The sequence below is a fragment of the Rhizobium mulingense genome, assembly GCF_029194105.1.
GTDB classification, from domain to species: Bacteria; Pseudomonadota; Alphaproteobacteria; order Rhizobiales; family Rhizobiaceae; genus Rhizobium; species Rhizobium mulingense.
Window position 1 is genome coordinate 564,608 of record NZ_JARFVE010000002.1, and the last position, 113,087, is coordinate 677,694.

The window sequence follows — 113,087 nt, forward strand, 5'->3', positions numbered from 1 at the left end:
CATGCTCTTCCATTTTCGCCACAGCCTTCTCATCGATCAGCGGCCCCTGGCTGACGCCGGCTTCGGTACCGCGACCGAGCGAAAGTCCGGACACCTTGGCAAGAAGCTTTTCGGTGAAAGCCGCAGCGACGCTCTCCTGTACGTAGATGCGGTTGGCGCAGACGCAGGTCTGGCCGGCATTGCGGAACTTGGAGATCATCGCGCCTTCGACGGCGGCATCGAGATCGGCGTCGTCGAATACGATGAAAGGCGCGTTGCCCCCGAGTTCCAGCGACAGGCGCTTGATGCCGTCGGCCGCTTCCTTCATCAGCCAGCGGCCGACCCCCGTCGAACCGGTAAAGGTGATCTTGGCAATTTTCGGATTGTGGCAGAATTCAAGACCGATGGGCTTGGCCTCGCCTGTCACGACCGAGAACACGCCCTTAGGCACGCCGGCGCGCTCAGCCAGAAGGGCGAGCGCCAGCGCCGATAGCGGCGTCTGCGAAGCAGGCTTCAGGATCATGCTGCAGCCGGCAGCAAGGGCCGGGCCGGCCTTGCGGGTGATCATGCCGTTCGGAAAATTCCACGGCGTGATCGCCGCGCAGACGCCCACCGGTTGCTTCAGGACCATGATGCGCTGCCCGGCATTGGGACCGGGAATGATATCGCCGTCGATACGCTTTGCCTCCTCCGCGAACCATTCGAGATAGGCGGCATTGGAGACGACCTCACCCTTCGCCTCCGCCAGCGGCTTGCCCTGCTCGGTCGTCAGGATCAGCGCCAGATCGTCGGCATTTTCGATGATGAGATCGTGCCAGCGCTTGAGCACCTGCGCCCGTTCCTTGGCCGTGCGCCTTGCCCATAGCTTCTGGGCGGCCGCCGCGGCATCGATCGCCTCGGCGATAACCGCCCGGCCGAGATCCGGCACATTGGCAATCAGCGCCCCGTCGAAGGGATCGGTGACCGCAATCGACTTGCCGTCGGGTGCGGCGATCCATGCACCCTCGACGAAAGCCTTATCTACGAGAAGCGCGGGGTCCTTGAGGGTAAGCGTGCGACGGTCGGTCATGATGCATGATCTCCTATGATTGTCAGAAGGGCGGGAGCGGCCAGCGACAGGCCGGATAAGAAAAGCAGGCCGAAGGCCATGCGGCGAATAGACAGGGCAGACACGGGCGGCGGCCACCTTTTGGCAACCGAGGTCATGATCATTACGACAGGAATGCAGAGCAGCCCCCACCAGAAGTCGCTGTGCGGCACGTCGCCGGCAACCGCGACCATGGACAACCGAATGATGGCATTGACGGCAAAGACCGCGACCAGCGTTTCGCGGATGCTGACGGCCGGCAGCGGCTGCCGGTAGAGGTGATAAACCAGCGGCGGACCGGCGGTGGAAAACAGGCCGCCCATCAGGCCGGCAACCGCACCGAAAAACGCGAAGGATACCGTCGATGACCGCACCGCCAGCGGCTGGGGCTTCAGCGCAAGCTGCAGGCTGGAGGCAATGATGACGATGCCGAGCACAAGCTTCAACCAATCGATGGACGTCGAAACCATCAAGCCCAGCAGCCAGTATCCGGCAGCAAGGGCGGCAAGGCTGGAGATGACGACCGGCCAGAATTCCGCCCAGGCGATATCGCGCCAGCCGCGTGCCAGGACCTGCGCCGCATTGACGAGCACCATGCAGCCGACGAGCACCGCGGCCTCCGGCAGCGGCATCAGCCCGGACAGCCCGATGCCGCCCATCATGATCAGACCGAAGGCAAAACCCGTCAGGGTCTGCATGTAGGCGGCAAGGCCCGCAAGCCCCAGAAGCCCTGCAAGACCGGCGAAACTCACAGTCACAGGCCTCGAAGACCGGAAAACAGCGCTTCATCGGCGCAACCGGCGCGATAGAAGACGGGCGGCTGCCCCAGTGGCGCGGCGATTTGCACCTTCCCGCCGCCGGCAAAGGTTTCGCCGGTCCAGGCGTGAACCCACCGCTCGCCCTGCGGCAGATAGACGACACGATCTGCCTGCGCCGCCTCCCAGATCGGCGCAACCAGTATGTCTGGGCCGTAGAGGTAGCTGTCCTGGATCGCGTAGGTCTCGCGATCGTCCTGGTAATGCAGGAAGAGCGGCCGCTGTACTGGCAGCCCCCGCGCAACCGCTTCACCGGACAGGGATTTGAGATAGGGAGCAAGGTGCTTGTAGATCCGCGTCATCCGGGCGAAATGCGACAGCACCTGCGGATCCTGATCGATCTGGACGTTTTCGCGCGGACGATTTCCCTCGTGGCTGCGCATCACGGGCGTGAATGCAGCCATCTCGGCCCAGCGCATCAAAAGCTCCGGCGTGCGGACATTGCCGAAGAGACTGGTGTAGCCGCCGATGTCGGAGTGGTGGTAGGCATTGCCGAGCAGGCCGGAGGACAGTGCCGCACAGATAACCGTGACCAACCCGTCATGACGGGAGAAATCGACCGACTGGTCGCCGCCCCACAGCAACGGGCAATGTTTCTGGACGCCGGTGAAGCCGGCGCGCATGAAGAACAGCGCCTCGCCGGTCTGGCTGCGGCTGGCAACCGCCTTGGCGTTGACCTCGGCCCAGAGCGTCGGCCACTGATTGTGCATCAGCTTGGCATCGATGCCGTTTGAGAGGTGGACATCGATCGGCAGATATTCGCCGAAATCGGCCATCCAGCCGGAGAGGCCGTAGTCGAGCATCTTCTTGCCGATGATGTCCTCGGCAAACCATTCCGCCGCGGCCGGATCGGTGAAATCCACGACGCCGCAATCGAACTCGCCGAAATCAACGAGTGCGGTCGTGCCGGCTGCATCCGTAGCAAAATAGCCGGCTTTTTCGGCGATCTCGAACAAGGGTCCATCGACACAGAGATAAGGGTTGACGTAGCCCAGGAACCGGATGCCGTCATCCTTGAGTTCGGCGATCCTCCGGCGCAGGTCCGGATAACGCTCCTCGTTGACTTGCCAGTCCCAGAAAAGACGCGCGCCGAACGAGGTTTTACGCAGGCCGACCCAGTCCTCGCACCACAGAGCGGACACCTCGACACCCGCGTCGCGCATCGACTGCAGGCGCCGGAAAGAATTTTCCCCGTCCTTCAGACCGATGATCGCGCCGTTATACACCCATTCGGGAAGCGGCGGTTGGCGGCCGAAGCGGTCCGACAGCAGCTCGACCAGTTCGACGAATGTCGGAGCGGCAAAGAACTCGATCCGCTCCGGGATCGCCCAGACCTCGATCTCGTGAAAGGCCTTGCGGCGGAAATCGAAGACGGAATAGGCTGACGTCTCCACATGCATGGCGTAAAGCGCCGAGGAAACATAGGTCGGCTGCGGGTAGTTGGTGTTGAAATAGTCACCGCCTGCCCTGTCCTTGACGTTCGATTTGAACGTGATCTCGCTGGTCTGGTCACGGCCAACGCCGGGCTCGGACGTCCAGAGTGGAAAGCGGCGGCCGCGCATATCGAAATAGGACATCTGCTCGCCCCCGCCCCAGACATGTTCATCGTGATCGGCGGGAATTCGGATCCAGAGGCGATTGATGAGGGGATCGGACGCTTCAAATTCGATCGCTCCGTTCTCGATCGTCAACACCAGCCGTGGCTTCTGGCCCGACCGTTCCGATAGGGCGATCCGGTTTCCGTCGATCTCGGCATGCGCCAGTCTGCCGCGCTCAATGACATAGTCCTCGATCTCGAAGTTGCCGCGATACATATCCATGCGCTCCTCGCCGATGCCGGCAAAGATGCAAGGCGCACTCGTGCTGTGATCGAGGATCGTCCGGCCATTGATGGACACGGTAAATCCGGTTTCCGTCTTTTCGAGTTTCATCGCCATGTCTTTCAGATCTTGCATCGTCTTGGTCGGTTGTCGGTCAGTTCTGGGTCAGGCCGGCATCGACGACGAAATTGGCGCCCGTACAGCCGCCGCTTTCGTCGGAGCCGAGAAACAGCGCCATGCGCGCCACATGGCTTGCATCCAGCCTGAATTTCAGCGCCTGCAGTTCGATGAACTGCTGGTTCTGCTCCGGCGAGGTCCACAGCTTCAGCTGCCGCTCGGTGACAACAGCGCCGGGCACGATGCAATTGACGCGGATTCCGGAAGGGCCGAGTTCGCGGGCAAGCGTCTTTGTCATGCCGTTGATCGCGGCCTTCGCTGTCGTATAGCCGACCATGCCCGGACGCCCGCGCATCCAGGAAATCGAGCCGAGCATGATGATCGATCCCGCCCCCTTTTCCGCCATGCGCGAGCTGACCGCCTGGGTGGCGAAGAACTGGTGATCGAGATTGAGCGACAGCGCCCTGCGCCAGCTATCCGGCTCGACATCGCTCATCGCATGACGATCATCCTTGCCGGCATTGTTGACCAGGGTAGCAATGCCGCCACACGCCTGCTCGATCTCGGCGATGGCAACCCGCAGTGCCGCGATATCGGTGATATCGCATAGGGAAAAGGCAGCACCTGTTTCGGCGGCGAGCTTTGTCCCTTCGACCGCGTCGATATCGATGAAGGAGACTTTTGCGCCCTGCGCCGCAAAAGCCCTGACCATTTCCGCGCCGATCCCCGACGCGCCGCCGGTGATCAGCACCGCGCGGCCTTCAAGCGATGCATAGCGAACGGTGTCATAGGTGGATGGCATGGATCAGACTTCCGGGTTGAAGAGAGGTTTTTGCAGCCCGGCCACATCGGTGCGCATGGCAAAGAGGCCGCCGGACAGCGGGAATGCTTCAAGCTCCGCCTCGGAGCGGCCGACGCTGGCGCTGGTGCAAAAGAGCGTGCGCATGTCCGCACCGCCGAAACTGACCATTGTCGGGCATCTGACGGGAACAGGATATTCGGCCAGCAGCGCGCCGTCCGGGCTGTAGCGCTGCACCCGGCCACCCTCGAACAGGGCCGTCCAATAGCAGCCATCGAGGTCGACAGCGCCGCCATCCGGGCGGCCCTTGTCCGTTTCGCCGCCGAACCGGGCAAAGACCCGCCGGTTGGATGCGGTGCCGGTTTGCGGTGCGTAGTCATAGGCGTAGAGCGTGTAGCGCAGTGTATCGGCGTGATAAAGCCGGCGTCCGTCCGGTGAGAAAGCGACGCCGTTCGAGGTCAGGAGACCATCGGCCAGTCGCGCCAATCCGTTACGGTCGTACCGGTAAAGTTCGGCAATTCCCTTTTCGCGGCTTTCATCCACCGTTCCGGCAACGAACCGGCCTACTGGATCGACCATGCCGTCATTGAAGCGGCTGATCGTCTGGTCCTCCGGATTGTCGGCGAGCTTGCGAACCGGCCTGCCGTCCGCATCGATCCGCCAGATCCCCGACCTCAATCCCGCGACGAAACTGCCCCCTGCGGCGAGGCCGATGCAGCCGACTTCTTCCGCGAGCTCGAGCGTCGTCAAGCTGTGCGCCTGCGGGTCGAAACGATGGATGCGGCCGCGCTTGATATCGACGAAATAGAGCAGCTGCTCGGCAACCGACCACAAAGGGCATTCGCCGAGCGACGTTTTTGCATCGAGAACGAGGTCGAAGCCTGTGCGCACGAAACGATCCTCAATAGGCAGCGGCTGGTGCCGCGACAGGAGCCGCCTGCCCTTTCAGGCTGCCTAGCCAGTCATTGGCGCGGCCGGTCATCATCGCGATGTCGGAAGCAATTGCCGCAAAGTCGTAGCCGTAGCCGAGGAAGCGCTTCACCATATCGGGATTGGGGCCGACGATGCCGACCGGTTTGCCGGCGGCTTGGGCGTCCTTGGCCGCCTTCTCGATCAGCTTCTGGACCTCCGGATGGGCGATATTGCCGATATGGCCCATGGCGGCCGAAAGATCGCCCGGACCAACGAACAGCGCGTCGATACCATCGACGGCGGAGATCTGCGGCAGCCGCTCGATCGCCTCCGGAGTTTCGAGCTGTACGATGGTGCAGACTTCGCCATTCGCCCGCTTCAGATAGTCCGGGATCGTGCCGAATTTCGAGCCACGATGAACGGCAGCGACGCCGCGAATGCCCTGTGGCGGATAGCGGGTGTAGGACGCCGCCGCGCGGGCCTCCTCGGCGGTCTGCACGAAGGGCAGCATGACCGTGCGCGCGCCGGCATCGAGCACGCGCTTGACCAGCACCTGATCGTTCCAGGCAAGGCGCACCACGGCCTCGGCCGGCGTGCAGCCGATGGCGCGCAGGATGCCCGCCACGTCCGAAACCTCGACCGGCACATGCTCCATATCGACGACGAGAAAGTCGAAGCCGGCATAGCCGAGCGCCTCGGCCGTTGCCGGAGCCGCGGCCATCAGCCATGTGCCGAGCGGTGCTGCCCGATCCTTTTCGGCAAGCCAAGCCTTGAAATGATTGGTCAGGCTCATCGTCGTCTCCTCAATAGATCGCCGGATCGGGCACCACGGCCGTTCCGCTTAAGAAATCGAAATCACAGCCCTGATCGGCCTGGCTGACATGCTGCTGGTAAAGGGCTGCGAAGGACCGCTGGTAGAGCGGCGGGGCTGGTCTCCACGCCGCGCGGCGGCGGACGATTTCCGCCTCATCGACCCGCATGTTGATGGTCCCGGCGATTACGTCGAGTTCGACGAGGTCGCCGGTCTCCAGGAGCGCCAGCGGTCCGCCGACGGCGGCCTCGGGAGAGACGTGCAGGATGCAGGTGCCGTAGTGCGTACCGCTCATCCGGCCGTCGCTGATGCGCACCATGTCGCGCACACCCTGCTTCAGTAGCTTCTTGGGGATCGGCAGATTGCCCCATTCCGGCATGCCCGGTGCACCCACCGGGCCGGCATTGCGCAGCACGATCACTGTATCCTCAGTGATATCGAGATCGGGATCGTCGAGTGTCGTGTTCATGACGCCCGGATTGTCGAAGACGATAGCTGGGCCGACATGCTTCAGGAATTTCGGGCTGGCCGCGGAAGACTTCATGACGGCGCCGTTCGGGGCCAGATTGCCGCGCAGAACTTCCAGCGTCTTGCCGCGCGATAGTGGCACCACCGGATTGTCCCCGCCACGAATGACGTCATCGTTCCAGCAGTCCGCCCCGGCAATATTGTCGCCGAGCGTTTGGCCATTGACCGTCGGTCGCGTCAGATCGAGGTGATGCGAAAACTTGTTGAGAAGCGCCAGAAGACCGCCGGCGAAATAGAAATCCTCCATCAGGTATTCGCCCGATGGAAAGACGTTGACCGCCACCGGCACCTTGCCGGCCATCGCCGCCATGTCGTCGATCGATAGATCGACACCGGCACGGCGCGCCATGGCGACCAGATGGACGGCCGCATTGGTGGAGCCGCCGAGCGCCATATAGGCAACCAAGCCGTTGAGAAAGCTCGCCCTATCCAGGATATCGGAGGGTTTCAGATCTTCCCAGACCATCTCGACGATCCGGACACCACAGGCCGACGCCATGCGCGGATGACCGGAATCGGTGGCGGGGATGGAAGAGGCGCCCGGCAGCGTCAGCCCCATGGCGTCGACGATCGATGTCATCGTCGAGGCGGTGCCGATGGTGTTGCAGGTGCCGGCCGAGCGCGTCATACGGCTTTCGAGCTCGATCCAGTCCGACTGGGTGATATTGCCGGCGCGCAGTTCGTCCCAATATTTCTTGGTATGTGTGCCGGCGCCCGTCTTCATGCCACGCCATTGCCCATTCGACATCGGACCTGCCGGGCAGTAGATCGCCGGAATATCCATCGAAATCGCGCCCATCAGCAGGGCCGGGGTAGACTTGTCGCAGCCGCCCAGCAGCACGGCACCATCGACCGGATGCGAGCGCAGCAGTTCCTCGCATTCCATGGCGAGAAAATTGCGGTAGAGCATGGTGGTCGGCTTCACCATGACCTCTCCGACCGAGAGCGCCGGCATTTCGACCGGATAGCCGCCCGCCTGCCAGACGCCGCGCTTCACCGCCTCGGCACGATCGCGCAAATGTGCATGGCAGGGGCTCATCTCGCTCCAGGTGTTGATGATGCCGATTACCGGCCGCCCCATGAACTCGTCGCGGCGCATGCCCATCTGCTGCGTGCGCTGCCGGTGGGCAAAACCGCGCATATCGTCCGAGGCGAACCAGCGCTGGCTGCGCAGTTCCGAAAGATCGCGTCTCTTCTTCACCTCGTTCATCCCTTGATGCCCCCCGCCGTCAGGCCGGAGACGACGCGCTCCTGGAAGATGACGATGAGGATGGCGACCGGCACGATGCCGGCGACCAGCGCTGCCGAGATCACCGGCCAGGGAAAGGCGAATTCGCCCTGATAAAGCTGGATGCCGACCGGCAGCGTGCGCAATGACGGGTTGGAGTTGAAGGACAAGGCCAGCAGGAATTCATCCCAGGCATTGACGAAGGCGAGGATGCCGGCAGTGAAGACACCAGGCGCGCAAAGCGGCACCACGACCTTGAACAGCGCGCCCATGCGCGTGCAGCCGTCGATCATCGCGGCATTTTCCAGATCGCGGGGAATGCCTTCGAAGAAGGAGACCAGCATCAGCGTGCAGACCGGCAGGCTCAGCACCGTGTAGGGTAGGATCAGCGCCGTCCAGCTGTTGAGCAGATTGAGCGCCCGCATGATTTCGAACAACGGCACCAGCAGCGTCACCAGTGGGAATGTCGAGACGGCGATGATCAGCGACAGGATCAGCCCGCGATAGCTCAGATTGAGCCGTGCGAGCGCATAGGCCGCCAGCACCGCGACGAACAGCGTCAGCGCGCTCGACAGCAGCGCCACCATGAAGCTGTTGAACAGGAAGATGTGCAGCGGCTGGTCGGAGAAGGCCTGCACATAGTTCTGAACGGTCGGCGCATGCGGGATCCAGGTAATGGGCTTTGCCGTCAGCTCGGCTTCGGTCTTCAGCGATGTGAACAGGATCCAGAGCGCCGGGAACATGCCGTTCACCAGAAGGATGCCGGCAGCGATGACACGCAGCGGCCTGCCGGACAGGAAGGACGCCGAACCGGGGGCTGTCGTCGTACTCATGAATGTTACTCCTTGGTCCGGATCATGCGGAGATAGACGGCCGTCACGCACATCGACAGCGCGAACATCACGACGGCGAGCGCCGATCCATAGCCGAGATCGAGGAAGGACACGGTGTTCTGGTGGATGTACATGGCAAGCGTCGCGGTGGATGTGCCCGGCCCGCCGCCCGTCATCATGTAGGGGATGTCGAAGGTCTGCAGCGCGGTGATGGTGCGGAAGATCAGCGCCACGACGATCGAAGGCTTCAGAAGCGGCAGGGTAATTTCGAAGAACTGGCGTAGCCGTCCAGCGCCGTCCACGTCCGCCGCCTCGTAAAGCGAGCGCGGAATGGTCTGCAGACCGGCCAGGATGATCAGCGCCATGAAGGACGACGTCTTCCAGATGATCGTCAGGCAGATGGCGGCGAAAGCCCAGTCCGGCGAGTTGAACCAGATGATCCCCTCGAACCCGAGGCGGTTCAGCACATCGTTGACGACGCCATATTCCGAGTGGAAAAACCACGCAAAGATCAAACCGGCAAAGGAAAGCGGCAACGCCCAGGGAATAAGCAGCGACAGCCGGACGGGCCACTGCGTCCGGAAGGGGAGGTTGGCGAGCAACGCAAGTGCAAGCCCCAGCAAAAGCGCGCCCGGCACGGTGATCAGTGTGATCAGGATCGTATTCCAGGTGGTTTCCCAGAATACCGGATCGTCGATCATCAGGCGGTAGTTTTCCAGCCCGGCGAATTCCGCCGGCAGGCCCGAGGTGAGCGATAGGTTGAGGAAGCTCGTATAGATGAGCCGACAGACCGGATAGACGATGATCAATGCCAGAAGAAGGCCGGCCGGCGCGAGGAGCAAAACGGCAAGGGCACGGTCGCTGAGATCGAGCCACCGAGTCCAGACCGCCGGCTGATGCTCGCGCGTATCCGTCGCCTTGAGTGTGGTTGTCGTCGCCATGGTCTCGTTCCGAAACGTTGAGAGGTTTGAAGGGCAAGGCCGATGCCTCGTCCGTTGCAACCGGATGCTGCTCGTCCGCCTTGAGGAGGTTTCCCCTCCCCGGAGGAAAGGGAGGGGATTGCGCAAGGAGTTACGGGCTCCTCACCGCAGAATGCGTTTCAAGCGTGCGCCGATCTGATCGGCACCGTCTTCCGGCGTGGTCACGCCGGCGAGAACGGCGTTGACCGTGGTGCGGATGACTTCACTTACTTCGTTGTAGCGCGGCGTCACCGGGCGCGGCTTGGCGGTCTCGACCACCTGCAGCGCATCGGCAAACCACGGCGCACTCTTCGTCACCTCGGCGTCCTGGTAGAGACCAGCATAGGTCGGCAGCAGCGAGCCGTTGATTGCCATGAACTTCGAAACTTCTTCAGATGACAGGTACTCGACCAGCTTCTTCGCTTCGTCCTGATGCTGCGAATAGGCGGAAACGCCCCATTCCCAGCCGCCGAGGCAGGTTGCCTGCTCGCCGCCGGTCATGGCCGGCAGACGGGCAACGCCGACCTTGCCGGCAACCGCGGAGTCCTTGCCCTGCGCCTGCGCCCAGGCATAGGACCAGTTGACGGCGAAGATGACGTTGCCAGCCTGGAATTCCTTCCGCGTGTCGTCGGTGCCGACTTCGGCAATGTTCTTCTTGGCAACGCCCTCGTCGGCAAAAGCCTTCCAGAGACTGAGCGATTTGATGGCCGCGTCGCGATCGAAGGTCAGGCGACCGTTATCGGTCAGCGTCTTGCCCTGACTCCAGTACGGCAGCAGGAAGGTGCAGACCGCGCCTTCGATCGCCTTGCCCTGGAAGGACAGACCCTGGAGATCGGCATTACCTTCGCCTTCGGCGATCTTCTTGGCGGCGACTTTCAGCTCATCCCAGGTCTTGGGCGGCTCGATGCCGTATTTTTCCAGAAGGTCCTTGCGATAGTAGAGGAACTGCGAATCCGCGAAGGCCGGCAGCGCGATCACCTTGCCATCGACGGTGTTGGCGCCCGCATAGGCCGGCAGATAGGAGGACATGTCCTTGCCGGGGAAATCGCTGGTCCAACCGGCAGCTGCAAATTGCGCCGGGCGGATGACGTCGAGGATCAGAACGTCGAGAGAGGTGTCCTTGGCCGACATCACGGTGTTCAGATACTGCGCCTGGGCTTCGGACGTGTTGCCGCCGGTCTCGATCTTGACCTTCACATCCGGATTGGCGGCTTCATATTTGTCGAGCGCCTTGCGCCAGACGTCCGGCTGGTGCTGGCTGGAGATGTAGATGTTCAGCGCCGTCTCCGCCGAAGCCGGCATCGCGACGGCCAGCATGGCACCGCAGAACAATGCACCGGTTAATTTCGAAAAAGTCATGATTTCCTCCCGTTTGATGTTTGGTCGCGCGATGTTGGCATCCTCCCCCGCGCAGGGTCGTCAATGGACGGCGCGTTCCGTCGCGGCGTCAAAAAGATGGATTTTCGCGGGATCGACGCCGATCTTCAGCGTTTCGCCGGCCTTGACCCGCGTCTCCGGCGGCATCCGGGCCGTCAGGGTTTCGTTGCCGACGGCGAAGTGGACGAGCGTATCGGAGCCGAGCGGCTCGACGACCTGAACGTGACAGCTCAGGGCGACCTCCGACGCGTTTGCCGTGAAATGCTCCGGACGGATCCCGACGACGAATTCGCGGCCATCGACCGCGGGGACCTGGATTGCCGACAGCGGCAGGCGGTCTCCGTTGGCAAACACCAGATGGCCGCCATCGGCCCTTGCCTTGGCAAAATTCATCGCGGGCGATCCGACAAAGCCGCCGACAAAGACGCTGGCCGGGCGGTTGTAGACCTCGTCCGGCGTTCCGACCTGCTCGATCTCGCCGCCGCGCAGGATGACGATCCGGTCGGCCAGCGTCATCGCCTCGACCTGGTCATGGGTGACGTAGATGATTGTCGTGCCGATTGCCTGATGCAGCTTCTTGATTTCGGTGCGGACCTGGCCGCGCAATTTTGCATCCAGATTGGACAGCGGCTCGTCGAAGAGAAAGACCTGCGGACGGCGGACGATGGCGCGGCCCATGGCGACGCGCTGGCGCTGGCCGCCGGACAACTGGCCAGGCCGGCGATCGAGCAGATGGGAAATGCCGAGCATGTTGGCGGCCTCATCGACCCGCACCGCAGCTTCTCCGGCGCTGATCCCGCGCACCTTCAGGCTGAAACCCATATTCTCCCGAACCGTCTTGTGCGGATAGAGCGCGTAGTCCTGAAAGACCATGGCGATATCCCGTTCACGCGGCGCCAGCCGGTTGACCACACGGTCGCCGATCCTGACCTCGCCGCCGTTGATCGCCTCCAGCCCGGCAACCATGCGCAGGGTCGTGGATTTGCCGCAGCCCGACGGACCAACGAAGACCACGAACTCACCGTCGGCAATCTCAAGATCGATACCCTTGACGATCCGAAGGGCACCATAACTCTTGTCCAGCGCCCGCAGGCTCACTCCCGCCATTCAAACCTCCCGGAGACGGAACCGTGTCCCGTGCCCATCTTCATTTCCCGCAGCAATAATAGCGCTACGATTTTCTTTTGCAAGCCTCCCCGTTGAAAATTGCCGCGGGTGAATTCGGACAAGCCAGACCCGGCAGAGAAAATTTGCCGACTTATTGAGTTTTATCAGGGAAATGGGCGCAATTCCCGTCAATGGGAATTGTTCAACGCAAGCCTATGGGTTATCATGCAATGAAATAATAGCGCTACTATACCGACGGGATAAATGGTGGATAATCAACGCTCCGCGAAGCCGACCCGAAAACGCCGCAAGATGCAGCGGGTGACGATGATGGATGTCGCGGCTCGGGCCGAGGTCTCGCCGTCGACCGTCTCGCTCTATCTGCGCAAACCGGACGCCGTATCGGCGTCGGCCAGCGAGGCGATCGCAAAATCGATCGAGGCTCTCAACTATGTCCCGAACCTGATGGCGGGAGGGCTCGCCGCCGCCTCTTCGCGCGCCGTCAGCATCATCGTGCCATCGGTGCGCAATGCCTTCTTTGCCGAAACAGTTGCAACCATGCAGGCCGAACTGGGCAAGGAGCGGCTGCAGGTGCTGCTCGGCCACACCGAATACAGCGAACGCGAGGAGGAGAACCTCGTACGAATGGCCTTGTCCTGGGCGCCGGCGGCGATCGTGCTGACGGGGCTTAGCCACAGCAATGCGACCAGGAGGCTCCTGCGCGAAAGCAGTGTGCCGGTGGTCGAAATCTGGGAACTCGGCTCAGAGCCTATCGAGATGGCCGTCGGTTTCCACCACCAACAGGTCGGCCACTCGATGGCCGCACACCTTGTTCAACGAAATCGCCGCAATCTCGTCTTTCTCGGCGCCCGACTGCAGGAAGACAAAAGAGCGGCGCACCGCGCCGAGGGATTTGTAGAGGAAGCCCGCAAAACCTCGGGTGCTACCGTCGAAATCATCCAGCATCCGGCACCGTCGAGCGCCGAAGTAGGCGCCATGCTGCTTGGCGAAACCATGCGGAAATTTCCACAGGTGGATGGCATTGCCTGCTCCAACGATCATATGGCGCTCGGCGTAATCTTCGAATGCCAGCGGCTCGGAATCAACATCCCCGGACAGCTTTCGGTGATCGGCTTCGGCGATCTCAGCTTCAGCGCCGCCTCAAATCCCTCGCTCACCACCATCCGTCCGCCGGGAGATCTGATCGGCACGGAGGCTGCGCGCCTGATCCTTGAGCGCATAGCCGATGGTGGCGAAAGAAAGCCTACGGTAATCGATACTCGTTTCACGCTGCTTCATCGGCAAAGCAGTTGAGGAATACAATCTGCCGCACGCGCAACCCCGCTTCGAAAATTGATCTACGAAACAGGAAACGGATAAAGGCGCCGTTCCTTCCTTCGACAGGCAAGGGCTGCTACCAGAGACACTGGCGCCGGAAACCGGGCCGATAGAGAACCGCCGCGCGAGATCGCGCCGACGAGACCGGAGACACCGACATATGACCACGGCCTGCGAAGTCAGCTGGTTTTCCGCTCTGTGCGACGACGACTACGAATTCCTCGGCTTTCCCGATCCACGGCTGCTATCGAGTTTCGAACACTGTCGGGATATCGTCCTGCAGGCCGAAAGCGGCGGCTTCGACAATATTCTGCTTCCGTCCGGCTATGCGCTCGGCATTGATACGACAGCCTTTGCTTCGGCGATGGCGACGCTCACGCGCCGGATCAAACTCCTGATGGCAGTTCGCATTGGCGAAAACTGGCCGGCGCAGTTGGCCCGCCAGATCGCCACCATCGACCGCATCGCCCATGGCCGCCTCTCGGTCAACATCATCTCCAGCGAGATGCCCGGAGAAACCCTTGCGAGCGGCCCGCGCTACGCCCGCACCATCGAGGCCATGTCGATCCTGCGCACGCTGCTTGATGGAAAGCCGCTCGATCACGACGGCACCTTCTGGAAGCTGAAGGTCGATCCGCCGCGGATCGCTCCGCTGTCGGGACGCTGCCCGCAATTCTATTTCGGCGGTCTATCCGAGGATGCTCGCGAAGCAGCGGCAGAAGGTGCCGACATCTATCTGATGTGGCCGGACCGGATGGAGGCCGTCCGTGAGACGATCGCCGATCTTCGCAGCCGGGCACAGGCGCGTGGCCGCGCGCTCCGCTTCGGCTACCGCGTGCATGTCGTCGTCCGCGAAACCGAATCTGAGGCACGACTTGCCGCCGACCGGCTGCTGTCGAAACTGGATGACGCCATGGGTGCAGCCATCCGGGCGAAATCGCTCGACAGCCAGTCCGTCGGCGTCAGGCGCCAAACCGAACTGCGCGACCAGGCCGGCAACGAGGGTTATGTCGAGGACAACCTCTGGACAGGTATCGGCCGCGCCCGCTCCGGCTGCGGTGCTGCAATCGTCGGCGATCCCGACCAGGTTCTGGCCAAACTGCAGGCGTATCGCGCGGAGGGAATCGAAGCTTTCATTCTTTCGGGCTACCCGCACACCACCGAGGCCGATCTTTTCGCACGTCTTGTTTTGCCACGGCTGGATCATGGGCCGCTTTGACGAGACCTATCGAAACCTTCTCGCCTTGGTGGGAGGCGAATCGAAGATGTGATGCGGCGCGCTTTGGAATAAGACGCAGCCTACCCCGGTCTAAATCTCCCCCGCCGACGGCCCCCAGACATCCGTCAGGGCAAAGCCGCCGGGATGCGGGTCGAAAGGATCGAGCGCCACCTGGGTAAGGCCGAAGGTGAAGCCGCGGCCGGTGATGGTAGGAATGACGGCGGGGCGGCCGGCGACCTCGGTCACCGCCTGCAGGCCGATCGCGAACTGCGAGCCGATGATCGATTTCGAGGTGAAGACGTCGCCGACGTTCGCCCTGCCGCGGGCATGGAGTGCGGCGAGATTGGCGGAATTGCCGGTGCCGCAGGGCGAACGGTCGGCCCGCCCAGGCCACATGGTGGTGCAGGTGCGCACCGTGCCGTCGGCCTCGGTATCGCGGAACATCACATAGGCGACGCCTGAGATTGCCGGGATTTCCGGATGGACGACCTTGATGTCGCGGTTGATCAGATCCTTGAGAATCATGCCGGCCTGGACGAGGCCGGCGGCATTGGCCTTCTCGATCGTCAGATTGATCTGGCCGACATCGACCAGCGCATAGAAGATGCCGCCATAACAGAGATCGGCTTTGATCCTGCCCCAATGCGGTGTGTCGATCTCGACGTCGAGTTCATGGACGAAGGAGGGCACCATGGTGAGCTTGACCTTCTCGCAGCGCCCGTCGCGGCAGGTCGCCGTCGCCTTGACGAGGCCGGCGGCGGTTTCGAGCGTCACGATCGTCTCCGGCTCCGTCATCTCGACGATGCCGGATTCGAGCAGCGCCGTGGTCACGCAGATCGAGTTCGAGCCGGAGCTCGCATGCGCCTGGTCGGGCTGCAGGATGATGAAGGCAGCGTCCGCTTCCGGATGCCTTGCCGGCAGCAGCAGATTGACCGAGCCGATCGGGGCGCCGCGCGGCTCCAGGCAGAGGAAGCGGCGCAGCTCGTCGCCCTTCGGATCGGTATTCAGCCAATGCAGCTGAGCGGCGATGGTATCGCCCGGGATCTTCGGTACACCGCCGATCGCGACACGGCCGATCTCGCCTTCGGCGTGGACATCCAGCAGCTGGATTGTGCGCTTCCATCTCATATCGAAAACTCCGGTTCCGAGGTAACGGTTCTCATTCAGTATCGGTCGATGCGGAACGGGGTCGGGTCGACCGGCGGCTCAATGCCCGTCACCATATCGCCGATCAGCCGCGCTGTCGTCGCCGCATAGGTCAGGCCGAGATGGCCGTGGCCGGTCGCATAGAAGATCCCCGGCATTTTCGACGAGGGTGAAATGATCGGGATCGTATCGGGTAGCGCCGGGCGATGGCCCATCCAATCCGTCGCCTCCTCGAGTTTCAGGCCGGGCAGCGCGCGCCGGGCGTGGCGCACCAGCACGCGCGGGCGGCGGAAATCGGGCGCGGCATCGAGACCAGCGAGTTCGACATTGCCGCCGACGCGGATGCCACCCGCCGTCGGCGTCACCATGAAGGCGCGCGCCGGCCAGATCACCGAATAGCGCATGGAGATGCCCGGCTTCATGATCTGCGTGTGATAGCCGCGCTCGGTTTCCAGTGGGATCGGCTCGCCGAGCTTTTCGGCCAGAAATCGGGTGTGGACGCCGGCGGCAAGCACGACGGAATCGGCCTCGAGGCGGCCATCATCCAGGAGGACGATGACGGCGCCATCACCCTTGCGCTCGATGTTCCTGACGGCGCCGGAGACGAAGGCCGCGCCAGCCGCTTTGGCCGCCTCGGCCAGTTTGACCACCAGTCGATAGGGATCGCGGATCGACTTGTTGTCGGGCAGCAGCACCGCCTTGGCGATGGCAGGCGAAAGGGCCGGCTCATAATATTGGATGGCGCCGTTGCTCAAGACTTCGAATTCGAGGCCGTAGCGCTGCATCATGGCGAGGTGGCCGCGGTCGGCGGCAAATTCCGCTTCCGTCTCGTAGATCGCCAGACACCCCTCCTCCGTCATCAGCTCGGAGGCGCCGATCGCCTGCAGCATCTGCCTGAAATCGCCGAGCGCGCGCTGCGACAAGCTCATGCCGGCATCTTCGATTTCCCTGAGGCGTGACGGGCGGCCGGAGGCAAGGAAGCGCAGGAACCAGGGCAGCATCTTTACCGCATAGGAGGGCCGCAGCCAGACCGGGCCTTCGGGATCGAGCAGCCAGCCGGGCATTTTCTTCCAGGTCGAAGGGCCGGACCCGGCGGCAAAATCGAGGGCGATGCTCGCCATATTGCCGAAGGAAGTGCCGCGTCCCGGCTCGCCTTTGTCGACCAGCGTCACTTGAAGCCCACGTCGCTGCAAGTCGAAAGCAATGGAGGCGCCGATCACCCCCGCGCCGACGACAACAACCTTCTTCTTCGTCTCTTCAGCCATGCCATCAACCCAACCGCACGGCAGACAAGTCCGCCGCTTCGTCAATCTGATATATCAGAACGACGGTGATTGCCTATGAAATTTTTACTGAGTGGCGGGCAGGCCGGCGCCGACGCTGTCGCCGACCGAACCGACGGTGTTGTCCATCGACTGGCCGAGCCGCTTCAGCTGGGCGTCGTAATTGCGCCGGGTGCGCGGATCGAAGATGGCGATCGGCGTGCTGACGGCGACGCCGACTGCGCTTCCTGCGGTCTGGGCAGCCCCCATCGCCACCGCGCCGACGGCCTCGCCGAGACCAACATTGGAATCCGTGATTGTCTGGCCGGCGATCAGGCGGTCGCCGATCAGCTTTACCACTTCGGGGCTTTCGGCGAATTTGCCGTGGTTCAGCCGGTCGCCGCCCTTGAGCTTGGTGAGATCGAGCACGGTGATGCCGGCCGCTTCGAGCTTGCTGCGATAGGGCTCGGCCGAGGGGTCGATCTGGCCGAGGCGATCAATGTTGCCGGAAATGCGCCGCGACAAGGCGAGCGCCCGGTCGTCCTGCGAGACGAAGATGGTGAAATGCGGCCTGTCCTTGCCGAGGCTTGCGAACTGGCGGCCGAAGACGTCGACATCGAGATCCGGCGAGGCGAGGATGACATTGTTGATCCTGCCGGCGACCTCGCCGTTGCGGATTGCCATTTGCCTGAGCGCTTCGACGGTGAGCCAGGTGCCCATCGAATGCGCCATGATGGTGATGTCGCTGACGGCGGGATTGGCAGCGGTGCGCGTCAGCAGCTCCTCCAGCGCATCGCGGGAATAATTGGTGCTTTCCTTGTCGTAATTGTAATCGAAGATGCTGGCGCGCGACGGCCAGGTAAAGACGACGGGCACGACGTCGGCATGTGAATCACGGACGATCTGGGCGAAGCGGTAGACGGCGTCCTCATAACGATTGTTGAAACCGTGCACGAAGACCAGCACCCGGCGGCTTTTCGGCATATGGGTCTTCAGCCAGGTCTCGCCCGCCCGCTCGCCTTCGAGCGGATCGACGGACACGGTGACGAAATCGCGTAAGGGGTCGGCCGGCAGACGCTTCGGCCATTGCACCTGGCCGATCTTGCGATTGGCATCCGGCGGGATAGAGACTTCGACGGCGTTGACGGTGAGCCCAGTGCCGCGTTCGCCAGAGAAAAGCACAGCGGGATTGTCGTCGGCAGCCCGCGTCGTCGCCACCAGCAGATCGACCGTCGAAGTGCCGGGCGGCACGGTGCCGGCGGCTTGCATGACACCAACCGGCCTGCCGCCGCAGCCGGCGAGCATAAGCGCTGCAACCAGAAGACCTGTCAGGGCCGCATAGGGGGCGCGCCATTTGCCGATCATGACCAAACTCCAACCGGTGCGCGCACCGGACAGGGGGCGCCCGTTCAAATAGTCCGACGACGCTTGCCGAGTCAAACCGCGGTGAAGAACCTGGTGGGAAAAAGAAAAGAGCCTGGCGCGGGAGGAGGTGCGCCAGGCTCTTGATCCTGACTGACAACTGGGAGGAGGAGTGTTGTCAGTCCGATGTAAGAGCGCTGGGAGGAGGAGTGCGCTGCTTACGGAGATATATGTACCCCACGTAATTGATCGGGAATAGCGAAAATACCGCAATGCAGCAATGCGCTGAATGCAAGGCTTGCCCTCAAATCGCCAAGTCAACGCCTCATTTTGCGGCATGTTTGACCAAGTGGTCAAATTCTGATGAAAAATGAGGCCGCGCTGAGCGCCGACGGCTCGCCCAGCCCAAGCACCTTCCCAACCCCCCACAATGGGAGGGACTAAGCCGCAGCACCTGGGGGCGACCAAAGAACAGTCTTCCCGGCTGTTCCCGTTCTACGGATTGGCATGAGCGACGTAATGGAAGCGGTGCGGCGTCCCGCCCCCTCCCCCATGTGGGGATGGGTCTTGATGGGAACTGCCATCGGCTGCAGTCGCCCCTCACGCCGCCTTGAATGCCTTCCGGCCTTCGGCGTCGAGCGCCGAGAACTCCTCGTCCGAGAGGCTGATACCGACAGCCGCAACGTTTTCCTCCAGGTGCTTGACCTTGGACGTGCCGGGGATCGGCAGCATCACCGGGCTGCGCTTCAGCACCCAGGCGAGCGCGATCTGGCTCGGCGCGGCATTATGCTTCCTGGCGATCGTATCGAGCAGCGAACCTGATTTGGCGAGATCGCCGGCGGCGAGCGGATACCAAGGGATGAAGCCGATATTGTGCTTGGCGCAATAATCGAGCACATCCTCGCTGGTGCGATCGACGAGATTGTAGCGGTTCTGGACGGTGGCGACCTTGAAGTGCTTCGAGGCTGCCTCGATATCGGCGACGGAGACTTCGCTCAAGCCGGCATGGCGGATGAGGCCGGCGTCGAGCAACGACCTGATCGCATCGAACTGTTCCCTGGCCGGCACTTTCGGATCGATACGGTGAAGCTGCCAGAGATCGATCCGCTCGAGCCCGAGATTGCGCAGGCTCTTGTGCGCCTGCTGGATCAGATATTCGGGACGGCCGACCGGCAGCCAGATGTCGGGACCGTGGCGGGTGAGCCCGCCCTTGGTGGCGACGACGGACTTGCTGCCATAGGGATGCAGCGCCTCCTTGATCAGCCATTCGGAAACGTCGGGACCGTAGGAATCGGCTGTGTCGATGAAATTGACGCCAAGCTCCGGCAGGCGCTTCAGCGTGCGGATCGATTCAGCGTGATCTTCGGGCTCGCCCCAGATGCCCTTGCCGGTGACGCGCATGGCGCCGAAACCGAGGCGGTTGACCTCGATCTCGCCGCCGATCTTGAAGGTGCCTGACTTGGCTGCGTTGTGACTGGCCATGATCTTTCCTCTCTTGGTCAATGAAATTTTTTGGAGTCTGCGGGACGGCGGAACCCTGCCGGCCAGCGGCTGAAAGCGGCTTTCGAAGCGCGACTGCCCGCCCTGTCCTTGGCGCTGGCAAGGTGGTGGTGAGCAATGCGGGCGCTGCAACGCTTGAAATATAGGATGGTGCTACAGGGATAACAGGGATGGCGCCGGAAACATGGCGTCAAAGCGACGCCGGAGCGGATGACGGCGGCTCTTGCGTCGGCGCCTGCTGTTCAGGCGCCCGTTTCGCCGGAAAAGGCGGCGACGTCGATTTCGGCGTCGCTGCCGCGGTATCGCAGGCGCTCGCGGGAAAGCTCCAGCGGCTTGCGGCGGGAAATCCGGTAGACAGAGGCCGGCGGCAGATTGCGCACCGTACCGCCGATTCGCACGGCCTTCAGGCCGAGGCGGTCGAGGATCGGCCGCGGCACCGGACAGCGCGGGCCATAGGTGAACTGATAGACCGCCCCGCCCGGCCGCATATAGGTGAAGACGCCGGCAAGGATCGAGGCGATCTTGCGCGGCGACATCGACAGAAGCGGCAGACCGCTGATGACGGCGCCGACCGGTTCGTCCTCGAAAATATCGGCCTGGGCAAGATGGGCGGCATCCATCTGCAATACGCGCGCCGCCGGGAAACGCGCCTGCAGCGCATCGATAAATTCAGGCCCATACTCGATCAGTGTGAGATCCGCCTCGCTGACGCCGCGGGCGAGCAGCGCCCGGGTGAACACGCCGGTGCCCGGGCCGAGCTCGATGATCGGCCCATCGAGCGCCGCAATTTCGCTGGTCATGATTCTGGCCAGGGAATCGCCCGACGGCGCGATGGCCGCCACCCGAAGCGGGTTGCTGACCCAGGAGCGGAAAAAATGCAGGAAATCGGAGCATGCAGCCTTTGCGGTCATGACTGTTCCACCTGTCTGAAATTCAATTGAGTATCAATGCGACCATCGCGGCCAGCATGGCAATTCCAAGGCAGAGACGTCAATCGCCTGTGTGAGCCGGGGTTGCGACGAATTTTTTAATCGGCATCCGGCCTGTTTCCGCACCCGCGGCTACCTGGCGGGCGCTCGCGCAAGGGGTGGCGCCGCTTCGGCCACCGTCCACATGGAAGGGGCGGCCCGGAAGCCGCCCCCCAGCTCGATCGCGAGGCCTCAATAGTTGCAGCTGGAGCTGCTTGTCGGATTGAAGCCGAGCTTGCAATCCATGTTCAGCGGCTTTTTCGGGTTCATCATATAGGGTGAAGCCATGGTACCAGGGCCGCGCTCGCTGATCGAACCGGTGGTACGCCTGTCGTGCTGCACCTGGTTTTCTTCCCGGACAACCGGCTGCTTAACCGCGCCCTGCTCCGTTGCACTCGACTGGAGGGGAGCCGCTTCGGCCGAGAACGAGGAAAGGCCGAGCATTGCGCCGAAGGCCGTGGCCGCCAGGCCGCTTTTGAATGTCGTGATCATGATCGTCTCCTTGGGAGGATTTAAGGGAATTGACGCCGAGGAGTTGGGAAGCGGATCTGTCACATACTACCGCACTGCAACAGGGGTCACGAACATGTGAGCGGCGCCCCGAGCGAGAAAGAGGCGGCTTGCCGCCGCCTCTTCCTTTGCCGGCTCAATAGCCGTTATCGCAGGGCATGCTGCCGGGACCGATCGATCCCGAAAACGTAGGGTTGCACATTGTCGGAGCCGCCGGCCTGTTGACCGGCTGGCGGATGATCGAGCCGGTCGTGCCGGCTTCGACGCCGAAGGCGGCCAGCGGATACCAATAACCATCGGAATGGCGGCGGGTGCCTGGACGTTCCGTGGCAAAGCCCCGATAGCCGTGCCATGTGCCGGCATGTGCCTTATATTGCACTGCTTTTCCCTCCGAGACGATGGCCGGCCGAAGCGTGGGAACGGGTGCGGCCTCAGCCGGAACGACCGTCGCCAGGGCGACAAGCGTGCCGAGGGCGGTATTCAAAGGGACAAGACTGAATATCTTCATGATAAACCCTCCTTCGTGGATTTACCCTGCGAAAATGCCTTTGCGCCCGGCGGAGTTCCGCGATCACGCGCGACTTCCAAAACTCGTGATTGCAGGCGATCAGGCGTGACCTTATCGCGAAAAATTGTGAAAAGTCGCAATCAGGCGAACGCGCTGACAGCGCTGGCCAGGAAATATGAATTCTCTGTTCTCAGTTCGCGTATAATGTGCGGTAGCCTTGGCCGGAGAGGCAGGCGACATATTGCCGATGGGCGGCGGCGCGCGCAGTCGTTTCCGCTTCCAACGCATCGGCCTGGGCATATCCCGTCAGCTGCGCGCGTAGCTCATACTGGCGCTTCGCCTCGTCATACATCGCATTGCCATCGGTCACGCAGATGCCGTGTGCAACGGCCGGCGGGTTGACCGGCACGCCGACGGCGAGCAGCACCGGGTCGTTGGCATGATCGACGCAGCCGGAAAGAACCGCCATCATCGCCACCGCGCCCAGACCCCGAAAAATTCCCATCGCCATGCATTCCTCCGGCCGAAAGCGCGTCAAACATCGTCACGCTCGCGGATACACCAGCAAGGTTGCGCGAAACTAGGCGGCCACGAGATCGTGGCTTGATCTAGCGGGAGGAATTCCCTGCCAGAATCTACATCGCACTGCTGAATCCCGAAATTGGTTGCGGTATTGAAATCATTGCCCCTTCCCTCGCCCGAGCGCTCACGAGGCGCGGCGAATTTCGGGATCCCGAAGTGGCGGTTTTTCTTCCTGCCGACCCGCCCGCGTTCGTCGGCTGCAAGCTTGCGGTCTATCTCCGACCACCTCCGGCACCTCTCCGCCGTGCATCGCCGCCAATCATGCGTGGGCGGCGCGCCTTCATGGTCACCGACAAACGTCAGCGTGAAGATATTCGGATGCGCGACACCGCTGCCCGCCCGGCCGCAGCGAACCTTGACGAGACCCTTATAGTCCAGTTCGTCGAGGGCATCGGCCACATATTCGCCGGTGACGCCGTAGGAGACGAACTGCGGGTGGGTCACGACAAGCCTGCCATTTGCCAGGGCGGCGTGCGCGGTGTGCTCGACGATGATGCGGAAGAAGGCGCGGCTGGCATTGGCGCTCAGTGAGGTGAACGCCGGTGATTCCAGCAGTTGGATCGTCAACCATTGCCAGCGAAGCCTGCCGTCGTCGCTGCCGCTTGGCGGCGCCGTATGTTTGCGCCACGAGTGACCGCGTCTTGCCGGCACTGGTGCGGCTCTTGTCACGAGGGCCGAATTCCGCCATCAGACCCTCGCCTTGGCTGTCGGCACGTCCGTGCGGGGGGCGACAGAGGAACTCGTTTTTTCACGCCTGCGGAGTGAACGACCGACGCAAGCGGCGACATCGCTACTCGTCACAATATTCTTCGACATTCAACATTCCATGGTTGCAACGGCGAGCAATCTAGCGTAAGAACATTCCGTGAACTAGGAAAATAGTCTTACATGTTTTGATGTCCTGATCCCATCAGACGGTGACAGGCAATCGCACACGGTTGGAGGCCAGGATGCGAACGTTCGGCATGAGGAAGAAGGGCGCGATGGTCTATGGCCAGCGGCTACTGGCACTGGGTTCGATCTTGCTGGGAAGCACCGCCCAGGCTTTTGCCTGCGATCAGCCGGTTGTGATTTCCAACTGGTCGTTCTGTGCGACCGGCAATGTCAGCGCCGAGGGCGGCGCCGCTGATTGGAAAGTCGTTCCTGCGTGGACTCGCGAGAAAGCCATAAGCGCGTATTTCGGAAATGACCCGCGGCTCTTGGCAAACCACGGACTTTGCAACGCCAAATTCCATCGGGTCGTCCTCTGCCAGCCGGGATGGCAAACGGGCAACCCGGATGAGTGCTCATATCTGGTTTGCAGCGGCTATTACTCATCCTTGTTCGGGAAGGAAGAAAGGGAAGCCTATGAGAGAGACTTCCCGGCCAAGCAATAGTTTTTCGCTTCGCTGCCCTGGGGCACGAATTGGAGCGACGGTTGCGGCAAACTTTTCAGGGGGACGTCCAGGACACCGGCCGTTTGCTGTTGGGCGAGACAGGGCGGAAGTCAGCCAACCAGCGCATCATCTGGACCGTCATTTCCAAGCGACCATCGGTGGAGATCAGCCAGCCGAGTGATTGAATTCTTCGTCATCTAATTGGGGGGAGACTTGAAGAACATTGTAGGAAATTTTGGCGTCTCGATCTTTGGGATCGCGACATTTTTACTGACCGTCATCGTGGTTGTAGCAGGTAACCAATTTACCGATTTCAACTTTTTCACATTGAGCTTCTTTGTTGTCGTTCCAGCGGGCGCTCTCCTCTGTGGTGCTGCTGCCGCGAGCGGCTACTATTTTGGTTCGCTGTTGTTTCATACGCGGCCAACCGTGCTGATCCTAATACAGATACTTGTCGTTGCCGCCATCGCCCAGTTCGCGATCTATTATGGCGAATACAGTTTGTTGGATTTAGGGAACGGGCGTATGGCGTCCGATGTCGTTAGCTTCAGCGAATACCTCGATATCTATCTCAGCCACACGAGTTTGCGGGTTGGCCGAGCAGCAACGAATACTGGCGATATCGGCGACTACGGTCGCATCTTGGCATTCATTCAATTCCTTGGTTTTGTGGTGGGCGGGGTGTTCGTCTGGCTCATGCTGCGGGTCTATCCAGTATGCGAAAAGTGCGGTCGATATCTCCGGACCTTGGCCAAGAAGCAGCAGATTTTCTCCACGCAGGAGGACTTCACTCGCTACTACGACAACCTTTTTGAGGTGCCGGTGGACGGTCCTCACTTCGCGCAGTTGATGAAATGGCAGCCGGGCAAGGGCGAGAAAATCGTTAAGGGAACGATTCAGACTCAAACGACTCTGCGGGGCTGCCCGAACTGCCGCAGTCAGCGCATCTCCCAGGAGGTGAAGGTTTGTGGTGACAAGGAATTTCGTGATGTTCCTCAGTTAACCAGGCATATCCGCGTTCCAGACGGGATCGACCTTAAACCAGTCGTGAGGGCCGTTTGATGACACGGCGTAGGACGGTGGTGGTCTAGCGACGACCGAGACCGAGGAGTTGTGCTAGTTCCACGATCTCGGCAATGCGACGCCCATGCCGTCCAGCAGCCGCCAGAGCGGTTGACGTCCTTCTTGGCCCTGCTGAGGATGACAGTCGTGATCTCATCCGAGATCGGATAGCGGCTCTCAGACGCAGCCTCGACGCTCTTGGGCAGTTCCAGCTTGCTGAACGGGTTGGTGAAGCGGGCTTCGTCCTCGGTGATGTAACAGGAAAAAGGCTTCGCCTGACCAGGTGGTGCGATCAACTCGCTCTTACCGATGAACGGCTTCAGTTCAGGCGGAACCCCTGCGCCGGTAGCTCTTGAACGTATCGCAAGACTATCCCCATTGCGTACCCTTCCATGTACACGAATGTGTACCCGAGGCCGCTCTAATGGATTGAGAACGTTGATGTTTCTCGACAACTTGGGAGAAAATGGCGCACCCGAAGAGATTCGAACTCCTGACCCCCAGATTCGTAGTCTGGTGCTCTATCCAGCTGAGCTACGGGTGCGTGGCAGAAGCGGCGGTACCGCTTGCGTGGGCGATCCTCTAAAGGGTCCTTTCGGACAATGCAAGAGCATTTCTGAAAAAATCGCGTCTTTGCCTGTTTGCAGCCGCGGCGGGCGAAATTCCCTCACTTCTCGCTGTGCGTCCGGTTGCGGTAATCGTCCAGCGAGACCGGGCGATCGGGGATTTCGATGCGGAACTGGGTGCCGACCGTTGGTTTTTCCACAAGCGCGATGGTGCCGCCATGGGCGAGCACCAGTTCGCGGGCAATGGTGAGACCGAGGCCGGTGCCGCCGGAACGGGCCGAACCGCGGAAAGCGGCAAACAGGTTCTGGCGGGCCTTCAGCGGCATGCCGGGACCGGTATCGTCCACGGTGATGCTGACGACGCTACCGACGCGCTGGGCGGAGACGGTGATGCGGCGAATGGCGCCGGGGCCGCCCTCGCCCGGCGCGGTCAGCGCCTGCAGGGCGTTGCGGCAGAGGTTGTGAATGATCCGGAAAAGCTGTTCGCCATCGGCATCGACCTCGAGATCGGCAGCGAACTGCTCGATGAATTCGATGCCGCTGTGCGGATCGATCGCCAGCATGTCCCTGACGTCCTGGGTCAGCTCCAGCAGCCGGACATGGCGGCGGCGCGGGGCGGATTCGCTCGCCTTGCCGTAGGACAGCACCTCCGTGGTATAACCGACCGCCCGGTCGATGGTGCGCAACAGCTTCGGCGCGAAGCTCTTGACCATCGGATCATCGACATCAACCAGCCGGTCCGACATCAGCTGCGCAGAAGCCAGGATATTGCGCATGTCATGATTGATCTTGGAAACGGCAAGCCCGAGCGCTGCCAGGTTCTTCTGCTGCTTCAGCGTCTTCTGCAGCTCCATCTGCATCGAGGTGAGATTGCGGCCGGCGACCGCCAGCTCGTCGCGGCCGCCGTCGCCGATATAGACATGGGCCGGGTTTTCGGGATCGGAGGAGAATTGCTGCATGCTGCCGGTCAGCCGGCGGATCGGGCCGATAAGGAGGCGGTTGATCGCAAAGAAGATCAGCGTCGCCGTGAACAGCGAGATCAGCACCGACAGCAGCAGCACGTTGCGTGAATAGGCGAACATCGCCGTGCGCAGCGGACGGTCCTTCATCACCACCTCGACGCCGACCTTGGTTTCGCCGACAGGACCATAGACACGGATAATGCGGCTGCCGCCGAAGATCAGGGTGTCGAGCGCGTCGCGGATCGCCGTCAGCGGCGGCACGTCGGTCAGATCATAGGATTCGTCGACCGAGGTCGGCATGTCGGTTGTCGCCAGAAGCCGCGAGGTGCCTTCCTTGCGCAGCACGATCGCCTTGGTGCCGGTCGCCTCCAGCGTCTCCTTCTGCAGCGCGCGCGGCAGCTCGATCGGCTGCAGCCCATCGATGACGATGGCGGCGGCGGCGGCGGTGTTCAGCCTGTCCTGCAGCCAGCGCATGCGCATGCTGGCGACCGAGGGAAAGAAGATCAGGATTTCGGCGAGCATGATGAAGAAGACGGTGAGCCAGAGCAGCTTACCGGACAATCCGCCGAACATGCCGACGGACGGGCACCGTCCCTTGGCGGCCTCGCCGGCCGCCGGTATGTGTGCCGAAGGATCGTCGCCCTGGTTTCGAACCGGCATTTGAGTCTCGCCCGACTAGCGGCATGCGCCGCCCTCACCCGCTAGAGCATGATGTCGTCCGAAAACCGCTTACACTTTTCGGCGTCATGCTCTGGAGCCTTATATTAGACCAACAGGCTCCGCTTTCAAATCTTTGCGATCAGCGTCATGTCGTCACAAAGAAACGCCGCCCGGAGGCGGCGCTCGAAGACGCGTGAAGGTCGGAGATCAGAACTCTTCCCAGCTCTGTTCGGCTGCGGCCGCATTGCCGCCGAAGGCGCGGGCGACCTTGGCGATCGCCCGGCGGGCGGGGGAGGCGACCGGCTGCCGGTGCGGCTCGTTGCGGACGAGCGCCACGGGTGCTGCCCCATCCGACAGCTTGAAGCGGGCGATGAGGTGCACCAGCCCGTTGGCTTCGGCCGAAAGCCTGTGGGTGGCGGCGGACGTTTCCTCCACCATCGCGGCGTTCTGCTGCGTCACCTGATCCATCTGGTTGACGGCGGTGTTGACTTCCTTGAGGCCGGTCGACTGCTCGACCGCGGCGGTGGCGATCGAATGGATATGATCGTTGATGGCGATGACTCGGGTGCCGATTTCCGAAAGCGCCTCGCCGGTCGCCTGGACGAGCTTGACGCCGACCTGCACTTCGTCGCCCGACTTGGTGATCAGCGCCTTGATGTCCTTGGCGGCCGTTGCCGAGCGCTGGGCAAGTTCGCGCACTTCCTGGGCGACCACGGCAAAACCCTTGCCGGCCTCACCGGCGCGTGCCGCTTCGACACCGGCATTCAGCGCCAGAAGATTGGTCTGGAACGCGATCTCGTCGATGACGTTGATGATCTGGCTGATCTCGCGCGAGGCCTGTTCGATGCGGCCCATCGCCTCGACGGCATTGCGCACGACAACGCCGGAACGGCCGGCATTTTCCTTGGCTTCGGACACCATGACGGTGGCTTCATGTGCCCGCTCGGTGGAATTCTGGACGACGGCGGTGATCTGATCGAGCGCGGCGGAGGTCTGTTCGAGGGCGGCCGCCTGCTGTTCGGTGCGCTTCGACAGATCATCGCTGGCATTGCGCAGCTCGGCGGTGTTGCCGTTCATCGCTTCCGTCGTCTCGCGCACTTCACGCATCGTCGCCTGCAGCGTCACGAGGCTGTTGTTGACATTCTGCTGCAGCTCGGCAAAGGCGCCCTGGAAGCTGCCGTTCATCGTCTGGGTGAGGTCACCTTCGGCAAGACTTGCGATGACGCGGCGCGTCTCGCCGATGCCGGCATCGACGCTCGACAGCAGCGTGTTGATGTTGCCGGCGAACTGGTTGAGGTTCTCGTCCTGATAATCCTTGTCGATGCGATGGCTGAAATCGCCGGCCGCAGCCGCGGCGACGACGACCGACATGCTGGACTGCAGATCGTCGCTCTTGGCGCGCATCGCCGCTTCCTGGGCGTTCAGGCGCTTGACGGCCAGGCCATTCTCCTTGAAGACCGCGACCGCGGCGGCCATCTCGCCGATTTCGTCCTGGCGACCGGCAAAGGGAACCTCGGCGTCGAAATTGCCGTTTGCGACCTCCTTGATCGCGTGGGTGACACGCTTGATCGGGCGGCTGAGATGGCTGGTGCCGATATAGAAGCCCATGCCGATGCCGATCGCGATGCCGATCCCGGTAATGCTGAGGACGAGCATGAGAACCCAGGAGCGGAAGCTTTCGATCTCGGCGTCGACCGCCTCGAGCGCTGCCTTGTCGGTCGCGACGACGGCGTCGATTTCCGCCTGGAAAGCCTTCCGGTTGGCACGATTGGCTTCGTTGTTGCCCTGCTGGCTGGCCGCCTCGGGCCCGACTTCCGTACCAAGCCGTGCCGTTTCCATGCGGAAGGTGCGAAATTCGGCGGCGCGGGCGACGAGCTTGGCGAAATCGGCCTTCTCGCTTTCGGGAACGAGCGGCGCCCAGCCGGCAATGACCTTGTCGATCTCGTCCAAGGCGGCCATGAGCCCCTTGGCAAAATTCGGCGTATCCTTGATTGTCTTGGCCGCATAGATGCCGCGGGATTCCATGACGACCGCGGTGACGAAACGGTTGAGGCGCTCGCCGGCATACGCGCGGCCGGCCGCCTGCTCGTAGGCTGTGAGGTTGCGGCTGTATTCGCGCATGGCGGACAATGCCGTTGCGCCAATCAAAAGCGCTACCCCGCCCATCACGCAAACGAGCAGATTAATTTTCCCCCGGATCTTCAATGCAGTGCCTCCTAGCAACCCAAAACTGCCTGGAAAGCAAATTCCCAGCCGATCATCGGACTATCGGCGGAATTCCTTAAAGTTGGATTTCTAATGTTTACGATTATGACCACAAAAAATAATAATGCCGGCTCAATTCGGAGACGCAAATCGCTGAAAACTAAGGCTTTTTCAATCCCGGCAGCAACAAAGTACAACCTCCTGGAGCAAAACATGATCGTTAACACTTATGTGCGAAAACCGCGCGCCGGTCAGCATTGCCTGTGAAATGATCCGGTATAATTGACTTTTGCGGCCTTCATCCGTATAAGCCGCCGCACGTCCGGTCACCCAAGGCCTCTATGGTCAGCCCGTTCGAAAAACAACGCTCCTTGCACTATGCAAATTCAAGAAGGGCCGCACTCCGCGGTGTTTAAATAAATGAAGCGTACCTACCAACCATCCAAGCTTGTTCGCAAGCGTCGCCACGGCTTCCGTGCGCGCATGTCCACGAAGGGTGGCCGCAAGGTCATCGCTGCCCGCCGCGCGCAGGGCCGCAAGCGTCTTTCGGCTTAAGGGCCGGGTTGCCCGAGAAGAGATGGCGGGCGAGTTGACGACCAAAGAACAGAAATACACTGTCGGGCGGCTGAAAAGCCGCCCGCAGTTTCTTGCTGTCCGAGAAGGCGAAAAACGCCGCGGCGGCCTCTTCCTCCTCGAAGTTCTCGACCGGAGGGAACCCGACAGCCAAGCCCGCGTCGGTTTTACAGTCACCAAAAAACATGGCAACGCGGTCGAACGGAACCGTATGCGCCGCCGCCTGAAAGAGGCGGTGCGGCGTCATGCGGGGTTTGCAATGCAGCCCGGACACGACTATGTGGTTGTCGCGCGCAGGGACGTGCTTAAGGCGTCCTTCCAGGAATTGGCCGCGGAGCTGAAGCTTCGCGTGGAAACCAGGCCGAAACACCGGCGCTCCGGAGACGGACGCCCCAGGAACGTATGATGGAAAACAACCGCAATTACTTCATTGCGATCGCTCTCTCGGTGCTGATCGTCCTCGGCTGGCAGTTTCTTTATATGAATCCGCGCATCGAGGCCCAGCGCAAGGCGCAGGAAGCCCAGAAGGCGCAGCAGCAGACCGAGCAGGTCCAGCAGCCTGCCGCCGGCGGCGCGACGCCGGCCCCGACGAGCGGTACGGCACCTTCCGGCCAGGCCGTCGCAACGGCGACGCTCGAGCAGGCGCTCGCAAAAACCCCGCGCGTTGCCATCGACACCCCCGCCCTTTCCGGCTCGATCAACCTTGCCGGCGCCCGGCTCGACGACCTGAAGCTCAAGGGCTATCACGAGACCGTCGACGACTCGAGCCCGATCATCACCCTGTTCAGTCCGGCGGAAACCAAGGACGGCTACTTCACCGAACTCGGCTATATCGGCAGCGATGCCACGGGCAGCGTTCCCGGCGCCTCGACGCTGTGGACGGCGCCGGAAGGCGCCAAGCTCACCGAAAAGACGCCGGTGACGCTCACCTTTACCAACGACAAGGGCCTGACCTTCACCCGCACGATTTCCGTCGATGAACGCTACATGTTCACCGTCGCCGACAAGGTCACAAATGCTGGCCAGGCGCCCGTCTCGATCTCCTCCTACGGCCGCGTGATGCGCTACAACAAGCCGACGACGCCATCCGTCTACGTCCTGCATGAAGGCTTTATCGGCGTCATCGGCGACGACGGCCTGATCGAAAGCAAATATAGTGCCGTCGAGAAAGAAGCCGTGTCGCCGGCGAAATCCACCGGCGGCTGGCTGGGCATCACCGACAAATACTGGGCGGCAACGATCGTTCCGCCGCAGAGTGCTGCCTATGAGGCGAAATTCTCGTATTTTGCCGACGGTCAGCCGCGTTATCAGGCCGACTACAAGGACGACGCCTTCACCGTGGCGCCCGGCCAATCGATCGAGCTCAAGAACCTCGTTTTCGCCGGCGCCAAGGAAGTGCCGGTCATCGACGGCTACGAGGCCTCCTATTCGATCCCGAAGTTTGACCGGCTGATCGACTGGGGCTGGTTCTATTTCATCACCAAGCCGATGTTCAAGCTGATGGATTTCTTCTTCCGCTTCTTCGGCAATTTCGGCGTGGCGATCCTATGCACCACCATCGTCGTCAAGGCGCTGTTCTTCCCGCTCGCCAGCAAGCAGTACGCCTCGATGGCGAATATGAAGCGCATGCAGCCGAAGATGGAGGAACTGAAGGCGAAATTCGGCGACGACCGCATGGGACTGCAGCAGGCAATGATGCAGCTCTACAAGGAAGAGAAGATCAATCCGATCGCCGGCTGCTGGCCGGTGGCGCTGCAAATCCCGATCTTCTTCTCGCTCTACAAGGTGATCTACATCACCATCGAGATGCGGCACGCGCCCTTCTTCGGCTGGATCCAGGACCTTTCGGCGCCCGATCCGACCACGATCGTCAACCTGTTCGGCCTGCTGCCGTTTACGGCGCCGACTTTCCTGCATCTCGGCGTCTGGCCGCTGATCATGGGCATCACCATGTTCGTGCAGATGCGCATGAACCCGACGCCGCCCGACCCGACGCAGGCAATGATCTTCAACTGGATGCCGCTGGTATTCACCTTCATGCTGGCAAGCTTCCCGGCCGGCCTCGTTATCTACTGGGCCTGGAACAACACGCTGTCGGTGATCCAGCAGTCGGTGATCATGAAGCGTCACGGCGTCAAGATCGAGCTCTTCGACAATCTGAAGGGCCTGTTCCGACGAAAGACGGCGCCATCGAAATGATGCTCTCAAGCCCCGCTTCGGCGGGGCTTTTCATTTCCGGGCGGCGGAGAAGCATGGAGCGGACCGCCCGAAAGCTTGACATCCGCCTTCAAAACCACGAAGGCCGGTGAGAGAACGAAAGTAGAGATTGCCGAGCCCCGCATGACCGAAACCGAGAAGCCGCTCTTCGGACACCCCTGGATCTTCATCCGAGGCGTCCCGTCGCTGAATTTCCTGCCGCCGGAAGGACCGCCGGAGGTGGCCTTCGCCGGCCGTTCGAATGTAGGCAAGTCGTCGCTGATCAATGCGCTGGTCGGCCAGAAGGGTCTGGCGCGCACGTCGAATACCCCTGGGCGCACGCAGGAACTCAATTATTTCGTTCCGGACGGTTATTCAGGCGAAGCCGGCGACCTGCCGCCGATGGCAATCGTCGACATGCCCGGCTATGGCTATGCGCAGGCGCCGAAGGAACAGGTCGACAAGTGGACAAAGCTCGTTTTCGACTATCTGCGCGGCCGTGCGACGCTGAAGCGTGTCTATGTGCTGATCGACAGCCGTCATGGCATCAAGAAGAACGACGATGACGTGCTCGATCTGCTTGACAAGGCTGCCGTCTCCTATCAGTTGGTGCTGACCAAGACCGACAAGATCAAGGCGCCGGCCGTGCCGAAACTCCTTGCCGATACGACGGAAAAGATTCGCAAGCGCCCGGCCGCCTATCCCCATGTGCTGTCCACCTCGTCCGAAAAGGGCGACGGGCTGGATGATCTGCGCCAGGCCATCGCTGAAACCGTCGGCATAGCCCACTGGAAATAGAGGCCCCGGCAGGGCTACGGCTGCGGAGTCGCCGAAACAGCCAAAAGTTTATTCGTGCCCACCAGAGAAAACTAACGGTTGACGGCGCGCATTAACCCACCTATATAGTGGTTACCGAATTTTGCTTGCTGGCTTGGTTATCGCGCGTCTGGCACCGCGGTCTGAACGAACTTCCTTTCAAAAATCGCTATCACCATCCGTATCGCTTTGGCGCTGCGGTTCTTCAATATTGCTATGAAAGGGTTCATCATGACCACTGGCACAGTTAAATGGTTCAATTCCACCAAGGGCTTCGGCTTCATTCAGCCTGACAATGGCGGCGCTGACGCCTTCGTTCACATCTCCGCTGTCGAGCGCGCCGGAATGCGTGAACTCATCGAAGGCCAGAAGATCGGCTTCGACCTTGAGCGTGACGCCAAGTCGGGCAAGATGTCCGCCTGCAATCTCCAGAACGCTTAAATCGATATCTGCTTTCCTTTGACCACGGATGTACTGGCACTGCCGGAAGCACGTTATCCATTCAAGGCCAGGCGATCTGCCTGGCCTTTTTGTTTTCGCTCGCGCGTCGAGCCTCCCGTATCGGAGCCCACATGACCCAAACATACAGCAAATCACGCCAGCGAGCCGAGATCGCCTTCGGCAACGTCCAATCGCAGTTCTTCGCAAAGAACAAGGCGGCGGAAGAACTCGAATCCGACGCCCAGTCCCTCCAGGCGAAGACGTTGCGGCTTCGGGAGGCGCGGCTTGCCAAGGAACGCAACGACCGGGCGTCGGCGACGTCGGCCCTTATTGCCAAGCGCGCCAAGGCCTGCTGACGCAAGGCTGCGGCCAAGTACACTCGCCGTGCCGATTGCACTGAAGCATCGTGATCCGCCGCCCGGAAATAGTCCTTTGCGTCGCCGCAGCGTTGTGCCGGCGCCGAATTTTCCCGAGAAAATGCGTTCGGTTGAACGAGCAGGGCACAAGTACCGGCCTGAGCCGTGCCGGCAGTTCACTCATACCAAAGGGAGCCTCAATGACAGAGGACGCGAAAGAACTTCAGTCGATCAACACGGCGTGGCAGATCGCCATTCAGGAAATTTTGCGTATGGTCATCAGAGATATGTATCGCGGCGGGGGCGAGGCGTCGTTCAAGACACATATCAAACGGATTGAAGAGGCGGCCGTGGACAGTATTTACACCGATTTGCGGCTGCGCGGCACAGATGAATGGACGGAAGTCCTCGTCAAGGAACGGGCGAGCAATTTCGTCACGACGCTGCTGACATCGTTTACCTACGATCGAGCATAAACAGGCTTCGCTAAAACGCATCGCGATCTTTTGTATCCGCGCTGCTCGACTGGTCCTGTCGATCGAAATATTCCAAGCAGGTTGCGGAGATCGACCGTCGCTCCATCGGGAAACCACTTGTCGAGTACGTGCGACACTGATTGCGCTTGCGCCGTCGCAGTTTTTGAAGCAACGCGTCATCTCATGCTGTTGAAGAGCAGCGACATACGCGAATAATCATTGATGACTGACACAGACGAAGCCCTATCGCCCGAGGGCTTCGGCAACCTGACCCATCTTAGCGAAGCCCTCGACGGCGACCAATTTCGATACTTTCTCGATCATGTCGCCTACGCGGTAGCCGTCTCCGAGCTCGGCCGCACCTGCGAGACGCTGATTTACGTCAACATCGAATTCGAACGGCTGACAGGGCTCCCGGCCACAGGTCGAGGGAAAGCGCTGACTGATATCGTGTTGAATTGCAGTGTCTCCCTCGTCTTCCCGAAAACCGAAGCGGGGCAATAGATCTGCCCCAAGGGAGTGAGATCCCGACCCTTCGCAAGAATAGGAGCCGGCATCATGCATGCCTGAGCGTCATCCGACATGTCGAACTACGGAAGGCCGCGCCGAAGAGTTTCAGACAGGGAGAAATCGATTTACGGCCGACGCACCGTTATGGCCGGTGCACCGCGCCGCTTGCGATCACCGGACCGGTCACCTGTCCGGTCAGCGAACCGCCGAAAGGCTCGAGGCTGACGGCAAGGGTTGCGCCATCGGCGACATTGTTGCGCAGATCGGCGGGAATGACGAGTTCACCGCTTTCGCCGGGCTGGAAGATGCCGAGCGATTTCGGTACGCCACTGCCCTGCACCAGCCAGAGTTCGAGCGATTTCTCCTCCGGCTTGCCGGCGGCGACCGGCACGATCTTCAGCCGGCCGCTCTGGATCTCGTAGGAGGCGCGGAGATTGATCGTGTTGTTTTGACCCGCAAGTTCGGCCACCAGCGGTGCCGGCCCCTGCGGCTGCGGTACAAGGCCGGAGGCGAAGATGACGGCACTGACGGCGACGACGATGCAGGCGAACGCCAGCGATCGCCAGAAGACCGCGGAATTCCACAGCCCCTGCGAAAAGGATGCAGGCTTTCCGGCATCGCCGAACAACCGAGCCTCGATCTGCTTGAAGGTTTCCCGGCTCGGCGCGACGCCGTCATATTCGTCGTTGAAGGCGGAGAGGTTGGTTTCCCAGCGGCTGACGATCGCCGCAAAGGTGCGGTCGCGGCGCATGCGCTCTTCCACTACCCGGCGATCCTGTAGCGACAGGACGCCCAATACATATTCACCGGCGAGGACCTCGTCGCGGGAGCGATTTCCCTTGCTTTTGTCGGGCGATGTCATCGTTCCATGCACTCTCTCAGTTCAAGAGGCTGCGCCTGAGCCAGGTCCGCATCGTGTTCAGCGGAACGCCAAACTGATCCGCCAGTTCCTGATAGCTCAGTCCTTTGACATAAGCCCGTTTCACGGCGACCGCACGATCAGCTTCCAACTCTTCCATGCAGGTGTCAATCCGCCTTCCTTCCATCCTTCCTCACCGTCTGTCTTTCCGGGTCGGGTTGGTATCGGCAAGATCGCAGATGCTATCGCATTCGTCGGCGACGGGCTTGCGTGCACGCAACGGCAATGGCGGCCAACCATGCCGAGGATGGCTCCGAGGTTGCCGGAAACCGCCCAGGCCGCTCGCCCAATTGACATAGACTTCCTGCAGGGCTCCTCGGCTTCCGTGCGGTCCTTCAGAATACGCAGGCAAATTGCGAAAAGTTTCGGTGCGGCCTGGCTGTATAGGGCAGCGAAGGCCATACGGTCGCCAGCGTGACGCGGCCGATCAGGTGCTTGATCTCATCGCCTTGCATGCCGTTCCTCATATCGTGCTTGGCTCAGCCGGCGCACCGAACTCCTCCCGCCCCGTGCCACATACGAAAAACTATTGCGCTCTGGATTATTCCCTCTGTCAGAAACTTGCGATAAAAGGCCGCGATCAATTCTGCGGGGTTCCCATGAACGAAACCGAAAGCGAACTTCAGGCACGGCTTCTTGCCAAGGCACTGCCCTTCATGCAGCGTTACGAAAATAAAACGATCGTGGTGAAGTACGGCGGCCATGCGATGGGCAATCCCGAGCTCGGCAAGGCCTTTGCCAGCGACATCGCGCTTCTGAAACAGTCGGGCGTCAACCCGATCGTCGTTCACGGCGGCGGTCCGCAGATCGGCGCCATGCTGACCAAGATGGGCATCGAATCGAAATTCGAAGGCGGTCTTCGCGTCACCGACCAGAAGACGGTCGAGATCGTCGAAATGGTGCTCGCCGGCTCGATCAACAAGGAGATCGTCGCGCTGATCAACCAGACGGGCGAATGGGCGATCGGCCTATGCGGCAAGGACGGCAACATGGTCTTCGCCGAAAAGGCACGCAAGACCATCAAAGATCCGGATTCCAACATTGAGCGGGTGCTTGATCTCGGCTTTGTCGGCGAAGTGGTCGAAGTCGACCGCACGCTGCTCGATCTGCTCGCCCGCTCCGAGATGATCCCGATCATCGCGCCCGTGGCTCCTGGCCGCGACGGCGCGACTTACAATATCAACGCCGACACTTTCGCCGGCGCCATTGCCGGGGCGCTGAACGCCACCCGCCTGCTGTTTTTGACCGACGTTCCCGGCGTGCTCGACAAGAAGGGTCAGCTGATCAAGGAGCTTTCCGTCGCCGAAGCGCATGCGCTGATCGCCGACGGCACGATCTCGGGTGGCATGATCCCTAAGGTCGAGACCTGCATCGATGCAATCAAGGCCGGCGTGCAGGGCGTCGTCATCCTGAACGGCAAGACCGCCCATTCCGTCCTGCTCGAGATCTTCACCGAGCACGGCATCGGAACGCTGATCGTTCCCTGATCGAGGCTGCGCTCTTCACAGCACGAAGGGCGCGCCCCTCGCGCCGAACATCTTCCGGTTTCCTCGGCCGGGAGGTGCCGCAAATTCGTATTCAGGGCAGTTCTTTCTGACGCGTACGCGCCTGGCTTTCCTTCTTGATCGGCCGACCGACCGGGCAGACCTCCTGCACGAACCCGTTGAGCGTATTGACGAGATTTTTCTCTATCAGGGAATAGTGAACGAACTGGCCCTGTTTCTCCCGTCTGATCAGTCCTGCAGTTTCTAGGATGGAAAGATGCTGCGAAACCGCAGGCTTCGACATGCTGAAGCGGTCGGCGATCTCGCCCGCGGTCAGCCCCGATGCCGAGAGGTAAGCGAGGATCTTCCGCCGCGGCGCTGGAAAGTGCGTGGAACACCCGCTGGGCGGCGCCGACGGAGCTGCTTTCTGAAATCTCGTGGAAAGTCTCGTCTTCCAAGTTCCGTCTCCATGCCTGTGGCACCAAAGCGTCGCAGGATAATTAAGTAAATAGCGTATATTGCCTAATTATTTTCATTGGCGCAAAGTAATTAGATAATTGCTTAATTAATGAATTGGCGGGCGCTGTTCAACCGGAGAATTGGCCCGATGGGAGGAGTTTTGCCATGCGCAGCATTTCCACCGGACGCATGATCGACAACGGCAGTAATCCCGTGAGGGGCCGCGTGGTCTGGATGCCCGCAAAGTCGATCTGGGTCACCACCATGACCATGATTGCCATCATGGGCGGACCGCTGACCTTCAGCTGGAGCGCTGTTACCGTCTTTGTTCTATCGACCGCCATCACGATCTGCCTTGGTCATTCGGTCGGCATGCACCGGCTGCTGATTCACCGTTCATTCAGCGCTCCGATCTGGCTCGAGCATTTGCTCGTCTATCTCGGCACGCTGGTCGGCATGGCCGGTCCCTTCGGCATGATCTATGCCCACGACATTCGCGACTGGGCGCAGCGGCAACGAGACTGCCATGACCTCTATGCCCATCGGCGATCGTTCTTCGTCGACGCCGTCTGGCAGATGCATTGCGCCGTGGTGCTCGACCGGCCGCCGCGCTTCGTCCTTGAAGAGTGTGAGCGGGGCGACCGCTTTTATCGTCTCCTGGAGGCGACATGGATGGCGCAGCAAATTCCCTTGGGACTCCTGCTCTTCACTCTCGGCGGGCTGCCGTGGCTGGTCTGGGGGATTGCCGTGCGGATCTCGGTGTCGCTGACCGGGCACTGGCTGGTCGGCCATTTCGCCCATCGGAACGGCCATCAAGGCTGGAGCGTCGATAACGTCGCGGTACAGGGATACAATCTGCCGCGTTTCGGGCTGGTGACCTTCGGCGAGAGCTTCCACGGCAACCATCACGCCTTTCCGGAATCAGCGCGGCTCGGCATCGAGCCGGGAGAGCTGGACCTCGGTTGGCATTTCATCCGGTTGCTGGCAGGGCTCGGCCTTGCTTCGGCGATCAAGCTCCCGCACACTATCGTACCGAGGGATGGCTTGAGACGCTTCGAAATCTCCGGATAAGCTGGTGGGCTCATCCTGTCGGACAGCATTGAGCGGCACCACAGAATATAGCGCAGCGTTCAAGAGAGCCTCACCCTGAGGTGCCTCGGAGGGCGGGGCGGTACGCTGGCGGTCGATGCATGCAAGGAGCATCGCTGCGGCGTGAGGTTGGAGAATGCCGCGCCGAGGCACAGGCCGGGGTGAGACGGCACAGCCTCTGCATGAGACACGTCGGAGGCCACCGCAGGTGATCGTCCGCCTGCAAACCACCCAAGCAGCAATATCCATCCGACAGGTCGCAAATCGCACGATCTAGACTTGGCAAGATTTCGAATCGTGCTTTAGGTTGCGGCCCCAAACTCAACGGGTCGAGCAAAAAGATGCGCCTTACAGACTGCTATAATTTTCACGATTTCCGGCGCATGGCCAAACGGCGGCTTCCCGGGCCGATCTTCGATTATATCGACGGCGCCGCCGATGACGAGGTGACGTATCGGCGCAATACCGCGGCCTTCGAAGCTTGCGATCTGGTGCCCAACGTTTTGCGCGGGGTGGCCGACATCGATATGTCGGTGACCGTCATGGGACAAAAGCTGGCGATGCCGGTTTATTGCTCGCCGACCGCGCTGCAGCGGCTGTTTCACCACCAGGGGGAACGGGCGGTCGCGGCGGCAGCGGCCAAATACGGCACGATGTTCGGCGTTTCTTCGCTCGGCACGATCAGCCTGGAGGAGGCCAGGCAGATCAGCGACGGGCCACAGGTCTATCAGTTCTATTTCCATAAGGACCGCGGTCTCAACCACGAAATGATGGCGCGGGCGAAGACCGCCGGTGTCCAGGCGATGATGCTGACGGTCGACAGTATCACCGGCGGCAACCGCGAACGCGACAAGCGCACCGGTTTTGCCATTCCTTTCAAGCTCAATATCGCCGGCATGACGCAGTTTGCGATCAAGCCCTCCTGGGGGATCGACTGGATGACGCATGAGGCTTTCCGGCTGCCGCAGCTCGAAAATCATGTGAAGATGGATGGCGGCGCGCTCTCGATCAGCCGCTATTTCACCGAGATGCTCGACCCCTCGATGTCGTGGAACGACGTGGCGGAGATGGTGCAGGCCTGGGGCGGGCAATTCTGCCTCAAGGGCATCATGTCGGTCGAGGACGCCAAACGCGCGGTCGAGATCGGCTGCACCGGCATCGTGTTGTCCAATCATGGCGGCCGCCAGCTCGACGGTTCCCGCAGCGCCTTCGATCAGCTGGCCGAGATCGTCGATGCCGTCGGCGATCGGATCGACGTGATGATGGATGGCGGCGTGCAGCGGGGCACGCATGTTCTCAAGGCCTTGTCGCTGGGGGCAAAGGCCGTCGGGCTCGGACGCTACTATCTCTTCCCGCTAGCCGCTGCCGGACAGCCCGGCGTCGAGCGGGCGCTGGAGACGATGCGCACCGAGATCGAGCGCGACATGAAGCTGATGGGTTGCACCTCGGTCAACCAGCTGACACGGCACAATCTGCGCTTCCGTTCCTGAACAAACGGGATGTCATTTTCGGGCCGCAGCCTTTCATGCGGATGCGGCCCGCAAACTTTTCAGAGCAGGCTGTAAATCGCTGCCGCCTCCTGTCTCAGCTTTTCCATCATCGACCGGTAAGGCCCCGGCCCATAGCTGATGCGGCCGACCCCGAGCCGTGCCAACGTTTTCACATCAGGGGCGCCCGCCCGCATCATAACATTGACCGGCAGCGCCGATGCCGCGCAGATCTTTTCGATCAAACCAGCATCGATCAGACCGGGCACGAAGAAGCCGCTGCCGCCGGCGGACGCATAGGCCCTGCCCCGCTCAATCGCCTCGTCCACCAGACCGGCATGTTTGGCAAGATCGCTCTCGGCCAGGAACAGATCGGTGCGGGCGTTGATGAAAAAGGGAATATCTTTGCCGTCGGCCATGTCACGAACGGCGCGGATGCGGGCCGCCTGGCTCTCGACGGGATAGAGCCCCTCGCAGGACACCACCCGATCTTCGAAATTGATGCCGACGGCGCCGATCTCGACCAGTCTGGCGACGTTGGCCGCCGCCCCCTCGGGCTCCGCCGAATAGGCGCCTTCGAAATCGACGGAAAGCGGCAGGTCGACGAAATCGGTGATGGATTTCGCCGTCTCGACCAGCACTGACATCGGCAGCTTCTCGCCGTCGGCATACCCGTGGGCTGCGGCGACCGACCAGCTTCCGGTCGCCAACGCCTTGGCGCCGGCTTCCGCCACCGCCTTCGCCGTGCCGGCATCCCAGATATTGTAGAGGACGATCGGATTGCCCTTCTGGTGCAGCGCGCCGAATGCTCGGGCCTTTTCAGTCTGGTTCATGCTTTTTCCTCCATCTTTGCCTGTGTACTGATCTTCTCTTCATGGCGCAGCAGCCATTGCTTGCGCCAGAGCCCGCCGCCGTAACCGGTCAGCGACCCGTCCGCGCCGAGGATTCGATGGCAGGGCACGATGATGGCCAGCTGGTTGGCGCCATTGGCGCGGCCGACGGCCCGCACCACCTTCGGCCTTTGCATCTCCCTGGCGAGATCGCCATAGGCGCGCGTCTGCCCGATCGGAATCTCCATCAGCTTTGCCCAGACATGTTTTTCGAAGGGCGTGCCGCCGAGCGCCAGCGGCGTCCCGAAAACGCTGAGCCGGCCCTCGAAATAATCCCGGATTTCCGCCTCGATCTGATCGATGACAGGGGTGCGGCCGATCGCTACCGAAGAGCGGACGCGTTTCTGCAGCGCTTCGAGTTCGGCCGGCAGCGCCTTGCGATCATGAAATTCGAGAAGATGCAGACAGGTCCTGTCAGCAACCGCGATCATCGGCCCGAGCGGCGTGTCGAACCAATCGGCAAAGAGCAGTTCGCGGTTCTGCGAAAGCGCCGGCGCCTTGCCGACGAGCCGCTGGAAAGCCGAGCGAAAGCCGCTCGGAGACTCATATCCAGCTTCGATCTGGACATCGATGACGCGTGCCCCATCGGCCAGCTGCCTGGCCGCTTCGCCGAGCCGGATGTAACGGACGATATCGTGGAAGGTCATGCCGAGCGCCCGCTTGAAGGCGCGGCGCACGGTCGAAGGATCATGGCCGCGGCGAACGAGCTCGTCTTCGCTCCAGCGGACCTCCGGCTCGTCCTCCAGCCGGGCCAGCAAGGCGTCGACGACCGGCTCACGGCCCGGCTGCTCAAGCGGCTTGCAGCGCCGGCAGGGGCGAAAGCCGGAATGCATGCAGGCGGCGATCGTCTCAAAGAACAGGGTGTTTTCCCGCTTCGGCTTGCGCGCCGGGCAGGTCAGACGGCAGAAGACGCCTGTCGTCTTCACGCAGACATAGGCCTGACCCTCGTAATCGGCGCTGCGCGCGACCAGGGCGTCATAGAGCGTATCATCGTCGGGGCGTTCGAACAGCATGCCCGCTTTCTAGCATTCCGCGCCTGTCGCGTCCGCCGAAAATCGGGCGTCTATTTTTATTCCGCCGCGTCGAGGCTCTTTATATGCCGTTGCGGTCGGAGCATCGACTCCTCCTCGTCATCCTGCGGCGCGCCCCAGAAATTCTCGAGCGTCGGGCCATTCTTCAGATGGCGGCGGCGGAAAAGAAATTCGAGAACCTCATGAAACCACACCCGGCGCCCCATCTGCGTGTACCAACGCATGGAATGGCGCTGCTCGCGGTCGCGATGAAAGAGGATGCGCACCAGTGCCTTCGGCCGCGCCTGGACCGCCACCTCGATGAGCTTGACGCAGGCGATCAGCACGAAGGGGTTCAGGTACCGCATCTTCAAGACCTGATGTTTGTAATCCCATTTGCGGATATCGGTCTCGATCACCTGTCGGTCACGGGCGATACGGAAGAAGGGTGTCCAGCGATGCGGGGTGACGTAGAGCGCCTGGATCTGGTCGGGGTCATAGGAGAGCAGTTGCCGGAAGCCGCGCCAGAGATCGCTGAGCTTCTCCTCTTCGAAACCGACCACCCAGGTCGCCATTGAGAGGATGTCGTGCTGGCGCAGAAGCCGGATTGCCTCGCGGTCGGTCGTTTTGGCTCCGCCCTTCTTGATCAGGGCCAGGGTTGCCTCGTCGGTATTTTCCATGCCGAGCAGCCAGCGCACGACACCGGCCTTGCGATAGAGATGCAGGATATCGGCGTCGCGGACGATGTCATCCGCGCGCGTTGAGCCGACGATCTGCACCGGCACATTCTCGGCGATCATCGCTTCGAGGAACGCGAGCCAGGCCTTGCGCGACGAGGTCGGGTTCTCATCGGCAAGATTGATGAGTTCGACTCCCTGTTCGTGATAAAGCCTGGCGATCTCGCGGGCAAACAGTTCCGGCGAGCGGTGGCGCCATCGGGTCCAGAAGCCGCGCTGGCCGCAATAATTGCACAGATGCGGACAGCCACGCGAGAACTGCATAACGACGGCCCGCTTGCCACCCCAATAGCTGTAGCTGGCATGGTCGATCAGTTCCCAGCCGATGCGATAGGCAGCGAGATCGGCGATCGCCTGCGCCGGCTGGGTTGCCCGGACTTCGCCGCGGCCGTCGCGACAGGCAATGCCGGCAATGGCATCAAGCGGACGGTTGGCGGCCAGGGCACCGGCAAGGCGCCGCATCGTTTCCTCGCCCTCCCCTCGCACGACGATGTCGAATGCCTCGGTCTCGGCCAGCACCTCTCGCCAATGGTAAGTGGGAAACACGCCGCCATAGACAACGCGGATCGCGGGATCGCTGCGCTTGACCGCTTCTGCGATCGCGCGCGCAGTAGGATGGGCCGAAGTCGAGCCGGAATGGCTGATCAGCACCAGATCAGGACCGTTCGCCGTGATCCGGTCGATGATTTCCGCAATCGTCATCGGTCCGAACTCTGCATCGATGAGGCTGAGATCATGACCGTCATCGATCAGAGGACCTGCGACCGAGAGAAGGCCGAGCGGTGGAAGGTGATCATCGGGAATACGGCTACCGATAGCGGTATGTGGTGGATTGATCAGAACGATCTTCATGCGACTTTACCCTTGCGGGTCCCCCTGTCTGACGCAGGCAGAAAGTCACCAGCGATCAATGGCGATATTCAGCCGGAATCTCTTTAAAGTTGTGAAAATCTGACGGCATTTTTAAGAAGGCCACGGGAAAGCGGACACTCGAGCAAAAGCCCTTTGGTTTCCCGCGGCAGCCATGCCATAAGACCGCCATGACAAAGATCGACCGCACCCCCGAAAAAGCCGATTTCGACCACGTTACTGACTGGGTTTTCGACCTCGACAACACGCTCTATCCGCATCATGTCAATCTCTTCGCGCAGATCGACAGGAACATGACCGCCTATGTCGCCGCGCTCTTACAGATGGAGCGGGAAGAGGCGCGCAAGCTGCAGAAGCAATATTATCTCGAGCACGGCACGACGCTGCAGGGTCTGATGATCCATCACGGCATCGATCCGAACGACTTTCTCGAAAAGGCGCATGCAATCGATTATTCGGCGCTGATGCCGCAGCCGGAACTCGGACAGGCGATCAAGGCGCTGCCGGGGCGTAAATTCATCTTCACCAACGGCAGCGTCAAACACGCCGAGATGACGGCAGGAGCGCTCGGCATTCTCGAGCATTTCGACGATATCTTCGACATCGTCGCCGCCGACTACGTGCCCAAACCGGCGCAGGCTACCTATGATAAGTTTGCGGCGCTGAAGCGCGTCGACACGGGCAAAGCGGCGATGTTCGAGGATCTGCCGCGCAATCTGACGGTGCCGAAGGCGCTCGGCATGCAGACCGTGCTGCTGGTGCCACGCAATCTGGAAGACACGGTCGTCGAGTGGTGGGAAAGAACCAGCGGCGAGGAGGATCACATCGATTTCGTCACCGACGATCTCGTCGCATTCCTCGGCAAGGTGACCGGATCCGGCGGCTAGACTACCGGACACCTTACCAAAGTTTCACCCAGCTTACCGATGTTTAACTGGGTCTTTTGGGTCCGCTGCCATAGCCTCTTTCGTGAGGGGACACCTTACGAAAGGGAAACACGATGTACCGCAACAAGCTGATAGTGGCAGCGCTCTCCTCCGTCTTCATTTTCGGCGGAGCCGCCGGGGTAAGTTTTGCCGCACCCGGCAACGGGCCGCGTCCGCATCATGCCGGCATGGACGGTCCGGGCCGCGACGCCTTCCTCGAAATCACTTATGTCCGCATGCTCAAAGAGTTCGACGCGAACAAGGATGGCAAGGTCTCCAAGGAGGAAGCGAGCAGTGGACTCCACAAGATCTTCGCCGCGATCGATACCAACAATGACGGCTCGCTGACTCCAGGCGAAATCCGCCAGTACCGGCAGACGCAGCTGCAGGCGATGAAGGATCAGCACAAGCAGGAGGCCGGCGCCGAAAAAGACGCGAACGCGACGGCCGACATGCCGGATAACGAGGCCGGGCGGCCGCCCCGCGACGGGCATGACGGCCATCACTGGATGCGCCATGGCGGCACCTTCATGCGCGCCTCGATGATGATGCGCCGGGCCGACACTGACGAGAACGGCCAGATTTCCAAACAGGAAGCGGTTGCCGCCTTCGACAAACTGTTCACCCGCATGGACCGCAACAAGGACGGCGTCATCTCGATCGACGACATGCCGGACCGCCCGCTCCTGTAAGGCTGGACGAACCATTGCCCCGCTCTTTCCCCGCTCCGGCGGGGAAAGGGACAGCTTTCGCGATCGAGACCTGCGCTTAGGCCCTATTCTTAGTGCTCGTAGAAATCCTGAACAATCTTCCATGCGGCGTCGGCCGTGTCGACGAAGCTGATCAGCTTGACGTCGTCAGGCGCGATCGTGCCGAATTCGGCCAATGCCTCGAAATTGATGATGCTTCGCCAGAAGGCCTCGCCGAACAGGATCAGCGGCAGGCGCTCCATCCGACCAGTCTGGATCAGCGTCAGGCATTCGAAGAATTCGTCGAGCGTTCCGAACCCACCGGGAAAGACCGCGATCGCCTTGGCGCGCACCATGAAATGCATTTTGCGAATGGCGAAATAGTGGAAGTTGAAGCTGAGCTCCGGCGTCACATAGGCATTCGGCGCCTGCTCGTGCGGCAGCACAATGTTGAGGCCGATCGAGGGTGCGCCCTCGTCGGCCGCGCCGCGATTGCCCGCCTCCATGACGCCGGGGCCGCCGCCGGTGACGATGACATATTCCTGGAAATCGAAACTCGCCGAATATTTCGAGCAGAGCCGGGCGAATTTGCGGGCTTCGTCATAATAGACGGACGCCGCCTCCAGATTGACGCGCTGGATGTCGTTGCGCGCCGCCCAGGCGCTCTGGCCGGGGGCAGGAATGCGGGCGCCGCCGAACATGACGACGGTGGAGCGGATGCCGCGTTCCGTCAGCATCATCTCGGTCTTCAGCAGTTCCAGCTGCAAGCGGATCGGCCGCAGTTCCTCGCGGCAGAGGAAATCCTCGTCGACATAGGCGAGACGATAGGCAGGTGACATCGTCTGCGGCGTCTTCGGCACGGCTTGCGCCCGCTGCCTGTCGGTCGAACTGCTTTTCAGCGGGTCCCATACGCCATCCTTGCGCCTAGAACCGCCGTTACGTCCCTTCGCCATGTCGAAATGCCTTTCAGTACTGCCGGCCTTAGTGCCGGATATGTCGCTATAACGCCTTGAAACCAGATTGATCCTGCCCGAAAAATAATTCCATTCTACGGGCGCATGCTGTAGAGCAGGAAACCATCCCGCCAACCGCAATTCCGGAGACTGCGCCGTCTCCACGATAAAGATCGAAGTTTAAGGAATTCCCATGAGCGCCACCGACCTCGCATCCCTCGAAAAGACCATCGAAGCCGCCTTCGACAATCGTGACAATGTGAACATGTCGACGAAGGGCGAGGTCCGCGATGCGGTCGAAGCAGCACTCGATCTGCTGGATACCGGCAGGGTCCGCGTGGCGACACGCGGCGCCGACGGCGCCTGGACGGTCAACCAGTGGCTGAAGAAGGCGGTGCTGCTGTCCTTCCGTCTCAACGACATGGAGGTGGTCAAGGGCGGCTCGGGCAATTCCACCTGGTGGGACAAGGTTCCCTCGAAATTCGAAAACTGGGGCGAGAACCAGTTCCGCGCCGCCGGTTTCCGCGCCGTGCCCAACTGCGTCGTGCGCCGCTCTGCCTATATCGCGCCGAACGCCATCCTGATGCCCTCCTTCGTCAATCTCGGCGCCTATGTCGGCGAAGGCACGATGGTCGATACCTGGGCGACGGTCGGCTCCTGCGCACAGATCGGAAAAAATGTGCATCTGTCGGGCGGCGTCGGCATCGGCGGCGTGCTGGAGCCGATGCAGGCCGGCCCGACGATCATCGAGGACAATTGCTTCATCGGCGCCCGCTCCGAAGTGGTCGAGGGCTGCATCATCCGTGAAGGTTCCGTGCTCGGCATGGGCGTTTACATCGGCAAGTCGACCAAGATCGTCGACCGCGCCACCGGCGAGGTCATGTACGGCGAAGTGCCGCCCTATTCCGTCGTCGTCGCCGGTTCGATGGCCTCGGCCAATGCGACGATGGCAAACGGCCTGCCGGCGCCGCATCTCTACTGCGCCGTCATCGTCAAGCGCGTCGACGAACAGACCCGCTCCAAGACCGGCATCAACGAGCTGCTCAGAGATTGATGACACCGGCACATTGATCCGTTAAACAGACGGCGTCTTTTTACGCGAGGCGGCTCCGCCCTGCCATGTCTTTGCCATTCCCGCCGGATAGTTCGACGCCATGACCGCTACCGACCCCGTCGCCAATCTCCAGACGTTGATTCGCTGCCCGTCCGTGACACCCGCCGAAGGCGGCGCGCTCACGGCGCTCGACGCCATGCTCGCGCCGCTCGGCTTTACGGTCGATAAGGTGACGGCACGCGAAGAGGGCACAGCCGATATCGAGAACCTCTATGCCCGACTTGGCAGCGACGGCCCGCACCTGATGTTTGCCGGCCACACGGATGTGGTGCCGGTCGGCGACGAAGCCGCCTGGACACATCCGCCCTTTGCCGCCGAGATATCAAAGGGCGAGCTCTTCGGCCGCGGCGCTGTCGACATGAAGGGCGGCATTGCCTGTTTCGTCGCCGCCGTCGCCCGTCATATCGAAAAGAACGGGCCGCCGGCCGGCTCGATCTCTTTCCTCATCACCGGCGACGAAGAAGGCCCGGCGATCAACGGCACGATCAAATTGCTGCAATGGGCGGCGGAGCGCGGCGAACGGTGGGACGCCTGCCTTGTGGGAGAACCGACCAATCCGGACCGGCTCGGCGACATGATCAAGATCGGCCGGCGCGGCTCGCTGTCGGGGAAGATCACAGTGCATGGCGTTCAGGGCCATGCCGCCTACCCGCACCTTGCCGACAATCCAGTGCGCGGCCTATTGCAGCTGACGCAGGCGCTGATGGACCCGCCCTTCGATGGCGGCACCGACGATTTCCAGCCATCGAACCTCGAAGTGACGACGGTCGATGTCGGCAACCCTGCGACGAACGTCATTCCGGCCAAGGCATCGGCAGGCTTCAACATCCGCTTCAATGACAGCTGGACCGTCGAAACGCTGCGCGTCGAAATCTTACGCCGGCTCGAAGCCGCCGCAGGCAATGGCCAGCTGCGTCCAGGCAGGCCGCCGGCCAAATATGATATCGTCTGGGCCGACCGGCCGAGCCACGTCTTCCTGACCCGCAACAATGCTCTGATCGCCTCGCTGTCGTCGGCCATCGAGAGCACCATCGGTCGATCCCCGAAGCTTTCGACCACCGGCGGCACGTCGGATGCCCGCTTCATCAAGGACTATTGCCCGGTCGTCGAGTTCGGCCTCGTCGGCCAGACGATGCACATGGTCGACGAGCGCGTCGCCGTTGCCGATCTGGAGACGCTGACGGCGATCTACGAGACCTTCATCGCCCGCTGGTTCGCCCATGCCGGGTCTTAGGGAAGTCCAGTATTACCTGGCCGGCCTGTGGCTGCTGATCCGGATGGATCCGCGCGGCTTCCGCTTCCTCGATCTGTCGGAGCGTGGCGTCAACCGCTCGTTCTGGGCGATCGCCTGGTGCCTGCCGCCGATGGGCATTTCCTGGCTCTGGTGGCGACAGGCCTTCCTGCGCTCGTTGCCGCCGGAAGCCGATGTTGATTTTGCCTTTTTTGTCAGGCTCGGCCTCGTCGAGATCGCCAACTGGATTGTGCCGCTGGTCTTTGCCGGGCTGCTGCTGCTGGCCTTCCGCATGGGCGAGCGCTTTGCCCCCGTCGTCGTCAGTGTCAATTGGCTCGGCGTGCCGCTCTCCTACATCAACGGCCTGCTGCTGGCGCTGGTGTTCTTCCTGCCCGGCGCCGTCGGCCTCGTCTCGCTGCTGCTGCTCGCCTTCATGCTGGCGCAGGTCTTCGTGCTGGCGCGGATCCTCCGGATGATCTGCCACGATCACGCGCTGATGGTCGGCGCGCTGACGCTGGTGCTGCTGGTGCCGTCGATGATCCTTTCGGAATATCTGCAGCACTTCCTCGGCATTTATCCCGCCTGAGCCGCGTTATCGCATGAGATTGGACATCATGAGAGATCGTCGTCGCTTTCGTCGGCGGGCAGCCTACGGCGATCGGTGATCACCTCAGGATAATCCACCTGCAGGAAATAGAGCCCGTCGGGCGGCGCCACCGGGCCGCAGGCCTTGCGGTCGCGCGCTTCGAGCGCCGCCTCGACATCGTCGGGCGTCCACTTGCCCTCGCCGGCGAGCTTCAGCGTGCCGGCGAAGGAGCGGATCTGGTTGTGGAGGAAGCTCTGCGCCGTGGCACGGATCTCGATCAGCGCGCCGTTGCGCGTCACATCGAGCCGGTCCAGCGTGCGCACCGGGCTGCTCGCCTGGCAATGGGCGGAGCGGAAGGTGGAGAAATCATGCCGGCCAACCAGCCGCTGGGCGGCGGCGTGCATGACCTCGTGGTCGAGTGTCTTCGGCACCCACCAGGCCTTGCCGGCTTCGAGCGCCAGCGGCGCCCGGCGGCTGACGATCCGGTAGAGATAATGGCGGCGCAGAGCCGAGAAGCGGGCATCGAAGAATTCGGGAACCGCCGCGACGTCGAGAATGGAGACGCGCTCGCCGGCCAGCCTCAGATGCGCATTCAGGGCGTTCTGCAGCTGGTAGGGCGACCATTCCTTCGAAAGATCGGCATGAAACACCTGTCCCATGGCGTGGACGCCGGAATCGGTGCGGCCGGCGCCGCGAACCGAAACGGTCTCGCCGGTCAGCGACAGCACCGCGGCTTCGATCGCACCCTGCACCGACGGACCGTTCTCCTGCCGCTGCCAGCCGACATAGGGACCACCATCATATTCGACGGTCATGCGGTAGCGCGGCATCAGGAAAGCCTCGTGCCGGCCGCAAGCGACGTGCCCCGGAGGAAATCGGATGCGGCGAGCGGTTTGCCGCCTGCCTTCTGCAGCCGTGTCAGCCGCACGGCGCCAGAAGCACAGGCGACGACGAGATCGTCGGTCAGCAATTGCCCGGCGGTCCCCTGCCCCTCGGCCAGCTCTGACCCCAGCACCTTCACCCGTTCCGGCTTGCCGCCGATCTCCAGCTCGAACCAGGCGCCGGGGAACGGTGCCAGGCCGCGGATATGGTTGTGCACATCCCGCGCCTCCCTGGCGAAGTCGATGCGCGTCTCGGCCTTGTCGATCTTGGCGGCATAAAGCACGCCGTCTTGCCGCTGCGGCGTCAGCGGCAGGTCGTTCATTTCCAGCTTCACCATGGCTTCCGCCATCGCCTTGGCGCCGACCTGCATCAGCCGGTCATGCAATTCGCCTGCCGTCATGTTCGGGCCGATCTCGACTTCGTGGCTCAGCGCGACGGCGCCGGTATCAAGACCCTTGTCCATCTTCATCACCATCATGCCGGTCTTTTCATCGCCGGCCATGATCGCCCGCTGGATGGGCGCAGCACCCCGCCAGCGTGGCAACAGCGAGGCATGGCCGTTATAGCAGCCGTCGCGGGTGCCGTTCAAAACCGCCTCCGGCAGCAGTAGCCCGTAGGCGACGACGACGGCGACATCGGCCTTGAACGCGGCAAACCTCTCGCGCTCCTCCGCATCCTTGAAATTGACCGGCGTGAAGACCGGGAGACCGAGCAGCTCGGCCGCCTGATGCACCGGCGATTTCTTCAGATCGAGCCCGCGCCGGCCGCCCGGCCGCGGCGGCTGCGTATAGACGGCGACGATCCTGTGGCCGGCGTCGACGAGCAGGCGCAGGGTCGGAACCGAGAACTCCGGAGTTCCCATGAAAATGATGCTAAGAGACATTCTATCTCGCCAATTGAGGATTAGCCGTCTTCAAACGGGTTTACGAGCTTGAGATCAAGCCCCTCGAAATCTCGGATGCTGCGGGTGGCGAGCGTGGCGCCGTTTGCAAGGCAGATGGCGGCGATCATGGCATCCTTGGTCTCCATCGGCCGCCCCGTCTTTCTGCGCTGCGCCGCCAGAAGGCCGTAGCGATTGGCGGCGCTCAGAGAGAAACCGAGGATACGACCGGCAAATTCCGACTCGATCCTGTTGAAGTCGGATATCAAGGTTGCCTTCCGCCTGCCATCGTCGAGAAGTTCAAGACCATAGCGCATTTCAGCGACGGCAATCGTCGTCAGGAAAAGCGCCTCGACGTCGTAGCCATCAAGCCAGTTCAATATCCGCTCGCTGTGGGTTCTCCCTTGCAACTCGGAAATCACATTCGTATCGAGGACGATCATGTGTCGAAGTGCGGCAGTTCGCGATCGGGTTCGTGGCGGGATGCGGCGATGGATTCCACCTCCTCATCGGTCAATCTTTCATGGCTCATCAGCGAGCGCAGGCGCTGTCCGGCGGAAGCCCCCGAACGCCCGGCCGCAATCTGCCGGCGGATGATTTCGATCGCCTCTTCCGAAAGGCTGCGGCCATTGCGCTGCGCGCTTTCCTGAAGCTGCCGTTTCATTGCCTCAGGAACATCGCGAATAAGCAAATCACCCATTCGGCACCTCCATTATGATATCGATGATATCATAATGCCTCGCCGGCGCCTTTTCAACGCAACACTCAGAGTGCCTTGGACTTCGCCGCCTTGGTGAACTTCTTGATCACCATCTCCCGCTTCAGCCGCGAGATATGGTCGATGAAGAGCACGCCGTTCAAGTGGTCGATCTCGTGCTGCAGACAGGTGGCGAGCAGGCCATCAGCGTCCACCGTCTGCTCCTTACCTTCCCGATCGAGATACTTGACCGAGACGGTAGCCGGGCGCTCGACCTCGGCATAATAGTCAGGAATCGACAGACAGCCCTCCTCATAGACCGAGCGGTCGTCGGACGATTTGACGATCTCCGGATTGATGAAGACCTGCGGCTGCTTTTCCTCGCCCTCGCGGGAGACGTCAATGACCAGCATGCGGCGCGGCACGCCGATCTGGATTGCGGCAAGGCCGATGCCCGGCGCGTCGTACATCGTTTCAAGCATGTCGTCGGCCAGACGCTGCAGGTCGGCGTCGACCCGCTCGATCGGTTTTGAGAGCTGGCGGAGAAGGGGATCGGGAAGAATGATGAGTGGCTTGATGGTCATGGGCGTTCCCATAACCCATCTTTTCTCACTATGGAATTATCCGGCGGGCGGGGAAGACGCTTTTTTGCATCCCCGCCCGGAATTTTGCCATATTCGCGTCAAGCCGCACGGCGGGCAGCCGTGACGGCGCGGCCTTCCGGCCGGGCGCGGAAGTGTTGCAGCAGCTCGATCAGCTTTCCCACCTCATCGGTGAGCCGGCGGGTTTCCGCCGAGGTGCGCTCGACCATGCCGGAATTCTGCTGGGTGATTTCGCCCATGCTGCGGATCGCCACGCTGACCTCGTCGACGCCGGTTGCCTGATCGCGGGCGGCGGCGGCAATATCGGCGACGAATCGGTTGATGATATCGATGCGGCTGATCATGTCGTTCAGCGCCTCGCCGGTGCTGGAGACGATGCCCACACCCTCATTGACCTGGCGGGAACTCTGCGAGATCAGGTTCTTGATCTCCTTGGCGGCTTCAGCCGTGCGCTGGGCGAGCTGGCGGACTTCCTGGGCGACGACGGCAAAACCCTTGCCGGCTTCACCTGCGCGCGCCGCTTCGACGCCGGCATTCAGCGCCAGAAGATTGGTCTGGAAGGCGATCTCGTCGATGACGCCGATGATCTTGGAGATTTCGGTCGAGGATTTTTCGATGCCGGCCATCGCCGAGACGGCGCTGGTGACGAGTTCACCGGAATTCTTCGCCTTCTGCTGTGTCTCACGCACGGCGCCGGAAGCCTTTTCGGCATTGGCGGCGGTTTGGCCGACGCTGACGGAAAGCTGCTGCAGGGCGGCCGAGCTTTCCTCGACGCCGGCTGCCTGCTGGGCGGTGCGCAGCGCCAGGTCGTTGGTTGCATTGGAAATGACGTCGGCGCCGCTCATGATCTGGCCCGACGTGTCGCGCACGGATGCGAAAGACTGGCGAAGAGCGCTGACGGCGCGGTTGTAATCCTCGGCCATCTGCCTGAAATCACCCGGCAGGTCGGATGGCAGAGTTGCTTCGAGATCGCCGTTCGACAGTGCTTCCAGGCCGCGGCGCAGCTGCTCCAGCGCGATGGCCTGGTCGGATTGCGCCTTGGCGCGCTCCTCTTCCAGCGCGCGGCGCTTGGCTTCCAGGGTCTCAAGATAGACCGAGATGGAATAATCCATGTCGAGCATGCCCGATTTGATGACGGCGGACAGCTTCTCCGCCAGTTGCCTGCCCTGCTGGCGCGCGAAGACCGACGGCCACTGCTTCTCCATGATGCCCTTGACGAGCTCGGACATGACGAGGGCATAGCCGCCGATATACCAGCGCGGCTCCAGCCCGATGCGAGCATGGGTGCGGCCGACGGCGGTCACGCCTTCGACATAGCTTTCATCAAACGTACCGCCTGCAAGATTGGCCCAATGATCCTGCTGCCGCTTCTTGGCATGGCCGACATGGACCTTGTCAGGGAAGAAGCTCGAGACAGCGGGCGCCCTAGCAATCTTGGCGTAGAATTTATCGAGGGCGCCGCCGATCAACTCGGCAATCACAGGGCGCAGCTCCCGCATCGACTTGCGTGACGCCTCGTCCAGTTCGATGAAATCGAGACGCTGTTTGAGCGCGCTGTCGGTCTGCTGGGATGTCATGGGTATCTCTGTATTTGGCGCGACGGCGCGGGAGGGAATTCTGCGCCACAGCTTTTGGCGAATATGGTTGAGCAATCGTTAAATCCGACCGCGATTTTCCGCGTGGGCCGGCAAGGCGCGGCGGCCTTGGAAGATATTGAGGATCACCGATTTCGTTCACGTTTTGATCTATATATTGCCATATGTTCTGTTATGGTTGCGCCATGACCGCCACTTCCGAATCGCTCGCAGCTTCCGTCGCCTCGATCAGCCCGACCATGCTGGCGCTGGCCGGCGGCGTTCTTGCAGTCCTCATCCTGCTGGTGATCGTCCTTTTTTTGCGCGCCGCCGGGCTTCGCCGCGAACAGGCGGAGGAGGCGGATCTGCGCGCCAGGGAAAGTGCGATGCGCATGGCCGAGCTTTTGAAGATCCAGGCGGAGATGCAGGGTCGGATCGCGGCGATGACCGAGGTCTTCGGCGCGCGGCAAAGCGAACTCAACCAGACGATCAGCCAGCGTCTCGACGGCATGTCGCAGCGCATGAACTCGACGATCACCGAGCAGACCAAATCGACGCATGAGAACCTGCAGCGGCTGCAGGAGCGGCTGGCGGTCATCGATGCGGCGCAGAACAATATCCAGACGCTCGCCAAGGACGTCGTCGGGCTGCAGGCGATACTTTCCAACAAGCAGACGCGCGGCGCCTTCGGCCAGTCGCGGATGGAGACGATCGTTGCCGACGGCCTGCCGATGGGCGCCTACGCCTTCCAGCAGACGCTGTCCAACGGCTCGCGGCCGGACTGCACGATCCGCATGCCGAACGGCGCGCCGCCGCTCGTCATCGACGCGAAATTCCCGCTCGAAGCGTGGAACGCCATCCGCGACGCCGGCAGCCCCGAGGCCGCCAAGCTCGCCGGCCAGCAGTTCCGCCGCGACATGGAGATCCATATCCGCGATATTGCCGAGAAATATCTGATCCAGGGTGAAACCCAGGATACCGCCTTTCTCTTCGTGCCGTCCGAATCGATCTTTGCCGAGCTCCACGAAAATTTCGAGCCGGTGGTGCAGAAGGCGCACCGGGCGCGCATCGTCATCGTCTCGCCGTCGCTGCTGACGCTATCGATCCAGGTTATCCAGGCGGTGCTGAAAGACCAGCGCATGCGGGCGCAGGCGCATCTGATTCAGGGCGAGGTGGCGCTGCTGATGGACGATCTCGGCCGTCTCGACGAGCGGGTGCGCAAGCTGCAGGGCCATTTCGCCATGGCGCAAAAGGATATCGACATGGTCGTTACCTCGGCCGACAAGCTCACCAGGCGCGGCGCCAAAATCGAAGCGCTGGAATTCGAGGCGAGCGGCGATATCAGGCCGGACGACGAGACTCCGGCCAAATCAGTGGAAAGCCGCACCGGTCTTCTCAAGCTTCGGATGGTTGACGAGGAGTGACCGCTTCGGGCAGTGTCTGCCCCGCATTTCATACAAGAGTTGGAACATCACGTCACCCGCGTGTTCCAAAAGACAGGACATCCTCATGATCACAGTTTTCGGGTCCATCAACATGGATCTCATCGCCACGACCGCGCGCCTGCCGAAGCCCGGCGAGACGGTCGCCGGCAACGGATTTGCCACGGCCGCCGGCGGCAAGGGTGCCAATCAGGCGCTGGCAGCCCGCCGCGCTGGTCGCTATGTGCATATGGCCGGCGGCGTCGGCAAGGATGGTTTTGCCGCGGATGCGCTCGCCCTACTCGATGATGCCGGAACCGACCTCTCCCTGGTCAAGCATGTCGACGGCCCCACAGGCACGGCGCTGATCCTCGTCGGCGGCGATGGCGAGAACATGATCGCTGTGGTCCCCGGCGCCAACGGCTTGGTGACGGCTGCCGATGCCGAGACGGCGGTCGGCAGGATGAACGAAGGCGATATCCTGATGCTGCAGCTCGAAGTGCCGGTCGATGCCGTCGAACACGCGCTGTCGGCTGCCCGCGCCAAGGGCATCACCAGCATCCTCAACCTCGCGCCGCTGATCCCCGATGCGCCGCGTCTCGGCCGCCTGGCCGATATCGTCATCGCCAACGAAACCGAGTTCGAGCGGCTCGCCGGGCAGGTCGGCATGGACGCCGAGGCACGCGAGGCAGCCCTTTACCGCCTGCATCAGGAGACCGGCCAGACGCTGATCGTCACACTCGGCGGCGATGGCGTCATCGCCATCCGCGACGGGGTCGTTTCCAGGGCGCAAGGCCTGACAATTGAACCGGTCGATACGGTGGGGGCGGGAGACACCTTCTGCGGTTATTTCGCCGCAAGCCTCGACGACGGCCTCGATTTTCCCACGGCGTTGCGCCGGGCGGCCGTCGCCGGTTCGCTCGCATGCCTCAAATCGGGGGCGCAGCCATCGATCCCGTCAAGCAAGGACGTCGCGGACAGAATATAGTTTCAGTCTCTTTGCGAAGCCGCCGAGAAAAACCATTAGTTTGGAGGGAATTTCTGCGGTTTTCCTTGCCGACGTGCCCGCCGACCGGCGGCCGCCACAGACGGAGGCTGACGACCGTGCCGGCATAGTGCGTTTTCAGGCAGCAGATCAGTGCGTGCCCGAGCTAGCCACCCGGGCGGACAATCACAACCTGATTGTCGCGCGTCGCCGGTATCCAGAGCGTGCCGGCCGCGCCGTCGACGGTGAAATCGGCAGGGCCATGAATGTCCCGCTCCAACCGGATTTCGCCGGTCGGAGCGCCATCGACCGAGAAGAGGATCAGCGCTCCAGGAACCGGGCGATCGACCGCCTTCCAATCCGAGACCGCCAGCCGGCCATCCGGCAGCGTCGCCAGTCCGTCGAACAGGCCATGCGGCGACTGTTCGAGGCGGCTTGCTTTGCCGCTCTCGTCGATGGCAAAAATATCGCCGCCGCCGAAATTCTTGCCGATTCCGGCCACGAGAACGCGCCGGCTTTGCGGCTCGACGATGATCCCGTTCGCGCCGGGAATGCCGCTGGCGAGCTCGGCGATGCTGCCGGCCTTCGGGTCGAGCCGATAGACGGCGTTGCGCAAGCTATCGGTCAGCAGCAATTGCCCGTCCGCGGTCGCGACGAGATCGTTCGCGAGCGCTGGCTCTTCTCCCGGAAGGCGTTGCTGGAAGACGCGCGCCCCGCTCGTCAGGTCGAAACCGACCACGCGGTCGATATCGGCGACATAGAGCCGGCCGCCAACCGCAGCCATGCCCTTCGGCGCATCGAGCGTCTCGCCGGCGGGCGGGAAAGCTCGCAGCGTCACGACCTTGCCGTCGGCGGAAACCTCGGAGATGAAGCCGTCGCCGTCCTTCGCCATGGGATCGAGCGCCTTCCCCATATTCGATACGAAGCGGCGATCGGCGACGGTCAGGACGCTCTCGGGTGACTGAAACCCATCGATAACAGTGACGACCTTCGCCGTTTCCTCGGCGGAGGCATTGGTCAGGGTGCTGGTCGCTACAAAGATCGCCGCCGCCGTGGCCTGCAGCACCTTCCTGGAAATCATCCGTCTCATAAGCTCACTCCTGTTGCGGAGTGGCGAGAATTGCGGGAAAGCCGCGCCTCATCGCGCCCGCTTCGACCGGAGATGAGCCCATTTCGGTCAATCCATCATTTTCGCAGCCATGCCCATCGGATAAAGTTATACGCATGGACATCGGGAAGGCATCACAACAAGCGCTCTCTTCCGCGCTGCTGGGGGGATTGGCACGGTTTCGAGCGGCGGGCACCGGGGGCAGCCTCGCGCATGGCGAGAACCTGTTTTCCTATTGTGCCCTGGCCAAGGAACGCCTGATCGCCATCGAACTTCCGCATCCGATCCTGGGCGTTGTCGTCTCCGGCGCCAAGGAAGTCTGGCGCGGCATGAACGGCTCTGCGCTTCGCGCCGGCTCGCTGTTTGTGCTGCCGGCAAAGACGAAGATGGACATCCTCAACCTGCCGGACGAGAGTCACGGCTTCTATCAGTCACTGATCCTCGAGGTGCCGGACGCTTCGGCCCTGCTCGAGGCCAGCGTTCCGTCGACGATTGCCGACCGCCGCAGGGCCGCCGTCGAGCCCCTGCAGGTCGAGCTGACGCCACATCTGGTCGATGCCGTGATTCATGCCCCCTCGGCGATCGCCGATGGCCCCGCGCAATCCTCCGTGCGGCGCTCGCGGCTGACCGAACTTCTTGCGCTCCTCCATGGCGATCCGGCAGCGCGTCCCATGTTCAACGTGTCGATCACGGGGCGCGTGCTTGGGCTGATCGCCAGTGACCTCTCCCGTGACTGGCGGGCGCCCGAGGTTGCGAGGATGATTGGCCTATCGGAATCCACCATGCGCCGGCGACTAGCGGAGGAAGGTATCTCTTTCGCCAAACTGTTGCGGCGCGAAAGGATGTTGGCGGCGTGGCATTTGATGGCGCAGCGCGAGAGCGCTCAAGCCGCCGCCATCGCGGTGGGCTATGCATCGAGGGCCCATTTCGCAAAGCGCTTCAGGGCGGCATTCGGGTCCAACCCCAGCACGCTCCGCCATTCCGATTTGATGCTCAACGGGTAGCCGACAAACTCGACGTGTAGATCGCGGGCGGAGACCGCGGTCGCCGGTTCGCTCGCATGCCTCAAATCGGGAGACAGCCATCAATCCCGTCAAGCAAGGACGTCGCGGACAGAATATAGTTTCAGTCTCTTTGCGAAGCCGCCGAGAAAACCCATTGGTTTTGAGGGAATTTCTGCGGTTTTCCTTGCCTCGACCATTCGAGTTTCATTCAAATTTAAGGTATTTCCGGCGATCTTCCTCGTGGTCGCCGGCGCCCTTCGTTCTTGCAGCCGGCCGCCAGTTCAAAGTGCTGCAGCGTCCCGTGGCGTCTTGAAAGACGCGCCGCTGCAGGCCGGCTGCTCCATGACGGAGCGATGCCTTCGCTCCTACGCCGGAGAATGCCCGTTCGGCGTATCTTGCCCGAGGACCCCATGTTTATTTTTCGCATGAAATCGCTTGCAGCGAAACTTCTCGTCATCACTGGCATCGCCATCGCGCTTGTTCTCATCGTCTCGAATTTTTTCCTCATCGGCCAGACACGGGATCGCGTCCAGACGCTGACAATGGCTCAGGCCAATCTCGAGGCAAAATCGATCGCCAACGAAATCGCCGCCAATGTCGGCGAACTCGCCAGCGCCGCACGCACCATGTCGGGCGTGATTGGCCGCGGCCATGAGGGCAAATCGCTCGACCGCAAGGGCATGATCAATGTGCTGAAAGCCAATCTCGAGCAGAACGCCTTCGCCTTCGGCAGCTGGTTCTGCGAGCAGCTCGGGGCGCTCGACGGCAAGACCACCGAGATCGCCAACAATAATGACGAAGGGACGAACAAGAACGGCGCCTTCACGCCCTACTGGTCGAAGGCCAAGGATGGCGGCGTCCAGTACTCAACCTTCGACAATGATTATACCGCCGAATGGTGGAAGCTCGCCGCTGACAGCGGCAAGGGCGCGATCACCACGCCGTACCTTGCCGAGGGAACAGATGTCCCAACGCTCCTGACCTCGATCGCCTATCCCGTCACGGCCGGCGGCAAGATGATCGGTCTCGCCGGCGTCGACATTTCGCTGAAGTCGCTCACCGACAAGCTGCAGGCGCTGCATCCTTTCGGCTCCGGCCGCGTGACGCTGCTGTCGCAGGCCGGCAACTGGATTGTCGCGCCAAACCCCGACCTGATGACCAAGCAATATGACGGAGAAGGCGCCGACGTCGTCAAGGCGGCGCTGTCGAACAAAGAGCCCGGCCTCGTCAGGAACCTGACCTATGACGGCCTCGATCCCTTCGATCGCGTCGTCTATCCCTTCGCCGTTCCCGGCGTCAACGCCACCTGGGTCGTGCTCGTCGATGTCCCGCACACGGCCATCAATGCACCGGTCAAAGACCAGACCTACATGATGATCATCAACGGGCTGATCGTGCTCGGCGCGGTCATGCTGGCGCTCTATTTCGCCGTCCGTTCGCTCGTGCAACGGCCGCTCGGCGGGCTGGTCGCCAGCGTCAAGGCGTTGAGCGACGGCCACTATGAGGAGCCGGTCGCAGCCCAGGATCGGAGCGACGAGGTCGGTTCGGTCGCCAAGGCGCTCGAAGGCTTCCGCTTCACGCTCGCCGACACCAAGCGCCTCGAAGACGAGGCTGCCAGAGAGCGGCAGGCGGCGGAGGCCGAGCGCGGCCGGTCGGAATCGGAACGGCAAGAATCGGTGTCGCAACAGCGCCGCATCGTCTCGATCGTCGGCGCCGGCCTTTCCGAGCTGTCGCGCGGCAATCTCGGCCACCGCATCACCGACGAGTTCCCCGGCGAATACGGCAAGCTGAAGCAGGATTTCAACGCGGCGCTTGCAAGCCTCGAAGAGACCATCAACACCATGACCCTCAGCGTCGCCAATATCGGCTCGGGCACAGGCGAGATCAGCAACAGCGCCTCCGACCTCGCCAAGCGCACCGAGCAGCAGGCGGCCAGCCTGGAGGAGACGGCGGCCGCGCTCAACGAGCTCACCGCGCAGGTCGATTCCAGCGCCGAGAATGCGCGCACGGCGGCCGACAACGTCAGCCTCGCCTGTCAGGATGCCGAAAGGTCCGGCGAGGTGGTGCAGAAGGCAATCGCCTCGATGCGGGGGATCGAACAGTCTTCGACGGAGGTCTCGCGGATCATCGGCGTCATCGACGAGATCGCCTTCCAGACCAATCTGCTGGCGCTGAATGCCGGCGTCGAGGCGGCGCGCGCCGGCGAGGCCGGCAAGGGTTTTGCCGTCGTCGCCCAGGAAGTGCGCGAGCTCGCCCAGCGTTCGGCCAACGCCGCCAAGGAGATCAAGACGCTGATCAACACCTCGGCCGTCCAGGTCAAGGAGGGCGTCGATCTCGTCGGGCGTGCCGGCGGCACGCTGCACAAGATCGCCGAACAGGTGATGGGCATCAACGACCTCATCCGGCAGATCTCGGCCTCGGCGAGCGAACAGGCCGTGGGTCTCAAGGAAATCAACCAGGCCATGAACCAGATGGACCAGGTTACGCAGCAGAACGCAGCGATGGTCGAGGAAGCGACCGCCGCCAGCGTGGCGCTCAACGACGAGGCGCAGACGCTGAAGGCGCTCGCCACACGCTTCCGGGTCTCCGGTTCGGGCAACGCCGCTCAGCTCACCGCCGTCGCCCAGCAGATGCGGGCGCCGGCGGCCCGCCGACCGGCCGCGCCGTCGCGCGGTTCCGCCGCCGTGGCGCAGGACAGTTGGGAAGAGTTCTGATCGTTCCGTTCCGTCTTATAACGAAAAAAGGCGCCTGCGAAATCAGGCGCTTTTTTTGTCAGGAATGGAAGCGGTTCAGGCCGCGTTCGAGGTCTGCTCTTCGTTGAGGAAGGCGTAGATCGCCGAGGCGGAATCGGTGGCGCGCAGCTTTGCCACGAGATCGTGATCACGCAGGACGCGGGCTATGCGTGACAGCGCCTTGAGATGATCGGCGCCCGCGCCTTCCGGCGCCAAAAGCAGGAAGACGAGATCGACCGGCTGGTCGTCCAGCGCTTCGAAATCGACCGGCTGCTCCAGCCGGGCGAAGATTCCGACGATCGAATGAATGTTTACCAGCTTGCCGTGGGGAATGGCGATACCGTTGCCGACGCCGGTCGAGCCCAGGCGTTCGCGCTGCAGGATGACGTCGAAGATCTCCCGTTCGGAGAGCCCGGTGATCCTTGCGGCTCGTGCCGCCAATTCCTGAAGCAACTGTTTCTTGGAATTTACTCTGAGGGCGGGAATGATCGCATCCTGATGGAGCAAATCTGCCAATGCCATTTCTTTTTCCTTCTGTCGCCGGGATCAGATGACGCGGGCGAGCGGCGACGATACCGCCGCTCACCGCCCTGATCTCAGCCTTTGATATTGGCCGAATCGATCCAGCCAATATTCCCGTCGTGGCGACGGTAAACAATGTTCAGATGTTCCTTGCCGGGGCTGCGGAACAGGAGAAGCGGCTCGTCGGTCATGTCGAGCGCCATCACGGCGGTGGCGACCGACATGGTCTTCAGCTGCTTCGTGCTTTCAGCGACGATAGCTGGGGCGAAATCGTCGGGAATTTCATCCTCGTGATCAGGAACGGAGTCCATGACCGTGTAGGAGACTTCTGCAAAACCATTCAGGTGGTTTCCGGCATGATGGTCCTTCAGCTTGCGTTTGTAGCGGCGCAGACGCTTCTCGATGCGCTCGGAAGCGGCGTCGAAGGCAAGCTGGGGATCGGTTGCTTCGCCGGCGGCATGCAGCACCACTCCGCTGTCGAGATGAAGCTTGCAGTCTGCCGAGAAACGAGAACTCGCCTTTTCGACGGTCACCTGGCCGGAATACCCCCCGTCGAAGTATTTCGTGATGGCCATACCAATTTGGTCCTCGATCTTTTGACGGAAGGATTCACCAATTTCCATATGTTTCCCGGATACACGCACACTCATGGAGTTTCCCTTCTTATGGTCGTTTGCGGGTATCAGTTTACGCCAAGCCTCAGGTTCATCCAAGCACTTCGCGCAATCTCAAGCAAGATCGGCGTGGGCCTGCGGGTCCTCGGTGCCCTTGGGATGATGGGGATAACTTTTAAAAGCGCTCACGGCGTCGATTGCGGCGGGCTTCTAGCCAGAGCTTACCGAAAAGTCAATAGGGCGGAAAATGGCCTTCGGAGATGCGCGGGAAACGTGCGGAGGATTCCTTGCCGACAAGCGCTCCTGACGATCCCCGCTTCGATGGCTTTCAATGCTTCGCGCTTAAGCTGTGCTGCCTTGCGGCTATCTTTATTGCGGTGACACCACTACTGTCCGGTTGGCGTCGACGGCTGCCCCTCACACTAACCTGCCGGGGTCGAGGTCCGCGGCTCGATCCGGCTAGTGGCGGGCGGCGATCTCTTGAATTGTCCAAAGCGCCGAGAACCGTCTGATACGCAGTAGAATTAACACCGTGCAGCAAGTCCACCAAGTTTAGCCGGACAGCGGCGTGGTGACACCTGGTATGGCTGGAGATGCGGTCGAACCCGGCGCCTGGATGAGACCCGCGTCAGAAGCCCGCGACCTTGGCGAGCGCCCGCTTCTCGCGGCGGCGCTGGACCGAGGAGGCGATATTCATCGCTTCCCGGTATTTCGCCACGGTGCGGCGGGCGAGATCGATGCCGCCCTTCTTCAGCATATCGACGATATCGTCATCGGAGAGCACCGCGTCCGGGCTCTCCTGCATGATGAGGGCGCGGATCTTGTGACGTACGGCCTCGGCCGAATGGCTGTCGCCGCCTTCCACGGCGCTGATCGACACGGTGAAGAAATATTTAAGCTCGAAGAGGCCGCGCGGCGTCAGCATGTATTTGTTCGAGGTGACGCGGCTGACGGTGGATTCGTGCATCTTGATCGCCTCGGCCACTGTCTTCAGGTTCAACGGCCGCAGGTGGTCGACGCCGTTGAGCAGGAAGGCATCCTGCTGGCGGACGATTTCGCTTGCCACCTTCATGATGGTTTTCGCCCGCTGGTCCAAGCTGCGCGTCAGCCAGTTGGCGCTCTGCAGGCACTCGGAAAGGAAGGCATAATCCTCACCGTTCCTGGCCACGCGCGAAAAATAGGACTGGTTGACCAGCACGCGCGGCAGCGTATCCGGATTGAGCTCGACCAGCCAGCCGCCGTCTGCCGACGGCCTGACGACGACATCGGGCATGATCGCTTCGGAAATACCCGCCTCGAAACCGCTGCCGGGCTTCGGATTGAGCTGGCGAATCTCGGAGAGCATGTCGAGGAGGTCTTCCTCATCGACACCGCAAAGCCGCTTCAGCGTGGCGAAATCGCGCCGCGCCAGCAGTTCGAGATTGTCGACCAGCGCTTGCATGGCAGGGTCGTAGCGGTCCTTCTGCCTGAGCTGGATCGCCAGGCACTCAGCGAGGCTGCGGGCGAAAACACCCGGCGGATCGAGCGTCTGGAGCGCGGCAAGAACGTGTTCGACCTGCGGCAGGCTCGTGCCGAGCCGCTCGCCTATCTCTACGAGATCAGTCTGCAGATAACCGGCATCGTCGAGCTGATCGACGAAATTCTGCGCGATCAGCCGGTCGGTCATATCGGGCAGGACGAAGGGGATCTGCTGAGCGAGGTGGTCGCGCAGCGACAGCTGGCCGGCGACGAAATCGTCGAGATCGTAATCGGCGCCCTCGGCGCTGCCCGGCATCGACTTCCACTGGCCGACAAGCTCCGGCGCATCGAGGCGCTGCGGGGCGCCGTCGTCGGGAAAGACATTGGTATAATTGGCGTCGAGCTCGTCGTTCAGCCGGCCGGTGCTTTCGCTGCCGCCATTGTCGTACCAGTCGCTGGAGAGCGCCTCGGCGCGATTGTCGGCGCCGTCGTCCGAGCCGGCATCCTCCGGCGGCTGGCCAAACTGCTCGTCTTCACCGCCACCGCGTTCGTCGCCCGCCTCGCCGTCGTTTGACGGGAATTCGAGCAGGGGGTTCTTTTCCACTTCCTGGGCGATGAACTGGCTGAGCTCGAAATGCGTCATCTGCAGCAACTGGATGGATTGCATCAGTTGCGGTGTCATCACCAGGGACTGGCTCTGGCGCAGGAAAAGATTGGCGGACAGTGCCATGACGGACGCGAAACTCCCCTCAATTCCTCCGGGAACCGCGTCCAGTTAACGCCTCAGGCCACGGAAACCAAGTTGGCCCAAAAATTGCTTTTTTATCTCATTTGGTCAAGCGGAACTAAGCGGCAAGGTGAATTTCCGCGCCGACGGGAGCATGACGGATTCCGATTTGCTCGAAAATCAGCCTGATCCGGCCTCAGAGGCTGAAATTGTCGCCGAGATAGAGCCGGCGCACTTCCGGATTGTTGACGATATCGTTCGCCCGGCCATGGGTCAGCACTTCGCCGGCATGAATGATGTAGGCGCGGTCGATGAGACCGAGCGTCTCGCGAACATTATGGTCGGTGATGAGAACACCGATGCCGCGCGCCGTCAGATGATGGACGAGATTCTGGATGTCGGCGACCGAGATCGGGTCGACACCGGCAAAGGGCTCGTCGAGCAGCATGAAGGTCGGGTCGGTCGCCAGCGCACGGGCGATTTCGAGACGGCGGCGCTCGCCGCCGGAAAGAGCGACGGCGGCACTCTTTCTGAGCTTCTGGATATGAAATTCCTCCAGCAGCTCGTTCAGCTTCTGCTCGCGATCAGCCTTGTCCTTGACATGCACTTCGAGAACGGCGCGGATATTTTCTTCCACCGTCAGCCCGCGAAAGATCGAGGCTTCCTGCGGAAGGTAACCGACGCCGAGGCGGGAGCGGCGATACATCGGCATGGTCGTCACGTCGTTGCCGTCGATTTCGATGGTGCCTTCATCCACCGGCACAAGGCCGGTGATCATGTAAAAACAGGTCGTCTTGCCCGCACCGTTCGGACCGAGCAGGCCGACGGCCTCGCCACGGCGCACCACCAGCGAAACGCCGTTGACGACGCGTCGCGTCGCATAGGTCTTCGTCAGACCACGGGCGATCAGCGTTCCCTGATAGCGACTCTTGTCGGCGGCACCCGCAGCTTGTGGCTCGGGCTGGCCGAACATTGTGGATAGCGATGATAATTTCACGTGGGAGGCCGGCTTCTCAGTTCTGCTTCTGCTGCGCATTCGGCTGCGATTTCGGATCGAGCTGAATCTGGACACGCCCGCCGCAGCTTTCAAGCTCCGCCTGGCCGGATTGCATGTGAACGGTCAGTTTGCACCCGGTAAAGACGTTCGGCCCATCCGACAGAATAACCTTATTGCCCTGATCCGCCGTCAGGATGAATGTCTGCGAGGCCATGTCGAAATTGCCGTCATCGGCGGTCGCCGTCTGCGTGCCCGAGGTCAGCAGGACCTTGTCGGTCACCAGGATCTTGTCGATGTCGGCACTCCCCGATGCGAGCGAGGCAGACTTTTCCGGCTGGGCGGCGGGCTGAGCCCCATCGGCGCCCGGCTTTGCCGCCTTATCCTTATAATAGACGGTCATCTTGCCAGACTGCATCGTCGTCGTTCCCTGGACGACCTTGACATTGCCGGTGAAGAGGGCGGTGTGCTCCTGGTCATGGATCTCGAGCTTGTCGCTTTCGATCTGGATTGGCTGGTCGTTGGAAAGCTTCATCCCCGACATCGCCGTCGCCTGCTGCGCGCCGGCGCCCGAGGCCGTCAGGATAAGGGCAAACGCGCCGGCAATGAATGCTACGCCCGTCTTGCAAGCTGAAATGCGACAATCTTTTGTCATGGATGACCCGGCTGGTTAGGTGCCCTGTTTATGGATGGTGGATGGATCGACATTCATGCGAACATTCCCCTCGAATGTGATCACCCGCCCCTTATCTGTTATCTCAAGCGTCTTCGCAACAATGGAAGCATTGTCCTTGGTGATGGTGACGGGGTCGTCGCTGCGCATGTTGCCGCCCTTGATGTCGAGCCGGGCGGACTGGAATTGCGCATTGAGGCCGCTGCTCAGCACCAGGGTGAAGGGGGCCGTCATATGCAGATTGTCGGTGGCGCGGTTGTAATCGGCGGTCGAGGCGACGACGCGGGCGATCAGGCCGTCATTCATCGGCACGGCCGCCTTGATGGTCTCCAGCGTGATGAGATCGGGATTGCGGATATCCTGCAACGCCCGTTCGGCGAGCATCGAATAGTTGATGCCGTCGGAATTGCGGCCCGCGATCGCCGGCTTCTCCATCACGACCTTGCCGTTCTCGATCTTGGCACCTTCGAACTTGACGTTTTCGGGCAGGTAGATGCTGACAAGCGCCACCGCCGCGAGGCCAGCGGCGACGATGAGGGCGGCCACAGGCAGCAGAATCTTCAGCCGCCGCACGCGGGCGGAATGGAACAACGCATCGCCATAGGCGCTCCTGCCGGAGCCCGCATAAGCGTCATTTCCGTTGTTCTTCAGGGTATCGAGCATAGGTCTCGTTCCATCTGCGGTGATTGCCGCGCCTTATAACAAAGCCGGCCGCCAATCACAGTTCGTTTCGCATTATTACATTGGCTTGCCAATATGGAATTTTTTCTGCAACAAGCAACAAAACGGAAAAACATCAAAAAGTGGCATTCGTACGCGCCGCTGCCACCTATTTCACCGGATCGATCGGCGCCATGCCGACGCCGGGCCAGCGCTGGAGGTATCTCATGGACAGTTCGATCATCGCCGATCGCCGGCGGCTGCGCCGCAAGCTCGGCTTCTGGCGCATCGTCGCAGTGGCCCTCGTGGTGGCGCTTGGTCTGGCCTTCTATGGCTTCGCCTTCGGCGGTGCCGGAACCGAACGCCCGCATATCGCTCATGTGACGATATCCGGGCTGATCGTCGACGACGACGAGCTACTGGAGCGGCTGAAGAAGGTCGAGACCAGCGATCAGGTGAAGGCAGCGGTGATTTCGATCTCCTCGCCCGGCGGCACGACCTATGGCGGCGAGAAAATCTTCAAGGCGATCCGTGCCATTTCGGCCAAGAAGCCCGTGGTCTCGGACGTGCGCACGCTGGCCGCTTCGGCCGGCTACATGATTGCCACTGCCGGCGATACGATCATTGCCGGCGACAGCTCGATCACCGGCTCGATCGGCGTCATCTTTCAGTATCCGCAGATCCAGCCGTTGCTCGACAAGATCGGCGTCTCGCTGCAGGAGATCAAATCCTCGCCGCTGAAGGCCGAGCCCTCGCCATTCCACGAGGCGAGCGAGGAGGCCAAGGCGATGATCCGCAATATGGTGCTCGACAGCTACAACTGGTTCGTTGACCTCGTGGCCGACCGGCGCAAGCTTCCGCGTGAAGAGGTGCTGAAGCTCGCCGACGGCACGATCTATACCGGACGGCAGGCGCTCGAGGCGAAACTCGTCGATACGATCGGCGGCGATCCCGAAATCCGTGCCTATCTTAAATCGCGCGGGGTCGACGCCGATCTGCCGATGGTCGACTGGGACAAGAAGAGCAACACGCCGTTTCTGCTCGCTGGGGCTGTTTCGCGGCTGATTACGATCCTCGGTTATGAGGATGTCGTCAAAGGCCAGGATATCAATGGAATCCTGCCCCCAAAGTTGCTTCTTGACGGGCTGCTTTCAGTTTGGCAGGTTGGCCACGATTGATAAGAAATCAATAATTTAAGGGGGCGACTGTGATCAAGTCCGAACTGGTGCAGATTGTTGCGGCACGCAACCCGCATCTCTATCATCGCGACGTCGAAAATATCGTCAACGCGGTTCTCGACGAGATCACCGATGCACTGGCTGCGGGCAACCGCGTCGAATTGCGCGGCTTCGGCGCGTTTTCGGTCAAGAACCGCCCTTCCCGCTCCGGCCGCAATCCGCGCACCGGCGATACCGTCTTCGTCGAGGAGAAGTGGGTTCCCTTCTTCAAGACCGGCAAGGAACTGCGCGAGCGGCTCAATCCCGGCCAGGCCGACGAAGAGGATTGAGCGGCGCAACCGGCCTGCGGCGAAACCGCACTTGAACTTGAACTCGGTTTTCCTATTCTGTTAGCGCATCGGCCCGAAAATCGGAATCGATTTTCGGGCCGATGCGTAGATACAATGCGCCATTCGAAGAGAGCGGCGCCGTCCGACGCGTGGAGACCCCAATGGCCAAGAAGATCGTCAACCTCTTGATTCTGCTGCCGCTCGGCGTCATTCTCATCGTCTTCTGCGTTGCCAACCGGCAGAGCGTCACGCTCGCCTTAAATCCGTTCCGGCCTGACGATCAGGTGCTTGCGGTCTCCGCGCCCTTCTTCGTTTTCCTGTTCATCGCGGTGATTTCAGGCATGCTGATCGGCTCGGCCGCCACCTGGTTCAGCCAGGGCAAACACCGCAAGCGCGCCCGCACCGAGGCCAAGGAAGCCATCCGCTGGCAGGGCGAGGCCGACCGCCACAAGAGCCACGCCGAGGAAATCGCCGGACAGCTGCCGGCACGGTAAAGCGGCTCGGTTTCGACGACGCTCGCCGGTCAGACCGGAAGAAAGCTCAGTTCCTCATAGTCGCCCTCCGGCGACGTGCCGTTGCCGGTCACGCGAAAACCGTGGCCGAGGTAGAAAGCCTTCGCCCGCCGGTTCTTCACCAGGCACTTCAGCCGATAGCGGTGTTGCGGCCATTCCGGCAGCGCCTGCAGCAGCGCCGTACCGGCGCCAAAGCCCTGGAAGTCCGGGCTGATATAGAGCATGTGGATGAAATCATCGGCCGGCCAGAGCGACAGGAAGCCGGCTACTCCGCCGTTTTCATGCTCGCAGACGAAGACCGTCTCGCCATTCGTATGGGCGGCGAAGTCTTCGCGGTGGAATTTGCCGGGATCGACCCAGACGAATGTTTCGCGGCGCACGGAAAGATAAATCTCCGCGAGCATTTCCTGGTCTTCCGCCCGCGGCGGCCTGATTGTCCACGTCATGACGTGGATGTAACCCATGGCCCAACCCGCGCCAAGCCCAAAGCGCGTGGCGTCGGGCCCGGATCAGCCAGCCGCCATCTTCGCGACGACGGCGGCATTGAAATCCGAAAAGAACCCTTCGGCGAGCCTCTGCGAGGTCGCATCGAGCAGGCGTGCGCCGAACTGGGCAAGCCTGCCGCCGAGCTCGGCTTTTGCCCGATAATGCAGGATGGTCTCGGCACCGCTTTCTTCGAGCACGATATCGGCGGCTCCTTTGGCAAAGCCGGCAAGACCACCCTTGCCTTCGGCCGACAGCGTGTAGCTGTTCGGCGCATCCACATTGGACAGTGTCAGCAGCCCATGAAAGGTAGCCGACAGCAGGCTGAACTTGACCTTGATCGTCGCCTCGAAGGTATCCGGCGACAGCCGCTCGATGGCCTGGCAGCCTGGAATGCAGCCGCGCATGATCTCGGGATCGTTGAGCGCTGCCCAGACGACGTCCCGCGGCGCGGCGATGCGTTCTTCGCCGGTGAAATCCATTCGATAACCCCATCTCCGATTCGCTCACTTTATCCCAGCGGGAAAGGCTTTTGCCAGGCGGAGAGGAATGTTATCCCGCTCGTTCCGGTGCAAGGAATTGGCGATGAGTGACGAATTGAGGCCGTGGAGCGTGACGGCAAGCCGCATCACCTATGAGGACCGCTGGATCCGGCTGCGAAGCGACGATTGCGTCACCGCCGATGGGACCGTCGTCGCGCCCTTCCATGTGCTCGACTATCCCGACTGGATCAACGTCGTGCCTGTCATGCCCGACGGCCGCGTGCTGCTGACGCGGGAATACCGGCATGGACGCGGCGAGATCATCCACGGGCTCGTCGCCGGCGGTGTCGAGCGCGGCGACAGCGAGACCGGCGATGCGGCGATGGCGGCAGCCCGGCGCGAACTACGGGAGGAGACCGGCTATGAAGCCTCGACCTTCGTCAAGCTGCTCACCTCCTACCCGAATGCAGCAAGCCACAGCAACGCGGTGACGAGCTGGCTGGCACTCGACCTCAGCCGAGCCGGTGAACCGCGTTTCGACCCGGGCGAGAAGGTCGAGCTGTTGTTTGAGGATCTTGCCGCCCTCCTCGGCGACCTGCAGTCCGGCGCGGTCATCATGCAGTCGATGCATGTCGCAGCCCTTTATGCGGCGGAAAGCTGGCTTCGCCGGCGGTCATCGGAGGCTTGAAATAAATTCCGCGCCGGCGCGCAGTTGATCCGGCACGCTTTTCTGGGCTACTGCATAATTCAAAGGGCGCTGCAGAAGATGCAGACGCTCTCACCATCTCCCGACAGACACGCGGAAGAACACGTTGAAACAAAGAGAACGCCGGCCGGGCCAGAAGAAGACATCAGGTCCTTCCGGGGAAAGCCGCAGGGACGACCGGGTCGGCCGGCCGCCGAAGCCGGTCGCGCTGCCTGCGGCTGCCCGCGAGACGGTGCGCGAGGCTGCCGTGCCTGCCGCGCCCGAACGGCCGCTGATGACGCGGAGCGGCGAGCGCCCGGCTGAGCGCGTGCCCGTGATCCTCGAATCGCTCGGGGCCGGCGACTTCCACCTGATCGACAGCGGCAACGGCGAAAAGCTTGAGCAATACGGTCCCTACCGTATCATCCGTCCCGAGGCCCAAGCGTTGTGGCGACCGTCGCTGCCCTCGCATGTCTGGGAAAAGGTCGATGCCGTCTTCACCGGCGATACCGACGAGGAAGGCAGCGGCCGCTGGCGCTTCCCGAAGGAGGCGCTGGGAGAGACCTGGCCGCTCAACCTGCTCGGCGTCGATTTCCTCGGCCGTTTCACCTCTTTCCGTCATGTCGGCGTCTTCCCCGAGCAGATCGTGCACTGGAGCTGGATGAAGGAGCAGGTCGAAAGGGCCGGCCGGCCGCTGAAGGTGCTGAACCTTTTCGGCTATACCGGCGTCGCCTCGCTGGTTGCCGCCGCAGCCGGCGCCGAAGTCACCCATGTCGACGCCTCGAAGAAAGCGATCGGCTGGGCGCGGGAAAACCAGGCGCTCGGGCGCATGGAGAAGCTGCCGATCCGCTGGATCTGCGAAGACGCGATGAAATTCATCCTGCGCGAGGAACGCCGCGGCAGCCAGTACGACATCATCCTCACCGATCCGCCGAAATTTGGCCGCGGCCCGAACGGCGAAGTCTGGCATCTTTTCGAGCATCTGCCGTTGATGCTCGATGTCTGCCGCGAGATCCTGTCGCCGCAGGCCGTCGGCCTGGTGCTGACCGCCTATTCGATCCGCGCCAGCTTCTATTCGATCCACGAGCTGATGCGCGAGACCATGCGGGGCGCCGGCGGCGTGGTCGAATCCGGCGAGCTGGTCATCCGCGAAGCCGGCCTCGACGGCAAGACGCCGGGCCGCGCCCTTTCCACCTCCCTCTTTTCCCGCTGGGTGCCGAAATGAGCAAGGACTTCCACGATCAGGGACCGCGTAGGGTCGGACAGGTGAAGGAAGTCACCTCGCTTGCCAATCCGATCATCAAGGACATCAAGGCGCTGACGAACAAGAAGTCGCGGGAGGAAAGCGGGACTTTCCTCGCCGAAGGGCTGAAGCTCGTCATCGATGCGATCGAACTCGGCTGGACGATCCGCACGCTGGTCTATGCCAAGGCCGCCAAGGGCAAGCCGCTGGTCGAGCAGATGGCGGCCAAGACCGTCGCCTCGGGCGGGCTGGTGCTCGAAGTCAGCGAAAAGGTAATTGCCGCGATCACCCGGCGCGACAACCCGCAGATGGTCGTCGGCATCTTCGACCAGCGCTGGAAACCGCTCAAGGACATCCGGCCGAAAGAGGGCGAGACCTGGGTGGCGCTCGACCGCGTTCGCGACCCCGGCAATCTCGGCACCATCATTCGCACGGCCGATGCGGCCGGGGCTTCCGGCGTCATTCTGGTCGGAGAGGCAACCGATCCCTTTTCGCTCGAGACCGTGCGCGCCACCATGGGCTCGGTCTTTGCCGTGCCGGTCGCACGCGCAACGCCGGAGGAATTTCTCGCCTGGCGGAAATCGGCCGGCGTTTCCATTGTCGCCACCCATCTTGCCGGCGCGGTCGATTACCGCACGATCGACTACCGGAAGAAGCCGATCGTGCTCTTGATGGGCAACGAGCAATCCGGCCTCCCCGAGCAACTCGCCAAAGAGGCCGACGCGCTTGCCCGCATTCCGCAGCAGGGCCGCGCCGATTCCTTAAACCTCGCCGTCGCCACCGCCATCATGCTTTTCGAGGTGCGCCGCCATCTCCTCTCACTTGCCGAGGGCAAATGACCGAACAGACGCATGCACGCCCCGCGCTCTTTGCGCGCCCAGCGCCGATCCTCTTCTTCATCGTCGCCGCCGTTCTCATCGACCAGATCGTCAAGATCGCCGTCGACCATTACCTGCCGCTGCAAGAAGCCGTGCCGGTTCTTCCGATGTTGGCGCTCTACCGCACCTATAATCTCGGCGTCGCCTTTTCGATGCTGTCGGGCATGGACGGCTGGTTCATCGTAGGCATGCGGCTCATCATCGTCGCCTTCGTCATCTGGCTGTGGTACCGCACCGCCAAAGATCGCTGGCTCGCTCATCTCGGTTACGCGCTGATCATCGCCGGCGCGATCGGCAATCTGGTCGACCGCTTCGCCTACGGGCATGTGATCGACTACATCCTCTTTTATACCGAAAGCTGGTCCTTCGCGGTCTTCAATCTCGCCGACAGTTTCATCACCATCGGCGCGGCTTGCGTCATTCTCGACGAGCTGTTGCTGCCGAAAAAGGCCGGCCGCTAAAATCTTATCGAATTCCTGAAGGCATTCGGAAGGGGCCTCATGTTAGCCAGATAGCATGCACAACCTGGGACAGTTGCAGGAAAGATTGTCCGCCGCCTTCGGCGGACCCGCCACCACGCCGCATCAGGAGCGGATGGGGCAGCCCTCCCTGCGACCACATGCAAGCGCACATGCGGAAGCCAATCAGCGCCAGGCGCCCGACCCGACACGGCGCCTGCTGTTCTACTGGCTGCGCGGCGCCGGCCTGCTTGCCGCAACGATCCTCATGCTGCTTGCCCATGCCGGCCATCCGTTGCTGCTGCCGGGCGGGCTTGTCGTTCTCGGCCTGGCGGTGCTTGCCGGTTACCTCGTCCTGACGATCCGCCGGCGGGGGGCAAACAAGCCGGGCGGCCAATCGCTGCCGGAGCGCAACGACGGCACAAAGCTGTTCGCCGACGTGCACGACGTGCTCGGCGACATCACGGTCGGCCGCACCATGGACCGGCGCATCATCTCCGCCAACGATACGTTTCGCCGTCTGACCGGACGGCTGCATCCGGAAGGACGCAGTTGCGAGGAGATCGGCCTCGCCTTCCGTCCCGGTCCGATCCCACATTGCTACGATGTCGAAATCTCGACACCGGAAGGCCAGCGCATTTTCGTCTGGCGCGACGTCGTCACCCGCGATCCTGCGAACGGCCGCCTGTTGCTGCAGAGCGTTGCCCGCGACGTCACCGAAGAGCGGCTGATCGCGCAGAGCCGCGAGGAGGCCCGCCAGAAGGCCGAATATAACAGCGCCGCCAAATCCAGGCTGCTCGCCACCGTCAGCCACGAAGTGCGCACGCCGCTTTCCGGCATCCTCGGCATGACCCATCTGCTCGCGGAGACGCGGCTGACGCAGGAACAGCAGAATTATCTGACCAATATCCGCCAATCCGGCCACGCGCTGACGCAGCTCGTCGAAGATCTGCTCGATTTCTCCACCATCGAGGTCGGCCGCTTCGAGCTGCACCCGCGCTCCGAATCCCTGCGCAAGCTGCTCGAGAGCGTCGTCGAGATGCTCGCCCACCGGGCGCACGAAAAGGGTATCGAAATCGGCGCCACCGTGTCATCCGACGTGCCGGAGCAGATGAGCTTCGATCCGGCGCGGCTGCGCCAGGTTCTGTTCAACGTCATTGGCAACGCCGTGAAGTTCACTCAGGTCGGCGGCGTCTTCATCCGCGTCTCGCTTGACGCCGGCAACCTGTTGATCACCGTGGCCGATAGCGGTCCCGGCATGACGGCGGAGGAGCAGGCGCGCGTCTTCGGCGAGTTCGAGCAGGGCGGCACCGTCGCCGACAAGAGCAGCGGCACCGGGCTCGGCCTTGCAATCTCGGCGCGCATCATGCGCGAATTCGGCGGCGCATTGACGGTTGCCAGCGAAAAGGGCCTCGGCAGCGAATTCACCATCCGCTTTCCCGTCGAGATCGGCAGCGAACGGCCCGACCGGCGAAACACGCTGCTTGCCGGCAACAGCGTCGTGCTCTTGGCGCCGGCAGGGGCGGCGCGCACCGCCATCGCCGAGACCATCACCGCGCTCGGCGGGGTCTGCCATCTCGTCGGTGACGGCGAGACGGCGCGGGAAAAGCTGCTCGGCATGGCCAATGGCGGCGGCCGGCCGACCGATATCATCGTCGACCACCGCATGTCGGCGGAATTTTCCACTCACCTTGCCGACCGCGCCGAAATCGCCGCGCTCGGCCTGCGCAAGGTTCTGCTCGTCAACCCTGAAGAACGCAGCGCCCATCCGCTCGACCTGTTCGATGCCTGGCTCATCCGGCCGCTGCGCGAACAGTCGCTGATCGATGTGCTGCGCGGGCGCATGCGCGGCATGGAAAAGCGCGACGCGCTGAACGACAACCAGCCGGGCTTCGGGCTTTCGGTGGCGGAGGCGAGGGTGGCGGCGAGCGGGCTCAGCATCCTGCTCGGTGAGGACGATCCGATCAACGCCATGCTGGTGCGCGTCGTCCTGGAAAAAGGCGGCCACAAGGTGCGTCATGTCGAAGATTTCGAGACGCTGCTCGATTGCGCCCTCGGCGAGGCCGATACCCGCCCCGACATCATCATCAGCGATCTGTCGATGCCGGGCGGCAATGGCATCGACATGCTGGCACGGCTGCGCGGTCACGAACGGCGGCTCGATCTTGCGCCCGTGCCGGTGATCGTGCTGACCGCCGACAAGAGCGATGAATCGCGCCGCCAGGTCTTGCTCAACGGCGCCAACCGGGTCATGGTGAAGCCGGTCGACCCGCTGCGGCTGCTGACCGAAGTTCAGGCGGTAGCAGCACTTTCCGCCCGCCGGGCAGAGGCACGATAGAGCCCCGTGGGGACCGGTACGCGTCTTGCCTCGGGAAATGCAATATGTCACTTTCCTGTCGTACAGAAGTGTTTTATGGCGTCGATAAGCCGGCAACCGGAGAATCGCCATGTCCTCCATCGACATTCTCAATCGTGACGTCACAGCCGAGGCTGCACGGCCGTCGACGGCTGCTGCGCAGAAGGACGGCGAGATCCTTGGCCGCATCGGCAATCTGGAAACGCGCCTTGCCCGCACGGCGCGCGAGATCGACGCCGCCCAGGCAGTGCGCTACCGCGTCTTCGTCGACGAAATGAAGGCACAGCTGCCGCTCGACGCCATGCGCCGCCAGCGTGATGTCGACGCCTATGATGCCTTCTGCGATCATCTGCTTGTTCTCGACCGTGCGATCGAGGGCGATTCTGAAGACCAGATCGTCGGCACCTATCGGCTGCTGCGCCAGGATGTCGCCATGGCCAATGGCGGTTTTTACTCGGCTTCCGAATTCGAGATCGAGGGGCTTCTCGCCAAGCATCCGGACAAGCGCTTCATGGAGCTCGGCCGCTCCTGCGTGCTGCCGGAATACCGCACCAAGCGCACCGTCGAGCTTCTCTGGCAGGGCAACTGGGCCTATGCGCTGAAGCACGGGATGAGCGCCATGTTCGGCTGCGCCTCGTTCCCCGGCGTCTATCTGGAAAGCCATGCGCTCGCCCTGTCCTTCCTCTACCATAATGTGCTGGCGAAGGATGAATGGGCCGTCGGCGCACTGCCGCATCTCGCCCGCAACATGGACCTGATGCCGGTCGAGGCGGTCAACCCGAAGCGGGCGCTGATGGCCCTGCCGCCGCTCATCAAGGGTTATCTGCGCCTCGGCGCAATGGTCGGCTCCAGCGCAGTCATCGACCACGCCTTCAACACGACCGACGTGCTGATCGTGCTGCCGATCTCCAGCATTTCCGACCGCTACCTGAACTATTACGGCGCCGACGCCGGCCGCTTCGCGAGCTAGACCTTCTCTGGCCAGCTTGCTGCATGCTGCCCTGGCGCAAACCTGCCGGGTTGTCCGATCGGCGCCCTCATAGATCCGATCGCCTTCTCGTGTCCGACGGGTTCTCCCCATAGGCCGCCCGGTAGATTGCCGCAAAACGGCCAAAGTGGCGCAGCCCGGCCGACGTGCTGCCGGCCGGGCGCTAAATGCCGTCTCGAATTGGAGGCAGAGGCCGGTTTACGAACCCGCCCCGTAGGCAGCGATCGCCGCCATGTTGACGATATCGCTGTCCTTGGCGCCCATCGAGGTGATCTGCACGGCCTTGTCGAGGCCGACGAGGATTGGGCCGATCACCGTCGAACCGCCGAGTTCCTGCAGCATCTTGGTCGAGATCGAAGCCGAGTGGAAGGCCGGCATGACCAGCACGTTGGCGGGGCCGGAAAGGCGGCAGAACGGATATTGCTCCATCACCTTGCGGTTCAGCGCGACATCGGCGGCCATCTCGCCGTCATATTCGAAATCGACGCGGCGCCTGTCGAGGATCTTCACCGCCTCGCGGACCCGCTCGGAACGTTCGCCGGAGGGATGGCCGAAGGTGGAATAGGCGAGCAACGCGACACGCGGCGGATAGCCCATGCGCCGTGCGAGGCCGGCGGCCTCTTCGGCGATATCGGCAAGCTCTTCGGCGCTCGGCATGTCGTGCACCGCGGTATCGGCAACGAAGACGGTGCGGCCGCGGCAGAGCGCCAGCGACACGCCGATGACGCGGTGGCCGGGCTTCTCGTCGATGCAGCGGCGCACATCCTCGAGCGCGGTCGAATAGTTGCGGGTGATGCCCGTCACCATGCCGTCGGCGTCGCCGAGCGCCACCATGCTGGCGGCGAAATGGTTGCGATCGTTGTGAATCAGCCGCTGCGCATCGCGGTGGAGATAACCCTTCCGCTGCAGCCGGGCATAGAGGTAATCGATATAGGCCTCGACGCGGGTAGAGATGCGGGCATTGACGATCTCGAGGCCAGGGCGGTTGAGATCGATGCCGGCGCGCTCCGCCGTCGCCCGGATCAAGTCCTCGCGGCCGAGCAGCAGAGCGGTGCCTAGCTGCTGGTTGGCATAGGACAGTGCGGCGCGCAGGACCTGCTCTTCCTCGGCTTCGGCAAAGACGATGCGCTTCGGCCGGCGGCGCACACGCTCATAGAGGCTGGCGAGCGTCGAGGCGATCGGATCGCGGCGGGCCGAAAGCTCGCGGGCATAACCGGCCATGTCGGTGATGACCTTGCGGGCAACGCCGCTTTCGATGGCGGCCTGGGCGACCGCGACGGGGATGGCCGAGATCAGCCGCGGATCGAAGGGAACCGGGATGATATATTGCGCCCCGAAACGCGGCCGGTTGCCCTGATAGGCGGCGACCACATCATCGGGAACATCCTCGCGGGCCAGATTGGCCAGCGCTTTGACTGCGGCGATCTTCATCGCGTCGTTGATCGTCGAGGCGCGCACGTCCAGCGCGCCGCGGAAGATATAGGGGAAGCCGAGGACGTTGTTGACCTGGTTCGGATAGTCCGAGCGGCCCGTCGCCATGATGGCGTCGTCGCGAATGCGGGCCACCTCTTCCGGGGTAATTTCGGGATCGGGATTGGCCATGGCGAAGATGATCGGCCGATCCGCCATCGAGCGGATCATCTTGGCCGAGAAGGCGCCCTTCTGCGACAAGCCGAAAATGACGTCGGCCCCTTTCATCGCATCTTCCAGCCTGCGGGCGTCGGTCTTTGCCGCATGCGCCGATTTCCACTGGTTCATGCCCTCGGTGCGGCCCTGGTAGATGACGCCCTTGGTGTCGCAAAGGATGATGTTTTCAGGGGCAAAGCCCATCGCCTTGATGAGCTCGACGCAGGCGATCGCCGCCGCGCCCGCACCGTTGCAGACGAGCTTGGTCGTCTTCAGGTCGCGGCCGGTCAGCTCCAACGCATTGATCAGGCCGGCGGCGGCGATGATCGCCGTGCCATGCTGGTCGTCATGGAAGACCGGAATATCCATCAGCTCGCGCAGCCGGCTTTCGATGACGAAGCAATCCGGCGCCTTGATATCCTCGAGGTTGATACCGCCGAAGGAGGGGCCGAGGAAGCGCACGCAGTTGATGAACTCGTCGACATTTTCCGTATCGATCTCGAGGTCGATGGAATCGACATCGGCGAAGCGTTTGAAGAGGACCGCCTTGCCTTCCATCACGGGCTTCGAGGCAAGCGCGCCGAGATTGCCGAGGCCGAGGATCGCCGTGCCGTTGGAAATGACCGCGACCATGTTGCCGCGCGCAGTGTAGTCGTAGGCCGTCTGCGGATCAGCGGCGATTGCCTTGACGGGCACGGCGACACCCGGGGAATAGGCCAGCGACAGATCGCGCTGCGTTGCCATCGGCTTGGTTGGGTTGATCTCCAGCTTGCCGGGCCGGCCCATCGCATGAAAGTCAAGCGCCTCCTGGTCGGTTACTGATGTCGCCGGCCGGTCCTTCTTATCGATATCGGGCATAAATCCTCCAACGTCCTGTGGGCGACGCTTTGCTCTTCCTCAAATGCTGTTGTCATCTATAGCGGCGCGCGGATAGGGTTGGCACCTGTTTTTTTGGGAAAAACTGCACCTCCGTGAACGCACGAATAGACACTGGAAATGAAGCCTTTTCGGCTGCCGAGCTTGCCACGGCGGAAAGCCGTGCGTCGGCGACGCCGATGATGGAGCAATATATCGAGATCAAGGCGAACAATCCGGGTTCGCTGCTCTTCTATCGCATGGGCGACTTCTACGAGCTGTTCTTCGAGGATGCGCTGGAGGCTTCGCGCGCGCTCGGCATCACGCTGACGAAGCGCGGCCAGCATATGGGCCAGGATATCCCGATGTGCGGCGTGCCGGTGCATGCCGCTGACGATTATCTGCAGAAGCTGATTTCCCTCGGTTTCCGCGTCGCCGTCTGTGAGCAGGTCGAGGATCCGGCCGAAGCAAAGAAACGCGGCGGCAAATCCGTCGTCAAGCGCGATGTCGTCCGCTTGGTCACGCCGGGCACGATCACTGAGGAAAAGCTGCTATCGCCCTCGGAATCCAACTATCTGATGTCGCTCGCCCGCATTCGCGGTGGGGCCGAACCGGCGCTGGCGCTTGCCTGGATCGATATTTCCACCGGCGTCTTCCGGCTGGCGGAGACGGAAAGTTCGCGCCTGCTCGTCGACATCCTGCGCATCGATCCGCGCGAGCTCATCCTGCCCGATACGATCTTCCACGATGCCGAACTGAAACCCGTCTTTGACGTGCTCGGCCGAACGGCGGTGCCGCAGCCGGCGGTTCTGTTCGACAGCGCCAGCGCCGAAGGCCGGATCGCCCGCTATTTCGGGGTTTCGACGCTGGACGGCTTCGGCAGCTTCTCGCGCGCCGAGCTTGCCGCGGCCGCAGCCGCCGTCGCCTATGTCGAGAAGACGCAGATCGCCGAGCGCCCGCCGCTTGGGCAGCCCGAGCGGGAAAGTGCCGCCTCGACCCTTTTCATCGATCCGGCCACGCGCGCCAATCTCGAACTTGCCCGCACGCTATCGGGCGATCGCAACGGTTCGCTCCTGAAGGCGATCGACCGCACAGTCACCGGCGGCGGCGCCAGGCTTCTGGCCGAACGGCTGATGTCGCCGCTCACCGACCCCGCCCGCATCAATGCACGGCTCGATTCGATCGGTTTCTTGATCGACGAGCCCTCGCTCTGCGGCAAGCTGCGCGACACGCTGAAACACGTGCCCGACATGCCGCGAGCGCTTTCGCGCCTGGCGCTCGACCGCGGCGGACCGCGTGACCTTGCCGCCATCCGCCAAGGCCTTCAGGCGGCGGGCGGCGTTGCGGCCATGCTCGCCAATGCCATGCTGCCGGAAGAACTCGGCGAGGCGCTGTCCGGGCTGAAAGCGCTTCCCGCGAGCCTGGAAAAGCTGCTTGCCGAGACGCTCGCCGATGAACTGCCGCTGCTGAAGCGCGACGGCGGCTTCCTGCGCGACGGCGCCAGCGGCGAACTCGACGAGGTCCGGGCGCTGCGCGACCAGTCGCGCCGCGTCATCGCCGGGCTACAGCTGCAATATGCCGAGGAAACCGGCATTCGGTCGCTGAAGATCAAGCATAACAATATTCTCGGCTATTTCATCGAGGTCACCGCCGGCAATGCAGCCCCGATGACCGATACGGGGGAAGCCAAGGCCCGCTTCATCCACCGCCAGACGATGGCGAGCGCGATGCGCTTCACCACGACCGAACTTGCCGATCTCGAAAGCCGCATCGCCAACGCCGCCGACCGGGCGCTTTCGATCGAACTCGAAGCCTTCGACAGGATGACGGCCGCCGTCGTGGCTGAAGCCGAGGCTATCAAATCGGGCGCCCGCGCGCTGGCCGTGATCGACGTCGCCGCCGGCCTGGCGCTGCTCGCCGAAGAGCAGGCCTATTGCCGGCCCCTGGTCGACGGCTCAAAGATGTTTGCTATCGAGGGCGGCCGTCATCCTGTTGTCGAGCAAGCCCTGCGGCGTCAGGCGGGCGGCCCGTTCGTCGCCAACCACTGCGATCTTTCGCCGAAGGACGGCGCCAAGGACGGCGCCATCTGGCTGCTGACCGGCCCGAATATGGGCGGTAAATCGACCTTCCTGCGCCAGAACGCTCTGATCGCGATCCTCGCGCAGATGGGCTCCTTCGTGCCGGCGACATCAGCCCATATCGGCATCGTCGACCGGCTGTTCTCGCGCGTCGGCGCCTCCGACGACCTGGCGCGCGGGCGCTCGACCTTCATGGTCGAGATGGTGGAAACCGCCGCCATCCTCAATCAGGCGAGCGACCGTTCACTCGTCATCCTCGACGAGATCGGCCGCGGCACCGCGACATTCGACGGCCTGTCGATCGCCTGGGCGGCCGTCGAGCACCTGCACGAGGCCAATCGCTGCCGCGGCCTCTTCGCCACGCATTTCCACGAGCTGACCGTGCTGTCGGAGAAACTTGGCCGGCTATCGAACGCCACCATACGCGTCAAGGAATGGGACGGCGACGTCATCTTCCTGCATGAGGTCGGGCCCGGTGCGGCCGACCGCTCCTACGGCATTCAGGTCGCCCGCCTCGCCGGGCTTCCGGGCTCGGTCGTGGCGCGCGCCCGCGACGTGCTCACCCGTCTCGAGGATGCCGACCGCAAGAATCCGGCGAGCCAGTTGATCGACGACCTGCCGCTCTTCCAGGTGGCCGTGCGCCGCGAGGACGCGGCTCGCGGCCCGTCCAAGGTCGAGGAGGCGTTGAAGGCGATGAGCCTCGACGACATGACGCCGCGCGAGGCGATGGATGCGCTATACGATCTCAAGAAGAAGCTGAAATAGGAGCGCGGCCGATGTTCATGGAAAAGCTGGTTCGCGAAACCGAGCGCCTCTCACTGATCTGCTCCATGTTCGACACGATGCGGCGCGCCGACCAGGACCGCGATGCGCGCGGCTGGACCTCGCCGATCGGCCTGCTGAAAATCACCCGCAGTTGCGCTATGATCTCGGAGCTCGCAACCGCGATCGCCAAGGCAGGTTATCGCGAATGCGACAGGCAGACGCTCGAAGAGATCCTGGGCGAGACACGGCAGGTGCTCTACGCGCTGAGAGCGCAGGCGACCGGATGAGGCTTTTGCCGAAAGTCGCCGCTTGCGTCAAAGCGTCCGGCACCCTGCTGCCGGCCAACACCATTTCGCCAAATTTAAAGGGTCTTGCAGTATGAGGACCTGTGTCAATCGCCGGGCAAAGAGGCTATAGCGCATGCAGACGAAACAAGCGGCAGGCCGCGAACCGCCAGCCCGGCATGAACAGGACCCCCTTCTGGCGAAAGCGATGCGCGACCTCGATTTCTCCACAATCCTCGACACCGAACTGCTGCAGAACCAATGCGACGCGGTCGCCGAAGCTAACCGCAACCGGCCCGACGTCATGCGCGCCGATCTTCTCGCCGTCTTGAAAAAGGCGAGCACGGAAGGCCGGCAAAAGGCGCGTGCGGCCCTTGCCGCCGACGGCAGCGGGCTGAATTGTGCCTACCGAATTTCCTGGCTGCAGGACCAGATCATCACCGTCCTCTACAATTTCGCCACCGCCCATGTCTTTCCGCAACAGAAGGACAAGTTCGCCGTCACCGCCGTTGGCGGCTACGGCCGCGACACGCTGGCGCCCGGCTCCGACATCGACCTGCTCTTCCTCTTCCTGCCGCGGCCGGCGGAAGAGACGCACAAGGCCGTCGAATTCATGCTCTACGTGCTCTGGGACATGGGCCTCAAGGTCGGCCACGCCACCCGCACGGTGGAGGAATGCATCGCGCTTTCCAAGTCCGACATGACCATCCGCACCGCCATTCTGGAGATGCGCTTTATCTGCGGGTTGCAGCGGCTGGAAACCGAGCTCGAGACCCGCTTCGACAAGGAAATCGTCACCGGCACCGGCCCAGAGTTCATCGCCGCCAAGCTTGCCGAGCGCGACGAACGCCACCGCAAGGCCGGCGACACGCGTTATCTCGTCGAACCGAACGTCAAGGAAGGCAAGGGCGGGCTTCGCGACCTGCACACGCTGTTCTGGATCTCGAAATATTATTATCACGTCCGCGACCAGGCGGAGCTGATCAAGCTCGGTGTCCTGTCAAAGCACGAATACCGCCTGCTTGAGAAGGCCGACGACTTCCTCTGGGCGGTTCGCTGCCATATGCACTTCCTGACCGGCAAGGCCGAGGAGCGCCTGTCCTTCGACATCCAGCGCGAGATCGCCGAGGCCTTCGGCTATCACACCCGCCCCGGCCTTTCGGCCGTCGAGCGCTTCATGAAACATTATTTCCTCGTTGCCAAGGATGTCGGCGATTTGACCCGCATCCTCTGCGCCGCACTCGAAGACCAGCAGGCCAAATCGATCCCCGGCCTCACCGGCGTCATCAGCCGTTTCACCCATCGCACCCGCAAGATCGCCGGCAGCGCCGAATTCGTCGAAGATCGCGGCCGCATCGCACTCGCCGACGCTGAGGTGTTCAAGCGCGATCCGGTCAGCATCCTGCGGCTCTTCCATGTCGCCGACATCAATGGGCTGGAATTTCATCCTGATGCGCTGAAACGCGTCACCCGTTCGCTTGCCCTGATCGACAACAGCTTACGGGAAAACGACGAGGCGAACCGGCTGTTCATGTCGATCCTGACATCGAAACGCGACCCGGCGCTGATCCTGCGGCGGATGAACGAGGCCGGCGTGCTCGGCCGCTTCATCCCGGAATTCGGCAAGATCGTCGCGATGATGCAGTTCAACATGTATCACCACTATACGGTCGACGAACATCTGATCCGCACCGTCGACGTTCTCTCGGAGATCGACAAGTCGCGGGCCGAGGATCTGCACCCGCTCGCCAACAAGCTGATTTCGAACATCGAGGACCGCGAGGCGCTCTACGTCGCCGTTCTTCTCCACGATATCGCCAAGGGCCGGCTGGAGGATCATTCGATCGCCGGCGCCCGCGTCGCCCGCAAGCTCTGCGCCCGCTTCGGCCTGTCGCAGAAGCAGACGGAAATCGTCGTCTGGCTGATCGAAGAACATCTGACGATGTCGATGGTGGCGCAGACCCGCGACCTCACCGACCGCAAAACCATCACCGATTTCGCCGACCGGGTGCAGTCGCTCGACCGGCTGAAGATGCTGCTGATCCTGACGATCTGCGATATTCGCGCCGTCGGACCCGGCGTCTGGAACGGCTGGAAGGGCCAGCTACTGCGCACGCTCTATTATGAAACCGAGCTGCTTTTGGCCGGCGGTTTCTCGGAAGTCTCGCGTAAGGAGCGCGCCAACGCCGCCGCCGAGGCGCTGCGCGCTGCGCTCTCCGACTGGAGCCAGAAGGACCGCAATACCTATACCAAGCTGCATTACCAGCCCTATCTGCTCTCCGTGCCGCTGGAAGACCAGCTCCGCCACGCCCACTTTATCCGCCAGGCCGACAAGGCGGGCCAGGCGCTCGCTACCATGGTGCGGACCGACAGTTTCCACGCCATCACCGAGATCACGGTGCTTTCGCCCGACCATCCACGCCTGCTCGCCGTCATTGCCGGCGCCTGTGCGGCAGCCGGTGCCAACATCGTCGACGCGCAGATCTTCACGACGTCGGACGGGCGGGCGCTCGACACCATCCATGTCAGCCGTGAATTTGCCGACGATGCCGACGAACTGCGCCGCGCCGGCACCATCGGACGGATGATCGAGGACGTGCTGTCGGGGCGCAAGCGCCTGCCCGAGGTTATCGCCACGCGCACGCGCAACCGCAAGAAAAGCAAGGCCTTCGTCATTCCGCCGTCGGTCAACATTACCAACAGCCTGTCGAACAAGTTCACCGTCATCGAGGTCGAATGCCTCGACCGGCCCGGCCTCTTGTCGGAGATCACCGCCGTGCTCTCCGATCTGTCGCTCGACATCCAGTCGGCCCGCATCACCACCTTCGGCGAGAAAGTGATCGACACCTTCTACGTCACCGATCTGGTCGGCCAGAAAATCTCGGGCGACAGCAAGCGCGCCAACATCACCGCCCGGATGAAGGCGGTGATGGCCGAGGAGGAGGACGAACTGCGCGAGCGCATGCCCTCCGGCATCATCGCGCCTGCCGCCACCGCCCGGACATCGCCCCCAGCCGAAAAGAAAGCCGATTCCCCAGCATGAGCCTCGTCAAGAAATTCGCGACCGTCGGCGGCGCCACCCTCGGCAGCCGGATCTTCGGCTTCGCCCGCGAAACGCTGATGGCGGCCGCACTCGGCACCGGCCCGATGGCTGACGTCTTCTATGCCGCCTTCCGCTTCCCGAACCTCTTTCGCCGGCTGTTTGCCGAAGGCGCCTTCAACGCCGCCTTCGTGCCGCTCTTTGCCAAGGAGATCGAGGCGAATGGCACGGATGGCGCCAAGCGCTTTTCGGAGGAAGTCTTCGGCGTGTTGTTTTCGGTGCTGCTCCTCATCACCATCGTGATGGAGCTTGCCATGCCGCTGCTGGTGCGCTTCGTCATCGCGCCGGGCTTTGCCGACGATCCCGAGAAGTTCTCGATCACGATCCGCATGGCGGCCGTGATGTTTCCCTATCTCATGTGCATGTCGCTGACGGCAATGATGAGCGGCATGCTGAATTCGCTGCATCATTTCTTCGCCGCCGCCATCGCGCCCGTCTTCCTCAACGTGGTGATGATCGGGGCGCTGTTCTATGCGCTCTACACCGGCGCCGATCCGCTGGCGACGGCCTGGTATCTCTCCTGGGGCGTGCTTGTGGCCGGCCTGCTGCAGCTTGCCGTCGTCTATGTCGGCGTGCTTGCGGCCGGCATGAGCATCGGCCTGCGCTTCCCGAAGATGACGCCGAACGTCAAACGGCTGCTGATCCTCGCGGTGCCGGCCGCGGTCACCGGCGGCATCACCCAGATCAACCAGCTGATCGGCCAAGCGATCGCCTCCTCCCGCGACGGCGCGATCGCGGCGCTGCAATATGCCGACCGCATCTACCAGCTGCCACTCGGCGTCGTCGGCGTCGCCGTCGGCGTGGTGCTGCTGCCGGAGCTGGCGCGAGCCTTGAAGGCCGGCCACCCGCGCGAGGCCGGCAATCTGCAGAACCGCTCGATCGAATTCGTGCTGTTCCTGACCATTCCGGCCGCCTTCGCACTCTGGATCCTGTCCGACGAGATCATCCGCGTGCTTTACGAACGCGGCGCATTCCATCAGGAAAACACCCTCGTCGTCGGCTCGATCCTGGCGATTTACGGCATCGGCCTGCCCGCCTTCGTGCTGATCAAGGCGCTGCAGCCCGGCTTCTATGCCCGCGAGGACACCAAGACGCCGATGCGCTTCTCGGCGATCGCCGTCGCGACCAATTGCGCCACGGCGCTGACACTCTTCCCCTATATGGGCGCGCCCGGCATCGCGGTCGCCGAAGCTACCGCCGGCTGGATCAGCACCGTGCTGCTGTTCACCACGCTGTTGCGCCGCGGCCATCTGACATGGGAATGGGCACTGGCAAAACGCGCCGCGCTGTTGATCGTTGCTGCCGCCGTCATGGGGGCGGCGATCGTCTTCCTCAAGCAGTATTTTGCGCCCTGGCTTGCCTCAGGCGCGCCGCTTCTCACCAAGATCGGTACGCTGGGGCTCTTGATTGCGATCTCCATGCTGGTCTATTTCGCCGCCGCCTTCCTGATCGGCGGAGCGAATCTTGGCATGATCCGGCGCAATCTGAACCGCAAGCCGGTGGCGGCGGAAGATGCATAGGCTCTAACAATCGACCCACCGCCTCCGCGGCCCGACATCGACATGGACGATGCCGTTGCAATAGCTGCCGATGCCGCCGATACCCGGTGCGCTGCTTGCGGCGGCGATGATGGCGCGCTCCGACAGGCCCGGAACCCTGATATCGGCCGCCAGGCATTTGCCATGCAGGGAACCATGACGGCGGGGATGCGGCCTCAGGCCGGAGGTTATCATCGGGCGGCGTCCGGTTCTCACGGCGATATGCGACAGCACTGCCCGAAGACGCGCCGGAAAACAGCCGGCACGGACGCTGACGGTCTGGACCGTATAGGCGAGACGCGCCTCATGTTTCGGCAGATGAATGGCCGGCCTTTTGCTGTCTTGACCGACGGCGCTGGTTGCTGATTGTAGGGCGAAAAGGCCTGCCATGGCGAGCAAAGCGGGGTTCTGCATGGGTCCCTCCGGGCGGTTGGAACGGCGGCCATCCGGCCACCCTGCGGTCGAGGATTTTCAGTTCAATAAAAGCTTTTCTGTGAAATTTTATACTCAATTATAACTAAAAAGCCTGATCAATTCGGCTTAAAACTAGGGAAATGCCTGCCTCAAAATGGAAAAAACGTCCAAACACAGGAGAATCGCATGACGGTACAGTCGCTTTTCCTCGTCACTCTGGTCGTCGACGATTACGACCGCGCCAAGGCCTTTTATTGCGGCGCGCTCGGTTTCGACTGCCTTGAGGACAAGCCGCTGCCCGACGGCAAACGCTGGGTGGTCGTGAAGCCGCGAGGCGGGGATGGCGCCGCTTTTCTGCTGGCGCAGGCGGCCAACGAAGTACAGCGGGGGGCAATCGGCAACCAGACCGGTGGCCGTGTCGGGTTCTTCCTGAAGACCGACGATTTCGCCCGTGATCATGCCGCCATGCTTGCAGCCGGGGTGCGCTTTCTGGAGGAGCCACGGCACGAGGTTTACGGCACGGTCGCGGTCTTTGCCGATCCCTATGGCAACAGCTTCGATCTGATCCAGCATACCGCAGGCTGAACCCCTTGATTGCGACGGGTCGCCCGTGCATAAGCCGCGGCATCAGCAACACAGGCGAAAAAGCCTTGGGGCCCTCCACCAGCCTATTGAGGACGACATGAGCGAATTCAAGAAACTCGTATTCTCCGGCGTGCAGCCGACCGGCAATCTGCATCTCGGCAACTATCTCGGCGCGATCCGCCGCTTCGTCGCGCTGCAGGAAGGCAATGACTGCATCTACTGCGTCGTCGACATGCATGCGCTCACCGCCCAGCTGGTGCATGAGGACATGCCGAGCCAGACGCGCTCGATCGCCGCCGCCTTCATCGCCGCCGGCATCGATCCGGAAAAACATATCGTCTTCAATCAGTCGGCCGTGCCGCAGCATGCCGAACTCGCCTGGATCTTCAACTGCGTCGCCCGCATCGGCTGGATGAACCGCATGACGCAGTTCAAGGACAAGGCCGGAAAGGACCGCGAGCAGGCCTCGCTCGGCCTCTACGCCTATCCGAGCCTGATGGCCGCCGACATTCTCGTCTACCGCGCCACGCATGTGCCTGTTGGCGAGGACCAGAAGCAGCATCTCGAGCTTGCCCGCGACATTGCCATGAAGTTCAACCTCGATTATGCCGAGCATATCGGCAGGACCGGCTACGGCGTCGACATCACCGTCGGCGACGAACCGGTGCATGCCTATTTCCCGATGGTCGAGCCGCTGATCGGCGGACCGGCACCGCGCGTCATGTCGCTGCGCGACGGCACCAAAAAAATGTCCAAATCCGATCCTTCGGACCTGTCGCGCATCAATCTGATGGATGACGAGGATGCGATCTCGAAGAAGATCCGCAAGGCAAAGACCGATCCGGATGGTTTGCCGAGTGACGTCGACGGACTGCAGGGCCGGCCGGAAGCCGACAATCTGGTGGCGATCTATGCGGCCCTCGCCGACAAATCGAAGTCGGAAGTGCTTGCCGAATTCGGCGGCCAGCAGTTCTCGGTGTTCAAGCCGGCGCTGGTCGATCTCGCCATCCACGTGCTGGCGCCGATCACCGGCGAAATGCGCCGGCTGATGGACGATACCAGCCACATCGATGCGATCCTGCGCAAGGGCAGCGAACGCGCCCGGGCTCGCGCCGAGGTGACGATGAACCAGCTGCGGGACGTCATCGGCTTCCTTTACTGAGGCAGCAGATCTCCCTTCTGGCCGCCGGGCAGAAGGGTATCTGCTTCCGAGGCGTCGCGCCGAAAACTACGCTTGCAATTTTTCCGCTTCGGGTGTCAGAGTCCGCGCCATGGTATCGAAGCGACTCTCACGGCTCGAAGGTCACCGGCGCAAATTCATGGCTGTGATCGACGGGACACCCGAATGCCAGCGCGCCGTTCATTATGCCGGCCGGCGCGCGAAGAATTCCAATGGCGGCCTGGTGCTGCTCTATGTGATCCCCGACGGCGATTTCCAGCAATGGCTCGGCGTCGAGGAGATCATGCGGGCCGAGGCGCGCGAGGAAGCCGAAGCGACCGTCGCCAAGATCGCCCAGATCGTGCGCGAGACGATCGGCATCGAGCCGGAGATCGTCATCCGTGAAGGCAGTGCGGCCGAGCAGATCAACGCCGTGATCGAGGAAGACCGCGATGTGGCGATCCTCGTTCTTGCCGCCGGTTCGGCAAAGGAAGGTCCTGGACCGCTGGTTTCGTCGGTCGCCGGACGCGCGGCGGCCTTTCCGATTCCGGTGACCGTGCTGCCGGATACGCTGACGAACGAGGAAATCGACGCCCTCTGCTGAGCGTATTTCTTGAGTACAAGTCTCTTGATTAGATCAGGCAATGGGCCTATTTTCTTTTGAAGAATTCTAAAGACGGCCGAGGTCTTGGGCCCGCCGCACGGAGAGCCAGATGTTCATTCAGACCGAAGCCACGCCGAATCCCGCCACGCAGAAGTTCCTGCCGGGCAAGGTGGTCATGGAAAACGGCACCGCCGAATTCCGCAGCGCCGAGGAGGCCGAAGCCTCGCCGCTCGCCGCCCGGCTGTTCGAAATTCCTGGCGTCACCGGCGTCTATTTCGGCTACGACTTCATTTCCGTCTCCAAGGACAATGCCGAATGGCAGCATCTTAAGCCGGCTATATTAGGCTCGATCATGGAGCATTTCATGTCCGGCAAGCCGGTCATGGGCGACTCCTCCATTCTGTCCGAGGACGCCGATGCCGGCGACGAATTCTTTGACGAAGGCGACGAATCGATCGTGCTGACCATCAAGGAACTTCTGGAGACCCGCGTGCGCCCGGCCGTTGCCCAGGACGGCGGCGACATCACCTTCCGCGGCTTCAAGGACGGCAAGGTCTATCTGAACATGAAGGGCTCCTGCTCCGGCTGCCCGTCTTCGACGGCGACGCTGAAGCATGGCGTCCAGAACCTACTGCGCCATTTCGTACCCGAAGTGCAGGAAGTGATTGCCGCTTGAAAAGCTCGAATTCGTTCCGGCCGTTCATCTCTCGTTCGGCCGGACGGGTTTATGGTTAGCGACAAGAGTTTATTCGGAAATTGATGGCATGATCGTTCTGGCGCTCGACACGGCAGGTGTGGATTGCTCTGCCGCAGTTTATGACAGCGGCAGGAATACGGTGCTGGGGGAGGCATCGGACATGATCGGCAAGGGGCATGCTGAACATCTGATCGATATCGTCGACCGTGCGCTGGCTCAGGCCGATATGACGCTTTCCCAGGTCGACCGTCTTGCCGTCACCATTGGCCCCGGCTCCTTTACCGGTATCCGCGTCGGCGTGGCCGCAGCCCGCGGCTTTGCGCTGTCGCTGCAAATCCCCGTGGTCGGCGTCACCACGCTCGAAGTGATGGCGGCCGCAGAGCGCGAGAGGACGCCCGGCCGCCCGGTGCTTGCCGCCATGGACGCCAAGCGGGACGAAATCTATCTCCAGTCCTTTGCGGCGGATGGTTCTCCGCTCGATGCAGCCCGGGCGGCAAGCGTCGCCGAGGCCCAGGCTTTCGCCGCCGGCTTCGACGGCGAGATCACCGGTTCGGCAACGCCGCTCCTGAAGGCGGACGCCGGCGGCAACCATGCCAACGTTTTTCCGATTTCGGTGGTGGCGCGCCTCGGTGCTGCCGCCGCGGCCGATGCCGGAAAGCCAAAGCCCCTTTATCTGCGCGGACCGGATGCCAAACCGCAGGCCGGATATGCGATTGCGCGACGAGTGTGACCATGCTGGAAGCCTATCTGACGCTGAAGCCGGAATTCGAGATCATCGCCATGGAGCGCGAGGATTGCCGCGACGTCGCCGTGCTGCATGGCGAGCGTTTCGCAAGGCCCTGGGGCGACGGCGAGTTCCACAGCCTGCTGTCGCAGGAGACCGTGTTCGGCTTCGTCGCGCGCCAGACCAATGCCATCCTGAAAAAGCCGCTGCCCGGCTTCATTCTTGCCCGCCAGGTCGCCGGCGAGGCGGAAATCCTGACGGTCGCCGTGCAGGCAAAGGTCGCCCGTTCCGGGCTCGGCTGGCGGCTGATGCAGGCGGCGATGCGGGAGGCGCGGGCGCGCGGCGGTGAGAGCATGTTTCTCGAGGTCGACAACGGCAATACGGCCGCACTCGGCCTCTACCGCAAGCTCGGCTTCGAGAAGGTCGGCGAGCGCCAAGGCTACTACAAGCAGGAAAACGGCGTCCTTTCCACGGCGCTTGTCATGAAGCGCGTTCTTCGGTAGTTCCGTGGCAGAGAGATGACAGGCCGGCTGGCGCGACGACCGTGCGGGCGTTGTCGAAACGCGAATATTTTTGAAGGCGGGCCATGCCTGATGTAGCCAAGACCCTTGAGGAGCTTTGCGCCGAACGCGGCATGCGCATGACCGAGCAGCGCCGCGTGATCGCGCGTATCCTGGAAGATTCGGCAGACCATCCCGACGTCGAAGAGCTCTACCGCCGCTCGGTGAAAGTCGATGCGAAAATCTCGATCTCGACCGTCTATCGCACCGTCAAACTGTTCGAGGATGCCGGCATCATCGCCCGCCACGACTTCCGCGACGGGCGCTCGCGATACGAAACAGTGCCGGAAGAGCACCACGACCACCTCATCGACCTGAAAACCGGCACGGTCATCGAATTTCGCTCGCCGGAGATCGAGGCGCTGCAGGAGCGCATCGCCCGCGAACACGGCTTCCAGCTGGTCGACCACCGCCTGGAGCTCTATGGCATTCCGTTGAAGAAGGACGATCTCTGAAGCAATGGCCGCCCGGGAGCAGCACCTTTGATCGCCTGGCTGCGCATCGCTTTGGCTGCGGCCGTCATCCTTGCCGTCAGCATCGTGCTCATACCGCTGCAGCTGCTGGCGCTGCGTTTCGACTGGCGGCTGCGCCGCCGGCTGCCGCGCGTCTGGCACCGCATCATCTGCTATTGCCTCGGCATCCGCGTGCGCGTCACCGGCAGGCTGGAAGACCGGCGGCCGCTGATGCTCTGCTCCAACCATTCGTCCTGGCTGGATATCATGGTGATGTCGGCCGTGGCCGACGTCGCCTTCATCGCCAAGATCGAGGTGGCCGAGTGGCCGATCTTCGGTACGCTCGCCAAACTGCAGAAAAGCGTCTTCGTCGTGCGCGAGGAGCGGCGCAAAACCGGCCATCAGGCCAATGAGATCGCCGGGCGCATGGCCGACGGCGAAATCATCGTGCTCTTCCCGGAGGGCACGACCTCGGACGGCAACCGGCTGCTGGAGGTGAAATCCTCGCTGTTCGGCGCCGCCGCGATGGCCGTGCCCGCCTCCCCGACGGGGACCGTCGTGGTGCAGCCGGTGGCGATTGCCTATACCCGCGTGCACGGCATCCCGATGGGACGGTATCACAGGCCGCTCGCCGCCTGGCCGGGCGATATCGAGCTCTTGCCGCACCTGATCGACATCGTCAGATGCGGCGCCCTCGACGCGGAGGTTTCCTTCGGCGAAGCGGTGGAATATCGCGCCGACACCAATCGCAAAGAGGTGAGCGCGACAATTGCCTCGCGCATCCGCAACCTCTTGAACAGCCGCCTGCGCGGGCGGGAAATTTCCTGAAGCGCGTCGCTATCTTTCAGATTCGCTCCTCGCGCTTTGCTCTTTGTTTTGACGCATGTCGTTGCCGCAAAACTGCTGCACACTTTTGCGCGACATGCTTTAGCGGCGCCGCGCTCCTTCAGATTCGCTCCTCGCGCTTTACCTCCTTGTTTTCTCGCATGTCGTTGCGCGGCTGCTAAAACAAGATTTTGATTTTCTCGGGCGGCAAAAACCACTACATAGCCGGCCATGACACAGGATAGCGCCCTTCTCCAGGCCCCGGAGCAGACACTCCGCGACGGCTCCAACAGCCGCAAGGTCTTCATCAAGACCTATGGCTGCCAGATGAACGTCTATGATTCCACGCGCATGAGCGATGCGCTCGCCCGCGACGGTTACGAGCCGACGGAAGACATGGAAGAGGCCGACCTCGTCCTCCTCAACACCTGCCATATCCGCGAAAAGGCGGCCGAGAAGGTCTATTCCGCGCTCGGCCGGCTGCGCGAGATGAAGAAGAAGAAGGCGGCCGACGGAAGGGAGATGATGATCGGGGTTGCCGGCTGCGTCGCCCAGGCCGAAGGCGAGGAGATCCTGCGCCGGGCGCCGGCCGTCGACGTCGTCATCGGTCCGCAGACCTATCATCGCCTGCCGGAAGCGCTGCGGCGGGCCAAACAGGGCCAGCGCGTCGTCGACACCGAATACGCGATCGAGGACAAGTTCGAGCATCTGCCGATTGCCGAGAGCCGCAAGATCCGCGCCCGCGGCGTCACCGCCTTCCTGACGGTGCAGGAGGGCTGCGACAAGTTCTGCACCTTCTGCGTCGTGCCCTATACGCGCGGCTCGGAAGTGTCGCGGCCGATTTCCCAGATCGTCGACGAGGCCGAAAAGCTCGTCTCAGCCGGCGTGCGCGAGATCACCCTGCTCGGCCAGAACGTCAATGCCTGGCACGGCGCCGGGCCGAAGGGAGAGGCATGGAGCCTCGGCGACCTGCTCTACCGCCTTGCCGAGATCCCCGGCCTTGCGCGGCTGCGTTATACCACCAGCCATCCGCGCGACATGGACGACCGGCTGATCGAGGCGCACCGCGACTTGAGGGCGCTGATGCCCTATCTGCACCTGCCGGTGCAATCGGGCTCGGACCGCATCCTGAAAGCGATGAACCGGCGTCACACGGCAGCCGAATATCTGACGCTGATCGAACGCATCCGCACAGTGCGGCCCGACATCGCGCTGTCGGGCGATTTCATCACCGGCTTTCCGGGGGAGACAGACGCGGATTTTGAGGATACACTGAGACTCGTAGAAGAGGTGCGCTACGCGCAGGCCTTCTCGTTCAAATACTCGACACGGCCGGGCACACCCGGTGCGGAACTGAAGGACCAGGTGCCGGAAGAAATCAAGGCAGAACGGCTGGAACGCCTGCAAGCGCTTCTTTTGAAGCAGCAGCAGGAATTTGCCGAATCCTGCATCGGCAAGGAGATCGATCTGCTGCTCGAAAAGCCCGGCCGCATGCCCGGCCAGCTAATCGGACGTTCTCCCTGGCTTCAATCCGTGAATGTTGATGCAAAAGCATCGCAAATCGGTGACATTATTAAAGTGCGAATCACCGGAACCGGAACGAACAGCCTGTTTGCCGAACGCGCAGAGGCTGCGGTCTAACCCAAGGAGCCCGACCGCTTGAACGGACAAGAATTGGTTTCTTCTTCACCGCGCCACCCCCGCACGCCGAGCGACACCAATCACTTCGTCCTGACGTTCGAGAACAATCGGTTCGCCAGCGAGCTCTTCGGTCAATTCGACCAGAACCTGAAGCTGCTCGAGGAGCGGCTCAACATCGATGCGCGGGCGCGCGGCAATTCCGTCGTCATATCGGGCGATGTCGTGACCACCAACCAGGCGCGGCGCACGCTCGACTATCTCTATGAAAAACTTCAGAAAGGCGGCAACGTGGAACGATCCGACGTCGAGGGCGCAATCCGCATGGCGGTCGCCGCCGACGATCAGCTCAGCCTGCCGACGATGGAGCGCAAGGCCAAGCTGACGATGGCGCAGGTTTCCACCCGCAAGAAGACGATCATCGCCCGCACGCCGACCCAGGACGCCTATATCAGGGCGCTGGAACGCTCCGAACTGGTCTTCGGCGTCGGCCCGGCCGGCACCGGCAAGACCTATCTCGCCGTCGCCCATGCCGCTCAGCTGCTGGAACGCGGCGCCGTCGAGAAAATCATCCTGTCGCGTCCGGCCGTCGAAGCCGGTGAGCGCCTGGGCTTCCTGCCCGGCGACATGAAGGAAAAGGTCGATCCCTATCTTCGCCCGCTCTATGATGCGCTCTACGACATGATCCCCGCCGACAAGGTCGACCGGGCGATCACCGCCGGGGTCATCGAGATCGCGCCACTCGCCTTCATGCGCGGCCGCACGCTTGCCAATGCCGCGATCATCCTCGACGAAGCGCAGAACACCACGTCGATGCAGATGAAGATGTTCCTGACGCGCCTCGGCGAGAATTCCCGGATGATCGTCACCGGCGACCCGAGCCAGATCGACCTGCCGCGCGGCGTCAAATCCGGCCTGGTCGAGGCCCTGCAGCTGCTGAACGGCGTCGAGGGCATCTCTATCGTGCGCTTCAAGGATACTGACGTCGTGCGTCATCCGCTGGTCGGGCGCATCGTCAGGGCCTATGATTCCACGTATGCCGTCGACGCTGAAGACGGCAGCCGGCAGGACTGATGGCCGAGCTCGACATCCAAATCAGCATCGAGAACATCGGCTGGCCCGAGGAAGAGACGCTGTTGGCTTTTTGCGGCCGTGTGCTCGCGGCAGCGGCGGTCTATCTCCGCGATAGCGAAAAGCAGCCCTTCCCGACGATTCCGCCCGAGGTGTCGCTGGTCTTTACCGACGACGCCTCGATCCAGGACATCAACGCCGAATGGCGCGGCAAGGACAAGGCGACCAACGTACTCTCCTTTCCGGCCTTTCCGGTTCAGCCGGGAAAAATGCCGGGCCCGATGCTCGGCGATATCATCATCGCCAGGGAGACGGTTGAGCGGGAGGCCCATGAGCTCGAAAAGAGTTTCGACGACCACCTGACCCATCTTCTGGTGCACGGTTTCTTGCATCTTCTCGGCTACGATCATATGAATAGTACCGAAGCCGAAATTATGGAGGGGCTGGAGACTCGCATTTTGGCGCAGCTCGGCCTATCTGATCCTTACGAGGGTCAAGACCTTAAAATGGAACCATGAGCGACTTTACGACGAAGCCGGCGGCAGACGCCAAGGACTCCGAGTCATCCTCCTCTTCGGACGAGGCGGGCAGTAGTAGTCGGCCATCCGGCCGATCCCAATCCTTCTGGTCGCGCGCCGCGCGCATTCTCCGCCCGCAGCAGGGCTCGCGGCTGCGAGAGGATCTGGCCGACGCGCTGATGACAGACGCGGCCGGCGACGACGCCTTTTCGCCCGACGAGCGGGCGATGCTGCACAATATCCTGCGCTTCCGCGAGGTGCGCGTCGCCGACGTGATGGTGCCGCGCGCCGATATCGAGGCGGTGGACCAGAACATCACCATCGGCGAGCTGATGATCCTGTTCGAGGAATCCGGCCGCTCGCGCATGCCCGTCTATGCCGATACGCTCGACGATCCGCGCGGCATGGTGCATATCCGCGACCTGCTCTCCTATGTCGCCAAACAAGCGCGCAACAAGCGCCGCGGCCCGACGAAACCGGCGGTCGCGGTGCCGGCGATCGACGTTGCGCCTGAGAATATCCAGAAGCCGCCGCGTTCGGCCAAGTCGAATTTCGATCTCGCCCGCGTTGACCTGCAGAAGACGCTGGCGGAGGCCGGCATCATCCGCAAGATCCTGTTCGTGCCGCCGTCGATGCTGGCCTCCGACCTGCTGCGCCGGATGCAGGTGAACCGCACGCAGATGGCACTCGTCATCGACGAATATGGCGGCACCGACGGTCTCGCCTCGCATGAGGACATCGTCGAAATGGTGGTTGGCGACATCGACGACGAACATGATGACGAAGAAGTGATGTTCAAACGCGTCGCCGAAGACGTCTTCATCGCCGACGCCCGAGTCGAACTGGAAGAGATCGCCGCAGCGATCGGGCCGGATTTCGACATCAGCGAGCAGGTCGACGAAGTCGATACGCTGGGCGGGCTGATCTTCTCGGCCCTCGGCCGCATTCCGGTGCGCGGCGAGGTCGTCCAGGCGCTGCCGAATTTCGAATTCCACATCCTCGACGCCGATCCGCGTCGCATTAAACGGCTGCGCATCACCCGCAAGCGGCACGCGATCCGCCGCCGCGCCAAAGAGGCCGGCGACATCACGCCCGGCGCCGAGACCGGCGACGACCGGCCGGCCGAATCGACCGCCAACTAGTTCTTTGCTTTTACAACGTGTCGTCATTCCGGAACCGCTGCGCGGTTCCTGACGAAATGCATTAAAGCGTGTCGCGATCTTTCAGATTCGCTCCTTGCGCTTTAATTTAGCTCTTTGTTTTTGCGCATGTCGTTGCCGCAAAACCGCGGCAAACTTTTGCGCGACACGCTCTAACAGGACAAAGAGCCGCTTTTTTGAAAGACTGCGGGTGGGTTGATTCGCGGCTTGATGGGAGTGTGCATGGAGCGGCTTGCGGACAGGGTTATCCTCGTCTGGGGGGTCAAACGGTCATTGCTGGCCGTTGCCGCAGGGGCATTCGCGGTGCTGGCGCTGCCGCCTTTCGGCTTTTTCGCGGCGATGTTCCTGTCCTTCACGCTGCTCGTCTGGCTGATCGACGGGGCAGCGGCTTCTCCTGAAAGCGGCCTGATAGGCAGGCTATGGCCGGCCTTTGCGGTCGGCTGGCTATTCGGCTTCGGTTATTTCGTCGCCGGCCTCTGGTGGCTCGGCCATGCGCTGCTGGTCGATTCGGAGGAATTCGCCTGGGCGCTACCGCTCGCCATCCTCGGTCTGCCGGCCTGTCTGGCAATCTTCTACGGGCTGGCTGTTGCGCTGGCCCGCATCTTTTGGTCCGACGGCATGGGGCGGATCGCCGCACTTGCGGCTGGCTTCGGGCTGATGGAATGGCTTCGCAGCGTCATCCTCACCGGTTTTCCCTGGAACGCCATCGGCTACGGCCTGATGCCGGTGCCGCTGATGATGCAGTCGGCGCATGTGATCGGGGCGATGGGTGTGACCGCCCTTGCCGTCTTCGTCTTTTCCGCTCCCGCCCTTGTCGGGACCCGGCAGGGCGCACGCACCGGCATTGCGCTTGCCGTCCTACTGTTTGCCGCCCATCTCGGCTACGGCGCCTATGCACTCTATCTGGCGCCGCGGCCCGCGCCCTTGCCCGAGGACAAGCGGCCGGTAGTGCGGCTGGTGCAGCCGGCCATCGACCAGGCGGCGAAGATGGACAACGACGCCGATCGCAATGCGATCTTCGAGACGCACCTGAAGCTTTCGGCCGAGGCGCCCAGGAATGGCGGGCGCAAGCCCAATATCATCGTCTGGCCGGAAACTTCGATCCCCTTCATCCTGACCGACAACCAGGATGCCCTGACGCGGATCGCCGAGACGCTCGACGACGACCAGATCCTGATCGCCGGCGCAGTGCGCGCCGAGGAAATGGGGCCGGGCACGCCGGTGCGCTACTATAATTCCATCTATGTGATCGACGGCCGCGGTCAGATCATCGCCGCCTCCGACAAGGTGCATCTGGTGCCCTTCGGCGAATATCTGCCCTTCGAAGACCTGCTCACCGAATTCGGGATCCAGAACGTCGTCGAGATACCGGGCGGGTTTTCGGCTGCCGCAAGCCGGCACCTGCTGGCGCTGCCCGGCGGCCTCAATCTTTATCCGCTGATCTGCTACGAGATCATTTTTCCTGATGAAATGACCGGCGACATAAAAGACGCCAACGCCCTCCTCAACCTCACCAATGATGCCTGGTTCGGCATGACCCCTGGCCCCTACCAACATTTCCTACAGGCGCGGGTGCGGGCGGTCGAGACCGGCCTGCCGCTGATTCGCGATGCCAATAGCGGTATTTCGGCGCTGGTGAACGCCCATGGAGAAATAATCGCCGGCCTCGATCTTGGAGAAACCGGCTTTATTGATGCAACTGTCGATAGCTTCGGTGAAGGGTTCGGAACCACATACCCCCACCAGACATACTTCTGGTTGACCGAGGCTCTGCTGATTTTGATTGCGCTGATTTCACGCGGAGGTTTTATTTTAGGGTTGAATTGACCAAAAACCCCTAAAATTGCATAGTGATGACAATCGGCGTTCTTAACGGATGTTGGAAGGTGGGTTCCCACCAACTGCAACGTGGCGTTTTGGGATGGATCAGGGGCATGCCGGTTAGAAACAGGTTGAAATTCGTAGCTAGGGCACGACCATGATTGAAAACAAAAAGAAGCCAAATCCGATCGACATCCATGTTGGCAGCCGCATTCGCCTTCGCCGAACGATGCTGGGCATGAGCCAGGAAAAGCTTGGCGAAAGCCTCGGCATCACCTTCCAGCAGATCCAGAAATATGAAAAGGGAACCAACCGCGTCGGCGCAAGCCGTCTGCAGAACATCTCGAGCATCTTGAATGTTCCGGTCTCCTTCTTCTTCGAGGATGCGCCCGGCGAACATTCCGGCGCCATCGGCGGCATGGCCGAAACCTCGAGCTCGAATTATGTCGTCGACTTCCTCTCCTCCTCCGAAGGCCTGCAACTGAACCGCGCCTTCGTGAAGATTTCCGATCCCAAGGTTCGCCGCAAGGTCGTGGAACTGGTCAAGGCGCTTGCCGCCGAAGCCGACGCCGACTGATCACAGCTCCCTTCGCAGCATGGAGGCGGCCGAAAGGCCGCTTTTTTGCGTTTTTGGGGCAAAATTTGTCACTTTGCCGCAGATATAAAGATATATTTATGTCCTTCTGCGCTTGTCATCAGCGCACGAACTGAGTACCTACTAGCAGGCTTTTATTCTTTGAGGGGAATCCCGGAATGCGCGCGAATTATCTCTTTACCAGCGAATCTGTTGCCGAAGGTCACCCGGACAAAGTGTGTGACCGCATCTCCGACGAGATCGTCGATCTGGTCTACCGCGAAGCGGCCAAGACCGGCGTCAATCCGTGGGGCGTGCGCATTGCCTGCGAAACGCTGGCGACGACCAACCGCGTCGTCATCGCCGGCGAGGTCCGCCTGCCGCCGAGCCTGATGAAGAAGGACAAGGACGGCAACGACGTCATCAATCCGTCCAAGTTCAAGGCCGCCGCCCGCCGCGCGATCAAGGATATCGGCTACGAGCAGGACGGCTTCCACTGGAAGAAGGCCAAGATCGACGTGCTTCTGCACTCGCAATCGGCCGACATCGCCCAAGGCGTCGACAGCGCCGCCGACCAGCAGGGCGACGAGGGCGCCGGCGACCAGGGCATCATGTTCGGTTATGCCTGCCGCGAGACGCCGGACCTGATGCCGGCGCCAATCTATTATTCCCACAAGATCCTGCAGCTGCTGGCGGCCGCCCGCAAGAAGGGTGATGGCGAAGTCGCCAAGCTCGGCCCCGACGCCAAGAGCCAGGTGACCGTGCGCTATCTCGACGGCAAGCCGTCGGAAGCGACCTCGATCGTGCTTTCCACCCAGCATCTCGATGAGAGCTGGGATTCGAAGAAGGTCCGCGCCGTCGTCGAACCCTATATCCGCGAAGCGCTCGGCGAGCTGAAGATTGCCGATGATTGCAAGTGGTACATCAACCCGACCGGCAAGTTCGTCATCGGCGGCCCGGACGGCGACGCCGGTCTCACCGGCCGCAAGATCATCGTCGATACCTATGGCGGCGCCGCACCGCATGGCGGCGGCGCATTCTCCGGCAAGGACACGACCAAGGTCGACCGTTCGGCCGCTTATGCTGCCCGCTATCTCGCCAAGAACGTCGTGGCCGCCGGCCTTGCCGACCGCTGCACGATCCAGCTCTCCTACGCGATCGGCGTCGCCCAGCCGCTGTCGATCTATGTCGATCTGCACGGCACCGGCAAGGGCGTTTCCGAGGACCAGGTCGAAGCGGCGATCCGCGAGAATATGGACCTGTCGCCGTCGGGCATCCGCCGTCACCTCGACCTCAACAAGCCTATCTACGCCAAGACTTCCGCTTACGGCCATTTCGGCCGCAAGGCCGGCCGCGACGGCTCGTTCTCCTGGGAGCGCACCGACCTCGTCAAGGCGCTGAAGGAAGCCGTCAAGATCAAGGCTGCTGCATGACGGATATGGAACGCCGGGGCCGGGCGACCGAAGCCTTTTTCGGTCGCCGTAAGGGCAAGGCCCTGCGCGAACAGCAGGCCGAGACGTTAAACAGCCTGCTCCCGGCATTCCTCATCGACCTCTCGGCGGCTCCTCCGGAGCCGTTGACATCCCTCTTTCCGGTTCCCGTCAAAACGTTGCGGCTGGAAATCGGTTTCGGCGGCGGCGAGCATTTGATGCACCGCGCCTTGGAAAGACCTTCGACCGGCTTCGTCGGCGTCGAGCCCTTCGTCAATTCCATGCAGAAGCTGTTGTCGCGCATCGGCGAGACAGGCGCGCGCAATATCCGCGTCTTTAACGACGATGCGACGCAGCTGCTCGACTGGCTGCCGGACGCGTCGCTCGACCAGATCGATCTGCTCTATCCTGACCCGTGGCCGAAGCGGAAGCATTGGAAGCGCCGCTTTGTCTCGAAGACCAATCTCGACCGCTTCCATCGCGTGCTGAAATCCGGCGGCCTGTTCTGCTTTGCCTCCGACATCGACACCTATGTCAACTGGACGCTGCTCAAATGCCGCGACCATGGCGGCTTCGACTGGCTCGCCCACAATGCGGCCGACTGGCTGACGCCCTACGAGGGGTGGCCGAGCACCCGCTACGAGGCCAAGGCGCGGCGCGAGGGCCGGTCTTCGGCCTACCTGACATTCCGGAAGATGTGAGTTTCAATGGCAGCTAAAGGGCAATAGTGACGGGCGTGCCGTGCGGGCGCGCCGACACTGCCCAAACCAATCTGTCTGCCTAAAGGCACACCGTCCAATGGGGGCGATGGCGATGCGGCAATCCTCTTCTCCCCAGCGGGGAGAAGGTGGCCCGAAGGTTCGGACGAGGGGGCCACAGGCACAGCACCCATCGGCGATCAGCCTATCCCAAAGCAGCGTCGCGACAATTAGGCGCTATTCGACGGTCAGTGCAGGCTGACCGTCTTCAATTCGTCTTCGGCAGCCTTGAAGAAGGTGCTGGAGCGGTTGTCCGTCAAGAGGATCGGCGTGCCGTCGGCGCCGAAGAGTGCCCAGAGATCGACGTTCGGATCGATATCCGGCGCCTCGGGGAAACACTTGGCGACCTCTTCGGTGCGCATTTTTCTGATGTAGGCGACCTCGCCGTTGCCGATGTGGGCAAGCTCGGATTTGGTCAAGTGAGACGTGGCTTCTTTCATCAACATTCCTGTTCCTCCGGAAGAAGGGACCAACGGTTCGACAAACCGTTGTGCTACTGTGAAACCGAAATGTTAATTTTCTTGACCATGCGCGCGGGCTCCGGACGAATTAGATCGACGGAGAGCAGGCCGTTCTTGAGGCCGGCGCCGAGCACCTGCATGCCGTCGGCAAGAACGAAGGTGCGCTGGAACTGACGGGCGGCAATGCCACGATAGAGATAATCCCGCTCGCCCTGCTCCACCTGGCGGCCGCGGATCACAAGCTGGTTCTCCTCGGTGGAGACGTCGAGTTCCTCCTCGCTGAAGCCGGCCACCGCAAGGGTGATACGCAGACGTTCCGGCGCGCCCCTGTCGGCGGCGATACGTTCGATATTGTAGGGCGGATATCCGTCGCTCGCCTTGGAAATGCGCTCCAGCGTCTTTTCCATGGCATCGAAGCCCAAAAGCAGCGGGCTGGCGAAAGGGGTTATGCGGCTCATCTCTTTTCAAGTCCTTGATGCAAGCGACCATCCCGGACCTCAAGCGCAGCATCCGGATGCCGCTAATATGGGGACAGCACCCTGGCGGTGCAAGACACAGGCGGCCTGTCGGCGACGCCTCCCCGATTTAAGTCCCTCTCAAGTTTAAGGTGACGGCGCCTGCCTCCTTGCTTGACAAAGCGGCTATCGCCTCGCATCAAAACATGCCCGTGCGAAATGTGCTGATTTGTGACGGGAAATGAAAAAGAGGTGCATGCCGCAGCAACGGGCATGGTGAGGACGGGACGGTCGCAATGGCAAGCGCAAGAAAAATCATCATCGACACGGATCCCGGCCAGGACGACGCGGCGGCCATCATGCTGGCCTTCGGCAGCCCCGATGAGTTGGAGGTGCTGGGGATCACGACGGTCGCCGGCAACGTGCCGCTTTCGCTGACCAGCCGCAATGCGCGCATCGTCTGCGAGCTCTGCGGCCGGCCGGAGACGAAGGTTTTCGCCGGTGCCGACAGGCCGATCGCCCGCAAGCTGGTGACGGCGGAGCACGTGCACGGCAAGACCGGCCTCGACGGCCCCGAACTCGCCGAACCGACGATGACGCTGCAGCCAGGCCATTCCGTCGACTTCATCATCGAGACGCTGCGCCGCGAGCCGGAAGGCACCGTGACGCTCTGCACGCTCGGGCCGCTCACCAATATCGGCATGGCCTTTCAGAAAGCTCCCGACATCATCCCGCGCATGCGCGAACTGGTGATGATGGGCGGCGGCTTCTTCGAGGGCGGCAACATCACGCCGGCGGCCGAATTCAATATTTATGTCGATCCGGAAGCCGCCGATATCGTCTTCCGCTCGGGCGTGCCGATCGTGATGATGCCGCTTGACGTGACGCACCAGTTGCTGACCCGCAAGGACCGGGTGAAGCGCATGGCCGAGATTGGCACGGCGCCGGCAAAGGCGATGGTCGAGATGCTGGAATTCTTCGAACGCTTCGATATCGAGAAATACGGCTCCGACGGCGGGCCGCTGCACGACCCGACCGTGATCGCCTATCTCTTGAAGCCGACACTTTTCCAGGGCCGGGACTGCAATGTCGAGATCGAGGTCCGGTCGGAACTCACCGTCGGCATGACCGTGGTCGACTGGTGGCATGTGACCGATCGCAAGCGCAATGCGAAAGTGATGCGCCACGTCGATGCGGACGGCTTCTTCGATCTTCTGATCGAACGCTTCGCCCGCATCTGATCTTCGGTTTTCCGTCTCTAGCGAAAAAAGAGAAGGATAGCGATCTCAGGCGTCCTTCTCGTCGAAGACGGAATTGGTTTCGGCTTCGGCCGGCTTCGGGCCGCCCTTGGCGACACCGACCATGGCCGGGCGCAGCACGCGCTCGCCGATGGTGAAGCCCGCCTGCACGACCTGGACGACCGTGTTGTTCGGCACCTCGGAGTTCGGCACCTCGAACATCGCCTGATGGAAATTCGGATCGAACTTCTGGCCGACCGGCTCCAGCTTGCGCACACCATGGCGCTCGAGCGCCGACAGCATGGCACGTTCGGTCATCTCGACACCCTCGATCAGCGTGGTGAGGCCGGCATCGGCGGTGGCCTTGGCCTCCGGAGAGATGGCATCCAGCGCCCGGCGCAGATTGTCGGAGACGGCGAGCATATCGCGGGCGAAACCGGCGACGGAATAGGACTTGGCGTCCTTGACCTCGCGCTCGGTGCGGCGGCGCAGATTGTCCATCTCGGCGGCGAGGCGCAGATAGCGGTCGCGCAGGTCGCTGTTTTCGGCTTTCAAAAGCTCAAGCGGGTCTGGCTGGGCGGTCTCTTCCTGCACTGTATCGTTCTCGACGTAGGCGGCAGCGTCGGCTGCGGCATCGGCCGCAGTTGCGTCAGGTCCGTTTTTCGTCGTTTCATCGGTCATGACGGTCTCCGGTTGGTGTCTTCAGATGCGCCCGATATCGAGGTTTGACCGAAAAAAATCAAGTCTGCGTGACAAAGAAGCGAAAATTCCGCGGAGTTGCGCGCTAATGCATGTCGCCCGGAAGTGTGCCGCGGTTCCGGGATAACGACATGCAAAGAGCTAAACCGCGTCAAAGCGGATTGCGCGAAAGGCGGGAAACGAGCTGGGCGGTGTAATCCACCATCGGCACGATGCGGGAATAATTGAGCCGCGTCGGGCCGATGACGCCGACAGCGCCGACGATCCGGTCGTCCTCGTCGCGATAGGGCGCGACGATCAGCGACGAGCCGGAGAGCGAAAAGAGCTTGTTTTCCGAGCCGATGAAGATGCGCACGCCCGACCCGCTTTCGGCCAGATTGAGGATCTCGATCAGGCTGTCCTTCTTTTCGAGATCATCGAACAGCATGCGCAGCCGGTCGAGATCCTCGGCGCCAGCAAGGCCTTCGAGCAGGTTGGCGCGGCCGCGAATGATCAGCTGGGCGGGCTTGCCCTCGTCCGGGCTGCCGGCCCAGACGGCAATGCCGCGCTCCACGAGATCACGCGACAGGGCATCGAGTTCGTGACGGACGTTATTTTTCAGCTGACTTAATTGTTTGCGCAGCTCCGGCAGGGTCTGGCCGGACATGTGGGCATTGAGAAAATTCGCCGCCTCCGTCAGCTGCGAGGAGGTAACGCCGGCCGGCAGCTCGATGATGCGGTTTTCCACCTGATCGTGATCGCCGACGAGCACGGCGAGCGCCTTTGTCGGCTCCAGCCGGATGAACTCGACATGTTTGAGCACCGGATCGCTTTTCGAGGTGATGACGAGGCCTGCGCCGCGCGAAATGCCCGACAGCATGCGGCTCGCCTCGTTCATCATCGATTCCACCGGATTGCCGCCGCTTTCGGCCCGCACTTGGCGGTCGATATTGGCGCGGTCCTCGGCGGAGAGATCGCCGACCTGCATGAAGGCATCGACAAAGAAGCGCAGGCCGATCTGAGTCGGCAGCCGGCCAGCGCTGATATGCGGCGAGTAGATCAGGCCGAGTTCTTCGAGATCGCTCATGACATTGCGCACCGAGGCCGGCGACAGCGACATCGGCAGGAGGCGCGATAGATTCCGCGAGCCGAGCGGTTCGCCGCTTTCCAGATACCCTTCGACGATCCGGCGAAAGATTTCCCGGGAGCGCTCGTCCAGCACGGCAACGGCATCCGAAACCGACGTCGACCTGGTGCCCATGAACCTCTCGAACCCAAACTGATGATGCTTCCGGAAAATATAGTCAAACTCGCCCCCGTGGCAAAAGGGAATTTGCAAATGGGCGCCGCCAATCGTAGAAGCGGTCAACAACTCCAGGAGATAAGAATGCGGCCTTCAGGCAGAAAAACCGACCAGATGCGCAAGATCTCGTTCGAGCGCAACTTTTCCAAGCATGCGGAAGGCTCCTGCCTGGTCAAGTTCGGCGATACGCATGTGCTCTGCACCGCAAGCCTCGAGGACAAGACGCCGCCGTGGCTGCGCAATACCGGCAAAGGCTGGGTGACGGCCGAATACGGCATGCTGCCGCGGGCGACCGGCGAACGCATGAAACGCGAAGCCGCCGCCGGCAAGCAGGGCGGCCGCACCCAGGAAATCCAGCGGCTGATCGGCCGGTCGCTGCGCGCCGTCGTCGATCTGCAGGCGCTCGGCGAACGGCAGATCACGCTTGATTGCGACGTCATCCAGGCCGATGGCGGCACGCGGACCGCGTCGATCACCGGCGGCTGGATCGCGCTTTACGATTGCCTAAAATGGATGGAAAGTCGGAACATGATCAAGGTCGATCGGGTCCTGAAGGATCATGTCGCCGCCATCTCCTGCGGCGTCTTCGCCAGCCAGGCGGTGATCGACCTCGACTACCTCGAGGATTCTTCGGCCGAGACCGATGCCAATTTCGTCATGACCGGCGCCGGCGGCATCGTCGAAATCCAGGGTACGGCCGAAGGCACGCCCTTTACCGAAGAGGAATTCACCTCGCTGATGGGTCTTGCCAAGAACGGCATCGGCGAACTCGTCGCCCTACAAAAACAGGCGATTGCGGGATGAACCCCATGCTGGAAGGCATGCTGGAAACGGCGCTCTATGCGCGGGATCTCGATGAGGCCGAGGTCTTCTACGAAGACGTTCTCGGACTTGAAAAGATCACCCGTGCGGCCAACCGGCATGTCTTCTTCCGTTGCGGCCCCAGCGTGCTGCTGATCTTCAATCCCGAGGAAACGGTAAAGCCGCCGGCGCCCGATGCGTTGCAGGTGCCGCCCCACGGCACGAACGGCGAGGGCCATGCCTGCTTCCGGGTTTCCGGCCGCAATATCGATGCAATGGCCGAACGGCTGAAAGCGGCAGGTGTGGCGATCGAATCCGAGGTGCATTGGCCGAACGGCGGCCGCTCGATCTATTTCCGCGATCCGGCAGGCAACAGCTTGGAATGCGCGGAGGCGAAAATCTGGGGCATCGAACAGGATATCTGAATGCGCAAGCTTGAAACGAAGACCATCGTCGTTGCCAGCCACAATGCCGGCAAGATCCGCGAGATCCAGGAACTGATCGGGCCGCTCGGCTTCACCGCCAAATCGGCCGCCGAGCTGAATTTCGTCGAGCCCGACGAAACCGGCACCAGCTTTGAGGAGAATGCGACGATCAAGGCGGTCGCCTCCGCCCATGCCGCCGGCATGCCGGCGCTGTCGGACGATTCCGGGCTGGTGGTCGACGCGCTCGGCGGCGATCCCGGCGTCTACACCGCCAATTGGGCGGAAAGAGCCGACGGCACGCGCGATTTCGACATGGCGATGGCGAAGGTGGAAAAGGCGCTGCAGGATGCGGGCGCCACGACGCCTGAACAGCGCACCGCGCGTTTCGTCAGCGTGCTGTGCCTCGCCTGGCCGGACGGGCATACCGAACTCTTCCGCGGCGAAGTGGAAGGCAATGTCGTCTGGCCGCCGCGCGGCACGCAGGGTTTCGGCTACGATCCGATCTTCCAGCCGGAGGGTTACGGCGTTACCTTCGGCGAGATGAGCGGCGAGGAAAAACACGGCTGGAACATCGGCAAGCCGCAGGCACTGTCGCACCGGGCGCGCGCCTTCAAACTCTTCGTCGAAACCTGCCTGGAGGCATAAGGTCACCACGTGGACAATTTCGATACGCCAGGCTCCCCGCGCGATGCAGCGCTGCTGCCCGATACCGGCGATCCCGGCTTCGGCGTCTATGTCCATTGGCCCTTCTGCGCGGCGAAGTGTCCCTATTGCGACTTCAACAGCCATGTGCGCCACCAGCCGGTGGATCAGGCGCGCTTTACCGCCGCCTTCCTGAAGGAGACGGCAGCGGTGCGGGCGATGAGCGGGCCGAAGACGGTGACGAGCATCTTCCTCGGCGGCGGCACGCCCTCGCTGATGCATCCGGAAACGGTTGCCGCCATTCTCGACGGCATTGCTCGGTACTGGCACGTGCCTGACGGTATCGAGATCACCATGGAGGCCAATCCTTCGAGCGTCGAGGCCGAGCGCTTCCGCGGCTACCGCGCGGCCGGCGTCAACCGCGTCTCGCTCGGCGTACAGGCGCTGAACGACCGGGATCTGAAATTCCTCGGCCGGCTGCATGATGTCGCCGATGCGCTGAAAGCGATCCGGCTCGCGCGCGAGATTTTTCCGCGCATGTCCTTCGATCTCATCTATGCCCGGCCGGACCAGACGGTCGCGGAATGGGAAAGCGAGCTGAGGCAGGCGATCTCCTACGCGGTCGACCATCTGTCGCTCTATCAGCTGACCATTGAGGAAGGCACGCCCTTCTATGGCCTGCACAAATCAGGCAAGCTGATCGTGCCGGATGGCGAGCAATCGGCCGTGCTCTATGAGGCGACGCAGGAGATCACCGCGTGTGAGGGCATGCCCGCCTATGAGGTCTCCAACCACGCCCGGCCGGGTGCGGAAAGCCGGCACAATCTGACCTACTGGCGTTACGGCGACTATGCCGGCATCGGGCCGGGTGCGCACGGCCGGCTGACGCGCGGCCGCGAAAAAATCGCGACGGCGACCGAGCGCAAGCCGGAAGCCTGGCTCGAGATGGTCGAGCGCGACGGCCACGGCATTCTAGACGAGGAGCGGTTGGGCTTCGAGGAACAGTCCGACGAATTGCTGCTGATGGGGCTGCGGCTCAGGGAAGGTGTCGACCTCGCCCGCTGGCAAGAGCTTTCCGGGCGCGAGCTCGATCCGAAGCGGGAAGAGTTTCTGCTCGAACACAAGTTCGTCGAGCGGATCGGCAATTCGCGCCTGCGCTGCACGCCGTCCGGCATGCTGATCCTCGATTCCGTCGTCGCCGACCTCGCCTGCTGACTTTCCCTGCACGAGTTGGTTCCGGCGCGGCAGCGATATCGCTCCGCGCCGGAAGTGATGTTCAGCCGTGGCTGGTGGCGCCCGCCTTGAACAGGCTGCCGGTCGGCGTCTTCAGGAACATCTCCAGCGGGATATGCTCCTGGTGCAGGAAGCCGGTCGCCGGCAGCAGCCCGTCACGGACCATCTCGATGACGGCGACGACGGAGGCCGATGTCGTCCAGGCGATCGCCGTGCGGCGGGCGCCGGCAATCTCGATCGGATAATAGGCGCGCACGAATTCCTTGCGGCGCAGGCCGCCATTCTCCGTGCCCTCGGCCGCGACATGGACATAGACGACGTCGTCTTCGACGGGCGGCTTGGCATTGGTCAGGATCTCGCCGGCGAGTGCGCGCTTGTCGCGCATCAGAAGCTCATGGAAGAAGAAGTTCATCAGCTCCATATGGCCGGGATAACGCATGGTCTTGTAGTCGAGATTGTCGATCCTGCCGAGCATGGTGTCGCACATGGTGCCGAGACCGCCCGAGGTGGTGAAGGCCTCGAGCTTGACGCCGCCGACATAGACGGTCTCATGCCATTCCATCGGCGAGACCAGCTTGCGCACGCCGCCCTCGATAACCTCGCAATCGTTCAGATATTCGTTGACGACGCCCTCCGGCGACCAGTTGAAGGCATAACCGAGAAGGCCTGTGGGATGCTGCGGCAGGGCACCGACGCGCATGCGGATCGAGCGGCAGCGCTCGAAGCCGTCGGCAAGGCTTGCGCCGACGATGCCAACGAAACCCGGCGCCAGGCCGCATTGCGGCGCCATCAGGCCGCGGGCCGTCTTCGACAGTTCGATGATGAAGTTGGTGGTGGGAACGTCTTCGGTCAGATCGAAATAATGAATGCCGGCAAGATGGGCGGCGCGGGCCAACTCGATGTTCAGATGGTAGGGAAGGCAGGAGAGCACCGCCTCGACGGTGGAGAGCAGTTCGCCAATCACCTCAGCGTCGGAAATATCGCCGGCGCGGCACTTGAAGGGCAAATCACCCAGCGGCAATTGCGTATCGACGCCGATGACCTCGAAGCCGCCTTCATGCAACAGCGTCGCCGCCAGCCGTCCGACCTTGCCCAGGCCGAGAACGGCAACGTTTTTAAAACTCATGCATATCCTCCCACGCGCCCGCTTCGGCGCTTTCGTTTTGTCCCATGCGCGTCGCTCCAAATCGGACATGCACGCGATGGCCGGAGGTATAGAATAAAAAGCTTATAAAGGAAAACGGCCGGAATCGCTCCCGGCCGTCGAATTTCCTCGAAAATCCACCAATTATTCGTTGATCAGCCGCTTCAGCAGCTCGATTTCGTGCGAAAGTTTGGTGTCTCCTGATATCAGCTCTTCGATCTTGCGCACGGCGTGCAGCACGGTCGTGTGATCACGCCCGCCGAAACGGCGGCCGATCTCGGGAAAGGAGCGCGGTGTCAGCGTCTTCGACAGATACATGGCGATCTGGCGCGGCTTGACGATGACGCGGGTGCGGCGATTGGAGACCAGTTCCTGGCGCGAGACATTGTAGTGCCTGGCGACGATGCGCTGGATATCCTCGATGCGCACACGGCGCGGCTCACCGGAGCCGACGAGATGGGCGAGCAGTTCGTCGACGCGCTCGATCGACAGGTTCGGCTCGAAGGAGCGGCGGAAGATCAGCTGGTTGAAAGCGCCTTCGAGTTCGCGGCCGCTGGCCGTGATGTTGCGGGCGACGTGCTGGAGCAGGTCGGTCGGAATTTCCAGCGACGGATCCTCCATGCGGGCGGCCGCAAGGCGCCGCTTGAGGATTTCGAGACGCATTTCGTAATCCGGCGCGTCGAGTTCGATCGCCACACCGCCCTGCAGGCGCGAGCGAACGCGTGGATCGAGCGATTCCAGCTCCCAGGGGGCGCGGTCGGCGGCGACGACCACCTGCTTGGCGCTGTCGAGCAGCATGTTGAGGAGATGGCAGAATTCGTGCTGGATCATCTTGCCCTGCAGGAACTGCATGTCATCGATGATCAAGAGGTCGATGTTGCGCAGCGAATCCTTCAGCGTCAGCGCGTCGTTGTCGCGAATGGCGGTGGCGAAGCGCCACATGAAATATTCCGCCGTCAGATAGACGACGCGCAGAGCCCGCGGGTTCTGCACCGCCGCATTGGCGATCGCCTGCAGCAGGTGGGTCTTGCCGAGCCCGACCGTCGAATGGACGAAGAGCGGATTGAAGCGCACGGCGCCGGAACCGGCCTCAGCAATTGTCTTGGCAGCCGCAAGCGCGACGCGGTTGGAGCTGCCTTCCACGAAGGTTTCGAAGGTGAAACGGCTATCGAGCGGCGAACCGAAGAGCGGCGAACCAAAGCTTGCCGGCCTTGCGGCGGCAACAGTCGAAACCGCCTGCTGGACGGCCTGGCCGGCCGGCTGGGCGCTTGCAGGACGGCGCATCTGCGCGGGGGCAGCCGGCTCGGGCTGGACCACCTCGTCGGCGGCCTTTATGCCGCTGCGCGTCGCCGTGCGCACCAGGATTTCGATCTTCAAGATTTCCGGATCTTCGGCCTGGAACAGACCGGTGATGAGATCGAGATAACGATTGTTGATCCACGACTTCAGGAAGGTCGTGGGAACCGACAGGCGAACGACGCTCTTCGATACCGAATGCAGCTTCAACCTGGCAAACCAGCTGGCATAGACATCAGGGCCGACCTGGGCCTTCAAGCGCGCGCCGACGCGCTCGAACAAAATGCTCTGCTTCATTTCCGCCTTTGCTTCCCCCATTTCAAGGCGAATGGAGCCGAACGCCTGCGGTGCCGCATCCCCGTTGTCGTGCCCGCCTGTCGTCATCGTATTCATCTGCATAGTGCCGCCTTTCAATTCCACCGGGCGGCCTCCGCTAAAACAGCCGCCCGAGCATTCCCCGCCTTTGACGGGCTGGCGGCATCCTCATGAAGCCACTCGCCTGCCGGTTCACTCAAACATGGCGCAGAACACCGGTGCAGGTACCGCCTTCATGCGGCAACCTTCATCGGCTTTCCGTGCCAGGCTGGCGGTCGATCCTCGTTTTCGGCCGACCAGCCCGAACGCAAATATTACTATCCCCTATCCCGCAGACGCACGTTAAACGTGTGGCTGCCGTAGGCACAAAACATCCCTGCCCCGTAACAGCCACGTTACGGCCCAAATCCGTCAAGTGCTTGAAAAAACGGAAGCGCAAGGCTCCGTAACAAATGGCACAAACTTATCGCCCTGCCGACGTGGCAGTTAAGACCGAGCCTCTGCAGGTGATGTCCGCGCCCTTTGTTGGAAGCCATTTAGGCAGGATCAAATGGCAAGATCAACGATGAATTTTACGCAAAATTAAGATGCGGCCATTGACTCCGTCCGCCCTTTTCGGGCGTCACACCAGCGTCAAAAAAGAATCGCTTTTGAATCAAGGAGATTCCCCGTTCGGGCTATTTTGACACGCAAAGAAAGAAAAAAAATAAAAATCCTCTTGACTCGCCCGGGGTCGCCGGAGCGCAGGCGAGAGTCGCGCAGCGCGAAAGCATCCTTGCGCAAGTCATTGTTTTTTAAAGACTTTTCCTGTCATGGCGTTGACACGAAACCGTCGTGCGATTAACCATGAAGACGCCAACCAGCGGAATCGAAAAAGCCCGGTAAAATTACCGGGCTAATCATAACGAGGAGCTCGTTAACGGAATATTACGCGGTCGCGGTGACCGAAAGAGCCTTCACACGAGCGGCCAGTCGAGAGACCTTGCGCGATGCCGTGTTGGAGTGCAGCACGCCCTTGCTGGCGGCGCGGGCAAGCTCCGGCTGAACGGCCAGGAAAGCGGCCTTCGCCTTATCGGCGTCACCGGATGCGATAGCCTCTTCGACCTGGCGAACGAAAGTGCGAACGCGCGAGCGACGAGCCTTATTGACGTCGGTACGGCGGGCGATCTTGCGGGTCGCTTTTTTCGCCGAAGTTGTATTGGCCATGGATGCCTCTCTCAAGAATTCGAACAAACTCCGCCATTACCGCGGGCCCTGCGGCCACAAAATCCAGCAATACGGGAGCAATCGCGGAAAACCAGAGCGGCTTTCCGAACCGTGGGCGG

107 protein-coding genes, 1 tRNA gene and 4 pseudogenes (1 of these 112 cut by a window edge) are annotated in these 113,087 nt (G+C 62.2%); 58 read left to right on the forward strand and 54 right to left on the reverse strand.

Features of this window, described 5'->3' with window-relative positions; genetic code table 11:
* From PYR71_RS02875 to PYR71_RS02925, 11 genes are all read right to left on the reverse strand, one after another.
* A protein-coding gene (locus tag PYR71_RS02875; protein WP_275618142.1) for an NAD-dependent succinate-semialdehyde dehydrogenase crosses the window boundary here: on the reverse strand, window positions 1-1,048 show its 5' portion. The gene continues 422 nt to the left of window position 1, outside the view; only the first 1,048 of its 1,470 coding nucleotides appear in the window; it begins with the start codon at window positions 1,046-1,048; the stop codon falls past the left edge of the window.
* Window positions 1,045-1,824: a sulfite exporter TauE/SafE family protein gene (locus PYR71_RS02880; protein WP_275618143.1), complete on the reverse strand. Its 780-nt coding sequence runs from the start codon at window positions 1,822-1,824 to the stop codon at window positions 1,045-1,047. Before PYR71_RS02880 ends, PYR71_RS02875 begins: the two co-directional genes overlap by 4 nt.
* The gene (locus PYR71_RS02885; protein ID WP_275618144.1) at window positions 1,821-3,836 is read right to left on the reverse strand and encodes an alpha-glucosidase; all 2,016 of its coding nucleotides are present in this window, start codon (window positions 3,834-3,836) and stop codon (window positions 1,821-1,823) included. The genes PYR71_RS02880 and PYR71_RS02885 overlap by 4 nt, the downstream gene beginning before the upstream one ends.
* Before the next feature lie 19 nt (window positions 3,837-3,855).
* Window positions 3,856-4,620: an SDR family NAD(P)-dependent oxidoreductase gene (locus PYR71_RS02890; protein WP_275618145.1), complete on the reverse strand. Its 765-nt coding sequence runs from the start codon at window positions 4,618-4,620 to the stop codon at window positions 3,856-3,858.
* Between the two features lie 3 nt (window positions 4,621-4,623).
* Window positions 4,624-5,508 (reverse strand): SMP-30/gluconolactonase/LRE family protein, encoded by an 885-nt coding sequence (locus PYR71_RS02895; protein ID WP_275618146.1) that lies wholly within the window; start codon window positions 5,506-5,508, stop codon window positions 4,624-4,626.
* Between the two features lie 10 nt (window positions 5,509-5,518).
* A complete protein-coding gene (locus PYR71_RS02900; RefSeq protein ID WP_275618147.1) occupies window positions 5,519-6,322 on the reverse strand; it encodes an HpcH/HpaI aldolase family protein in 804 nt (267 codons plus the stop codon).
* 10 nt (window positions 6,323-6,332) lie between these two features.
* On the reverse strand, window positions 6,333-8,078 hold the full coding sequence (gene araD / locus PYR71_RS02905; RefSeq protein ID WP_275618148.1) for an L-arabinonate dehydratase: 1,746 nt from the start codon (window positions 8,076-8,078) through the stop codon (window positions 6,333-6,335).
* On the reverse strand, window positions 8,075-8,929 hold the full coding sequence (locus PYR71_RS02910; protein WP_275618149.1) for a carbohydrate ABC transporter permease: 855 nt from the start codon (window positions 8,927-8,929) through the stop codon (window positions 8,075-8,077). The genes araD and PYR71_RS02910 overlap by 4 nt, the downstream gene beginning before the upstream one ends.
* Before the next feature lie 5 nt (window positions 8,930-8,934).
* Window positions 8,935-9,870 (reverse strand): carbohydrate ABC transporter permease, encoded by a 936-nt coding sequence (locus PYR71_RS02915; protein ID WP_097607437.1) that lies wholly within the window; start codon window positions 9,868-9,870, stop codon window positions 8,935-8,937.
* A 141-nt stretch (window positions 9,871-10,011) separates the two neighbouring features.
* A complete protein-coding gene (locus PYR71_RS02920) occupies window positions 10,012-11,247 on the reverse strand; it encodes an ABC transporter substrate-binding protein (RefSeq protein WP_097607436.1) in 1,236 nt (411 codons plus the stop codon).
* Between the two features lie 60 nt (window positions 11,248-11,307).
* Complete coding sequence (locus PYR71_RS02925; protein WP_275618150.1) at window positions 11,308-12,372, reverse strand: ABC transporter ATP-binding protein; 1,065 nt, start codon at window positions 12,370-12,372, stop codon at window positions 11,308-11,310.
* Window positions 12,373-12,636: 264 nt separating this feature from the next.
* Between PYR71_RS02925 and PYR71_RS02930 the strand changes: the two genes are divergently transcribed.
* Both PYR71_RS02930 and PYR71_RS02935 read left to right on the forward strand, forming a co-directional pair.
* Window positions 12,637-13,686 carry a LacI family DNA-binding transcriptional regulator gene (locus PYR71_RS02930; protein WP_275618151.1) on the forward strand — a complete coding sequence of 350 codons (1,050 nt, stop codon included), beginning with the start codon at window positions 12,637-12,639 and terminating at the stop codon, window positions 13,684-13,686.
* A gap of 184 nt (window positions 13,687-13,870) precedes the next feature.
* Window positions 13,871-14,929, forward strand: coding sequence for an LLM class flavin-dependent oxidoreductase (locus tag PYR71_RS02935; RefSeq protein ID WP_275618152.1), 1,059 nt, complete (start codon window positions 13,871-13,873; stop codon window positions 14,927-14,929).
* 90 nt (window positions 14,930-15,019) lie between these two features.
* On the opposite strand, the gene PYR71_RS02940 is transcribed toward PYR71_RS02935, so the two are convergent.
* The 9 genes and pseudogenes from PYR71_RS02940 to PYR71_RS02980 all read right to left on the reverse strand — a co-directional run bounded on the left by PYR71_RS02940 (window position 15,020) and on the right by PYR71_RS02980 (window position 23,455).
* Window positions 15,020-16,057, reverse strand: coding sequence for a 4-hydroxyproline epimerase (locus PYR71_RS02940; RefSeq protein ID WP_183914244.1), 1,038 nt, complete (start codon window positions 16,055-16,057; stop codon window positions 15,020-15,022).
* A 35-nt stretch (window positions 16,058-16,092) separates the two neighbouring features.
* Window positions 16,093-17,340, reverse strand: a complete 1,248-nt coding sequence (locus PYR71_RS02945; RefSeq protein WP_275618153.1) for an NAD(P)/FAD-dependent oxidoreductase — start codon at window positions 17,338-17,340, stop codon at window positions 16,093-16,095.
* An 84-nt stretch (window positions 17,341-17,424) separates the two neighbouring features.
* Window positions 17,425-18,702, reverse strand: a complete 1,278-nt coding sequence (locus PYR71_RS02950; RefSeq protein ID WP_275618154.1) for an alpha/beta hydrolase — start codon at window positions 18,700-18,702, stop codon at window positions 17,425-17,427.
* A gap of 597 nt (window positions 18,703-19,299) precedes the next feature.
* The gene (locus tag PYR71_RS02955; protein WP_275618155.1) at window positions 19,300-20,181 is read right to left on the reverse strand and encodes an aldo/keto reductase; all 882 of its coding nucleotides are present in this window, start codon (window positions 20,179-20,181) and stop codon (window positions 19,300-19,302) included.
* A 260-nt stretch (window positions 20,182-20,441) separates the two neighbouring features.
* A complete protein-coding gene (locus tag PYR71_RS02960) occupies window positions 20,442-21,110 on the reverse strand; it encodes a class I SAM-dependent methyltransferase (protein WP_275618156.1) in 669 nt (222 codons plus the stop codon).
* A 249-nt stretch (window positions 21,111-21,359) separates the two neighbouring features.
* Window positions 21,360-21,659 (reverse strand): hypothetical protein, encoded by a 300-nt coding sequence (locus PYR71_RS02965; protein WP_275618157.1) that lies wholly within the window; start codon window positions 21,657-21,659, stop codon window positions 21,360-21,362.
* A gap of 154 nt (window positions 21,660-21,813) precedes the next feature.
* Window positions 21,814-22,185, reverse strand: a complete 372-nt coding sequence (locus PYR71_RS02970) for a cell surface protein (RefSeq protein ID WP_275618158.1) — start codon at window positions 22,183-22,185, stop codon at window positions 21,814-21,816.
* Between the two features lie 190 nt (window positions 22,186-22,375).
* Entirely contained in the window at window positions 22,376-22,696 is a 321-nt protein-coding gene (locus tag PYR71_RS02975; RefSeq protein WP_275618159.1) for a hypothetical protein, read from the reverse strand.
* A 195-nt stretch (window positions 22,697-22,891) separates the two neighbouring features.
* Window positions 22,892-23,455 (reverse strand): annotated as a pseudogene (locus PYR71_RS02980) (hypothetical protein).
* A 262-nt stretch (window positions 23,456-23,717) separates the two neighbouring features.
* Here PYR71_RS02980 and PYR71_RS02985 point away from each other — a divergent pair.
* Window positions 23,718-24,143, forward strand: coding sequence for a hypothetical protein (locus PYR71_RS02985; protein ID WP_275618161.1), 426 nt, complete (start codon window positions 23,718-23,720; stop codon window positions 24,141-24,143).
* A gap of 213 nt (window positions 24,144-24,356) precedes the next feature.
* Window positions 24,357-25,205, forward strand: a complete 849-nt coding sequence (locus PYR71_RS02990) for a hypothetical protein (RefSeq protein WP_275618162.1) — start codon at window positions 24,357-24,359, stop codon at window positions 25,203-25,205.
* Between the two features lie 467 nt (window positions 25,206-25,672).
* Here PYR71_RS02990 and PYR71_RS02995 read toward each other — a convergent pair.
* From PYR71_RS02995 to PYR71_RS03005, 3 genes are all read right to left on the reverse strand, one after another.
* A tRNA-Arg gene (locus PYR71_RS02995) sits at window positions 25,673-25,749 on the reverse strand.
* 123 nt (window positions 25,750-25,872) lie between these two features.
* Window positions 25,873-27,393 carry an ATP-binding protein gene (locus tag PYR71_RS03000; protein WP_275618163.1) on the reverse strand — a complete coding sequence of 507 codons (1,521 nt, stop codon included), beginning with the start codon at window positions 27,391-27,393 and terminating at the stop codon, window positions 25,873-25,875.
* A gap of 207 nt (window positions 27,394-27,600) precedes the next feature.
* Complete coding sequence (locus PYR71_RS03005; protein ID WP_275618164.1) at window positions 27,601-29,598, reverse strand: methyl-accepting chemotaxis protein; 1,998 nt, start codon at window positions 29,596-29,598, stop codon at window positions 27,601-27,603.
* Window positions 29,599-30,018: 420 nt separating this feature from the next.
* Between PYR71_RS03005 and rpmH the strand changes: the two genes are divergently transcribed.
* From rpmH to PYR71_RS03045, 8 genes and pseudogenes are all read left to right on the forward strand, one after another.
* Entirely contained in the window at window positions 30,019-30,153 is a 135-nt protein-coding gene (gene rpmH, locus PYR71_RS03010; RefSeq protein ID WP_008524438.1) for a 50S ribosomal protein L34, read from the forward strand.
* Window positions 30,154-30,175: 22 nt separating this feature from the next.
* On the forward strand, window positions 30,176-30,577 hold the full coding sequence (rnpA, locus tag PYR71_RS03015; RefSeq protein ID WP_275618165.1) for a ribonuclease P protein component: 402 nt from the start codon (window positions 30,176-30,178) through the stop codon (window positions 30,575-30,577).
* Window positions 30,577-32,370, forward strand: a complete 1,794-nt coding sequence (gene yidC, locus PYR71_RS03020; RefSeq protein WP_275618166.1) for a membrane protein insertase YidC — start codon at window positions 30,577-30,579, stop codon at window positions 32,368-32,370. The genes rnpA and yidC overlap by 1 nt, the downstream gene beginning before the upstream one ends.
* Before the next feature lie 141 nt (window positions 32,371-32,511).
* A complete protein-coding gene (gene yihA / locus PYR71_RS03025) occupies window positions 32,512-33,165 on the forward strand; it encodes a ribosome biogenesis GTP-binding protein YihA/YsxC (RefSeq protein WP_183914225.1) in 654 nt (217 codons plus the stop codon).
* A 249-nt stretch (window positions 33,166-33,414) separates the two neighbouring features.
* Entirely contained in the window at window positions 33,415-33,624 is a 210-nt protein-coding gene (locus tag PYR71_RS03030) for a cold-shock protein (RefSeq protein WP_275618167.1), read from the forward strand.
* Window positions 33,625-33,755: 131 nt separating this feature from the next.
* Window positions 33,756-33,980: a hypothetical protein gene (locus PYR71_RS03035; RefSeq protein WP_275618168.1), complete on the forward strand. Its 225-nt coding sequence runs from the start codon at window positions 33,756-33,758 to the stop codon at window positions 33,978-33,980.
* A 200-nt stretch (window positions 33,981-34,180) separates the two neighbouring features.
* Window positions 34,181-34,456, forward strand: a complete 276-nt coding sequence (locus tag PYR71_RS03040; protein WP_183914218.1) for a hypothetical protein — start codon at window positions 34,181-34,183, stop codon at window positions 34,454-34,456.
* Window positions 34,457-34,678: 222 nt separating this feature from the next.
* A pseudogene (locus tag PYR71_RS03045) lies at window positions 34,679-34,951 on the forward strand (histidine kinase); the annotation flags it as partial.
* A gap of 157 nt (window positions 34,952-35,108) precedes the next feature.
* On the opposite strand, the gene PYR71_RS03050 reads toward PYR71_RS03045, so the two are convergent.
* The gene (locus PYR71_RS03050; protein WP_275618169.1) at window positions 35,109-35,828 is read right to left on the reverse strand and encodes an anti-sigma factor; all 720 of its coding nucleotides are present in this window, start codon (window positions 35,826-35,828) and stop codon (window positions 35,109-35,111) included.
* Window positions 35,825-36,340, reverse strand: a pseudogene (locus PYR71_RS03055) (sigma-70 family RNA polymerase sigma factor). The gene PYR71_RS03050 and the pseudogene PYR71_RS03055 overlap by 4 nt, the downstream one beginning before the upstream one ends.
* A 144-nt stretch (window positions 36,341-36,484) precedes the next feature.
* On the opposite strand from PYR71_RS03055, the gene argB reads away from it, so the two are divergent.
* Window positions 36,485-37,372 (forward strand): acetylglutamate kinase, encoded by an 888-nt coding sequence (gene argB / locus PYR71_RS03060; RefSeq protein WP_275618170.1) that lies wholly within the window; start codon window positions 36,485-36,487, stop codon window positions 37,370-37,372.
* Between the two features lie 91 nt (window positions 37,373-37,463).
* Here argB and PYR71_RS03065 read toward each other — a convergent pair.
* A pseudogene (locus PYR71_RS03065) lies at window positions 37,464-37,827 on the reverse strand (metalloregulator ArsR/SmtB family transcription factor).
* A 166-nt stretch (window positions 37,828-37,993) separates the two neighbouring features.
* On the opposite strand from PYR71_RS03065, the gene PYR71_RS03070 reads away from it, so the two are divergent.
* On the forward strand, window positions 37,994-38,899 hold the full coding sequence (locus PYR71_RS03070; protein WP_275618171.1) for a fatty acid desaturase: 906 nt from the start codon (window positions 37,994-37,996) through the stop codon (window positions 38,897-38,899).
* A gap of 359 nt (window positions 38,900-39,258) precedes the next feature.
* Window positions 39,259-40,407, forward strand: a complete 1,149-nt coding sequence (locus tag PYR71_RS03075) for an alpha-hydroxy acid oxidase (protein WP_275618172.1) — start codon at window positions 39,259-39,261, stop codon at window positions 40,405-40,407.
* A 59-nt stretch (window positions 40,408-40,466) separates the two neighbouring features.
* On the opposite strand, the gene PYR71_RS03080 is transcribed toward PYR71_RS03075, so the two are convergent.
* Genes PYR71_RS03080 through bchE form a run of 3 tightly spaced genes read right to left on the reverse strand, consistent with a single transcriptional unit; the run spans window position 40,467 to window position 43,893 of the window.
* The gene (locus tag PYR71_RS03080) at window positions 40,467-41,237 is read right to left on the reverse strand and encodes an isocitrate lyase/PEP mutase family protein (protein WP_275618173.1); all 771 of its coding nucleotides are present in this window, start codon (window positions 41,235-41,237) and stop codon (window positions 40,467-40,469) included.
* The gene (locus PYR71_RS03085; protein WP_275618174.1) at window positions 41,234-42,307 is read right to left on the reverse strand and encodes a bifunctional transcriptional activator/DNA repair enzyme AdaA; all 1,074 of its coding nucleotides are present in this window, start codon (window positions 42,305-42,307) and stop codon (window positions 41,234-41,236) included. The genes PYR71_RS03080 and PYR71_RS03085 overlap by 4 nt, the downstream gene beginning before the upstream one ends.
* A 56-nt stretch (window positions 42,308-42,363) precedes the next feature.
* A complete protein-coding gene (gene bchE, locus PYR71_RS03090) occupies window positions 42,364-43,893 on the reverse strand; it encodes a magnesium-protoporphyrin IX monomethyl ester anaerobic oxidative cyclase (protein WP_275618175.1) in 1,530 nt (509 codons plus the stop codon).
* Window positions 43,894-44,081: 188 nt separating this feature from the next.
* Between bchE and PYR71_RS03095 the strand changes: the two genes are divergently transcribed.
* Window positions 44,082-44,798 carry a pyrimidine 5'-nucleotidase gene (locus tag PYR71_RS03095; protein WP_183914198.1) on the forward strand — a complete coding sequence of 239 codons (717 nt, stop codon included), beginning with the start codon at window positions 44,082-44,084 and terminating at the stop codon, window positions 44,796-44,798.
* A gap of 113 nt (window positions 44,799-44,911) precedes the next feature.
* A complete protein-coding gene (locus PYR71_RS03100) occupies window positions 44,912-45,529 on the forward strand; it encodes an EF-hand domain-containing protein (protein WP_275618176.1) in 618 nt (205 codons plus the stop codon).
* 89 nt (window positions 45,530-45,618) lie between these two features.
* Here the strand turns inward: PYR71_RS03100 and PYR71_RS03105 are convergent, their stop codons facing one another.
* Window positions 45,619-46,479, reverse strand: a complete 861-nt coding sequence (locus tag PYR71_RS03105; protein ID WP_010031366.1) for an LOG family protein — start codon at window positions 46,477-46,479, stop codon at window positions 45,619-45,621.
* A 193-nt stretch (window positions 46,480-46,672) separates the two neighbouring features.
* Between PYR71_RS03105 and dapD the strand changes: the two genes are divergently transcribed.
* From dapD to PYR71_RS03120, 3 genes are all read left to right on the forward strand, one after another.
* The gene (gene dapD, locus PYR71_RS03110; RefSeq protein ID WP_275618177.1) at window positions 46,673-47,533 is read left to right on the forward strand and encodes a 2,3,4,5-tetrahydropyridine-2,6-dicarboxylate N-succinyltransferase; all 861 of its coding nucleotides are present in this window, start codon (window positions 46,673-46,675) and stop codon (window positions 47,531-47,533) included.
* Between the two features lie 100 nt (window positions 47,534-47,633).
* Entirely contained in the window at window positions 47,634-48,827 is a 1,194-nt protein-coding gene (gene dapE / locus PYR71_RS03115) for a succinyl-diaminopimelate desuccinylase (protein WP_275618178.1), read from the forward strand.
* Window positions 48,814-49,410: a hypothetical protein gene (locus PYR71_RS03120; protein ID WP_275618179.1), complete on the forward strand. Its 597-nt coding sequence runs from the start codon at window positions 48,814-48,816 to the stop codon at window positions 49,408-49,410. Before dapE ends, PYR71_RS03120 begins: the two co-directional genes overlap by 14 nt.
* A gap of 26 nt (window positions 49,411-49,436) precedes the next feature.
* On the opposite strand, the gene truA is transcribed toward PYR71_RS03120, so the two are convergent.
* The 6 genes from truA to PYR71_RS03150 all read right to left on the reverse strand — a co-directional run bounded on the left by truA (window position 49,437) and on the right by PYR71_RS03150 (window position 54,048).
* On the reverse strand, window positions 49,437-50,240 hold the full coding sequence (gene truA, locus PYR71_RS03125) for a tRNA pseudouridine(38-40) synthase TruA (protein WP_275618180.1): 804 nt from the start codon (window positions 50,238-50,240) through the stop codon (window positions 49,437-49,439).
* Window positions 50,240-51,175, reverse strand: coding sequence for a methionyl-tRNA formyltransferase (fmt, locus tag PYR71_RS03130; RefSeq protein WP_275618181.1), 936 nt, complete (start codon window positions 51,173-51,175; stop codon window positions 50,240-50,242). The genes truA and fmt overlap by 1 nt, the downstream gene beginning before the upstream one ends.
* Window positions 51,176-51,195: 20 nt before the next feature.
* Window positions 51,196-51,615, reverse strand: coding sequence for a type II toxin-antitoxin system VapC family toxin (locus PYR71_RS03135; RefSeq protein ID WP_275618182.1), 420 nt, complete (start codon window positions 51,613-51,615; stop codon window positions 51,196-51,198).
* Complete coding sequence (locus tag PYR71_RS03140; RefSeq protein ID WP_275618183.1) at window positions 51,612-51,872, reverse strand: FitA-like ribbon-helix-helix domain-containing protein; 261 nt, start codon at window positions 51,870-51,872, stop codon at window positions 51,612-51,614. Before PYR71_RS03140 ends, PYR71_RS03135 begins: the two co-directional genes overlap by 4 nt.
* 65 nt (window positions 51,873-51,937) lie before the next feature.
* On the reverse strand, window positions 51,938-52,453 hold the full coding sequence (gene def, locus PYR71_RS03145; RefSeq protein WP_275618184.1) for a peptide deformylase: 516 nt from the start codon (window positions 52,451-52,453) through the stop codon (window positions 51,938-51,940).
* 98 nt (window positions 52,454-52,551) lie between these two features.
* Window positions 52,552-54,048 (reverse strand): globin-coupled sensor protein, encoded by a 1,497-nt coding sequence (locus PYR71_RS03150; RefSeq protein ID WP_275618185.1) that lies wholly within the window; start codon window positions 54,046-54,048, stop codon window positions 52,552-52,554.
* 203 nt (window positions 54,049-54,251) lie between these two features.
* Between PYR71_RS03150 and PYR71_RS03155 the strand changes: the two genes are divergently transcribed.
* Window positions 54,252-55,469 (forward strand): DNA recombination protein RmuC, encoded by a 1,218-nt coding sequence (locus PYR71_RS03155; RefSeq protein ID WP_275618186.1) that lies wholly within the window; start codon window positions 54,252-54,254, stop codon window positions 55,467-55,469.
* Between the two features lie 85 nt (window positions 55,470-55,554).
* Entirely contained in the window at window positions 55,555-56,454 is a 900-nt protein-coding gene (locus tag PYR71_RS03160) for a ribokinase (RefSeq protein ID WP_275618187.1), read from the forward strand.
* Between the two features lie 163 nt (window positions 56,455-56,617).
* Here PYR71_RS03160 and PYR71_RS03165 read toward each other — a convergent pair whose 3' ends face one another.
* On the reverse strand, window positions 56,618-57,541 hold the full coding sequence (locus PYR71_RS03165; RefSeq protein ID WP_275618188.1) for an SMP-30/gluconolactonase/LRE family protein: 924 nt from the start codon (window positions 57,539-57,541) through the stop codon (window positions 56,618-56,620).
* A 134-nt stretch (window positions 57,542-57,675) separates the two neighbouring features.
* Here PYR71_RS03165 and PYR71_RS03170 point away from each other — a divergent pair, with 134 nt between their 5' ends.
* Complete coding sequence (locus PYR71_RS03170) at window positions 57,676-58,563, forward strand: helix-turn-helix transcriptional regulator (protein ID WP_275618189.1); 888 nt, start codon at window positions 57,676-57,678, stop codon at window positions 58,561-58,563.
* A gap of 410 nt (window positions 58,564-58,973) precedes the next feature.
* Window positions 58,974-61,277: a methyl-accepting chemotaxis protein gene (locus PYR71_RS03175; protein ID WP_275618190.1), complete on the forward strand. Its 2,304-nt coding sequence runs from the start codon at window positions 58,974-58,976 to the stop codon at window positions 61,275-61,277.
* 75 nt (window positions 61,278-61,352) lie between these two features.
* Here the strand turns inward: PYR71_RS03175 and ptsN are convergent, their stop codons facing one another.
* The 6 genes from ptsN to lptC all read right to left on the reverse strand — a co-directional run bounded on the left by ptsN (window position 61,353) and on the right by lptC (window position 66,946).
* Complete coding sequence (gene ptsN, locus PYR71_RS03180; protein ID WP_003570770.1) at window positions 61,353-61,817, reverse strand: PTS IIA-like nitrogen regulatory protein PtsN; 465 nt, start codon at window positions 61,815-61,817, stop codon at window positions 61,353-61,355.
* A gap of 74 nt (window positions 61,818-61,891) precedes the next feature.
* A complete protein-coding gene (gene hpf, locus PYR71_RS03185; protein WP_003570772.1) occupies window positions 61,892-62,467 on the reverse strand; it encodes a ribosome hibernation-promoting factor, HPF/YfiA family in 576 nt (191 codons plus the stop codon).
* Window positions 62,468-63,059: 592 nt separating this feature from the next.
* On the reverse strand, window positions 63,060-64,619 hold the full coding sequence (gene rpoN, locus PYR71_RS03190) for an RNA polymerase factor sigma-54 (RefSeq protein WP_275618191.1): 1,560 nt from the start codon (window positions 64,617-64,619) through the stop codon (window positions 63,060-63,062).
* A 193-nt stretch (window positions 64,620-64,812) separates the two neighbouring features.
* The gene (gene lptB / locus PYR71_RS03195) at window positions 64,813-65,589 is read right to left on the reverse strand and encodes an LPS export ABC transporter ATP-binding protein (protein ID WP_183914672.1); all 777 of its coding nucleotides are present in this window, start codon (window positions 65,587-65,589) and stop codon (window positions 64,813-64,815) included.
* Window positions 65,590-65,629: 40 nt separating this feature from the next.
* The gene (locus PYR71_RS03200; protein ID WP_183914165.1) at window positions 65,630-66,265 is read right to left on the reverse strand and encodes an LptA/OstA family protein; all 636 of its coding nucleotides are present in this window, start codon (window positions 66,263-66,265) and stop codon (window positions 65,630-65,632) included.
* A 15-nt stretch (window positions 66,266-66,280) separates the two neighbouring features.
* Window positions 66,281-66,946 carry an LPS export ABC transporter periplasmic protein LptC gene (lptC, locus tag PYR71_RS03205; RefSeq protein WP_275618192.1) on the reverse strand — a complete coding sequence of 222 codons (666 nt, stop codon included), beginning with the start codon at window positions 66,944-66,946 and terminating at the stop codon, window positions 66,281-66,283.
* 224 nt (window positions 66,947-67,170) lie between these two features.
* Here lptC and sppA point away from each other — a divergent pair, with 224 nt between their 5' ends.
* From sppA to PYR71_RS03220, 3 genes are all read left to right on the forward strand, one after another.
* Window positions 67,171-68,121 carry a signal peptide peptidase SppA gene (gene sppA / locus PYR71_RS03210; protein ID WP_275618454.1) on the forward strand — a complete coding sequence of 317 codons (951 nt, stop codon included), beginning with the start codon at window positions 67,171-67,173 and terminating at the stop codon, window positions 68,119-68,121.
* A 29-nt stretch (window positions 68,122-68,150) separates the two neighbouring features.
* A complete protein-coding gene (locus tag PYR71_RS03215) occupies window positions 68,151-68,450 on the forward strand; it encodes an integration host factor subunit beta (RefSeq protein WP_003544934.1) in 300 nt (99 codons plus the stop codon).
* Between the two features lie 161 nt (window positions 68,451-68,611).
* Window positions 68,612-68,944, forward strand: coding sequence for a LapA family protein (locus tag PYR71_RS03220; RefSeq protein ID WP_275618193.1), 333 nt, complete (start codon window positions 68,612-68,614; stop codon window positions 68,942-68,944).
* 29 nt (window positions 68,945-68,973) lie between these two features.
* Here the strand turns inward: PYR71_RS03220 and PYR71_RS03225 are convergent, their stop codons facing one another.
* Window positions 68,974-69,408, reverse strand: a complete 435-nt coding sequence (locus tag PYR71_RS03225) for a GNAT family N-acetyltransferase (RefSeq protein ID WP_275618455.1) — start codon at window positions 69,406-69,408, stop codon at window positions 68,974-68,976.
* Window positions 69,409-69,471: 63 nt separating this feature from the next.
* Window positions 69,472-69,927 carry an SRPBCC family protein gene (locus tag PYR71_RS03230; protein WP_183779168.1) on the reverse strand — a complete coding sequence of 152 codons (456 nt, stop codon included), beginning with the start codon at window positions 69,925-69,927 and terminating at the stop codon, window positions 69,472-69,474.
* Between the two features lie 103 nt (window positions 69,928-70,030).
* Between PYR71_RS03230 and PYR71_RS03235 the strand changes: the two genes are divergently transcribed.
* From PYR71_RS03235 to olsB, 6 genes are all read left to right on the forward strand, one after another.
* Complete coding sequence (locus tag PYR71_RS03235) at window positions 70,031-70,615, forward strand: NUDIX hydrolase (protein WP_275618194.1); 585 nt, start codon at window positions 70,031-70,033, stop codon at window positions 70,613-70,615.
* Window positions 70,616-70,739: 124 nt separating this feature from the next.
* Entirely contained in the window at window positions 70,740-71,837 is a 1,098-nt protein-coding gene (locus tag PYR71_RS03240; RefSeq protein ID WP_275618195.1) for a class I SAM-dependent methyltransferase, read from the forward strand.
* A complete protein-coding gene (locus PYR71_RS03245) occupies window positions 71,834-72,694 on the forward strand; it encodes a TrmH family RNA methyltransferase (protein WP_183914152.1) in 861 nt (286 codons plus the stop codon). Before PYR71_RS03240 ends, PYR71_RS03245 begins: the two co-directional genes overlap by 4 nt.
* The gene (gene lspA / locus PYR71_RS03250; RefSeq protein WP_097579524.1) at window positions 72,691-73,194 is read left to right on the forward strand and encodes a signal peptidase II; all 504 of its coding nucleotides are present in this window, start codon (window positions 72,691-72,693) and stop codon (window positions 73,192-73,194) included. Before PYR71_RS03245 ends, lspA begins: the two co-directional genes overlap by 4 nt.
* Before the next feature lie 55 nt (window positions 73,195-73,249).
* Window positions 73,250-75,529, forward strand: a complete 2,280-nt coding sequence (locus PYR71_RS03255; protein ID WP_275618196.1) for a PAS domain-containing hybrid sensor histidine kinase/response regulator — start codon at window positions 73,250-73,252, stop codon at window positions 75,527-75,529.
* 109 nt (window positions 75,530-75,638) lie between these two features.
* Complete coding sequence (gene olsB, locus PYR71_RS03260; protein ID WP_275618197.1) at window positions 75,639-76,517, forward strand: l-ornithine N(alpha)-acyltransferase; 879 nt, start codon at window positions 75,639-75,641, stop codon at window positions 76,515-76,517.
* A 216-nt stretch (window positions 76,518-76,733) separates the two neighbouring features.
* Here the strand turns inward: olsB and PYR71_RS03265 are convergent, their stop codons facing one another.
* Window positions 76,734-79,019 (reverse strand): NADP-dependent malic enzyme, encoded by a 2,286-nt coding sequence (locus tag PYR71_RS03265; protein ID WP_275618198.1) that lies wholly within the window; start codon window positions 79,017-79,019, stop codon window positions 76,734-76,736.
* Between the two features lie 113 nt (window positions 79,020-79,132).
* Between PYR71_RS03265 and mutS the strand changes: the two genes are divergently transcribed.
* The 4 genes from mutS to murJ all read left to right on the forward strand — a co-directional run bounded on the left by mutS (window position 79,133) and on the right by murJ (window position 86,763).
* Window positions 79,133-81,859: a DNA mismatch repair protein MutS gene (gene mutS, locus PYR71_RS03270; RefSeq protein ID WP_275618199.1), complete on the forward strand. Its 2,727-nt coding sequence runs from the start codon at window positions 79,133-79,135 to the stop codon at window positions 81,857-81,859.
* Window positions 81,860-81,870: 11 nt separating this feature from the next.
* Entirely contained in the window at window positions 81,871-82,146 is a 276-nt protein-coding gene (locus PYR71_RS03275; protein ID WP_183914141.1) for a hypothetical protein, read from the forward strand.
* Window positions 82,147-82,279: 133 nt separating this feature from the next.
* Complete coding sequence (locus PYR71_RS03280; protein WP_275618200.1) at window positions 82,280-85,186, forward strand: [protein-PII] uridylyltransferase; 2,907 nt, start codon at window positions 82,280-82,282, stop codon at window positions 85,184-85,186.
* Window positions 85,183-86,763 (forward strand): murein biosynthesis integral membrane protein MurJ, encoded by a 1,581-nt coding sequence (gene murJ / locus PYR71_RS03285; protein WP_275618201.1) that lies wholly within the window; start codon window positions 85,183-85,185, stop codon window positions 86,761-86,763. Before PYR71_RS03280 ends, murJ begins: the two co-directional genes overlap by 4 nt.
* Before the next feature lie 3 nt (window positions 86,764-86,766).
* Here murJ and PYR71_RS03290 read toward each other — a convergent pair whose 3' ends face one another.
* Complete coding sequence (locus PYR71_RS03290; protein ID WP_275618202.1) at window positions 86,767-87,195, reverse strand: D-Ala-D-Ala carboxypeptidase family metallohydrolase; 429 nt, start codon at window positions 87,193-87,195, stop codon at window positions 86,767-86,769.
* A gap of 186 nt (window positions 87,196-87,381) precedes the next feature.
* Between PYR71_RS03290 and PYR71_RS03295 the strand changes: the two genes are divergently transcribed.
* The 16 genes from PYR71_RS03295 to trmB all read left to right on the forward strand — a co-directional run bounded on the left by PYR71_RS03295 (window position 87,382) and on the right by trmB (window position 101,714).
* Complete coding sequence (locus PYR71_RS03295; RefSeq protein ID WP_275618203.1) at window positions 87,382-87,780, forward strand: VOC family protein; 399 nt, start codon at window positions 87,382-87,384, stop codon at window positions 87,778-87,780.
* Window positions 87,781-87,877: 97 nt separating this feature from the next.
* Entirely contained in the window at window positions 87,878-88,942 is a 1,065-nt protein-coding gene (gene trpS / locus PYR71_RS03300) for a tryptophan--tRNA ligase (RefSeq protein ID WP_275618204.1), read from the forward strand.
* Window positions 88,943-89,051: 109 nt separating this feature from the next.
* Window positions 89,052-89,543 carry a universal stress protein gene (locus PYR71_RS03305; protein WP_183914134.1) on the forward strand — a complete coding sequence of 164 codons (492 nt, stop codon included), beginning with the start codon at window positions 89,052-89,054 and terminating at the stop codon, window positions 89,541-89,543.
* Window positions 89,544-89,652: 109 nt separating this feature from the next.
* Window positions 89,653-90,219 carry a NifU family protein gene (locus PYR71_RS03310; RefSeq protein WP_275618205.1) on the forward strand — a complete coding sequence of 189 codons (567 nt, stop codon included), beginning with the start codon at window positions 89,653-89,655 and terminating at the stop codon, window positions 90,217-90,219.
* An 88-nt stretch (window positions 90,220-90,307) separates the two neighbouring features.
* A complete protein-coding gene (tsaB, locus tag PYR71_RS03315) occupies window positions 90,308-90,970 on the forward strand; it encodes a tRNA (adenosine(37)-N6)-threonylcarbamoyltransferase complex dimerization subunit type 1 TsaB (RefSeq protein WP_275618206.1) in 663 nt (220 codons plus the stop codon).
* A 2-nt stretch (window positions 90,971-90,972) separates the two neighbouring features.
* The gene (locus PYR71_RS03320) at window positions 90,973-91,467 is read left to right on the forward strand and encodes a GNAT family N-acetyltransferase (RefSeq protein ID WP_183914130.1); all 495 of its coding nucleotides are present in this window, start codon (window positions 90,973-90,975) and stop codon (window positions 91,465-91,467) included.
* Window positions 91,468-91,550: 83 nt separating this feature from the next.
* The gene (locus PYR71_RS03325) at window positions 91,551-91,979 is read left to right on the forward strand and encodes a Fur family transcriptional regulator (protein WP_010028198.1); all 429 of its coding nucleotides are present in this window, start codon (window positions 91,551-91,553) and stop codon (window positions 91,977-91,979) included.
* A gap of 27 nt (window positions 91,980-92,006) precedes the next feature.
* Window positions 92,007-92,804, forward strand: a complete 798-nt coding sequence (olsA, locus tag PYR71_RS03330; RefSeq protein ID WP_275618207.1) for a lyso-ornithine lipid O-acyltransferase — start codon at window positions 92,007-92,009, stop codon at window positions 92,802-92,804.
* A 228-nt stretch (window positions 92,805-93,032) separates the two neighbouring features.
* Window positions 93,033-94,442 carry a tRNA (N6-isopentenyl adenosine(37)-C2)-methylthiotransferase MiaB gene (miaB, locus tag PYR71_RS03335; protein WP_183914127.1) on the forward strand — a complete coding sequence of 470 codons (1,410 nt, stop codon included), beginning with the start codon at window positions 93,033-93,035 and terminating at the stop codon, window positions 94,440-94,442.
* 18 nt (window positions 94,443-94,460) lie between these two features.
* Window positions 94,461-95,513 carry a PhoH family protein gene (locus PYR71_RS03340; RefSeq protein WP_183914125.1) on the forward strand — a complete coding sequence of 351 codons (1,053 nt, stop codon included), beginning with the start codon at window positions 94,461-94,463 and terminating at the stop codon, window positions 95,511-95,513.
* Window positions 95,513-96,028, forward strand: a complete 516-nt coding sequence (gene ybeY / locus PYR71_RS03345; RefSeq protein WP_183914123.1) for an rRNA maturation RNase YbeY — start codon at window positions 95,513-95,515, stop codon at window positions 96,026-96,028. Before PYR71_RS03340 ends, ybeY begins: the two co-directional genes overlap by 1 nt.
* Window positions 96,025-97,170 carry a hemolysin family protein gene (locus PYR71_RS03350; RefSeq protein WP_275618208.1) on the forward strand — a complete coding sequence of 382 codons (1,146 nt, stop codon included), beginning with the start codon at window positions 96,025-96,027 and terminating at the stop codon, window positions 97,168-97,170. The genes ybeY and PYR71_RS03350 overlap by 4 nt, the downstream gene beginning before the upstream one ends.
* A gap of 240 nt (window positions 97,171-97,410) precedes the next feature.
* Complete coding sequence (gene lnt, locus PYR71_RS03355) at window positions 97,411-99,015, forward strand: apolipoprotein N-acyltransferase (RefSeq protein ID WP_275618209.1); 1,605 nt, start codon at window positions 97,411-97,413, stop codon at window positions 99,013-99,015.
* Window positions 99,016-99,166: 151 nt separating this feature from the next.
* Window positions 99,167-99,586, forward strand: coding sequence for a helix-turn-helix domain-containing protein (locus tag PYR71_RS03360; RefSeq protein WP_038686469.1), 420 nt, complete (start codon window positions 99,167-99,169; stop codon window positions 99,584-99,586).
* Window positions 99,587-99,762: 176 nt separating this feature from the next.
* Window positions 99,763-101,016 carry a methionine adenosyltransferase gene (metK, locus tag PYR71_RS03365; RefSeq protein WP_038686468.1) on the forward strand — a complete coding sequence of 418 codons (1,254 nt, stop codon included), beginning with the start codon at window positions 99,763-99,765 and terminating at the stop codon, window positions 101,014-101,016.
* Window positions 101,013-101,714, forward strand: a complete 702-nt coding sequence (trmB, locus tag PYR71_RS03370) for a tRNA (guanine(46)-N(7))-methyltransferase TrmB (protein ID WP_275618210.1) — start codon at window positions 101,013-101,015, stop codon at window positions 101,712-101,714. The genes metK and trmB overlap by 4 nt, the downstream gene beginning before the upstream one ends.
* Before the next feature lie 245 nt (window positions 101,715-101,959).
* Here trmB and PYR71_RS03375 read toward each other — a convergent pair whose 3' ends face one another.
* Complete coding sequence (locus tag PYR71_RS03375) at window positions 101,960-102,217, reverse strand: BQ00720 family protein (RefSeq protein ID WP_008524631.1); 258 nt, start codon at window positions 102,215-102,217, stop codon at window positions 101,960-101,962.
* Between the two features lie 47 nt (window positions 102,218-102,264).
* The gene (locus PYR71_RS03380) at window positions 102,265-102,690 is read right to left on the reverse strand and encodes an Hsp20 family protein (RefSeq protein ID WP_275618211.1); all 426 of its coding nucleotides are present in this window, start codon (window positions 102,688-102,690) and stop codon (window positions 102,265-102,267) included.
* Between the two features lie 293 nt (window positions 102,691-102,983).
* Here PYR71_RS03380 and PYR71_RS03385 point away from each other — a divergent pair, with 293 nt between their 5' ends.
* The gene (locus tag PYR71_RS03385; RefSeq protein ID WP_275618212.1) at window positions 102,984-103,928 is read left to right on the forward strand and encodes a nucleoside hydrolase; all 945 of its coding nucleotides are present in this window, start codon (window positions 102,984-102,986) and stop codon (window positions 103,926-103,928) included.
* 45 nt (window positions 103,929-103,973) lie between these two features.
* On the opposite strand, the gene grpE is transcribed toward PYR71_RS03385, so the two are convergent.
* Entirely contained in the window at window positions 103,974-104,606 is a 633-nt protein-coding gene (grpE, locus tag PYR71_RS03390; RefSeq protein WP_183914110.1) for a nucleotide exchange factor GrpE, read from the reverse strand.
* 169 nt (window positions 104,607-104,775) lie between these two features.
* Entirely contained in the window at window positions 104,776-105,864 is a 1,089-nt protein-coding gene (gene hrcA / locus PYR71_RS03395; protein WP_183914108.1) for a heat-inducible transcriptional repressor HrcA, read from the reverse strand.
* Window positions 105,865-105,990: 126 nt separating this feature from the next.
* Here hrcA and rph point away from each other — a divergent pair, with 126 nt between their 5' ends.
* Genes rph through hemW form a run of 4 tightly spaced genes read left to right on the forward strand, consistent with a single transcriptional unit; the run spans window position 105,991 to window position 108,989 of the window.
* Window positions 105,991-106,710 (forward strand): ribonuclease PH, encoded by a 720-nt coding sequence (rph, locus tag PYR71_RS03400; protein ID WP_275618213.1) that lies wholly within the window; start codon window positions 105,991-105,993, stop codon window positions 106,708-106,710.
* Window positions 106,707-107,132 (forward strand): VOC family protein, encoded by a 426-nt coding sequence (locus tag PYR71_RS03405; protein ID WP_183914105.1) that lies wholly within the window; start codon window positions 106,707-106,709, stop codon window positions 107,130-107,132. The genes rph and PYR71_RS03405 overlap by 4 nt, the downstream gene beginning before the upstream one ends.
* A complete protein-coding gene (rdgB, locus tag PYR71_RS03410) occupies window positions 107,133-107,777 on the forward strand; it encodes an RdgB/HAM1 family non-canonical purine NTP pyrophosphatase (RefSeq protein ID WP_275618214.1) in 645 nt (214 codons plus the stop codon).
* A gap of 9 nt (window positions 107,778-107,786) precedes the next feature.
* Window positions 107,787-108,989, forward strand: a complete 1,203-nt coding sequence (gene hemW / locus PYR71_RS03415; RefSeq protein ID WP_275618215.1) for a radical SAM family heme chaperone HemW — start codon at window positions 107,787-107,789, stop codon at window positions 108,987-108,989.
* 61 nt (window positions 108,990-109,050) lie between these two features.
* On the opposite strand, the gene PYR71_RS03420 is transcribed toward hemW, so the two are convergent.
* The 3 genes from PYR71_RS03420 to rpsT all read right to left on the reverse strand — a co-directional run bounded on the left by PYR71_RS03420 (window position 109,051) and on the right by rpsT (window position 112,968).
* On the reverse strand, window positions 109,051-110,133 hold the full coding sequence (locus PYR71_RS03420; protein ID WP_183914099.1) for a saccharopine dehydrogenase family protein: 1,083 nt from the start codon (window positions 110,131-110,133) through the stop codon (window positions 109,051-109,053).
* A 162-nt stretch (window positions 110,134-110,295) separates the two neighbouring features.
* Window positions 110,296-111,846, reverse strand: a complete 1,551-nt coding sequence (gene dnaA / locus PYR71_RS03425; protein ID WP_275618456.1) for a chromosomal replication initiator protein DnaA — start codon at window positions 111,844-111,846, stop codon at window positions 110,296-110,298.
* Window positions 111,847-112,689: 843 nt separating this feature from the next.
* Window positions 112,690-112,968: a 30S ribosomal protein S20 gene (gene rpsT / locus PYR71_RS03430; protein ID WP_183914097.1), complete on the reverse strand. Its 279-nt coding sequence runs from the start codon at window positions 112,966-112,968 to the stop codon at window positions 112,690-112,692.
* Between the last annotated feature and the right edge of the window lie 119 nt (window positions 112,969-113,087).

Bases quoted from the DNA above. Each gene is read 5' to 3' on its own strand.
- PYR71_RS02885 (WP_275618144.1), bottom strand. From the start codon at position 3,836: ATGCAAGATCTGAAAGACATGGCGATGAAACTCGAAAAGACGGAAACC.
- PYR71_RS02890 (WP_275618145.1), bottom strand. From the start codon at position 4,620: ATGCCATCCACCTATGACACCGTTCGCTATGCATCGCTTGAAGGCCGC.
- PYR71_RS02900 (WP_275618147.1), bottom strand. From the start codon at position 6,322: ATGAGCCTGACCAATCATTTCAAGGCTTGGCTTGCCGAAAAGGATCGG.
- araD (WP_275618148.1), bottom strand. From the start codon at position 8,078: ATGAACGAGGTGAAGAAGAGACGCGATCTTTCGGAACTGCGCAGCCAG.
- PYR71_RS02910 (WP_275618149.1), bottom strand. From the start codon at position 8,929: ATGAGTACGACGACAGCCCCCGGTTCGGCGTCCTTCCTGTCCGGCAGG.
- PYR71_RS02915 (WP_097607437.1), bottom strand. From the start codon at position 9,870: ATGGCGACGACAACCACACTCAAGGCGACGGATACGCGCGAGCATCAG.
- PYR71_RS02920 (WP_097607436.1), bottom strand. From the start codon at position 11,247: ATGACTTTTTCGAAATTAACCGGTGCATTGTTCTGCGGTGCCATGCTG.
- PYR71_RS02925 (WP_275618150.1), bottom strand. From the start codon at position 12,372: ATGGCGGGAGTGAGCCTGCGGGCGCTGGACAAGAGTTATGGTGCCCTT.
- PYR71_RS02930 (WP_275618151.1), top strand. From the start codon at position 12,637: ATGGTGGATAATCAACGCTCCGCGAAGCCGACCCGAAAACGCCGCAAG.
- PYR71_RS02935 (WP_275618152.1), top strand. From the start codon at position 13,871: ATGACCACGGCCTGCGAAGTCAGCTGGTTTTCCGCTCTGTGCGACGAC.
- PYR71_RS02940 (WP_183914244.1), bottom strand. From the start codon at position 16,057: ATGAGATGGAAGCGCACAATCCAGCTGCTGGATGTCCACGCCGAAGGC.
- PYR71_RS02945 (WP_275618153.1), bottom strand. From the start codon at position 17,340: ATGGCTGAAGAGACGAAGAAGAAGGTTGTTGTCGTCGGCGCGGGGGTG.
- PYR71_RS02950 (WP_275618154.1), bottom strand. From the start codon at position 18,702: ATGATCGGCAAATGGCGCGCCCCCTATGCGGCCCTGACAGGTCTTCTG.
- PYR71_RS02955 (WP_275618155.1), bottom strand. From the start codon at position 20,181: ATGGCCAGTCACAACGCAGCCAAGTCAGGCACCTTCAAGATCGGCGGC.
- PYR71_RS02960 (WP_275618156.1), bottom strand. From the start codon at position 21,110: ATGACCGCAAAGGCTGCATGCTCCGATTTCCTGCATTTTTTCCGCTCC.
- PYR71_RS02965 (WP_275618157.1), bottom strand. From the start codon at position 21,659: ATGATCACGACATTCAAAAGCGGCCTGGCGGCCACGGCCTTCGGCGCA.
- PYR71_RS02970 (WP_275618158.1), bottom strand. From the start codon at position 22,185: ATGAAGATATTCAGTCTTGTCCCTTTGAATACCGCCCTCGGCACGCTT.
- PYR71_RS02975 (WP_275618159.1), bottom strand. From the start codon at position 22,696: ATGGCGATGGGAATTTTTCGGGGTCTGGGCGCGGTGGCGATGATGGCG.
- PYR71_RS02985 (WP_275618161.1), top strand. From the start codon at position 23,718: ATGCGAACGTTCGGCATGAGGAAGAAGGGCGCGATGGTCTATGGCCAG.
- PYR71_RS03000 (WP_275618163.1), bottom strand. From the start codon at position 27,393: ATGCCGGTTCGAAACCAGGGCGACGATCCTTCGGCACACATACCGGCG.
- rpmH (WP_008524438.1), top strand. From the start codon at position 30,019: ATGAAGCGTACCTACCAACCATCCAAGCTTGTTCGCAAGCGTCGCCAC.
- rnpA (WP_275618165.1), top strand. From the start codon at position 30,176: ATGGCGGGCGAGTTGACGACCAAAGAACAGAAATACACTGTCGGGCGG.
- yidC (WP_275618166.1), top strand. From the start codon at position 30,577: ATGGAAAACAACCGCAATTACTTCATTGCGATCGCTCTCTCGGTGCTG.
- yihA (WP_183914225.1), top strand. From the start codon at position 32,512: ATGACCGAAACCGAGAAGCCGCTCTTCGGACACCCCTGGATCTTCATC.
- PYR71_RS03030 (WP_275618167.1), top strand. From the start codon at position 33,415: ATGACCACTGGCACAGTTAAATGGTTCAATTCCACCAAGGGCTTCGGC.
- PYR71_RS03035 (WP_275618168.1), top strand. From the start codon at position 33,756: ATGACCCAAACATACAGCAAATCACGCCAGCGAGCCGAGATCGCCTTC.
- PYR71_RS03040 (WP_183914218.1), top strand. From the start codon at position 34,181: ATGACAGAGGACGCGAAAGAACTTCAGTCGATCAACACGGCGTGGCAG.
- PYR71_RS03050 (WP_275618169.1), bottom strand. From the start codon at position 35,828: ATGACATCGCCCGACAAAAGCAAGGGAAATCGCTCCCGCGACGAGGTC.
- argB (WP_275618170.1), top strand. From the start codon at position 36,485: ATGAACGAAACCGAAAGCGAACTTCAGGCACGGCTTCTTGCCAAGGCA.
- PYR71_RS03070 (WP_275618171.1), top strand. From the start codon at position 37,994: ATGCGCAGCATTTCCACCGGACGCATGATCGACAACGGCAGTAATCCC.
- PYR71_RS03075 (WP_275618172.1), top strand. From the start codon at position 39,259: ATGCGCCTTACAGACTGCTATAATTTTCACGATTTCCGGCGCATGGCC.
- PYR71_RS03080 (WP_275618173.1), bottom strand. From the start codon at position 41,237: ATGAACCAGACTGAAAAGGCCCGAGCATTCGGCGCGCTGCACCAGAAG.
- PYR71_RS03085 (WP_275618174.1), bottom strand. From the start codon at position 42,307: ATGCTGTTCGAACGCCCCGACGATGATACGCTCTATGACGCCCTGGTC.
- bchE (WP_275618175.1), bottom strand. From the start codon at position 43,893: ATGAAGATCGTTCTGATCAATCCACCACATACCGCTATCGGTAGCCGT.
- PYR71_RS03095 (WP_183914198.1), top strand. From the start codon at position 44,082: ATGACAAAGATCGACCGCACCCCCGAAAAAGCCGATTTCGACCACGTT.
- PYR71_RS03100 (WP_275618176.1), top strand. From the start codon at position 44,912: ATGTACCGCAACAAGCTGATAGTGGCAGCGCTCTCCTCCGTCTTCATT.
- PYR71_RS03105 (WP_010031366.1), bottom strand. From the start codon at position 46,479: ATGGCGAAGGGACGTAACGGCGGTTCTAGGCGCAAGGATGGCGTATGG.
- dapD (WP_275618177.1), top strand. From the start codon at position 46,673: ATGAGCGCCACCGACCTCGCATCCCTCGAAAAGACCATCGAAGCCGCC.
- dapE (WP_275618178.1), top strand. From the start codon at position 47,634: ATGACCGCTACCGACCCCGTCGCCAATCTCCAGACGTTGATTCGCTGC.
- PYR71_RS03120 (WP_275618179.1), top strand. From the start codon at position 48,814: ATGCCGGGTCTTAGGGAAGTCCAGTATTACCTGGCCGGCCTGTGGCTG.
- truA (WP_275618180.1), bottom strand. From the start codon at position 50,240: ATGCCGCGCTACCGCATGACCGTCGAATATGATGGTGGTCCCTATGTC.
- fmt (WP_275618181.1), bottom strand. From the start codon at position 51,175: ATGTCTCTTAGCATCATTTTCATGGGAACTCCGGAGTTCTCGGTTCCG.
- PYR71_RS03135 (WP_275618182.1), bottom strand. From the start codon at position 51,615: ATGATCGTCCTCGATACGAATGTGATTTCCGAGTTGCAAGGGAGAACC.
- PYR71_RS03140 (WP_275618183.1), bottom strand. From the start codon at position 51,872: ATGGGTGATTTGCTTATTCGCGATGTTCCTGAGGCAATGAAACGGCAG.
- def (WP_275618184.1), bottom strand. From the start codon at position 52,453: ATGACCATCAAGCCACTCATCATTCTTCCCGATCCCCTTCTCCGCCAG.
- PYR71_RS03150 (WP_275618185.1), bottom strand. From the start codon at position 54,048: ATGACATCCCAGCAGACCGACAGCGCGCTCAAACAGCGTCTCGATTTC.
- PYR71_RS03155 (WP_275618186.1), top strand. From the start codon at position 54,252: ATGACCGCCACTTCCGAATCGCTCGCAGCTTCCGTCGCCTCGATCAGC.
- PYR71_RS03160 (WP_275618187.1), top strand. From the start codon at position 55,555: ATGATCACAGTTTTCGGGTCCATCAACATGGATCTCATCGCCACGACC.
- PYR71_RS03165 (WP_275618188.1), bottom strand. From the start codon at position 57,541: ATGAGACGGATGATTTCCAGGAAGGTGCTGCAGGCCACGGCGGCGGCG.
- PYR71_RS03170 (WP_275618189.1), top strand. From the start codon at position 57,676: ATGGACATCGGGAAGGCATCACAACAAGCGCTCTCTTCCGCGCTGCTG.
- PYR71_RS03175 (WP_275618190.1), top strand. From the start codon at position 58,974: ATGTTTATTTTTCGCATGAAATCGCTTGCAGCGAAACTTCTCGTCATC.
- ptsN (WP_003570770.1), bottom strand. From the start codon at position 61,817: ATGGCATTGGCAGATTTGCTCCATCAGGATGCGATCATTCCCGCCCTC.
- hpf (WP_003570772.1), bottom strand. From the start codon at position 62,467: ATGAGTGTGCGTGTATCCGGGAAACATATGGAAATTGGTGAATCCTTC.
- rpoN (WP_275618191.1), bottom strand. From the start codon at position 64,619: ATGGCACTGTCCGCCAATCTTTTCCTGCGCCAGAGCCAGTCCCTGGTG.
- lptB (WP_183914672.1), bottom strand. From the start codon at position 65,589: ATGTTCGGCCAGCCCGAGCCACAAGCTGCGGGTGCCGCCGACAAGAGT.
- PYR71_RS03200 (WP_183914165.1), bottom strand. From the start codon at position 66,265: ATGACAAAAGATTGTCGCATTTCAGCTTGCAAGACGGGCGTAGCATTC.
- lptC (WP_275618192.1), bottom strand. From the start codon at position 66,946: ATGCTCGATACCCTGAAGAACAACGGAAATGACGCTTATGCGGGCTCC.
- sppA (WP_275618454.1), top strand. From the start codon at position 67,171: ATGGACAGTTCGATCATCGCCGATCGCCGGCGGCTGCGCCGCAAGCTC.
- PYR71_RS03220 (WP_275618193.1), top strand. From the start codon at position 68,612: ATGGCCAAGAAGATCGTCAACCTCTTGATTCTGCTGCCGCTCGGCGTC.
- PYR71_RS03225 (WP_275618455.1), bottom strand. From the start codon at position 69,408: ATGACGTGGACAATCAGGCCGCCGCGGGCGGAAGACCAGGAAATGCTC.
- PYR71_RS03230 (WP_183779168.1), bottom strand. From the start codon at position 69,927: ATGGATTTCACCGGCGAAGAACGCATCGCCGCGCCGCGGGACGTCGTC.
- PYR71_RS03235 (WP_275618194.1), top strand. From the start codon at position 70,031: ATGAGTGACGAATTGAGGCCGTGGAGCGTGACGGCAAGCCGCATCACC.
- PYR71_RS03245 (WP_183914152.1), top strand. From the start codon at position 71,834: ATGAGCAAGGACTTCCACGATCAGGGACCGCGTAGGGTCGGACAGGTG.
- lspA (WP_097579524.1), top strand. From the start codon at position 72,691: ATGACCGAACAGACGCATGCACGCCCCGCGCTCTTTGCGCGCCCAGCG.
- PYR71_RS03255 (WP_275618196.1), top strand. From the start codon at position 73,250: ATGCACAACCTGGGACAGTTGCAGGAAAGATTGTCCGCCGCCTTCGGC.
- olsB (WP_275618197.1), top strand. From the start codon at position 75,639: ATGTCCTCCATCGACATTCTCAATCGTGACGTCACAGCCGAGGCTGCA.
- PYR71_RS03265 (WP_275618198.1), bottom strand. From the start codon at position 79,019: ATGCCCGATATCGATAAGAAGGACCGGCCGGCGACATCAGTAACCGAC.
- PYR71_RS03275 (WP_183914141.1), top strand. From the start codon at position 81,871: ATGTTCATGGAAAAGCTGGTTCGCGAAACCGAGCGCCTCTCACTGATC.
- PYR71_RS03280 (WP_275618200.1), top strand. From the start codon at position 82,280: ATGCAGACGAAACAAGCGGCAGGCCGCGAACCGCCAGCCCGGCATGAA.
- murJ (WP_275618201.1), top strand. From the start codon at position 85,183: ATGAGCCTCGTCAAGAAATTCGCGACCGTCGGCGGCGCCACCCTCGGC.
- PYR71_RS03290 (WP_275618202.1), bottom strand. From the start codon at position 87,195: ATGCAGAACCCCGCTTTGCTCGCCATGGCAGGCCTTTTCGCCCTACAA.
- PYR71_RS03295 (WP_275618203.1), top strand. From the start codon at position 87,382: ATGACGGTACAGTCGCTTTTCCTCGTCACTCTGGTCGTCGACGATTAC.
- trpS (WP_275618204.1), top strand. From the start codon at position 87,878: ATGAGCGAATTCAAGAAACTCGTATTCTCCGGCGTGCAGCCGACCGGC.
- PYR71_RS03305 (WP_183914134.1), top strand. From the start codon at position 89,052: ATGGTATCGAAGCGACTCTCACGGCTCGAAGGTCACCGGCGCAAATTC.
- PYR71_RS03310 (WP_275618205.1), top strand. From the start codon at position 89,653: ATGTTCATTCAGACCGAAGCCACGCCGAATCCCGCCACGCAGAAGTTC.
- tsaB (WP_275618206.1), top strand. From the start codon at position 90,308: ATGATCGTTCTGGCGCTCGACACGGCAGGTGTGGATTGCTCTGCCGCA.
- PYR71_RS03320 (WP_183914130.1), top strand. From the start codon at position 90,973: ATGCTGGAAGCCTATCTGACGCTGAAGCCGGAATTCGAGATCATCGCC.
- PYR71_RS03325 (WP_010028198.1), top strand. From the start codon at position 91,551: ATGCCTGATGTAGCCAAGACCCTTGAGGAGCTTTGCGCCGAACGCGGC.
- miaB (WP_183914127.1), top strand. From the start codon at position 93,033: ATGACACAGGATAGCGCCCTTCTCCAGGCCCCGGAGCAGACACTCCGC.
- ybeY (WP_183914123.1), top strand. From the start codon at position 95,513: ATGGCCGAGCTCGACATCCAAATCAGCATCGAGAACATCGGCTGGCCC.
- PYR71_RS03350 (WP_275618208.1), top strand. From the start codon at position 96,025: ATGAGCGACTTTACGACGAAGCCGGCGGCAGACGCCAAGGACTCCGAG.
- lnt (WP_275618209.1), top strand. From the start codon at position 97,411: ATGGAGCGGCTTGCGGACAGGGTTATCCTCGTCTGGGGGGTCAAACGG.
- PYR71_RS03360 (WP_038686469.1), top strand. From the start codon at position 99,167: ATGATTGAAAACAAAAAGAAGCCAAATCCGATCGACATCCATGTTGGC.
- metK (WP_038686468.1), top strand. From the start codon at position 99,763: ATGCGCGCGAATTATCTCTTTACCAGCGAATCTGTTGCCGAAGGTCAC.
- trmB (WP_275618210.1), top strand. From the start codon at position 101,013: ATGACGGATATGGAACGCCGGGGCCGGGCGACCGAAGCCTTTTTCGGT.
- PYR71_RS03375 (WP_008524631.1), bottom strand. From the start codon at position 102,217: ATGTTGATGAAAGAAGCCACGTCTCACTTGACCAAATCCGAGCTTGCC.
- PYR71_RS03380 (WP_275618211.1), bottom strand. From the start codon at position 102,690: ATGAGCCGCATAACCCCTTTCGCCAGCCCGCTGCTTTTGGGCTTCGAT.
- PYR71_RS03385 (WP_275618212.1), top strand. From the start codon at position 102,984: ATGGCAAGCGCAAGAAAAATCATCATCGACACGGATCCCGGCCAGGAC.
- grpE (WP_183914110.1), bottom strand. From the start codon at position 104,606: ATGACCGATGAAACGACGAAAAACGGACCTGACGCAACTGCGGCCGAT.
- hrcA (WP_183914108.1), bottom strand. From the start codon at position 105,864: ATGGGCACCAGGTCGACGTCGGTTTCGGATGCCGTTGCCGTGCTGGAC.
- rph (WP_275618213.1), top strand. From the start codon at position 105,991: ATGCGGCCTTCAGGCAGAAAAACCGACCAGATGCGCAAGATCTCGTTC.
- PYR71_RS03405 (WP_183914105.1), top strand. From the start codon at position 106,707: ATGAACCCCATGCTGGAAGGCATGCTGGAAACGGCGCTCTATGCGCGG.
- rdgB (WP_275618214.1), top strand. From the start codon at position 107,133: ATGCGCAAGCTTGAAACGAAGACCATCGTCGTTGCCAGCCACAATGCC.
- PYR71_RS03420 (WP_183914099.1), bottom strand. From the start codon at position 110,133: ATGAGTTTTAAAAACGTTGCCGTTCTCGGCCTGGGCAAGGTCGGACGG.
- dnaA (WP_275618456.1), bottom strand. From the start codon at position 111,846: ATGCAGATGAATACGATGACGACAGGCGGGCACGACAACGGGGATGCG.
- rpsT (WP_183914097.1), bottom strand. From the start codon at position 112,968: ATGGCCAATACAACTTCGGCGAAAAAAGCGACCCGCAAGATCGCCCGC.